This is a genomic window from Phytoamicus setariae (assembly GCF_016722925.1).
Taxonomy (GTDB): Bacteria; Pseudomonadota; Alphaproteobacteria; order Rhizobiales; family Rhizobiaceae; genus Rhizobium_E; species Rhizobium_E setariae.
Genome location: NZ_JAEQNC010000012.1, coordinates 1 through 115,343, shown reverse-complemented (window position 1 = coordinate 115,343; position 115,343 = coordinate 1). Strand labels below are relative to the sequence as shown.

Here is a 115,343-nt window from a genome sequence, read left to right as displayed (position 1 = left end):
TCGGAGCTACACCTTCAAGCTGCGGAAGGGTATCAAGTTCTCGAATGGCAAGGACCTGACGGTCGACGACGTCGTGGCGTCCTTCCAGCGTATCTTCAAGGTGCGTAGCCCGACTTCAGGCAGTTTCTACAGCGGCATCGTGGGCGCTGACAAATGCCTCGCGGCAGCCGAAACCTGCACGCTCGAAGGTGGCGTTGTTGGCGATGCCGCCAACAATACGGTAACGATTAATCTCGTAGCGCCGGATGCGGAGTTCCTCTACAAGCTTGCGGTGCCGCATGCGGCGATCATGCCCGCCGACACAGTGGCAAAGGATGCCGGCAACGCACCGATCCCCGGCACGGGCGCCTACATGTTCGAAAGCTACGATCCCAACGCCTCGCTCATCATGGTTCGCAATCCAAACTTCAAAGAATGGAGCAAGGAAGCCCAGCCCAAGGGCTATCCGGACCGTATCGAATATACCTTCGGCGGTACCGAGGAAGCGGCTGTTAACGCCATCCTCAATGGTCAGGCTGACTGGATGTACGAGCCGGTGCCGACGGACCGTCTTGCGGAACTGAGCGTCAGCAATCCCGACCTGCTGCGCGTTTCGCCGCTGAACGCCTGGTGGTATGCGCCCATGAACACCAATCTCGCGCCGTTCAACGACGTGCGGGTGCGTCAGGCACTGAACTATGCTGTTGATCGCGATGCGCTCGTTTCGCTGTTCGGCGGACCCGCCCTGGCGTCGCCGGTTTGCACCATCCTGCCGCCAGATATGCCAGGCCACGATCCCCATTGCGATTACACCGCAAACCCCGGCACGGATTGGAGCGCTCCGGACATGGACAAGGCGCATGCGCTGGTCGAGGAATCCGGCACCAAGGGCCAGAAGGTGACCGTCGTCAGCGACGACACCGCAACATCGCGCGCTGTCGGCACCTATCTGCAGACGGTACTTTCCGATCTCGGATACGACGCCACCGTTCAATCCATCTCGGGCGATATCCAGTTCACCTATATCCAGAACACCAACAACAAAGTGCAGATTTCGGTGACGCAGTGGTATCAGGATTATCCCGCGCCTTCGAACTTCCTGAATGTGCTGTTCGGTTGTGACAGCTTCACGCCCGGTTCGGATTCTTCGGTCAACATGTCGGGCATTTGCGACAAATCGCTTGATGATCGCATGAAGGCCGCGATGGCGCTGGCCGCAACCGATCCGGAAGCGGCGAACAAGGAATGGGGCAAGATCGACCACGACATGATGGCGCTGGCTCCGGCCGTTCCGCTCTTCACGCCGAAGGATGTCGATCTGAACTCCAAGCGCCTGGGCAACTACCAGTTCTCCAGCCAGTTCCATTGGCTGGTCGGGAACTCCTGGGTTCAGTGAAGGAAATGACGATCCCATCGAACGAGCAGACCGCTCTGTCCCCGGCCGTTTCGGCCGGGGATGAAGGATGGTCACGTCGGGGGCCCTGGAGGCGTGTCCTCGAAGGGCTGCTGGCGAGCCCCACCGCCGTGATATCGGCAAGCCTTCTCCTGCTGATTGTCATTGCCACGCTGATGGCGCCGGTCTACGCCAAATATGTGTCCAAGGCGGATCCTTTCCGCTCCGGTCTTTCGGCGAAAATCGAACTGGACGGCAAGCGCGTTCCGGTCATGCAGCAATCGACGGAAGGACTGGGCCTCGGCGTCACCCCGATCGGTCCCACCTGGGGTGGACAATATTTCCTTGGCGCGGACGCGCAGGGGCGCGACGTCGCCGCGCGGCTGTTCTACGGTGGTCGCAATTCCCTGTTGATCGCCGGCGCCTCGACGGTGCTGTGCCTGTTGGTTGCAGCGGTCGTCGGTATTGCCGCCGGTTATCTGGGCGGCTTGGTGGATGGCGTGCTTTCCAATGTCATCGATATCATCTGGGCCTTTCCTGTCTATCTTCTGGCCATCTCGCTTTCCATTGTGATGATTGGCCGAAGCCTTGCCATCGGCCCGTTCGAGATATCGTCGAGCAGCCTGATCGTGCCGATCCTCATCATTGGTCTTGTCTACGTGCCTTATGTCGCACGACCGATCCGGGGCCGGGTGCTTGCCCTGAACCAGAGCGAATTCATTCTGGCAGCGCGGGGACTGGGCATCCGTCCGTCGCGCATCCTGTGGAAGCACATTCTGCCGAATGTTTCCACGACGCTGATTGTCTTTGCGCCAATGCTGATGGCGCTCAACATCGTTACGGAAAGCTCGCTGTCCTTCCTGTCGGTGGGCGTACAGCCGCCGAACGCAAGCTGGGGCACCATCCTGCAGGATGGTCAATCCCTGCTTTATTCACGCCCGGTGGTTTCCATGGCGCCGGGCATCGCAATCATGGCGACGGTCCTGCTGCTCAACCTTCTGGGTGACGTGCTGCGCGACGTTCTCGATCCCAAATCCGCACGGGGACGCTGAGATATGCTCGCTGCAATTGTTTCACGCTTGTTGCGCATGGTGGTGGTGATGTTCGGGCTTTCCGTCATCACCTTCCTGATCTTTTTCGCCACGCCGGGCTCGGATCCGGCCGCACGCATCGCCGGCCGCAACGCCGCGCAGGAAACCGTCGAGGCCGTCCGCAAGGATTTCGGTTTCGACCGGCCGATCTACGTCCAATACGGGCTGATGATGAAGCGGCTGTTCGTCACGCAGGATCTTACCTCCTTCGCGAACCGCGGCCAGGAGATCATTCCCGCTGTCGTGGCAGCTGCGCCCGCGACGCTCTCGCTGGTTACAGGCGCGGCAATCTTCTGGATGCTCGGAGGCACCTTGACAGGTATCCTCGCGGCAGCCTTCAAGGACCGGTGGCCGGACAAACTCCTGATGGGCATTTCGATGATGGCCGTCGCCATGCCCGTCTTCTGGGTCGGCGAAATGGTGAACCTGGTGACCCAGAGCCGGCTCCACAATACATGGGCCTTTTCCTGGGTTCCGGCGCTTGGCTATACGCCATTGTCAGAAGATCCCGGTTTGTGGCTTAAATCGATGATCTTTCCCTGGCTGACGCTGGCCTTCCTCTATATCGGCCTTTACGGGCGGATGCTGAGGACCGGCATTATCGAAACCTATCATGAGGATTTCATCCGGACCGCTCGCGCCAAGGGGCTGAGCGGCCGCAAAGTACTTTTGAAGCATGCGACCCGTAGCGCCATCATTCCCATCGTCATCATGTTCGGCATGGATTTCGGTGTGCTCGTCGGGGGGGCGGCGGTGCTGACGGAGGTGGTGTTCGGCATCAATGGCGTCGGCCGCCTGACCTATCAGGCGCTCAAGGTGCTCGACCTGCCGATGATCATGACGACGGTGCTTTATGCCTCCTTCTTCGTGGTGGTCGCCAATGCACTGGTCGATCTCGTATGTATCCTGATCGATCCGAGAATGAGGCGGGCATGAACGTGGCCTTGAAAGAAGACGCCGGCGGGCCGGCGCAGAATAAGGGCGCAATGCTGTCTCTCCGCAATCTGAACGTCTCTTTCCTGGGGTCGCGGGGCAAGTGGAACCGTGTCGTCAAGGACCTGTCCTTCGATATCGCCACCGGTGAAACAGTGGCGCTGGTCGGGGAATCCGGTTCGGGCAAGAGCGTGACGTCGCTATCGATCATGCGGCTGCTCGATCCTGCGACCAGCAGACTGGAAGGCGAGATCATTCTGGACGGAAAGGATATCCTCAAACTCGACGAGGCGGGGATGATCCGGGATATTCGTGGCCAGACGGTCGCGATGATCTTCCAGGAACCGATGACCAGTCTGCATCCGATCCATCGGGTGGGTGACCAGATCATCGAGGCGCTGACCTCGCACCGCAGGTTGTCGAAGACCGAGGCGCGCAACGAGGCGATCGCCCTGCTTGAGCGAGTTCGCATTCCGAACGCAGCGCAACGCATGGACGACTATCCGCATGCTTTTTCAGGCGGGATGCGCCAGCGCGTCATGATTGCGATGGCTCTTGCGTCGCGCCCGAAATTGCTGATTGCCGACGAGCCGACCACAGCGCTGGACGTGACCGTACAGGGAGAAATCCTCGATCTGCTGAAGGATCTGCAGGCCGAGTACGGCATGGCCATGCTGTTCATCACCCATGATATGGGAGTGGTGGCGGAAATGGCGGATCGGACAGTGGTGATGTATCGCGGCAATCCGGTCGAGCAGGGGCTGACAGCAGAGGTGTTCGCCAATCCGCGTGAAATCTATACACGTGCACTTCTGGCGAGCGTGTCGACGCTAGGCAGCATGAAAGGCGAGCCGGCCCCTTTGCGGTTTGCGGAAGTCGACATGCAAACGGGCGTGATCAATCCACCGATGCCTCTTGAGCGGCAGCCGGATATGAGCCAGCCGCTTCTGGATGTACGCAACCTGGTGACGCGCTTCGATGTCCGCGGCGGCATGCTCAATCGCCGCATTGCGCGCGTGCATGCGGTAGAAAACGTATCGTTTTCGATTTTTGCGGGCGAAACCCTGTCGCTGGTCGGCGAATCCGGTTGTGGCAAGTCGACCACGGGCAAGTCGATTATCCGGTTGAATAGCAGCTCGACCGGCAGCGTGCGGCTTGGCAATGACGAACTGTTCAAGCTTTCGTCCGAAGCGATGCGCAGCAAGCGCTGCGAGATCCAGATGATTCCACAGGATCCGCTCGCCAGCATGAACCCGCGCATGACGGTCGGCGACGCGCTGGTGGAGCCGTACCGCGAACACGGGCTGGGAAGCGCGGATCAGGCTCGGGCCAAGGCCGCCAGGCTGATGGAGCAGGTCGATCTCTCGCCATCGATGCTGGAGCGCTATCCGCATGAGTTTTCGGGCGGGCAGCGCCAGCGCGTTTGCATTGCCCGGGCGCTGATGCTGGATCCGAAGGTGATCATCGCGGACGAGTCTGTCTCGGCGCTGGATGTCTCTGTCAAAGCCCAAGTGGTGAACCTGCTGCTGGATATTCAGGACAAGATGGGCATCGCATTCCTGTTCATCTCGCACGACATCGCCGTGGTCGAGCGGATAAGCCATCGCATTGCTGTGATGTATCTTGGCGAGATCGTCGAAATAGGACCGCGGGCGGAAATTCTTGAGCGGCCGCAACACACCTACACACAAAGGCTGATTGGAGCGGTCACCGTGCCTGATCCGTCCCGCAGGCACCTGCGGCGAAACCAGCCAATCAACGAACTGCGCACGCCGATCCGTCCCCTCGATTTCGTTGCGCCCGAGCGACGCTACCGGGAAGTCTCGCCGGGGCATTTGGTGCGGATCGACGAATGACAGTGGCTTGATGAGCTGAACGCCCGATCAGGGCCATATCAACGCCCCCTGCTTGTCCTTGGTAGTCACCGAAAACCTCTCCGGCCCGACCTCCTGGAAAAAGCGACGGCAGATTTCTATGAAAAGCCGCACGAAGAGCGGCTTGGCATTGCCGTAGAGATCGAGGATGCTGACCGATGGCGGAGGCAGTTCGTCGAGGATTGGCCGGCGGGCGATCGCCAAGCCGTCGGTCGTTGCCCTGCCGATCGGCCGCATGTTCAGGATCGCCATGCCGAAGCCGGAGGCAACGGCCGATCGCGCCGTCTCGTAGGATCGCGTACGAAAGCGCACCTCCGGCCGCTTGGCCAGGATGTCGAAAAGCGTCAGCAGGTAGGTAGCAGTCTGGGGCATGTCGAGAAGAACGAAAGGGCGGGTGGCGAGGTCCGAGAGCGTTACAGCGTCACGTTCGGCGAGCGGATCATCGGCATGCAGCAGCGCGTGCGCAGGCACCTTGCAGATGCGGGTGATGGAACCGGTTGGGATCGCGCCGATATCGTAGAGGATAGCGAGGTCGATGAGACCTTCGGCAAGCCAGGCCTGAAGCTGGACCTGGTTGCCCTCCAGGAGGTCGATCTCCACGTCGCCGACATGATCGACATAGCGGCGCAGCATTTCCGGCATGAAAAGTGCGCCGAACGGCTCGAAGCAGCCGATGCGCAGGACTTGCGGCACACGGTCGGAAAGGTCGCCGATCGCGCGGTCGAACTCGGTTGTTGCCGACAGCATGATCCGGGCCGCGCTGACGAAGCGCTCGCCAGCCGGGGTGATCTGCACGCCGCGGGACGGGCGCCGCTCGAAAATGCGTGCCCCCATATCGCCTTCCGCCTGCGTGATGGCCGCAAGGATTGAAGATTGCGAGATGTTCATGGCCTTGGAGGCAGCCTGAATGCTGCCCAGACGCGCGACTTCGCAGACGTAACGCAACTGTCGGATGCTAAGCCTCATGATGAATAATATCCATAAAATGTAATAAGTAATATGAAAGAATACATTTTATGAAGGCGCTTGAAAGCGCCAATCTACGCCCATTCAAATGAATCTGCCCACAAGAGCAGATCGGGAACGAACGAAGGAATACCGGATATGCCGTCAAGGAACCCTCTCGCAGGGGCGGGAGAGCTGTGCCTTCTTGATGCCGCGCAACTGGCGGCCGCCTACCGCAGCCGCAGCCTCTCGCCGGTCGAGGTGGCGAAGGCGACGCTTGACCGTGCCGAAGAGATCAACTCTGATTTCAATGCTTTCACATTTGTCGATAGCAAGGGCGCGCTCAACTCCGCCCGGGAATCCGAACGGCGCTGGGCCGCCGGCGAACCGCTGTCGGAAGCGGATGGCGTGCCGACGACGATCAAGGACATCGTCTGGGTCGACGGCTGGAGCGTGCGCTACGGAAGCGCGACCACATCCGATCAGGCGTTTTCCCGGGATGCCCCCTCCGTTGCACTGATGCGCAAGGCGGGTCTGACCTTCATCGCCCAGACGACGACGCCGGAATTCGGCTGGAAGGCAGTCACCGACAGCGCGCTCTTTGGCGTGACACGCAATCCCTGGAACGCGGAAAAGACCTCCGGCGGTTCCTCGGGCGGCGCGGCAGTGGCGGCAGCTGTTGGTGCCGGTGTGTTTCACCTCGGAACCGATGGCGGCGGCTCGATCCGCATCCCTGCCTCCTTCTGCGGCGTTGTCGGGCTGAAGCCGACATTCGGCCGTGTGCCAGCCTATCCGGCCAGCAGTTTTGGTACTGTGGCCCATATCGGGCCGATGACGCGTAGCGCCGCCGACGCTGCGATCATGCTGAAGGCGATGTCCGGGCGGGACCTGAACGACTGGTCCCAGGGTGTGGGCGCACTGGCGCCGCTGGATGCGGTGCAAGCCGACCTTGCCGGCAAGCGCATGGGATATTGGTCGAAGCCGGCGGCAGGGACGCTCGATCCCGAAATCGAGGCGGCCATCGCAAGAGTGGCTGGCAAACTCAGCGCGGCCGGGGCGACCGTCGAAGCCATCGACCTGCCCGGCGACGACCTGCTGTCGCTTTTCCATCATCACTGGTTTTCCGGTGCGGCGATGCGGCTCTCGATGGTACCGGAGACGGAGCGGGCAGGCATCGACCCGGGGTTCCTCGATATCGCGAGACAAGGTGCCCAATACGGCTCGACGGCGGTGGTGGCGGCCCAGGCCCGGCGTGCCGATTTCGGCGTGGCGATGGACAAGCTGCTCGCCGACTATGACTACCTGATTTCCCCTGGCACAGCGGTGCCCGCCTTCGGGGCCGGGCTGGAAGTGCCCACTGGCGGAGAGTTCAAGCGCTGGACTGAATGGGCCGGGTTCTCTTTCCCTATCAATCTCAGCCAACAACCCGCTGCAGTGATACCGGCCGGAGTCACTGTCGCCGGACTGCCTATCGGTCTGCAGATCGTCGGAGCGAGGGGGCAGGACGCCTCTGTTCTTTCCGCCGCCGCCCGCCTGGAGGAGATCGTTTCCAGGTAAGCACAGAACGACACATGACGCATGAAACCAACAAATAAGGGGTACTCGTTATGATCAACAGACGTGCAATGCTACAGGGAGTTCTCGGAGCCGGTGCCACTGGCGGGATGCTCCTTGCCGATTTGAACAGCACCGCCCAGGCCCAGGATGCAACGCCCATTCCCGTGGGTTCGGCTTTGCCGATGTCCGGTATTTCCGCCGCCGACGGCATCGAATTCAAGAACGGCCTCGAGCTGGCGGCTGCGGAGATCAATGCCGCCGGCGGTATTCTCGGCCGGCCGGTCGAGATCCATGTCGAAGACACCAAGGAAATGGGCGCGGACTTCGTTAGCCAGGCGATGCAACGTCTCGTCGACCGATTCAACGTGCCCGTGATCATCAACGGCTACAACTACGGTACCAACATGACGGAGATGGATGTCGCAGCCGACAACGACATCATCTTTATGCACTACAACACGCTGATCTCGCACAACGAGAAATTCAAGACCGACCCGGAGCGCTATTACGGCTCCTTCCAGGGCGATCCGCCGGAATATTGGTACGGCCCTGGCTGCCTCGATTTCCTCAAGACGCTTGCCGACAACGGCAAGTGGACAATGCCGAACAAGAAGATCGCCATCATTCCATCGGCCAATGAATATTCCGTCGTGATCGCCAATGCGATCCGAGATAAGGCTGCCGAATTCGGCTTCGAAGTTTCGTTGTTCGAGACCGTGCCGTTCCCGACCAACCAGTGGGGCCCGACGCTCGCCAAACTCCGCCAGGATCCGCCGGCGGCAATCATCGTCACCCACTTCCTACCGCAGGACCTCGCCCAGTTCATGGTGCAGTTCCTGCCGCAGCCGACCAACAGCCTTGTCTACATGCAGTACGGCCCCTCGCTGCCCGCCTTCCGCGAAATCGGCGGCGAAGCCGTCAACGGCGTTGTCTATTCGACGGTCATCGGTTGCCTGCCCGACGACTATTCGAAATCCTTCCGCGAGAGCTACCGTGCGAAATTCGGACCCAATGCGGCCTATCTCACGGGTTCGCAGACCTATGACGGCTTGTGGATGTGGGCACTTTCCGCCGCCATCGCGGGCGGGCCCAGCGAACCGTTCAACAAGGAAGGCACCAGGAAGGTCGCGGCTTCCATGCGTCGCTTCGTCTATCGCGGTGTCAATGGCATCTACCGCGCCGATCCCGCCGGTCAGTCGGCCTATTGCTATCCCGGCCAGGTCAAGGATCCGTCGCTCGGCATGCCGCATCAGTTCCTGCAGCATCAGGACCACAAGACCGATCCGAAGCTGATCTCGCCCGCGCTCTATGCCGAGGCTGACTTCGTTCTGCCACCTTGGATCAAATAGTCGCGGCGCTTTTCTGCTTGCCAACCACACCGGCCGGATATGCCGGCCGGTGTCCATCGAGAACGGAGCGGTACTATGACGGACGGCGGACAGGCGCTGCTCGACTGCGATAATGTTGTGAAACGGTTTGGATCGCTTGCAGCGGTCGATGGCATGTCGCTCACGGTATGGGAGGGCGAGATCGTCGGCATCGGCGGACCGAACGGTGCGGGAAAAACGACCTTTTTCGATGTCGTGACGGGGATCACGCCGGCCACCGGCGGTCGCGTCCACTTCAGCGGGCAGGAAATTACCGCCATGGGTGCGGACCGGATCTGCCAGCTCGGCATGGCCCGAACATTCCAGCTCAATGCGGCATTCGAAAGCCTGACGGTGCGTGAGAATATCGACATCGCCGCGTATTTCGGCAAGGGCAAACGCCCGGTTCCCAGCTTCAGCCTCGGCAAGGATGTTCGCGCGCAGACGGAGGAAGCCCTGGCCTTCGTGGGTCTGTCCAACAAGGCCGACGAGACGGTTGCGCAACTGCCGGTTCTTGACCGCAAGCTGCTGATGATCGCAGGAGCCATTGCCACCAAGCCGAAGATCCTGTTTCTCGACGAACCGGTGGGCGGCCTCAACGCGACCGAGATCGACCACATCATGGAACTCGTGCTCAAGCTCAAGCAAGAGGGGCTCACGGTCGTTCTTATCGAACATGTCATGCGCTTCCTTCTGGCGCTTTCGAGCCGGGTGCTGATCATGCATCATGGCAAGAAGATCTTCGAGGGCCTGCCGAGCCAGGTGGCCGAGGACCCGGTGGTGGTCGAGACCTATCTTGGCGAAGGCACGCAAAAACGGCTCAAGACATTCTTTGCCGAAGGGGAGGCGCAGACATGACGTCGTCTGGCAAGCCGCCCGTTCTGAGCCTGAGGAACGTGGTATCGGGTTATCGCGAACTCACCGTGCTCAAAGGCATTTCATTCGATATCGCCGCCGGCGAATTTATCACGGTCGTCGGCCCGAATGGCCATGGCAAGTCCACCCTGCTCAAGACAATCTCCGGCATCGTGCCCCTGAAGGGCGGCACGATCAGCATCAATGGTGGCGAAGCAATCGCAAAACCCCACGCGATCGCTGCACTTGGTGTGGCGCATGTGCCGCAGGGCGACATGCTGTTTCCGGAAATGAGCGTTCTTGAGAACCTGCTCATGGGGGCTTATCTTGCACCGTCCAAGGCCGAAGTCGATCGCAGGCTCGACGAGGTCTATACGTTGCTGCCGAAACTCTCCGACCGCCGCAACCAGATCGCTTCGTCGCTTTCGGGAGGAGAGCGGCGTATGGTCGGCATCGGCCGTGGGCTGATGATGGGCGGCGATATCCTTCTGATCGACGAGCCGTCGCTGGGGCTCGCACCGCTAATCATCGAACAGATCTACGGTGTCATTTCAGAACTATCGAAAAGCGGCCACACGATCCTGCTGGTTGAAGAGAATCCTGCGCGCGTCGCCGACCTCGCCGATCAACTGCATCTGCTCGACGATGGTGAAATCGTCTGGTCGGGCCCGCCCGCCGAGTTGCTGGCTCGGGACGAGCTTCTCGCAACATATCTTGGAGGCTGACCGGCATGCTCTATATTCTCTCATCCGTCATCATTGCGGGACTGACGACCGGTGCGCTCTATGCACTTGCAACCGTCGGCCTTTCACTCGTCTGGGGTTCTATGGGTATGCTCAACATGGCGCATGCCGCCTTGCTGACGCTTGGCGGTTATGCCGCCTACACGGCCTCGACGACGCTGGGATTGCCGGCGCCGGTGGGTTTCCTGTTTTCTGTTCTTACGGGCGCGGTGGCGGGCGGACTGCTCTACTTCGTCGTGGTCCGCAACCTGCTCGGCAACGACAAGGCGACCTTCGAATCCAACGTGATGATCGCCACTGTCGGCGTCGGCATCGCGCTCGAAAATTCCATCCTGTTGCTCTATGGTGGCCAGCCGCTGAAACAGCCGATCTCGGCCGCCGGCTCCATCGCGTTCGGGCCTGTCGCCATACCCTATCAGAACATGCTGATCGTGCTGGTCGTGATTGTGATGATGATCCTAGTGGCGCTGTTGATGAGCAGGACGCGGATGGGTCGCGCGATACGCGCCACCGCGCAGAACCGTGAAGCGGCACAATTGATGGGCGTGGCGGTCAATCGGGTCTATTTCCAGGTGCTAGTCCTATCCGGCGCGCTGGCCGGTGTCTGCGGCGTTATGGTCTCCTCGATGACGCAACTGTCGCCGCCACTCGGCAACGACCCGATGCTGAAAGCCTTCATCATGTGTGTGGTGGCGGGTCTCGGCAACCTGCCTGGCGCGGTGGCGGCGGCCTTTGGCCTCGCCATGCTCGAAGCCTTCGTCCAATATGCCGCCGGCGCACGCTGGGGCTTTCCGACGCTGCTCTTTGTCGTCATGGCCGTGCTGATCTGGCGTCCCGCCGGTCTGTTCGGCCGTATCCAGATCCGGCGTATGTGAGGAAATGTCGATGACAAAACCCGCCAAAGGCCTCACCCGCAGCACGCGCCTCGATTTGCTCATCAGTCTCGTGTTGATCATCGCCGCCATCACGCTGCCCTTCATGATCGACAGCCGTTACATTCTCGGCCAGGTGGTGCTGGCGCTTTTCTATGCCATCATCGCCTCGCAGTGGAACCTGCTCTTCGGCTTTGCCGGTATCTTCAGCCTGGCGCAGATGGCGATTTACGCATTCGGCGGCTATGTCACAGCGATGCTGTGCTTCTATTTCGGCTGGAACGTCTGGGCGGCACTGGTGCCCGGGGCTCTCGCCGCGGTGATATTTTCGCTGATCGTCGGGCTTGCCTGCCTGCGATTGACCGGGGTCTATGTGGCGCTGCTGTCGCTCGCCATAGCGCAGACCATGTACCTCCTGATCGTGACCGATACTGAGTGCTACACCATGGTCGGTTCGATCTGCAGGCAGTTCACGGGCGGCGCCGTAGGCTTTGCACGTTTCGGCGATCTTGGCATGCGCGCAATGCTCAAGGGGAAATGGCTGGTCGGCAATTATGCCATCGTCGCCACGCTCTTCGCGCTAACCATGATCTTCACATATGCGGTGGTCAAAAGCCCGATCGGCCTGGCCTTCCGGGCCCTCAAGGACAATCCCGGATATGCGGTGGCGCGGGGCGTCAACCGCTTCCAGTCCCAGCTTCTGGTGTTCGGCATCTCGGCCTTTTTCACCGGCCTCGCCGGCGGCCTCTATGCCGCGCATTTCCAGGCGATCGGGCCCGGCATCCTGTCGATGTCGCAGTTGATGTTCATCATCGCAATCGTCGTGGTCGGTGGCGTCGGCACCTTCTGGGGGCCGCTGGTCGGCACGATCGTGTTGGTCTCTGCCGACGAACTGATGCGCGAGGCGGGCGAGTTCCGCACGCTCGGCCTCGGCATCATCATCGCCGTTTCGATCATCCTGATGCCCAAGGGCCTGGTCGGACGGCTAACCGATCTCGTCCGCTGGCTGCGACGCCGAAACGACGGCGCCATTGCGGCCAGACTGCTGGAAAAACCGGCTCCGGCCACAGAATAAGGGGAAATCCATGTACGATACCATCATCATCGGTGCCGGCTCGTCAGGATGCGTGGTCGCCAGTCGTCTTGGCGCCGATCCGAACCGCAAGATCCTCGTGCTTGAGGCCGGCCGTGCCGCGCCGATCAATTCCGATGTCCCTTCGGACTGGGTGACGATGTTCAACACCTCCGCCGACTGGGGCTATTACACTGAGCCGCAGGCTGGCTGTCGCGGTCGCCGCATCTTCTGGCCGCGCGGCAAGATGGTGGGCGGATCGGGTGCGCTGAACGCCATGATCTACATCCGTGGCCTTCCGTCGGACTATGACGCCTGGGAAGCGCTTGGCTGCGCCGGGTGGGGGTGGAAAGATGTCTTTCCGGTCTTTCTCAAGTCGGAGAACAATGCAAATTTCAGAGACAGCCCCTATCACGGCAATTTCGGGCCGCTGCACATTGAAGACGTGCCCTATGTCGACAAGTACGAGCACATGTGGATAGAGGCTGCCACGGCCGCTGGCTACAAGTACAATCCGGATTACAATGGCGAGGCGCAGGAGGGGGTCGGACTCTTCCAGTTCACCATCAAGAACGGTGAGCGCTGGGGTACCGGCAAGTCCTACCTGCGGCCGGCGCTCGAACGTGGCAACATCACGCTGAAGACAGGTGTGCTGGTCACAGGGCTGATCATCGAGGGCGGCCGTGTGAAGGGCGTCAACTACCTCGTCAATGGCGTTGCCGAAACTGTCCATGCCGACAGCGAGGTGGTGATGACCGGTGGCGCAATCGGTACAGCCCAGATCATGATGTTGTCCGGCATCGGACCTGCCGACGAGCTCGCAGCCGTCGGCATCAAGCCGGTCCACGATCTGCCGGGCGTCGGCAAGGACCTGCAGGACCATCTCAATATCCCGATCACATTCTACACCAAGGAGCCAATGGGCATCGGCGCGTGGACCGACGACACCATCGCCGCAAGCTTTGAGGAATGGCGGGATCATCGAACCGGCGTGCGCACTTCGCCCTGGGTGGCATCCGGCGGCCATGTCTGCAGCCGCGAGGGCATTGAACCCGACCTGCAGCTCTACGGTGCGATCACACCTCATCGCGACTACACGCGATTCCTCGGAGGCCGCTCCGGCATCACCGCCCATTCGACCCTGCAGAGGCCCAAGAGCAGGGGCGAGATCAAGCTCCGTTCGGCCGATCCGATCGAGTATCCATCGATCGATCCGAAGTATTTCATCTCCGATCCCGCTGGCATCGATCTGGCCACCATGGTCCGGGGTGCGCGTATCAACCGCAACATTCTGGCGCAATCACCGATCCGCGAGTTGATCGATCACGAACTGGCGCCGAGTGCGGAATGCCAGACGGATGCCGAGATCGCGGAGTATGTGCGTGGCCATATGACGACACTCTATCATCCTTCCAGCACCTGCCGCATGGGCATCGACAGGATGGCCGTCACCGATCCGGCGACAATGAAAGTACATGGGCTCGAAGGCATCCGCATTGCCGATGCCTCGGCCATCCCGCTGATGGTATCGGGCAATCTCAACGCACCGACGATTATGGTGGCCGAGCGCGCCGCCGAAAAAATCCTTGGAGGTTAAGGAGACGAGCCATAACTCGCGCGCGCGCGGAGATCTTCGGGCCGGTCGCGGCCGGCGACGGCCGCGACAAATGCATGGACGTGATGTTGCCTTACACCCGGAGAAGGGTGTGTGGCTCACCATCTGCAACTGTAGCTACAATCCTTTGAAGGGGAAACGCCGTGAAGACAGGCTGGAATTTCCACGAACTCTATCTCTGGCACGAGACCGGACCGGCCTCGCAGTTCTTTCCGGCAAGCCTGACCGTGGAGCCGGGCGAACATGCTGAAAACGCATCGACCAAGCGGCGCTTCAAGAACCTCATGGAGGTCTCGGGCCTGACCGATCAATTGGTTAGCGTCAAGTCCGCCCCTGTTGACGAGGACGATCTCGCCCGCTTCCACACGCGCGACTATATCAGACGCATCAAGGCCGAGAGCGACGACCGTGGCGGCGACGCCAGCTATCTGACGCCCTTCGGCCGTGGCAGCTACGAAATTGCCTGCCTTGCGGCCGGCGGTACGCATTCGTTGATGGACAAGGTCCTGTCCGGTGAGCTCAAGAACGGCTACGCGCTGGTGCGGCCGCCGGGCCACCATGCCGAAGCCGACAAGGGCATGGGTTTCTGCCTGTTCGGCAACATTCCTGTCGCCATTCTCAAGGCACGCACAAAGCACAGGTTCGAGCGCGTAGCGACCGTCGACTGGGACGTGCATCACGGCAACGGTACCCAGGCGGCCTTCTGGAGCGATCCGGGCGTCCTGACGATTTCACTGCACCAGGAGCGTCTTTATCCGCATGACAGCGGCGACCGCGAGGAGCGCGGGGAGGGGGCGGGTTTCGGCTACAACATCAACGTGCCGCTTCCCGCCGGCAGCGGCCACGACGCCTATATAGCTGCGTTTGAACAGGTCGTGCTTCCGGCATTGAGGGCCTACAAGCCAGATCTGATCGTGGTGCCGTCAGGCTTCGATGCGTCGGGTGCCGATCCGCTCGGCCGCATGATGCTGCATAGCGGCACCTATCGCGAGATGACGAGGATGCTTATGCAGGCCGCCGATGAACTCTGTGGCGGACGGCTGGTCATGTCGCATGAGGGCGGATATTCGGCCGCCTACGTGCCCTATTGCGGCCTCGCCGTGATGGAGCAGCTTTCGGGGATCAAAACCCATATCGACGATCCCTTCCTGCCGGTTTTCCAGAATTATGCCGGACAGCAATTGCGGCCCTGGCAGCAGGATGCGATCACCCAAGCAGCAAAACTCGTCTCGACGTTCTCATTCTAGATCGTTTCACGATGGCGCATGGAACGCGTGTTGTGGGCAGAAAGGGGCATTGCAACGTTAACCGAGTATCGATCAAAATGTGGGATCTATCGGTATGACCCGACTTGCCCGTGATCCACTTTATCGACGCCATCGATTTCCTGCAGTGGTGATTGGCCATTCGGTGTGGCTCTATTTCCGGTTTCCCCTCAGTCTGCGCACCGTCGAGGATATGCTGGCCGCCCGTGGCGTCATCGTCTCTCACCAGACCGTGCGGCTCTGGGCTGAGAAATTCGGCAGTTACTTTGCCAATGATATCCGGAAGACATAACTGCATCCGATCCGTAAAGCGCGAACATCGCCAAAATCAGATCGCCAAACGGGCGCCATCCAGACATGACATCACCCTTAACGCAGTTGACGCCAAAGGCCCGCCAATGTGGTGCTAGGGTATCGCAGTCAAAAGAACAAAGGCAAGAAAGACGACAAGGTGGGTGATCCCGGCGAGAAACGTAGTGCGTCCCGTGCCAAAGCTGACGAGACTGATGACGAGTGCAAGCAGCATCAAGACAGTGTCCCCTGGGTTAAGACCGAGCGTCAGGCCTCGTCCTGAAATCAGGCTGGCAATGGCGACCGCCGGAATAGTCATTCCAATTGTTGCGCAAGCGGAACCTAAAGCGATATTCAAGCCGCGCTGAAGCTGATTGGCCAGCGATGCCTTTATGGCCGATACCGCCTCAGGCATCAGTACGACTAGGGCAATCAAAGCACCGACAATCGAGTCGGTCTGCGCGACGTGCAAGAGTTGAAGCCCGTCTTCGACACCTGCGGCAACCTGTTTGGTCAACAGCACGATGCCTATCAAGCCCAGGATCAGCAAAATAAAGTGAACAGCCAGTCCCGTGGAAGCAGTGCTGTGGCCTTCCTTCGCGGTATCACCAACAAGCTCATCAAGGAAATCCTGCTTTTGACTGACCGTTTGTGCAAAGAGAAAACTCCCATAAAGGAAGACCGAGAGAACACTCACGAAAGCAAGTTGCGTGGCAGAAAACGTTCCGGGACCGGTCGTGAGTGTAAAATTGGGAAGGACCATCGTCAGCACGGTCAGTGCGATAAGGATTGCCAGGAACGCATCCGTGCCTTGTTTTTTGATATCCTGATAGTGGTGCCGCCATCCACCTAACGTCAGACAGATTCCGACGACCCCGCAACAAACAATCATCACCGTCGAAAATACGGATTCACGGGCCAACGTCGGATTGTTCGCGCCGTGGAGCATCATGGAAACAATGATCGACACTTCAATCGTCGTGACCGAAAATGTGAGAACGAGGGTTCCGTAAGGTTCCCCAATATGATGTGCAATAAACTCGGCGTGCTGCAAAACGACGAACACCGTCGACAACACAAGTCCGATTGCGAGAACGGACACGGCTACGAAGACGGACGTCCCGGAGTGCTCGATCCTCGATCCCCCGATTTGAAGCGTCAAAGCCACAACGAGGCAGGCAAGTGGCATCACATGAGACCTGGAAAAGTGGCTTGTAAAAGGTCTTGGGAGCATACAAGAAACCCGACGTTCAGAGCGTTGGTCGAAAAATCTTATTCGTCGCTACCTGAAGGGTCAACAATAGCAGACGCTGACCCGGTCGAGGTGGTTTGCTGATGAAGCGATAGCTCGGATTGCCGTGCTTGGTGATGCACCCTCCCGACGGCATCGTGATGTGCCAAAGTGATGTTCGCCAGAACGTCATTTAGAGGAGTGAGCATCCATGAAAGAAGTTAGCATTGTCGGCCTGGACCTTGCAATGCGGGTCTTTCAAGTTCACGGAGCGCGCGCTAGCTCGCAAATCCGAAGCGATTTCTGATTTGCCGCTCTGCAATCGATTGACAAAGATTTCGACGCGGTTAAACTGGCGCTGAGTTTTTGGGAGGAAGCCATCAACTCCGATTTGAGTCGACGTTCCGTTTCTCACGGGCGACCTTGTCCTATTGTCAAAGATATTGTTGGGTTCGTGGGAGAAGAGCGGTTTTTGCGGTTTACAAATGCAATCGATTGCATAAATTCCAAGGGAGGAGTGAAGCTTGTCTCAAGAGGAGAATATTATCAAGGTCGGGGCGCATCTGCGCAATCCGGTGTCGCGGCGGGTCTTCATGCAGCTTGCTGCAGCAGCGGGCATCAGCGTGCCGGCAGGGCTGAGCATGGGCGGCTTCGGAAACGGAGCCATGGCCGCAACCAAGAAGGCAGCGACGCTGGTGGCCACGCCCGCGAACGACTATTGGGCAGCCTTCATCAAAGGCTTCAAGGCGACGTCGGCTGCTCTGGGTACCGAGCAGATCGAGCTCTACCACGACAACGACGCGGCGCGGGAAATCTCGCAGGTGCGAGGCCTGCCCACCCAGGGCGCCAACATGCTGATCAACACAGTCATCGCGGCCGGCGAAGTGCCGATGATTGCCAAGCTCTGCCAGGAAAACCAGATCTATTACACCGCTGTCTGGGAAATTCCGGCCTGGTTCACGCCATCTGATGTGGGCGACTACTTCGTCAACTACATGACCGCCAACTCCGTCGATGCCGGTTATCAGGTAGCCAAGGAGCTGTTCAAGTCGATCGGCGGTGAGGGGGAAGTCGTCCATATCAAGGGACTGGCCGCACCGACCGACGATGCGCGCACCGCCGGCGTCGTCAAGGCGGCGGCCGAGTTTCCGGGCATTAAGCTGGTCGGCAATCCGCGTGGCGACTGGGTTCGTGAAAAGGCCCGCACGGTCATGCTCAGTATGGTTACGGCTTATCCGAATATGAAGGCCGTGTTCGGACAGAACGATTCCATGGCACTTGGCGCGCTCAGCGTGCTCAAGGAGCGCAATATGACGCATGTGAAGGTCGCCGGTATCGACGGCCTTTCCGAGAGCCTGCAGGAAGTGGCCAAGGGCGAGCAGTACGTCGCCACCAACACATCGCTCGCGCCTTACCAGGCGGGCTTTGCTGCCGTGACCCTGTTCGATGCGCTGGCGGGCTGGAAGCCAACCCTGGCCGAAAGACTGCTCTATACGGGGTCGTTGACCGCGACTGCCGAAACGGCGGCCTCGATCGACCAGAAAGTCTATCAAAGCGCGGAATTGCCGTTCGACTTCAAGAAGATGAGCCGCACGCTCAATCCTGACAACTGGGATCCGCAGAACAATATCTACCCAATCGACCCGACGACACAGTGGGCTGGCCAGGAAGGTGAGGACAAGCTCAACGCGGCCTACCGCGATGCGAGCTGGAAGGCGGAGTTCGACGCCGTGACCAAGCTTTATGCCGACCACTACAAGTCCGGCCCGTTCAAATGACGTCCATGCCCGCGACCCTTGTTCGCGAGCCTGCGGGTGACCGGCGCGCTCTTGCGCCGGCACTCGAACTTCGCGGCATAACAAAATCCTATCCGGGAGTGACGGCTCTTTCGGAGGTAAGTTTCGTGCTCCGGCGCCACCAGATGATCGGCCTCGTCGGCGAAAACGGTGCCGGCAAATCGACGCTGCTGTCGATTGTCAACGGCACCGTGCGTCCGGATACTGGCTCGATTGCGATCAACGGGGCGGAGGTGCGTTTCGGCCATCCGACGCAAGCGGCGCGCAACGGAATTGCGACGGTGTTCCAGGAGCAGGGGCTTATTTCAAATATCCCCGTCTTCGAGAACATTTTCCTCGGAAGAGAAGACAAGTTCGCGCTGGGCGGCTGGCTGCGCCGCAAGGCGATGATCGACGAGGCACGCCAGGTCCTGGACGAGTTGCAGGTCGATATCGATCCGACGGCGATCACAGGAACCCTGTCCTTTGGCGAGCGACAACTCGTCGAGATCGCCAAAGCGTTCGCGCTCAGCCGCATTTATCCCGTCGAGCCGATCATCCTGCTCGATGAACCGACCAGCGCGCTATCGGATGTAGAGGCGGAAAAGCTGTTTGCCGGCATCCGGCGCTGGCGATCCCGCGCGTCTTTCGTGCTGGTGTCGCATCGGCTGGCGGATGTTTTCGCCACCTGCGACGAAGTCGTCGCCCTGAAAGACGGGCGCGTGATCGACCAGCGGCCGACCGGCAGCATCACTGAAACCGAATTGCATGAGCTGATCGTCGGCCGCCAACGCAACGACCAGTATTATCGCGAGGCTAGCCAGCGCGAGCCGGAACCGAAGGTGGCACTGCGCGTCGAGAACATCGAAAGGCCGGGCCATCTCAAGGGCGTCTCGCTCGATCTACATCATGGAGAAATCCTCGGTGTTGCGGGCGTTCTCGGCTCGGGCAAGTCGTCGCTGGCCCGCATCGTGGCGGGCGCCGAGCAGCAGAGTTCGGGCAATGTGCTGGCCTTCGGGACGACGTTGGCGCCCGGTTCCCGGCGCCAAGCCATCCGTCAGGGCATAGGTTACGTTCCATCCGAACGAACGATCGCGGGCATCATCGGCACCGAAACGGTCGAATGGAATCTCACATTGCCCAATCTCAAGCAGTTGGGCGCTGGCTTCCTCGGGGTGATCTCCGCGCGGCGCAGTCGTGCGATGGCGCTCGACTGGATCAATCGGCTGAAAGTTCGCACCCCCGGTCCGGCTGTGCATTGCCGCACGCTCTCGGGCGGCAATCAGCAAAAGATCGTTTTCGCCAAGTGGCTTGCAAACGGGGCGAGGATTCTGGTCCTTGACGATCCGGGCCGAGGGCTGGACGTTGGCGCCAAGGAGGATATCTATTCGCTGATGCGGGAGATCGCCGCGAGCGGTGGTGCCGTTCTTCTGGTGTCGGACAATCTACCCGAGCTGATCGGGCTTTCAAACCGTATTCTCGTGCTTCGCGACGGCAGGGTTTCGGCGGTGATCGACGCGCCCAGGGGTGCCAAGCCCCGCGAAGTCGATGTTGTCGCGGCCATGTTATAGGATTTTCAATGACTGAAGTATCGTCCACCAAGAATTCCCGAAGCAGCTTCGACCTTCGAACGATCGTGCTGCCGATCGCCGCGATCATCGTGCTTATCGCCTATTTCACCTATATGAACCCGCTGTTCTTTTCGCCGGCCAATGCGCTCAATATCGGCCGCCAATCCTCGGTGCTGCTGATCGTGGCGCTTGCCGGGACGCTGGTTATCTTGATTGGCTCGATCGATCTTTCCGTCGGCGCGCTGGTGACGCTGACGGGTATTCTCGCGGCACTGACGGTCGACCGTTTCGGTGTGTTCGGGGCTACGCTCACTGCCGTCGGCGTCGGCGGCGTTGTCGGTCTGCTGAATGGCGGCCTGGTGACAGGGCTGAAGGTGCCGTCCTTCCTGGTGACGCTCGGCATGCTGTCGATCCTGTCGGGCGTGACGAACCAGATCTCCCAGGGACAATCGATCCTGTTCATGGACGGCGCCTTGCCGGATCTGGTCAACGGCGCGGCGCTGCTCGGCGTCCCCAATGTCATTTGGTTCGCGCTGCTGGCGACGGCTGTGCTGACAGTCGTCGTGTTCCGAACCAAGCTCGGCCGCTATCTCTATGCGATCGGCGGCGGGGAGATCGTCGCAGCCAATGCCGGCGTTGCGGTCGTATTCTACAAGGTGGTGACCTTCATGCTGGCCGGCGCGATCTGCGGCTTTGCTGGTGTCATCATGACAGGCCAGGTCGGCGCAGGCACCCCGACAGCCGGCTCGAGCCTGCTGCTCAATTCCATTGCCGCGGTGGTGATGGGGGGAACGGCGCTTTCCGGCGGCATAGGCGGGCCGCATCGCACGTTCCTCGGCGTGCTCGTCATCGCCATCCTGACCAATGGCATGGATGTCACCGAGGTCAATAGCTTCACCCAGGATATCGTCAAGGGATTGGTAATCATTCTCGCCGTGTCTCTGACGATCGACCGCTCGAAATACTCGTTCATCAAGTAGGCGCATCAAGTGAGAAGGAGGCTGCGATGAAGGCATCGCTGAAGAGAAAATTTGGCCGTGGCGGGTTGGAAGTCACCGCGATGGGCTTCGGAACTGCGCCGCTCGGCAACCAGTTCCGGGCAGTGCCCGAGGAGGATGCGCGCGACGTCATCCAGCACGCCTGGGATTCCGGGATTCGCTATTTCGATACGGCGCCGATGTATGGTCATGGCCTGTCCGAACACAGGCTCGGCGAATCCCTGCGCGCCTTTCCGCGCGACGAGTATGTACTCTCCACCAAGGTCGGCCGGCTGTTGAAGCCGGTCCCGCAGGGCGGGCTCACATCCTTCTTCTGGGTCGATATGCCGCCTTTCGAGGTCATCCATGACTACGGCTATGACGCCATCATGCGGTCCTTCGAGGACAGCATGCAGCGCATGGGTATCTCGCGGTTCGATATCCTGTTCATTCACGACATCGATACCTTCACGCATGGCACGGAATTGCAGAAGGTACATTTCCGCACCGCCATGGACAGCGGCTACAAGGCGCTTGAAAAGCTGCGATCCGAAGGGTTGGTGAAGGCAATCGGCGTCGGCTGCAACGAGTGGCAGGTCTGCGAGGCGGCGCTCAGGGAGCGCGATTTCGACTGCTTCCTGCTGGCGGGCCGCTATACGTTGCTCGAGCAGGATGCCCTCGATACATTCCTGCCGCTCTGCGAGGCGCGCGATGTTTCCGTCGTGCTGGGCGGCGGCTTCAACAGCGGCATTCTGGCAACCGGCGCGGTCAAGGGCGCGCATTACAATTACAGTGAGGCAGGCCCGGAGATTCTTGATCGCGTCTCGCGGATCGAAGGTGTTTGCAAGCGCTACGACGTACCGCTGGCAGCCGCGGCTTTGCAATTCGTTCTCGCCCATCCGGCAATCGCAACCAACATTCCCGGCACACGCACAAGTAAGCATCTCGACCAGAACGTGGCGTTGATCGAGCGGCCGATACCGGCTGACTTCTGGGCGGAGCTGAAGAAGGACGGTCTTATTCGACAGCACGCTCCGACACCGGCGTGATCCGCGAACAGGCGGTGCAAGTTTAGGCCCGGCCGCATCGACGAAATTCGACGCGGCTCGGATGTGCTTGTCGATGCCGGTTCCACGTTTGCGGCATTTGCTCGGCTTGACATGCCAGTCTCGCTGCAGGGGGCTTGATCAGCGCGGCCATCAAGTCGGGATTGTCGAGCGTGAAGCACTTCTGCTCGCCTCCCTTCTTCAGGGAGGCGGCGGAAAGGACCGTGCCTCCATGAAGACGAACCCGGGCTGCATGGTCGGCGGATATGCGCGTCGGTCAATCGCTGAAAGCAAATCGTTTTGATTGAGGACAATGCCGGCAAGACCGCCCTTGCCACCGATGTCGTAGGGAGACGGCATGAGAGGACACAATGAGACTTGACCCCCATCTTGAGCGGCGCATGGCAAACCACCGCCCTCTGACGCCGCTCGATTTTCTCGATCGCGCCGTCCATATTTTTCCGGAGCGGCCGGCCGTCGTCTGGCGCGATTGCGAGCTGACCTATGGCCAATTCGGCGCGCTTGTGTCCGCCATGGCCGACTTTCTGAGCCAACAGGGTGTATCATCCGGTGATGTCGTGTCGCTGATGTGCGCCAACAGGCCGGAAATGCTTGCTGCGCACTATGCCGTGCCTTTGGTCGGCGCGGTTCTGAATGCGATCAATACACGCCTTGATCAGGCAACGGTGGGCTATGTATTGGGCCATTCCGAAAGCCGGTTGCTGATCGCCGATCCAGTCTCGTATCCGATTGCTGCGGCCGCAGCGGCGGAACACGGTGTGCCGGTGTTTCGGCTGTCGGAAAGCGGCAGGGCCGATGCAACCGCCGATTTGCACTTGCTGGACATGGGCGGCGCCCTTCCGGATGATCTCCTCACCAACGTGATCGACGAGTGGCAGCCGATTTGTCTGAACTACACGTCAGGCACGACGGGCAAGCCAAAAGGCGTCGTTTATCATCATCGCGGCGCCTATCTGAATGCCATCGGCAATGTCTTTGCCATGCGGTTCGATCATCGGACCAGTTACCTCTGGGTGCTGCCGATGTTCCACTGCAGCGGCTGGTGCCACACCTGGGCGATCACCGCCGCCGGCGGGCTGCATGTCTGTCTGGACAGGGTCGAGCCGGCGCTGATATTCTCGGTCATCGCCGAGCGCGATATAACACACATGGCCTGTGCACCGGTCGTGCTCTATATGTTGCTCAATCATCCCGACAAGCTGAAGCGCGACCCCAGCCGCCGTATCACCGTGGCGACCGGCGGCGCATCGCCAACCAGTGCACTGATCGCCGAAATGTATGCGCTGGGCTTCGACCTGATCCATCTCTATGGCCTGACGGAATCCTTCGGCCCCGTGACCATGCGCATCCTGTCGACGCACGAAGCCGGCCTGCCGGCTACCGACAAGGCGGCGTTGCTGGCGCGGCAGGGCACGCGTCACCTCACGGCTAACCGGCTGGCGGTCGTCGATGAGCACGGATGCGAAGTGGCCCATGATGGCGCCGCGGCGGGAGAGATCCTGCTGCGCGGCAACACCCTGATGATGGGCTACTATCGGGATGCGGAGGCGACCGAGCAGGCCTTTGCGGATGGCAGATTTCACACCGGCGATCTGGCCATCGTGCATGCAGAAGGCGATATCGAGATCAAGGACCGTTCCAAGGATGTGATCATCTCCGGCGGCGAGAATATATCGAGCCTTGAATTGGAGAGTGTCCTGCACCAGCATCCAGGCGTGTTGATGGCTGCTGTGGTCGCCGCGCCCGATCCGAAATGGGGCGAGATTCCGGTGGCCTTCATAGAGCTGCGGATGGGCAGTACGCTGGAAGCCGATGAAATAGGGGCCTTCTGCCGCGCGCGGCTGGCAGGTTTCAAGCTGCCGCGAAGATTCCTGTTCCGCGAACTGCCGAAGACGGCAACCGGCAAGATCCAGAAATTCCTTCTGCGCGAGATCGCCCGCGACTCCGGCGACGGCGACAATGCGAAATGATGTGATTGTGAGAACTTTGTCGTGACGCTTGAGACATCTGGTACGTCAGTCGATTTCGATCCCGAATTGCTGCGCGACTTCCTTTCCGCAAAGTTTGGCAGGGGAAGCTTGCAACTGGAAAGGATTAGCGGCGGCCAGTCCAATCCGACCTACTTCGTCACATACGGCGGCGAGCGAATGGTGCTGCGCAAGAAGCCGGCCGGTCCGATCCTGCCTGGCGCACATGCGATCGAACGTGAGTATCGCGTTCTGAGCGCGCTTCACCCCACTAACGTGCCGGTGCCGAGGCCGATCCTGCTGCATGAGGACACAGATCTGCTCGGCACGCCGTTTTATCTGATGGAGCGGGTAGAGGGCCGGGTGTTTTCCGATTGCGCCCTGCCGGAACTGCCGCGCGAGGCCCGCAACGAAATCTATTCCGGCATGGCGGATGCGCTGGCGAAATTGCATGCCCTGAGGCCCGACCATGTCGGTCTCGGCGACTTTGGCCGTCCAGGCAATTACTTCGAACGCCAGATCAACCGCTGGACGAAGCAATGGCTGGAGTCACCGAGTGCACGGATCGCGGCGCTCGATCGGCTGGCTGATTGGCTGCCGACAAACATGCCGCCGGATGACGGTGCGGTGTCGATCGCCCATGGCGACTTCCGGCTTGGCAACATGCTGTTCCACCCTAGGGAATCAAGGGTCGTTGCCATTCTCGACTGGGAACTCTCGACGCTGGGCCATCCCCTTGCCGATCTCGGTTTCTGCGTCATGCCCTGGCATACCGCGCCGGGTGAATATGGCGGCATCCTCGGCCTCGACATCGAGGCACTGCATCTGCCGAGCGAGTCGGCGTTTCTCAAACGCTATTACGACGAGGCGATCCCCACAGCTCCGCTACAACGGTTTCATGTGGCTTTCGCACTGTTTCGGTTTGCGGTGATCTTCATCGGCATCGCCGACCGGGCAAGGGCGGGCAATGCCGCAGCCGCCAACGCCGCCGATGTTGCGCCGCTCGCCGAACGCTTCGCACGGCGTGCGCTGGAGGTAATCGAGGGCAGGTAAGAGGTTGGCCGTTAGGGCAGACCGCTCCCTGAGCCCGCCTCCTGCAATCCGGCAAGTCGCGCATAGTGTTCGGAAAGGACGAAGAAGTCCTTCTCCGCCGATCCTCCGGCCCACGCCGCCTCAAAGTGTTGCCGGACCAGGGACGCCAGATACATCGGGGCATGCGCGCCTTTCGCAGCATCGAGTATGAGATCGAAATCCTTCATCATCTGCGAGACCGTGAAAGCCGGGTCGAAATCGCCGCTTACCAGCATGTCGCGCTTGTAGGCGATCAGCGGGGAGGCGACCGCACTCTCGCCGATGACATCAAGCATGGTCTCGATCGACAGCCCGCCCTTGCGGCCCAAGGTCAGCGCCTCGCCAAGCAATGCTGACGTAGCGCCGACCAGTGAGTTTATGACCAGCTTCAGGTAGCGAGCCTCTTCCCCCGTGCCGACAAGGCGGAGCCTGGACGTGAAACAGGAGAAGATCGGTTCCAATCTCCGGCAGATGCTCTCGTTGCCGGACACCATGACCGTGAGGGTTCCGCTGGAAGCGGTGGTTGTGCTTCCCGAAACGGGGGCGCGCAGATAATCGATTTCCTTCGCTGCAAGGCACATCGCCACCTCGGAGGAAATCTTCGGCGAGACGGTGCTCATGTCGACCAGCACTTGCCTCGGCTTCATGGCGGTCCCCAAGGCGTCCGGGCCGAGCACTATCTGCCCGAGAACATGATCATTCGGAACGGTGAGGAATATGACGTCGGCAGCTTCGGCGAGTTCCGCCAACGAGTGTGCTACGGCGGCACCCTCGTCAACGACGTCGGCCCGGTTCGCCGCGACGGGATCGAAAACGGTGAGCGGATATCCCGCCGCAAGCACCCTTCGGCTCATCGGAGAGCCCATTTTGCCGATTCCTGCCCAGCCCAGAGCCATCTTGTTGCTCATCTCATTCCTCCTCACGCTTCCATTGAGTGCGCGCATTTGCGATAGAACGGCGCGGACGACGAACCGCCGCCGCTCTTCCAGGCGAGGTTTATCACATCAGGAGACTTGACTGCAATCGATTGCAAGACTAACGTGCCGATCACATTGGACGGAGCGGAGGCGCTTGCCGGTGTTCAGCGTGGAGGAGACTTCGTGAAGAAGGACAGCAGCCGCAGTTCGCGGCCGAACATGAAGGAACTCGCTGAGGCGCTGAACCTCGACCGCTCGACCGTATCGCGGGCGCTTAGCGAGGATAAGTCCCATCTCGTCGGCCTGGAAACGCGGCTTCGTGTGCGTGAAGCAGCAATGAAACTCGGGTACCGGACCGATTTGACGGCTGCGGCGTTGCGCAAGGGGCGCACCGATACTGTCGGCATCATCGTCTCCGACCTCGAGAACGAGATTTTCATCACCGTGCTGCGCCAGATCATGGCGGAACTGCACGGCACCGGCCTGCCCAACATCACACCCCTTATCGGCGAAACGCGTGATGATCTGTCTGCGACGCGAGATCTGCTTCACCGGTTTCTGTCGCGGCGGGTGGATGCCATCATTTCGCTTGCCGCGAGCGACGATCAAGCCGATATCCTGCGTTCGGCCGCTGAACAAGTGCCCATTGTTCTGGCAATCCGTAGCATTCGGGGCATCGATCTGCCTTCGGCACTTTGTGATGATCAAGCCGGCGGCGCCATGGTTGCTGCCCATTTTGCAGCCCGTGGCCACAAGTATGTGTGTCAGGTACAAGGCCCCGTTGCGGCGGCGACGTTTCGCAATCGCGCCCTTGGCTTTTCACATGTCTGCAAGCAGTCGGGGCTCGTCGAGGTTCCGTCGTCGCTGATCGTCAGGAATGCCACGACCCAGGAAGGTCGTGACAGCTTTGCATCGATTCTCAACGCATCACCGCGCCCGACGGCGATCTTTGCCCACAACGATTCCATCGCGATTGGCCTGGTGGAGGACTTGCGATCGGGCGGCTTTCGCTGTCCTGAAGACTTTGCCATCGTCGGCTTCAACAACACGCAGATTTCACGTGTCCTGGCGATTCCGCTCAGCACGGTTGATTATCCCACCGTCGAGGTGGGCAGGCATGCCGCGCGCCTGGTGAGCAACCTCATTGAAAACCGGGATTACGCCTGGAAAACCAGCGTATTTTCACCATCGCTTCTCGTCCGGGCCTCGTCGTAGGTCTGCTTGAAAAGGCAGTGCGCCTGGCTGCTCGGGTCCAGTTGAAAATCAAAAAAACTACACATAATCGCTCGAAGAAAAAATTTCGACACATTTTATGCAATCGATTGACAAGAGAGTGAACCTAACTAGACTAACCGTAATTCTTGGGAGGAAACCATGAAGTTTCATACGCAGACCGCCCTCTATGTGGGTCTTGCAATGTCGTTTGCCGCTCCAGCGCTTGCTCAGGAGCCGGATGGCACGCTGGACGGTGAGGGCAAGGAAATCGTCGTGCTGATGCCGAGCCGCAGCAACGCCTATCTGGCGCAATGGATCCGCGGCGCCGAGCAGAGTGCCAAGGAAGGCAACTACAAGCTGACGGTAATCGAAAACAATTTCGACCAGACCGAGCAGGATGCGCAGGCGCAGCAACGTCTCGGCATGCCCGAACAACCCCTCGCCTACGTCTGGTGGCCGGCCGACAACCAGGCGGGACTGGCGACCCTCAATCGTCTGAGCCGCAGCGGCGTGCCCGTGTTCCAGGTCAATCAGGGCGTCCAGCCCGAGGCCAAGGATCTCGTCGTCGCCTATGCCGGCGTCAACGACTTCTTCAACGGGCAGATTGCTGCAAAAAATGCAATCGAGGCACGCGACGCTTTCGTCAAGGCGGGCAACACGTTGCACGGAGACGGCGGCAACATGGTGATCCTCAAGTTCATTCCAGGCTATTCGGCCGGCGATGACCGCGAGGCCGGCTTCAAGGATGCGACCAAGGACAAGCCCTTCACCATCGTCGGAACGGAGTTCGCGGGCTTCGACAACGCCAGCGGCTACAAGGCTATGAGCCAGCTGATCCCGAGCATCCGCGACGGCGGCATCGATTTCGTCTACGGCATGTCGGACGGTCCGGTGACCGGCGCGGTCAAGGCGCTCGAGGAAGCAGGGCTGACTCCAGGCAAGGATGTCTATCTCGTCAGCGCCACCTGCATTGCCGACATTTCCGCGATCGGCACCGCCAAGGAATTCGCAACGGGCGTCCAGGCGGCCGGTCTCGAGGGCTGGTTCTCGATCAATGTCGTGGCGCGCTATTTCGAATATGGCAAGCAGGTCAAGGATGGCGAATATGTCGCCCCCGATACCACGGATGCCCGGCCGGAGTTCAATTTTGCCCCGAGCAAGGTCAACATCATTCCCAACCCGCAGGTGGTTGTCGGCAATGATCCGGCCAAGGCAGGCGACGTACTGAACAACTTCAAGCTCTGGGGTCAGACCTTCAACGATCATTGCGTCTATTGATGACTGGCGCGTCCGGCAACGCGCCGGGCTCATAAAATGAGAGCGGGCCTCGCGACCGAGGTCAGTGGCCGGCTCCCCCTTTCTTCTTTGATTTAGGATAACGATGATGTTGGCGATGAGCGGAGTTTCGAAGTCCTATGGACCGATTCACGCCCTGTCGAATGTAAGTTTTTCGGCCGGGCGTGGTAGCGTTACCGCTCTTCTTGGCGAAAACGGCGCGGGCAAGTCCACGCTTGTGAAGATTCTGTCCGGCCTCGTCGTGCCGACCAGCGGGACGATCACCGTTGATGGCACTGCTGTGGATCTTTCCACGCCGGATAGGGCGCGTCGCGCCGGCGTCGCGGTCGTGCAGCAGGAAATCAGCGTTCTGCCGAATTTGACCGTCGCGGAGAATTTCATGCTCGCCGCTGGCGGCGGCTGGCTCAGCCGCCGAAAGGCTGCCAAGGATTGCCAGGTCTACCTTGCCCGTCTCGGCCTTGCCGATCTCGATCCCGATACACCAGTTTCCGACTTGTCGATCGGTGAGCGCCAGCTCGTGGAAATCGCCCGGATGCTCTCGCAGAAGGCAAGTGTGCTCGTGCTCGATGAGCCGAGCGCGGCTTTGGCCGATCGCGACATCGACCTGGTGCACCAGGCCGTCCGCAGATTGGCGAAGGAAGGAAATATCGTTCTCTACATCACGCACCGGTTGAACGAACTTGACGAAATTTGCGATCAGGCGGTGGTGCTGCGCAATGGCAAGCTGGCGGACGAGTTTGCGGTCAAGGACGCCGGTATTCCCCGCATCGTCCAGGCCATGATCGGCCGCGAACTGGAGCAGCTTTTTCCGGAAAGGCGGTCAGCCGCAGCCGACGATCGGCCGATGGCTCTGCAACTCGATGCTGTCAAGACGGCGGACCTTGCCGCTCCCGTCAGCATCGGCGTGCGGGTAGGGGAGATCGTGGCAACATGTGGCCAGTTGGGCAGCGGTTTCGTAGAGCCGCTTCGCGCGGTGGCGGGACGCGTTGCGCTGGAAGCCGGCGGCATCCAGATCAATGGTGTGCTTCTGGCCGCCAAAAGCAGCACCGAACGGGCCGGAGCAGGCATCGCCTATTGCTCCGATGATCGCCAGTTCGACGGTTTCTTCCATGACCGGCCGGTCTGGGAGTCGCTTTCTGCCCCGCATCTCGCCTCGCGCGGCCTGTTGAAGCTCACCAACGAAAAGGTGCTGAGCCGCGGCGTCGAAAACATCGCCGATCGCATGACGATCGTTCCCGCTTATCGCCAGCGCAAGGTGAGATCTCTTTCAGGTGGCAATGCGCAGAAGGTATCCATCGGCAAATGGCTGTCGCGCCATCCGCGCCTGATGTTGCTCGAAGAGCCGACGCGTGGCGTCGATGTCGGCGCCCGCGCCGAAATCTACGCCCTGCTGCGCTCGCTTGCCGACGACGGACTGACCATCCTGATTGCCAGCACCGATCTTGACGAGGTTCTCGGCTTTGCAGAACGCGTCTTCGTCTTCCATGACCACAAGCTGGTTCGCACGGCTGCGGCGGGAGAGCTTGATCGCAACAGCCTCGTGACGCTGATAACGCACGGAGCGTCCGATGTCCATTAATTCGAGCAATTCGGGGCAGGAGCCGACGGTCAAAATTCCCGGTGTTGCAGGCTTGCGTTGGGATCGGCTGGGGCCGCTATCGCCCTTCATCCCGGTCATCGTCATCGGCCTCATCGCGGCTGTCTCGGTTCGCGGTTTTGCGACGGCGCCAAACCTGATTGCTGTCGTGCAAGCCTCGGCAATCACCGGCATCGCAGCAATCGGCACGGCGGCTATTACCATTTGTGGTCGCTTCGTGAGCCTGGCTGTGGAGCAGCAAGCGATGACCGCGGCCTTCGTCTTTGCCGCGCTTATCCTCGCCGGCATGCCGCTTGCTGTCGCCCTTTTCGCCGTCTTTGTGCTCGCCGCCATTCTGGGTTTCGTCCAGGGCTATCTGGTGTCGCGGGGGCTGAACCCGATCGTCACCACGCTTGCTTTCGGTTCGGTCCTTTTCGGCGTCGTGGTCTGGCTCGCAGACAACCGCACCCTGACACTCTCCGACAACCCGATGGCATCGATCGGCGGTGGCCTGACCTTAGGCATCCCGAACCAGGCGCTGATCTTTCTGGTGCTGGTGGCTGTCGGCACGTGGTTCCTCAGCCGCACGACGCTCGGCCGGCAGATCGTGCTGACCGGCGCCAACGACAAGGCGGCCGAACTGATCGGCATCCCGACGAAGCGCATCGTTATCATCGCCTTTGTCATCGCCGGCCTTCTGGCGGCAGTGGTCGGTATCCTTGTGGTCGGCCAGGTGTCGCAGGCAAAGAGCGACATGTTCCGCGGGCTGACCATCGATGTCGTGGCGGCGATCCTGGTCGGCGGCATCGCCATCCAGGGCGGGGAAGGTCAATTGTGGCGGGCCGGTCTTGGGGCCATTGTGCTCACCATGCTCAGCAATATCATGCTCCTGCTTGGCATCGATGCCGGCATGCGTGAACTCGCCAAGGGTATATTGGCCGGCGCCGTGCTGCTCACCATCACCCTGATGAAGGAGCGCGGCAAATGAGCGGTCTCAAGATGGACACCGGTTTTCACGGCCGCATCGCGATCTGCATCGTCCTCGCGGTAGGACTTTGCCTCATCATTCCCGGTTTCGCTTCGGTCGCAACGGCGTCCTCGGTGGTCGAAAATGTCGGCCTGATCGCGCTTGTCGGCGCGGGTATAATGCTAACAATGGTTGTCGGTCAGCTCGACCTGTCGATCGCCTCCGTCGCGGCAGTGGCGGCAATCATCGCGCTCAAGATCGCCGGCGTCTCGCTGTTGCTCGGCATCGTCGTTGCACTCGGTGTCGCGGCGATCTATGGCGCCGGTATCGGCTATATCATCGGCCGCACCGGCATCAATTCCATGGTTCTCACAGTCTGCACGCTGATCGGCCTGCGGGGATTGGCTCTCGTCATGGCGCCGCAGCGCCCCGCCATCCTCCCGGGCGACCTCTTCTGGGTCTCCGACGCGCTGGTCGCGCGCATCGGGCCCGTCACCGTCCTCGGGCTGATCGGCATCTTCGTTGTCATTATCGTCGGCGTGCTGATGCGCTACACGACGACAGGCCTGTCGATGTATGCGGTGGGTGGCCATGCCGAGCGTGCCCGCGGCTCCGGTGTTAACACGACACGGATCTACATGGTCGCTTTCGCCGGCTCGGCGTTGCTCGGCGCACTCGCGGGAATTCTCGCAGCTGTGCGTTCGGGCTCGGCGTCGGGCCTTGGCTTCGAGAGTTTCCTGTTGGCCGGCATAACGGCGGCGGTGGTGGGCGGCGTGCCGCTCGAAGGTGGCCGCGGCACCGTCGTCAACGTCCTGATCGGCGCGCTGATCATTCGGCTGGTTTCCACCGCCGTCTCGCTCGGCGGCATCGCCGGTTCGTTCGAGAGCATCGTCATCGGCGGCATCCTGCTCGCCATGCTGCTTCTCGATTACTGGCTCAGAAAACGCGGCGGGTCCCGATCCGGAATCCGCGGCACAATCAAGCAAACAGCATCCTAGGAGGAAATGAAATGGCTTATCCGGAAAAAGGTGGCGCGATCGTAACCGGCGCCGCCCGTGGCATAGGCCGCGCAATCGCGGCAGCATTGGCAGAAGACGGTTTCGGCGTGTTGATCGCCGACATGGATCCGGCGACGGGCGAAGCGACAGTTGCGGAGCTCAACAAGACTCATCCCGGCAAATTCGCCTTCGCCAAGGTCAATGTCACCAAACGCGCCGAGGTCGCCGCTGCTGTCGCCGAATGCCAGAAGCTGTTCGGATCGATCAACGTCATGGTCAACAATGCCGGCTTCAACAAGCCGGAGCCTTTTCTCGAAATCACCGAGGAGACCTGGCGCAACATTATCGAAGTCAATTCGCTGGGCGTGCTGATCGGCATCCAGGAAGCTGCCAAGGCGATGATTGCACATGGTACGAAGGGCAAGATCATCAATACCGCCTCGATTGCCGGCCGTACGGGTTTTCCCGATTTTGCACCCTATTCCGCCAGCAAGGCGGCGGTGATCAGCCTGACCCAGGCCGGCGCCCGGGCGCTTGCCGGCAAGGGCATCACCGTGAACGCCTTTGGTCCTGGCGTGGTCGATACGCCGCTGTGGGAGAAACTGGACGACGATCTCTACAAGATGGGCGCGAGCTCCAAACCGGGCGAGGCAATGTCCTCGATGGCAAGCCAGATCCTGCTGGGTCGCGTGGCGCAGCCGAGCGACGTGGTCGGTACCGTGCGCTTCCTCTGGTCGGCGGGATCGGACTACATGACAGGGCAGATGTTGGTTATCGACGGTGGGATGGTGCTGCAATGAGCGGGAAGACTGCAATCCTGACAGGCGCTGCCGGCGGCATCGGCCGGGCAACGGCCGACAAACTCGCTGCGGACGGCTGGTCGCTGGTACTCGTCGACGCGGTTGACGCCGTCAACGAGGTTGCCGCCTCGCTCCACAAGGGCGAAGGTCAATCCTTCGTCGGCGTCGTTGCCGACCTTACCGACGAGGCGTCGATCAAGGGCATCTCCACCGCGGTAGCCAAGATCGGTCATCCGCTCAAGGGCCTAGCCCTGGTCGCCGGCGTGCTGCAGAAGGTCGGTTCGATCGAGACGCTGGAACTCGGGGAATGGGACCGGGTGATGAACATCAACCTGCGCGTCAACCTGGTGATGATGAAGACATTCATCCCGGCGCTGCGCGAAGCCAAGGGTGCGGCGATCGTCACCGTGTCGAGCTGGTATGGCAAGAGTGGCCACGGCTTCTTCGCCGCTTATTGCGCCTCAAAGGCCGGCCTGATCTCACTGACGCACACGGCGGCCGATGAACTCGCCCGCGACAAGATTCGCGTTAACACCGTGGCACCGGGCAATGTCGCGACCAGCATGCACCTCAATGCGCTGAAGGAAGAAGCGCAGAACCGCAACATCAGCTTCGAGGAAATGAAGAAGATCGAATGGGACAAGATCCCGCTCGAGCGCGCCGCCGAACCTTCGGAAATCGCCGATGCGATCAAGTTCCTTGTCTCGCCGGAAAGCTCCTACATCACTGGCGCCACCATCGACGTCAACGGTGGATGCCTGTTCTCATGAAGAATGCCGTCCCCAGGTCCCGGTCGACCAAACCGGCAGGCGAAGTCGCGCCGGGGCCGGACACGGAGGTGCTGGAGCGCTTCTACAAGGAGCTCTGGCGCATCCGGCTGTTTGAGGAGCGGGCAACCGAACTCTTCAAGAAGGGTATCATCAAAGGCACTGCACATTCCTGTATCGGCCAGGAGGCGGTTGCAGTTGGAGCTTGCGCCGCATTGGCGGCAGACGACTATATCGTCTCCAATCATCGCGGCCATGGTCATTGCATCGCCAAGGGCGCCGATCTCGGGTCGATGATGGCCGAACTGTTTGGCAAGGACACCGGCTATGGCCATGGCATGGGCGGCTCGATGCATATTGCTTCGATGAAGCATGGCATTCTGGGCGCCAACGGCATCGTCGGCGCCGGCCTTGGTATCGGCACGGGTGCGGCGCTGTCGTCCGATATTCGCGGCAGCAAGCAGGTGACCGTCGCCTTCTTCGGAGATGGGGCCGCCAACGAGGGCATCTTTCACGAGGCGCTCAATCTCGCTGCCCTCTGGAAGCTGCCTGTCATTTTCCTGTGTGAGAACAACCGCTACGGCCTCTCGCTTGGTGTTGCCGAAGCGTCCGCCGTGCCGGAAATTTCAAGGCGCGCCGCATCCTATGGCATTCCCGGCGAGACAATCGACGGCAACGACGTGCTGAGCGTGCTCGAAGCCACAAGCCGCGCGGTGACCCGGGCGCGCGCGGGGGCGGGGCCAAGCCTGATCGAGGCGATGACCTATCGCTGGGGCGACCATTCGATGCGCACCAACCTGCCGCGCTATCGGCCGGTGGAGGAGGAAGACCTCTGGCTGAACCAGAAGGATCCAATCAGGCAACTTGGCGAGGTGCTGGCCGAGCGGCAAGTGAATGCGATGCGGCTGGATGAAATTAAGGCCGGCGTGGCTCTGGAGATCGATGCCTGCGTCAGCATTGCGGAAGCCGCGGCCGAGCCGACATCGGCCATTCTCTTTCCCTCGGTCACAGCGCCGCTTTTGCCCGACATGGGCGAGCCCGATCCGGGCAGCCGCATGCTCGGCTATGTCGAGGCCGTACGCGAGGCGATGGATCAGGAACTTGCCCGCGATCCCTCGGTTCTTGTCATGGGCGAGGATGTCGGCCGGATCGGCGGTCTGTTCGCCGCTACCAAAGGCCTGCAGGAAGCCCATGGCGCGAGCCGGGTGCGCGACACGCCGATCTCGGAAAACGTGCTGGCCAATGCCGCAGTCGGTGCGGCAATGACCGGTATGCGGCCGATCGTCGAAGTGCAGTTCTTCGATTTCATCACGCATATGATGGACGCAATCGTCAACCAGGCCGCCAAGCTGCGCTTCATGCTCGGCGGGGAAATTGCCATCCCGCTGGTGATACGAGGCCCGCAGGGCGGCGGCATCCGCCTCGGCGCGCAGCATTCGCAGTCGCTGGAAAGCTGGTTTGCGCATGTGCCCGGACTGGTGGTGATTGGTCCGTCCAATCCCTACGACGCCAAGGGCCTGCTGGCTGCGGCGATCGAGGACAACAATCCGGTCGTCTTTATCGAACACAAGCTGCTTTATCAGATGAGCAATGGCCCGGTGCCGGAGCAGCGCTATCGCCTGCCGATCGGCAAGGCGAAGATCCGCCGCGAGGGCAGTCACGTGACGATCGTTGCCACCATGGCCATGGTCGATGTGGCGCTCGCCGCGGCCAAGGAACTTGCCCGACAGGGCATTGAGGCGGAGGTCATCGATCCGCGGACGCTGCGGCCGTTGGATATGCCGACCATCCTTGACTCCGTCCGCAAGACCAACCGTTGCGTGGTTGTCACCGAGGGCTGGAAGACCCACGGCTTCGGGGCGGAAATCTCGGCCCAGATCATGGAACAGGCGTTCGACGATCTCGACGCCCCGGTTCTTCGTGTCGGCATGGACGATGTGCCTATGCCCTACAACGCCAATCTCGAACGGGATCTGATCCCCAATGCCAGGCGCGTGGCCGATGCCGCGCGCACGGTCTGCTACGTCCAGGGACAGGGCAATTCGAATTTTGCCACCTAATGCAATCGATTGACAAGCGCAAGGAGACAGTATGACAAAGCGTATCGATGTAGAATTTCAATCAGAAGGCTTTACCATCCGCGGCTGGCTGTATGTCGGCGACGAAAGCAGGAAATCCCCCGCCGTCGTGCTGGCCGGGGGCTGGTGCTACGTGCGCGAGATCGTCATGCCGACCTATGCGCAAGCTTTTGCCGAAGCCGGAATCAATGCGCTGGTCTTCGATTATCGCAATCTGGGCGTCAGCGACGGCGACAAGCCGCAGCATCTCGATCCCTGGCAGCAGATCCGCGATTACGAGAATGCCATCAGCTTCCTGGAACGGCATGAACTGTGCGATCCGGACCGGCTCGGTGTCTGGGGCATTTCCTATTCCGGCGGTCATGCGCTGATCCTTGCCGCAACCGATCCGCGTGTAAAATCGATCGTATCGCAGATCCCGGTCATCGATGGGTACGAGAACATGCGCCGCGCCCATGGCACGATGGAATATCGCGCGCTCTGGGATCTCATCCTGGAAGACCGCAAGCTGCGCTATGAGAAGCCGGGCGAACGGCTCTATCTGCCGCATGCGACCGAGGATTCAGCCAGTGAAGTCTCCTCCTGGCCGTTCCCGGAAACCGTGCGCACCTTCATGTCGATCAAGAACAGCACCGCGCCGCTCTACCAGAACAAGAGCACGGTGGAATCCGTCGATCTGCTGCTGAATTACGATGTCGGCCCGTTCGTGAAGCGGATCTACAATACTCCGACGCTGATGATTGTCGCCGAAGGTGATGACCTGACGCTCTGGGATCTCGAAATCGGCGCCTTCAACCAGATTCCCTGCACCAACAAGAAGCTCGAAGTCCTGCCGCATACCTCGCATATGACGCTTTATTCCGACCAGTCCAAGGTCGAGAAAGCGGCTGGCTTCGCACGCGACTGGTTTGTCCAGACGTTGAAGCCTTGAAATAGGCTTCAACCGCTTGCTACCGTCTGACGGCTTCCGCGCTCTTGCAGGGAAGCCGTCATGTCCCTGGCCACGGATTCGCAGCTTGCTTTCCGGAAAGGACCTCACTGATGCTTTTCGCCATCCATTGCCTCGACCATGACGGCGGGGTACAAAAGCGCCTCGCGCATTATGAGGCACACAAGGCATATCTTGCGGCCGCGGCCGTGAAGACGGTGATTTCCGGGCCGCTGGTAGCCGAGGACGGGGAGACGATGATCGGTTCGCTTTTCGTCGTCTCCGCAGATTCGATCGACGACGTGATCGTATTCAACCATAACGATCCCTTCCATCGGGAAAATGTATGGAAAGACATTAAGATCAACCAGTTCATCATGCGGATCGATAATCGCGCGAACGGCGGTTGATCGCTTGCACGGCATGGCACCTGAAGGTGATCGCCGGCCATCTGATATGGGACTTGAGAATTCCGGCGCCGCTCGGTCTGGATATCGGTGATAAAGGCGGCGCTTTTCGATAAAGCCGGCTGCGAATGTGCGGAGGCGGCGCAGCGCATGCAATTGCTCCAGGCGCCATAGGCTGGTTGGAACTCGATGGCGATGCCGTCAGGCAGGTGGCAGACGCGGTGATCCGTTCGCTGGGCGATGTCACGTTGTTTCATCAATGATCAAGCATGGTGTGTGTCTGAGAAATCAAGCACTTGCGCCGGTCACGGCTTTCCACTGGGCCATAGCGCGGATCCGATGGATGTGGGTGGCCAGAGCTGAGCGTTTTTGATGCGGTGCGACGAAGAGATTTCGAACTGCCGATAAAATCGATACGAAGCGTTGCAAGCCGCCGATTGATCGAAATCTCTGCATCATCCGTTCTCGTTTTCGCAATGGTACGTGAGAATTCTCCGCCCGGTTGTTGAGCCCCTTATGAGATCGATGCTCGACACCTGGCGTGACTTCCCGCTTTGCAGCAGCGTATGAGCGCAGCTTGTCGGTGATAATGCGCTTCGGCACCAAACCTAGCTTCTTCAGCAGCCTGACCAGCAATCGCTTGGCAGCTTTGGTATCGCGGCGGGTCTGGACGATCTCGTCGAGAACGAAGCCATCCTGATCGACAGCCCGCCACAGCCAATGTTTCCTGCCACAGATGGAAATGACGACCTCATCGAGGTGCCATTTGTCTCCAAGCCGGCCGGCGGATCGTTTGCGTATTTCGCCGGCAAAGTGCCGACCGAATTTCTCCGCTCAGAGATTGTGGGGGCAAGCTCAGGTTCGGGTTCTATAAGCTCGGCTCTCGAAATCGACACCTTGACCGACCAGATCCTCAGGCCTTTACGCCGCCTTGCGCTTCCGAAACGGCCCGTGCGGGATTTCGGGCGGCGCAAAACTGTCGGCGCCGGCGCGGTCCCAGCGATCGTGCCAATCGGCGAGTTCCGGAATTTCCGCGCCCGACACGAGGAAGCCTTCGGGCAGATAGGGATAGGCCTCGTTGCCGTCGAGGAACTCGTTGTCCTTCTGCCGGAACATGAAATGGTAGGGCATGAAGTTGCTGGGATCGTTCAGGCCGGCGGCACCGGCGATTTCCCCCAGCGCCCGCATGGTGTTGCGATGGAAGCGGGCGACGCGGTCGCTCTTGTCGCCAAGGTCGATTGCGCGCTGGCGTATGGGGTCCTGGGTGGCGATCCCGACCGGGCACTGATTGGTATGGCAGGACTGCGCCTGGATGCAGCCGATGGCGAACATGAAGCCGCGCGCGGCATTGCACCAGTCAGCGCCGAGCGCCAGCGTGCGGGCAATGTCGAAGGCCGACACGATCTTGCCTGCGGCGCCGATCTTGACCTGATTGCGAATGCCTGCGCCCCGCAGCGTGTTGTGAACGAAGGTCAGGCCCTCGAGCATCGGCATCCCGACCCGGTTGGCGAATTCGACCGGGGCGGCACCCGTCCCGCCTTCCGCGCCATCGACCACGATGAAATCCGGAACGATGCCCGTCCGCAGCATGGCCTTGACCATGCTCATGAACTCCCGGCGGTGGCCGATGCACAATTTGAATCCGACGGGCTTGCCGCCCGAAAGTTCACGCAACTGGCCGACGAACTGCATCAGGCCGATCGGCGTCGAAAACGTGCTGTGGGCAGCAGGCGACAGGCAGTCGATGCCCATCGGGATACCGCGCGCCTCGGCGATTTCGGGCGAAATCTTCGAGGCCGGCAGCATGCCGCCGTGGCCGGGCTTCGCCCCCTGGCTCAGCTTGATCTCGATCATCTTGATCTGGGGATCGGCGGAAAGCTCGGCGAACTTTTCCGCAGAGAACCGACCATCGTCGCCGCGGCAGCCGAAATAGCCCGAGGCGATCTGGTAGATCAAGTCACCGCCGCCCTGCCGGTGGTAGCGGCTGATGCTGCCCTCCCCGGTATCGTGGGCGAAACCACCCTTCCTTGCCCCGGTGTTGAGGGCGAGGATGGCATTGGCCGAGAGCGAGCCGAAGCTCATGGCCGAGATGTTGTAAAGGCTGGCGCTATAGGGCTGCTTGCAGGCCGGGCCGCCGACGCTCACCCGGAAGTCGGTATCGACGATGGTGACCGGGATCGCGGAATGGGTGAGCCAGGCATATCCGGAACCGTAGACATTCTCGATCGTGCCGAAGGGCCGTTTGTCTTCCACGCCCTTGGCGCGCTGGTAGACGAGGCCGCGATCCTGCCGGTTGAACGGAACCGCGTCATTGTCGCTTTCGATGATGTACTGGCGGATTTCCGGCCGGATGCTTTCCAGGAGGAAGCGCAGGTGCCCGACCACCGGATAGTTGCGCAGGATCGCGTGCTTGTGCTGGCGCAGATCGTGAAGGCCGAGAAGGAACAGGGCGCCGCAGATCGCGGCGGCGACGAACAGCCAGCCGCTGTACAGCAGGCCGCCGCCAAGAGAGGCGAGCGCGGTTGCGCCGGAGCAGAAGAACACCGCATAGCGCGGGTGGGAAACGAGGGCCTTTACCATGATGTCTTGTCCAAAAATCGCTGGTATCGAGGGAAAGTCGGTGTATCGGGATGCGTGAAAGGGCACGATGGCGAACGACGCGACCACTCCCCATAAACATCCTTGTGGAGCCGAATGTTTAGGAAGCGGTAAAAAGCCGGTCGTTCGCCGCCGTTTCAGGTGCCTGGAGCGTTTTTACGCAAACCCGCCAGGCACTTTTGCAGGAATTGTTCCTAGAAGCTTACGCCTTCCAGTTTCCCGACCAGCACGTTGCGGTCCTCGATGGATTTCAGCCGCACCGTCAGGGCCATGCTCTTGACCGGCACCTGGGGCGGCAGGGACAGGGCGACGCCCGGAATGTTCTCGGCCGCCCATTGCTTGAAGCGGGGTAGCTTGTTCGCGCCGCTGATGGGGAACGTATGGATGTATCGGAAGCTCATTGCTGGCTCTTTCTCAAAAATGGGCAACGGCCGGCGCAAGGATGGGCCAGCGTTGCTCCGCAGGTTTCAATCTCGGATCTGGCAAACCCCTGGCGCCACTCTTGCCGTCGCAGGTAGTGGCGCCAGGCTATCAGCGTCCGACGCTGACCCTGCGAATGGGAGAGACAGAGGCCCGCCGGCAGCGGCGGGCAAAACCCGTTGGAAACATCGGCGCGTCCTCAGTTCCCGGTCGTGTGCAGGGCGTCGAACGGCAGATTGCGCCTGCCAGGCCGACTGAAGGCCTCCGGGCGCTCCGGCGCGGTATCAAGTGCCCTCACGAACGTGGCAAGTTCGGCATCGTCAAGCCGGTCTGCTGCGGCATCCAGGGAAAACCACCGCCGCTGCCTCTGCTCCTTCTCGCGCCAATGGCTGAGCGTGCCGCGCACGTTCATGCCGATCACGGAAACCCGACAGAGAGCTTGCGAGCCGTCGTCCAGCGTCTTGACGTAGCGATATGTCGTCACAGGCGCCGGCGAAATGTCCCCGAATATCCCGGCCTCTTCGAAGGCTTCCCGCGAAGCCGCGACGAGGGGCGAACAGCCTTCCATCGGCCATCCCTTGGGCACGATCCATCGCCCCCGCCTGCGCGAAGTGATGAGCAGGACCCTCAGTTCGCCGTCGCGCCGGATGCGCCAGGGAAGAACACCGACCTGCTGCAAATCGTCCACGCCGCTAGGCCTCAAGGCGTGATCGCCGGTTTTCATTGCATAGCTCATTGTCCGTCACCCCCGCCGAATCGGCCGGAGTGGGCTAGATGGGCACCCCATTGGTGAACGGCGCTGGACGTGCGGCGGGCGGCAATGGCGAGGATTGGCGTCTTGCACCAGGGGCACCGGGTGGCGGCGCCGGGAAGTTGACGGTTACAGGTGATGCAGATCGGACGGGGCCGGAACACGGACATGGATACGCTCCATCGGTGCGCCGTATAAACGGCGCGAAATGAACCGCACTGTTTGATCGTGTGGTTCCCGGAGCGGCGGGTCTGTGGCGGCGTTACAGAATCAAGGCTGCCTGCTCCGGGTAAGGGAGCATGCTTGATCGATGAGCCTCGAAAGCCTGATAATCGTGCCTATTTGCATAAGCCCTATGTGGCGGTGCAATGCGGCAATTTCAAGAGTGCATGTTAGCTGCTGCCGGAATAGGAAAGCGACGGCGTAAAATTCGATCACCCCAGGGAGTGCCTGACACTCGTCGCCGATACATCGCTATCTGGTCTGCGGGTTGCCCGTGAGCTGGATCGGATCATCGACGAGCGCGGCAAACCCAAGATGATCGTCAGTGACAACGGCAGCGAGTTCACCAGCAACGCGATTCTGCAATGGACGGACCGGGCCAAGGTGGATTGGCACTATATTGCACCGGGCAAGCCGATCCAGAACGCCTTCATCGAAAGCTTCAGCGGGCCGCTGCGAGACGAACTCTTGAACGAAACCCTCTTCTCGTCACTGACCCATGCCCGATCGGCGCTTTCGAACTGGCGCAGCGATTACAACGATCACCGACCGCACTCCGGCCTCGGCTGGCTGACACCCGCCGAGTTCGCTCAGACCATCAACCCGCGACCCGATGTGGTGCCGCGCAGCCGAAATGGCTCCGCACCGCAACCCGCCGCTACACCCCAAATACAGCAACCCAAAACCGCTGGAGCAAACTCAAAACTGGATAAAACTTGGGGCAAGGTCACTCCCTCTCCATCCAATGCCAAAAGCCGGATGTTCAGACGAAATCTGACGCGGGGGTAAATTGGATGCGGATTGCCCCGCCAATGCGGCCAATTTCGCAGGCTGGATTACATTGGGCCGGAATGCGCAGCCAAGAGCCACCTCCGTTCTCAACCACAAAACACCCCCGCGAGACGGCTCCTTATCAAAGCGAGTACGCGGATATCGTCCACTTCGGTCATCACGAGGCAATTCGGGGTGTGGCCTTTCAAATCCCATTCGGTTACGTCGGCAACGGTTCGCCCAAAGCATGGGCCATCAGTGGTGTCGACTGTCAGATAAGCATCGACGCCGGAAAAGAGCGTCTGATCGATCAGATAGGCGATGACACAGGCATCGTGGAGTGCCGTATCGCTCAGAGAATAATGCCTTAGCATTTCTGCGGCTTTTCGGGCGGCCGGGGCTTTTAGAGCGGCAAGCTCGTCTATCAGCCCATGAATGATCCGGCATTTGTTCGTGACATCGAGTCCGAACATGGTCGTTGGAATGCCGAAACTCAATACAATCCGAGCGGCATAGGGATCGCACCAAATATTGAACTCGGCCTGGGATGTCATATTTCCGGGACCAAAGGCCGCGCCACCCATAAAGACGATGCGTTGGATTTTGGCAGCAATCTCGGGTTCTTTGACAAGCGCCAGCGCGATGTTTGTCAGGGGACCAATGGCGCAGACCGTCACCTCTCCCGGGGTGGCATTGATCTGGGAAATGAGAGCGTCGACAGCATGTTGCGGCCGGGCCGTAAAATCGGGATCGTCTAATTCCACTTCCCCAAGTCCATCGGATCCATGAGACGATTGATGCTGTGGAGCGGCCTGCATCAGATAGCGCTCGCAACCGCGATGCACGGCGATGTCACCGCGACCGACGAGCGACAGGATGCGGCGTGCATTCAGTTCCGCCTTGTCGACCGAACGATTGCCGACGACCGTATGGATTGCGCGGACCTCGATTTCATGGGGCGACGCCAAAGCCAATAGAATGGCTATGGCGTCATCAATTCCGGGATCGCAGTCGATGATTATTTGCTGTGGCGCCAATTCTGGTCTCGTTTCTTCTGTTGAACTGGGGTGTCTTCGGTGTTTCGCTGGGAACCTCACGCGATTGCAGCAAGTGCGGGTATTGGAGTGTTTCCATATATTTTCAGGTCTCGAAAAAACTCCGTTCGCTTTCATTGTTTCGAAAGTGCAATAGTTCGCTGGCCGGCAAATGGCAGCGGATGACATGATCGTCGCCGATCATCTGATTCTTGGGAGGCTCGACGTCGCACTTGCCCGAAATCCTGTGCAGACAGCGCGAATGAAAAACGCAGCCACTGGGAATAGTGGCGGCTGATGGCATCTCTCCAGTCAGCTTGACCCTTTCATTACGGCGGCCGTAAACATCGGGGACAGCGGACAGCAATGCTGCCGTATAGGGGTGTTGCGGACCGTCGAAGATCTCGCTCGCCGGCCCCACCTGCACAAGCTCGCCCAAGTACATCACCGCTATTCGGTCCGAGAGATATTGCACGACGCCCAGATCGTGCGAGATCAGGATGTAGCCAACCTTATGCGCGGCCTGAAGCGAGACAAGCACATTCAGAATTGCTGCCTGAACGGAGGCATCAAGCGCCGACGTCGGCTCGTCACAGACGACAATCTGCGGATCGCTTGCAAAGGCGCGCGCGATGGCAACACGCTGCTTCAGCCCACCTGAGAGCTGGCGTGGCAGCATCTCCAGAAAACGTGCGTCCAGCCGGACCGACTTTGCAAGGTCTTCCACGCGCTTGTTACGTGCAGCACCGTAAAGTCCGGCCAACACGCTGATTGTCCTGCCTATCGTCCGACGAATGGACTGCGAGCGGTTAAGCGCTGTATCGGGGTTCTGAAAAACAATCTGAAGCTGCTTCGATTGCGCTCGGGTGCGTTTCTTCGTCGTGGCCGACAGCGGCTGTCCCATCAGGGCGATCTTACTGCCTGCATCGGGAGAGATCAGCCCCAGGATACTGCGGGCGAGCGTCGTCTTTCCGCTGCCGGATTCACCGACGATCCCAAGCGTCTCACCGGCCCGAAGCTTCAAATTGATGTTGCGCAGGACGCGGAATTCCAGGTTGGGGCCGCCGAACGTCTTGTTGACGCCTTCGATATCCAGAATGATGTCTTCCGATACGGCGCTCGGTTCGAGCCGTTGCGGCGGCTCAATCGTCATTGCGTCGACGCTTTCCGGATAATGGCATTTGGTCATCCGACCCGCAATCTGCAGTGGCTGCGGATCTTCAGCATGGCAGCGTGGCGCGGCGATGCTGCATCGGGAAGCAAACACGCAACCCGATTTGATGCTGCCGGGCTGGGGGGGAACGCCAGGTATCGTCTCCAGCGGCGTAGATTTCGTCCGTCCTGCCCTTGGCAAGCAGCTTAGAATCCCAGCGGTATAGGGGTGTTTTGGGGCGCGGAACAACTCGTGCGCGGCACCCTCCTCCACCAATCTTCCCGCATAAAACACCCCAACGCGGTCGCAGATCTGCCCGATGATGCCAAGGTTATGACTGATAAAGAGAACAGCGGTCGAAAGTTCCTGTCGAAGTTGCTGAATCAGATCGAGCACATCGGCCTCAACCGTCGCGTCAAGGCCCGTTGTGGGCTCGTCCAGCACCAGAAGGCGGGGATTGCTGGCGATCGCCATGGCGATGCATATTCTCTGTTGCATTCCGCCTGACAACTGATGGGGATATCGATCCATAACCCGCTGCGGGTCGCTGATGCGCACCTTGTTCAGCACGTCGATCGTGCGCGCGACCCATTCCGCCCGAGGCACGCCCGAAAGAGCGAATATCTCCTGGATCTGCCGACCGATGCGGATGGACGGATTCAGCGCCCGGGATGGATCCTGATACACCATCGCTACGGAAGTACGCCGCACTTGCCGCAGGCTGCGCTCGCTCATCGCAGCGATGTCCTTGCCGTCGATCAGTATCCGCCCGCCCGTGACAGAGCCATTGCTCGGAAGGTATCGCAGGGCAGCAAAGGCTGCGGTGGACTTGCCAGATCCGGATTCCCCGACGATGCCGTAGGCCTCGCCGTTCTTGATGTTGAGCGTTATTCCATTGAGAATCTGCTGCTCCACGCCCTTGACGCGGTAGGCAACGCCAACGTCTTCAAAGGACAATGCATATGGGCTGTGCTGCTCAGTCATAGGAAAGACTTTCAAGGCCGTCGGCGATCAGGTTGATTGCAACGACGAGAGAGGTGATAGCCGCGCCGTCGAAAACGACGGTCCACCAGAAGCCGCCGGCCATCAAGACGTAGTTCGACGATATTGACAGCCCCCAATCCGCCGATGGCGGCTGAATGCCAAAGCCAATGAAGCTAAGCGTCGCGACGGTGAAAATCGCATAGCCAAGGCGCACTGTGGTCTCGACAAGCACCGGTCGGATCACATTCGGCAATATTTCGGCAAACAGGATGTAAAAGTGCGAGTCATGCCTCAGTTCGGCGACAGCGATGTAATCGAGCGAACATTCCGTGAGGACTGCACTTCGGACAGTGCGCGCGATGATGGGTGAAAAGGTGAAGGCGATGACAACCACGACGGTAATGATCGACGTTCCGAGCGCGGTCAGTGCAAGCAGCGCGACGATAATGGTAGGCAGCGCAAGAATGGCATCAACCAGACGACTTAATATCTCGTCGACCCAACCACCATAGTAGCCCATGACCAGGCCGAGGGTGGTGCCAAGGACCGTGCTCAGTATTGTCGCGATCGGGGCAACGGTCAGAATGTCGCGTGACCCGACCAGCACGCGCGAAAATATATCGCGCCCCAGCTGATCGGTCCCGAACCAATGCTCCCATGATGGGGGCTTGAGCGACATCAGCAGATTGTCGGCAAACGGATCGTGATGCACAATGAACGGCCCGAAAATTGCGCAGAGCAGCCAGAACATGACGATCGAGAAGCCGACTACAAACGACGGCGTGCGCAAGAGGCGGTACAGATCGCGTTCGAAGTTCGATAAAATGCGCTTGGGCTCCGATGCACCCGATGCTGTTATGGTTTGCACGCTCATGAGCGTCCCTCGAGACGAATGCGGGGATTGAGGGCGGCAAACATCAGATCAGCGATGAGCGTGACGACCGCAAAGATGGCGCCGACGGACATCACGCCTGCCTGCAACATGGGGAAATCCTTTTTCTTGGCTGCGAAATAGATCAGGCTACCAATGCCCTGATACCGGAAGATGAGTTCGATCACGACAAGGCCACCAATCAGGTAGACCGTCTGCGAGGCGATCACGCTTATTGTCGGCGCGAGCGCGTTCCGCAGACAGTGTCGCCAGATGACCAACGGATATGACAGTCCTTTCAGGATTGCCGTGCGCGTGTAATCGGAATCGAGCGCCTCGATCATGCTCGCCCGCGTCATCCGCGCAATGTATCCAAAGAGCACAAGCACCAACGGGATCGAAGGCAGGAACAGATGGTAGAGCTGCGTGCCGACACCAGAGCCTGCTGGCCAGACAGCCGAAATTGGAAACCATTGCAGCCAGATGCCGAAAACCAGGATCATGAGGATGGCTGAAATAAACTCAGGCACGACCGTCGCCGATATTCCAATGATCGAAATCGCCTTGTCGATGGCGCTTCGGCGGTAGACGGCCGCAATCACACCGCCCAGGATACTGAGCGGGACAACCATCAGGAAGCCCATGAATGCCAGTTTGGCGGAGTTGGCCAACGCACCCGTCAAGAACTGCGCGACAGGCATCCTGTATGCGGAGGATTTGCCCAGATCCCCGGTAACGAAACCTGCCATCCAGTCGACATATTGCCGGACAAGCGGCCGGTCGGCTCCCATTTCATGATTGAGTGCATCCACGGCACGCTGATCCGCAAAGGGGCCAAGCATTGCCCGGCCGACATTCCCCGGCAGAATATGCGATCCGGCAAAAACGAGAAGGCTAAGCACCCAAAGCGTCACAAGGGCAAAGCCAAATCTTCTGATTACATAGCTAACTATGTTCGCCTCCATATCACGTCGCTTGCGATTGATCTGCACGCTCCGCGCAAGCGGAGCGTGCAGAAGCAATCAGACCTTGGCTTGAGCCAGGAACAGATGGCCCATTGCAGTCAGGGTCACCCCGCTGACAGTTTTGCTGGTGGCGCTCAGCATGTCCTGAAAATAGCCGAAGAGGATCGGACTCTCGTCCAACAGAAGGGACTGAATCTTCCCGGACGCCTCGCGCTGTGCCTCAAGGTCAAGTGCGCGCACATAGCCCGCGACAAGAGTGTCGTATTCCGCATTCTTGAAACTGGCTGCATTCCAGGTGCCGGTGCTGCTCAGGGAAGCCTGCAGCACGACATTGGGCACACCCCGATGTCCATAGTCGGTTATGCCCATCTCGCAATCGAGCCAGGGAGATTTGCTCGGAACGGAGTCGCCATAATAGGCACCCTGATCCATGATGTTGAGCGAAATGTTGCCGTTGATCTCCTTGACCGCATTCTGGATAAGGACTGCATATTCCGGAATTTCCAGGTATTTCTCGGTGGTCAGAGTCGCCTCGAAACCTGCCGACATGCCAGCCGCTTCCATAAGCTGCTTGGCCTCTGCGATGTTCTTTTGGCGTTGAGGAACGTTTTGACCGGTTGACGGGTAGGTGGGCATGAACGGATTGTCGTTACCGATTTGCCCGCGGCCCTGCAAAAGTCCGTTAACCAGGGTCGGCCGATCGATACAGAGCGCGATAGCACGGCGGACACGTTTGTCCTTGAAAAGCCCTCGGTCGACCTTCATGTGGACTTGGTGGTGAATCGACGATGGGGTGTTGAGGATTGCGGCGTTGGGATCGTTTATCAGGCCCGTTGACAGCAGTACCGGCAACTGCTGGATGACATCTATCTGCCCGGCTTGAAGCGCGAAAATCTGCGGCTGGTAGTCGTCGAAGAAGTTTGCCTCTACCCGGTCCGGCAGCGCAGGCGCGCCCCAATAATCCGGATTGCGTACAAAGCTGGCGCCAACTTTGGGCGTATAGGTCTCAAGCCTGAAGGGGCCGGTGCCGATCATCGTCTCATCGCCGGATGCCGGCATGGCAGCCGGGACGATGATGGCATTGTAGTTGTCGGTTGAAACAGCATAGGGGAAATTGCCGTTCGCCTGTTCCAGATGAAACTCCACCGTGTGTTCGTCGACCTTGCGCGTGCCGCCCTTCGACAGCAATCCAGCGAACACGGAAAGTGCGTTTGATGCGTTGGCCGGATCGCAGAGCCGATCGAAAGTGGCGACAACGTCATCTGCCGTCATTGCCTCGCCATTGTGGAACTTTACGCCCTGACGAAGCTTGAAGGTCCAGACCGTACCATCGTCATTGGGTTTCCAGCTTTCGGCCAACAACGGCTTTATCTTCAGGTCGGCGTCCGAAAGGACCAGTGTTTCACCGTACTGCGACATAACCGTAACGCCAGCGGCATCTGCGACGGTAAGAGGGTTCATTGTTCCGCCTGGAACGATCTGCCCGTAGCGAACTGTCCCGCCGGCAGGCTGGCTAAAAGCGCGTTGCGGCGCTACTGAGAGACCTACCGCAGCCGAAATCCCCCCCATCATCGGCACGGAAAGCCCCAGCAACGAACCGTGACGAAGAAATTCCCGGCGGCTCACTCTCCCAGCAAGGAGCCCATCGACGAGGTGGTTTTCATTCGCGGTAAGTCTGCGACGCAGCAGATCCAGCGCGCTAAATTTTGCCGGCATAACGTTCCTCCCTTGTACTCCCCGCGTTTGGACCTCCAGCCCAATCGGATACGCGGGGATGTAGGGGGACGTTAGCGGATGTTTACAGGGCGACAACCTCTCAAAAAATTTGGCTTGCCTAAGATAAACTAAACACAAACACTTTTTGAGTGTATATTGATCTATTGACGCTCTCGGATTGCAGATCTTGTCCAACGGACATCCGCATTAACTTTCATCAAGGCCAGCAGTGGTAAAGACAGAAGAGAACAGCCTGGGAATATGCCTCGCAAAGGCGAGTTACATCCGCTCGGCCTATTCGCCTAGCGTAAATCGATCGCCTCAATCGATAAGGCCGGGGCGAACAGGATTTCCATCCCAGCCGCGTTCATGCGCCGGATCATCGGCGCATGAACGATCCACTGTACGTTGCGGCCATAGCAGCACAGGCCGGCGATGAAAGCCTGCGTCTTCCAGCGGCCAGATGTATTTATGCGGAAATACGATGCAGCGGTTCGGACAAGAGCGGTCGCACCCGCGCGAAATCCGCATTAAGCGGCCTGTCATCCGCGTATGTGGGGACCCTGGCCCGTACGGCCCGATACAACGAATCTGTGCCTGGCGCGCGATGCAACGCGGCAGGCTGGCAATCATAAGCTTGTGCTGCGGCTAGCAATTCGATGGTGAGGATCAGCTCCAGATTGTCGATAACGGCCAATGCCTTGAAAGCTGCGGGTGTCGCGTGGGTCAATATATCCTCCTGAAGCGCGGAGGTTACGCCCCCATCAAGGCTTGCCGGGGCGGCTAGCCGTCGATTTTCGGACACAAGCGATACCGCAGTATACTGCGCGATCATGAATCCTGACGCTATGCCGGTTCGGGCTGCAAGAAAGGCGGGCAAACCACTGACGAGAGGATTTACCAGCCGATCGATGCGCCGCTCCGAAATCTCGGCCAGTTCTGCCGTAGCAATCGCAAGATTGTCCATGGCAAAACCGAGCGCCGCACCTACAGCATGGGCCTGCGATAGCACACGCGGCGAACCCGCCGTACCGACGATTGCGGGATTGTCGGTCACGCTTTGCAGTTCCCGATCGACGGTGACGCAGATCTGCTCGAACAAATCCCGCGCCGCGCCATGGATCTGGGGAATGGCGCGCAGGCTGAGCGGGTCCTGGGTACGCCGACCCATCGACGCCGCCAGTATGGCGCTGCCGTGGAGGTAGAACCGCAGGCTTGCACCCACGGCAGAGACCCCTGGCGACGAGCGCAAGGCCATAGCCTGCTCGTCGAACACATCGACTTGCCCGCCGAGGTTTTCATAGCTCATTGCGGCTGCCGCATCGCTCCAATCCATCAGGCGCTCATGTCGGGCGAGAGCCAAGGCCGCAAGTCCGGTGGCGCATGGCGTACCATTCACCAGGCTCAAACCCTCCTTAGCACGAAGCTGCATCGGCCGCAGCCCGACGCGCTCAAGAGCCTCGGCGCCCGACACGATCCTGCCCTGACAAAGGGCCTGTCCTTCGCCGATCAACACAAGACCGATCTCGGCGGCGTGGGCCAGATACCCAACGGATCCGCGTGACGGGATGACCGGCTCGATCCCGGCATTGAGCAGCGTCAGCAAGGCTTCGACAGTTTCCAGCCGGATACCGGAATAGCCGTGGGCGAAGTTGGCAATTTGCGCTGCCATGATCGCGCGGGTTTCCTGGGATCCGAGGGGGCTGCCGACACCCACGCAATGGCTGTGCAGGATATTGTGCGACAGCATACCCTGTTGAGAACGATCGACGATAACGTCGGACAACGCGCCGACACCGGTGTTGATCCCATAGCCAAGAATAGAGCGTTCAACAATTTCTTCTACCAAGCGCTGCGATGTGGTGATCCGCCCGCGGGCGGCATCAGACAGAACCAGCCGAGCGCCCCCGGCCACCAAACACAGGTCGCGCCAGTTCAGCGCATCATTCAATACGACGCCTTCAGCCATGGAGTATCCTTCTTTCTCGGCGCCACCGGAAACAGCCAACATGATCGTTGGCAGGTTTTGCGCCTAACTTCTATGGCACCCGGGGCAGCCGTCACTGTTTCAAGACTACGATATCCGGCCTGGAGCCGGACGTTATTTTTAAGTGCGGGCGACGGGCGTCATGGTCCGGGACAAGAATGGCAGCAGAGCGCGATGGGCGTGGGTCCATCAGCATGATGTCGACATACATGCTAGGGGATGGGCACAGATTGCTGCGCATCGACAGCACGCGGATTGCTACAAAGCGCATCCGGCCCTGATGGCCGCCAGCCAGAAAACGCCCTTGTGCAGCCATCTGCTGGAAGCTGGAGGGCCAGCATTCTATGATGGCCCTCGTCGATTCACGACATCTCGACAACTGCAGTGCTCGCTCAGATCTCAGGCAACAGACCGGCCGTAGAAACCAAGCTGCTCCTTCGCCGTCATGACGACGCCCGGATGGTTGAAGAAAGCAAAAATTGCGACCATGCGCTCAGTCGGCCCCTTGACCCGCACAACGCGGTGCAGGGTATTGACGCCACGGAAGACATTCAGCGCGCCTGCCTTCAGCGTCGCCTTTTTGACTTCCGGGTCCTCACCGCGCAACACGGCGGCAACACCATCAAAGTTTGGTGTTTCAGGCGTGCGCAGGTCCTTGCGGTATTCCAGCTCACCCCCTTCATCGGCCGCCTGAAGCAGGATCGTCGTGGTGAACTCCGATCTGTCGAAATGCCAGTTCAAAGCCTCGCCGTCGCGACTCGCCTGGACGTTTACCCGCGCCATCGGATCTTCCATATGATAAAGCACATCCTTGCCCATCGTGGCGGCGAGGAAGTCGGCGAAGGGTTGCCACTCGTAGAGATCGATAACCGGATTTCCCGCCAATTGGTCCGCGCAAAGCGTATGGTTCACTGTCTCGACCTTGGCCATGGCAGGATGGTCGTCGCTCAACCCCTCGACGGTGTCGCGAAAATAGATGTTGTGCTGGCGGGCGTGACGAAAGCTCTCTGTCGCCATGGCGGGCTTTGCCGCATCGGCGGCGGCCCTGGTCGCTTCGGCACGCATGAACCCGGGCAGTTCAAACATGCCGTCGGCAGCAAGACGCTCTTTGCAGCTCTCAACAAGAGCCGCGTATTCGAGGCTTTCGGGACGGTCCAGTGGATAGGTTTCGAGGTCGATAACATGTTTCATACTACATCCTCCGATTTGCAGTGCTTCGGATCTTCGCCGGGGAACTTGAGTTGCGCAATCGGCCAAAAAATTACGCTGCCTAAGAAAAACTTATGCACTGTCGGGCGGTTACTTTCAGCTGCGCGTGTACGACCCAGTCAGTTAAAGATGCGGTGCGCTGCGTAAACGCACCGGCTGACCAAGTATCTCGCGGTGTCTGTGCAATGTCCGCCGCAACCGTCGTTGCATTGCCAGAGCGCGATTTGCTGATATGATTGCCATCTCGCGGTCACCTTGGCTCCTGGCAATCGCTGCGCCTGGCTAGAACCTGACCACTATCCAACCGAATGCCGAGGGCCGACGACAATTCCCCTGACTTTGCCCCCCCTGAATGCCTTGCGGGCGTTCGAAGCGGCCGCCCGGACCGGCAGCTATGTCGCGGCCGCGGAAGAGATGGGTGTCTCCTCCGCGGCAATCAGCCAGCATATTCGCAAGCTGGAGGATTACCTCGGTAAACAGATGTTCCTGCGGCTAAACAACCGCATTGTCCTGACAGATGCCGGACACGCCATTTTCGACGGCGCTGCAGTCGGTTTGCAGCTGATTTCCGAGGTTACCGAACAGCTCGTTCTGGATCGCTCCAGATCCCGACTGGTGGTCAGTGCAATCGAATCGGTGGCGGAGAGATGGGTCATTCCGCGGCTGACCAGCTATTCCCGCTCGTGTCCGGAGTTCCGGTTCGACCTGAGGGTCGAGCCGGATCCCGTTGATTTTGCGCGGCACAATATCGACCTTCGGATCGCTTACAATCCTACTCATTATCCGGAGCACGCCATTGTCCCGCTGGAGCATGACGTGGTTCTTCCGCTTTGCAGCCCCGAATATCTGGAGCGCAATCCTGCAGTGCGCGACCACGGCATGGCGATGGTGCCAGGTGACGACTTGTTGCACACAAGCTGGGGCCCGAGTTTCGCTTCTCATCCGACGTGGCATGACTGGTTTGTGAAAGCGAAGCTAAGTCCGCACTTGGCAACCAAGGGGTTTCAGGCCAGCAATTCGCGTGTTGCGCTGGATCTGGCCGGTCAGGGTATTGGCGTTGCTCTTGGTCAACGTATGATGGCTCTGGACGATATGGCGGCCGGAAGGCTGGTGGCATTGTCCGACATCACGATCGACTTGGGCCACAGCTATTGCCTGGTCTATCCCCGCGCCAAGAAACGCAAGCGACATCTGGCCGAACTGATCGACTGGTTCACGAGAGCAGACACTCCGTCCGATTCTTGAGTGGCCGGAATCGGTTGCTGGCTCGAAAAGCCGGTTGAGTGCCGGGGTTGGATTGCGAGGCAGTCTGTCGCGAACACTTTTAGGCTCAGGCCCTATTGATTGAAGTTCTTTTTCGAATTCGGTGCGTTTTGATTCACTCATGGCAGGAGGATTTGTCATGAGTGACATGTATTTGCTGACGCCCTCACAGTTTGCTCGGATCAGGCTGTATTTTCCGCTTGCTTGCCAAGATCAAGAGTCTCAGCTTTTATGAAGGTTCAGGCGTTCCTGTGCCTTGACGAGGTGGTGGCGTGCGGCAAGCCTTGCTTCTTCGGCGTTACCGGCGGCTATTGCCTCAAAGATCTTGACGTGCTCGTCGAGAACCGTTTCGGCCAGTCCGGCCTGGCGCGCGGAGTTGCCGCGAGCGACCTTGATCGTCTCAGCCAGCACGGATGCGAGAAACTCCTGAAAACGAACGATCGCCGCATTCTTGGAAAGCTGCGCTATAAGGCGGTGAAACGTCACGTCGGCATCGACCCCACGATCGAAATCGTTGGGGGCAGACAGTGCCTTGAGCGATTTTTCCAAATGCGCGAGGTCCGTCTTCGTCCGGCGTATTGCTGCTAATGCTGCCGCTTCGCTTTCCACCCCAACGCGCAGCTCGTAGACTTCGCGGATCGATGTCTTCTGCTCGCTGTCTTCCAGCCCGAGGCGAAACGACCGCGTCACTTCCATGGGGTCGGCCACGTAGATGCCGGATCCCTGCTTGGCAATCACCAGTCCATCGGTCTGAAGCCGCGAAATCGCTTCGCGAATAACGGTGCGGCTGACGTTGAAACTCTCTGTCAGCTCCTTTTCCGTAGGCAGTCGGGAGCCCGGCGCTGTCCGCCCGGACTGGATGTCATTGCGCAGGGATTCGAGCACCTGATCCGACAGTCGCACAGGACGGATGATCGGGCGTGCCCGAATCTTCAGCGCAACCCCACGTCGGTCTAGCGTGCGAGGTTTAGGACTTTTCCTGGGTTCATCATCCATGTGGGATCGATTGCATCCTTGATGGTTCGCATTAGTGCCAATTCGACAGGCGCACGATATTTCTCGAGAGAGTCGACGCGAAGCTGTCCGATTCCATGCTCAGCGCTGAATGTACCTCCCGCTTCCACGGCAGTACGCTCAATATACGACGTTACGCACCTGTCGTGTGAGTAAAATTCCGAAAGCGCGACACCCTGTGGCGGTACAACATTTACGTGAAGATTGCCATCACCAAGATGTCCGAAAATGTTGAGTCTGCAACCCGGCGCTACGCCGTGTAAACCCTCCGAGATTTTGGTAATAACGTCTGGTATGCACGAAATAGGGACTGCGATGTCATGCTTTATTGCTCCACCGATCGCCCTTTCCGCTTCGGAAATCCCCTCTCTCAACTTCCACAAGGCCAGGCGCTGGACTTCGCTCTGTGCAACCACCATGTCCTTGATGGTTTCGTTTTCCAGCAGTTCCGCCAGCATCGGCTCAAGCCGCCCGAGCAGGTCGGCCGAACTGTCGAGTGACGCCACTTCCAGCAGAACATAGGCCGGGTAGCTTTCGCGGAATGGCGCAACGCTATCGGGAAGGTGGTCGAGTACCATTTCCAGACCACCAGAGGTAAAGTACTCGCAGGATGTCAGATCCGCGCCGCAAAGGTTCTGGACCTTTACGAAAGTCTCCAGTGCCTGTCCGGCCGAATCGATGGCGGCCAGCATCGTCAAGGTACATTTGGGGCGCGGCAGCAACCGCACAGTTGCCGCGGTAATGATCCCGAACATACCCTCCGAACCTATGAACAGTTGCTTCAGGTCGAGCCCGGTATTGTCCTTGCGCAGACTGCGCAACCCATCCCAGATCTGACCATCCGGCAACACCACTTCAAGTCCAAGCACCTGATGGCGCATCGAGCCGTAGGACAGAACCTGTATACCACCCGCATTGGTCGCGATGGTGCCGCCAATGTGGCAGGATCCTTCGGAGGCAAGGCTGAGCGGAAACAGCCGATCGATTGCCGCCGCTGCTTCCTGGGCGGACTGGAGAATCACTCCGCCCTCGATCACCATGGTGTTGTTGACCGAATCGATGCCGCGAATCTTGCTCATTCTGCGCATGCTGATGATGACTTGCGCGAAAGCCTTGATCGGCACAGCGCCAGCCACCAATCCGGTACGACCGCCCTGCGGCACGATGGCCATGCCGAACCGTGCGCACAGCTTCACCATTTCGGCCACTTCCACCGTGGAAGATGGCAGCAATACAGCCACTGCGGGCTCGTCGATCAGTCCGCGCCAGTCAGCCTCATAGGATCGGCGATCCTGCTCATCCAGGGTGTATGCCGCTGGGGCAAACGACTGGACAAGGGCATCAACAAACTCTCTTGATCGATCCATCGAAAACGCTTCCATTTGAAATTCATGCATATTCGTTGCGCAAGTTGTATGATGAATTATATATGATGAGCTTGACAAAATGAGAAGACAATAATTAGGATCAACCATCAAATTTTATAGCGGGGGTTCGAAGAGACATGAGCAAGGGGATCAAACTGACGGCGGGCCAGGCAGTCGCCCGTTTTCTGGCAGCGCAGTGGACAGAGCGCGACGGCGTTCAACGTCCGCTGATCGGCGGCGCCTGCGGTATCTTCGGGCATGGAAACCTCTCCGGCCTGGGCCAGGGGTTCGCCGAATGCGGCGGTGACATTCCCTTTTACCAGCCGTTTCACGAGCAGAGCATGCTACACACGGCGATCGCCTATGCCCGCGTACAGCGGCGGCTTTCGACCTATGCCTGCACGGCGTCCATCGGTCCCGGAACAGCGAACATGTATACGGGCGCTGCAAGCGCCACGGTCCAGCGCGTTCCAGTCCTCGTGCTGGCGTCAGACCACTATGCGAACCGTCGACAGGGCATCGTGCTTCAGCAGCTCGAAAGTCCGCAATATGACCTTTCGGTTTCCGACGGTCTGCGCGCTGTCAGCGTGTTCTTCGACAAGATCACCCGTCCGGAGCAACTGATTCCGTCTCTCATGGAGGCGGCTCGCGTGCTGACCTCGCCATCCGAAGCCGGAGCGGTCACGCTGTCGATCTGCCAGGACGTGCAGGGCGAAGCTGCCTACTTCCCGGAAGAGTTCTTTGAAAAGCGTGTCTGGCACGTCGAACGGCGTGCGGCCGAAGCCGCACAGGTCGGCCGCGTTGCCGAGCTTCTCAAGGCCGCCCGCAAGCCGCTGATCATCAGTGGCGGCGGCGTCTACTATTCTGAAGCGGAGCGGGAAATGCTGGCTTTTGCCGAGCGTTTCGGCATTCCGGTCGTTGAGACGGTTGCCGGACGCAGCACCATGCCGGGCGAATCCGAATACGCCCTCGGCGCGGTCGGCATCGCCGGAAATCTGGCTGCCAACGAATTGGCCACCAAGGCAGATCTGGTGCTCGCTGTCGGCACGCGCCTGACCGATGTGGTCACCTGCTCGCAGACCCTGTTCCAGAACCCTGACGTCAAGTTCGCCAGCATCAACATCACTGGCCGCGACACGACCAAGCTGGGTGCCGAGCCCATCGTCGCCGATGCCCGCGCCGGCCTCGAGGCACTTTCCCAGGCTGCCGCCGCAGCTGGCGTGGAGCGGCAGTCCAATTGGCGTTCCGAGATGCGAAACGCCGCAGAAAGCTGGACCTCGCTTGCCGCCCCGACCCTGGTGGCAACGCCCAAGGAAATGATGACGCAGTCCCAGGCACTGGCGATCGTCAATCGCGCCGCACGTCCGGATTCCTATGTGATCGGAGCAGCCGGCAGCCTGCCCGGCGACGTCGCCAAGCTATGGGACACGCGCGAAAACAAGCGCATTCACCTGGAGTTCGGCTTCTCCTGCATGACCTATGAGATCCCGGCCGGTATCGGCCTGGTGCAGGGTGGCGAAAAGAACGTCTATGTCGTCATCGGCGACGGCACCTACCTGATGAACCCGAGCGATCTGCTGGTGGCGGCACGCGAGCGCCTGAAGTTGACCGTCTGCGTCTTCGTCAACCACGGCTACCAGATCATCCGCGACCTGCAGGAGCTGACGACCGGGTCAAGCTTCTCCACCGAATTCCGTGGTCGCGACAATGCCGGGCAGCTGAACGGCGCGTACATGGATATCGATATCGCCAAAAACGCTGCCAGCCTTGGCGCCCGCGTCCACAGCGCGGCAACGCCGGAGGAACTGGAAGCCGCCCTCACAGCTGCCGATGCCGATCCGGGCCTGAACGTCGTGGTCATCGAAGTCGACCCACGCAAGATGTCTGTGGGCACCAAGCACAGCTTCTGGGACATCGCCCCGCCGGAAGTGGCTGCGGACACCGCCGCGCAAGAGCTGAGAAGCAAATACGAGACCCGCCGCGACGCACTGCAACGGCATTATCTCTGATCTTCCGTTCCCGACCAAATCTGAATTTTGAATGAGAACAGTCATGTCCGACGCAATAGACAATCCGATCACCAAATCGCCGACCATTTCCTCCGTCATCAAACCGATGGGCCATTATGACCTGCGCATCGTTCGCGGCGAAGGCGTGCGCTTCTGGGACGAGGAAGGCACCGAGTATCTCGACGCGGTTTCCGGCGAGTGGGTGGTCAATTTGGGCTACCGCCACCCGAAGGTCATCGAAGCGATCAAGTCGCAGCTCGACCAGATCGAATATGTCACCCCCGTATTCGAAAACGAGCAGCGCACGAAACTGGCCGAGAAGGTGCTTTCGCATGCCCCCAAGAACATGCGCAGCGTGCTGTTTGCGCTGAGCGGCGCCGACGCCGTCGAAGGCGCCATGCATCTTGCGATGCGCGCGACGGGCGGCACCGAGTTCGTGTCGCTCTACAGCGCCTTTCACGGCACCACCTTCAGCACTCTGGCGCTGAGCTATTCCTACCCCAAGATGCTGGAAGGCTCGAAGGAAGGGCTGGACCGCTACCTGACGCGCCAGACCCGCGTTCCGAACTACAATTGCTACCGTTGTCCGTTCGACCTGAAGCCCGGCTCCTGTGACATGCTGTGCGCGCGCTTCATGGAAACCGCGATCAAGCATCAGCCGGATGCCAAGGTGGCCGGCGTCATCATCGAACTGTTCCAGTCCAACGGCGGCATGATCCCGATGCCGGACGGCTATATCGAAGCCGTCCGCGACATCTGCACCCGCAATGGCGTGGCGCTGATCGCCGATGAAGTGCAGACCGCATTCTGCCGCTGTGGCGATGTCTTTGCTTCGAACGTCCTCGGAGTCGAGCCGGACCTGATCATCATGGGCAAGGCATTTGGCGCCGGCATGCCGCTGTCGGGTGTAGTGGCCGCTGAAGGCTTCACTTCGCTGCGCGGCTGGGAAGCCGGTTTCACCCTGATGGCCACGCCGGCAGTTTGCGCCGGTAGCCATGCAATGCTCGAAGTCATGGAAGAAGAAGACCTCGGCCGTAACTCCCGCGAGATCGGTGCGCACATCATGGGCCGTCTCAACGAGATGAAGGATCGCTATTCGATCATCGGCGACGTGCGCGGTCTCGGCCTGATGATCGGTGTGGAACTCGTTCTCGACCGCGATTCCAAGGAGCCGGCTGACGAGTTGACCGGCTTTGTCTGGAAGCATGCGCTGGAAGTCGAACGCCTGCTGATCGGCAAGAGCGGTCCGGTGTTCGGCGATTTCGGCAACGTCCTCAAGCTCAAGCCTGCTGTTAACACCACCCGCGCCGAGGCCGACGAAATGCTCGACCGGTTCGAGCGTTCCATCGCCGCCGCCCAGTCCCGCCTGGAGACAAAGCACTGATGAGCACCCAAGGGAACGATTTCAAACGCTGGGGTTTCCTCGCCTGCCTCGATTACGAGAGCTGGCGGGCTGAAAAGGTGGCCGAAACGCTGGCCGCGCAGGGTTATGGCGCGGTCGAATGGACGCTTGCCCATTTCGACCCGCGTCGAATGAACGAGGCCGAACTCGCCGGCGTCATCTCGATGAGCCGGAACAAGGGGCTCGAGGTTTCCGAGATCGCCGTGCAGCAGGATCTGGTGTGCCTCGATGCGGACGAACTCAAAGCCCGCGTCGAACTGACCGTGCGCACCGCTGCGGCGGCTGCCGCATCGGGGGTCAACCTCGTCAACGTCCTGACAGGCCCTAACCGCTGGGAAGCGGGCCATGTCGATGTCGGCTCCGCTCTCACCGAAGGCCGTGCCTGGATTATCATGCTCGATGCCTATGAGCGACTGCTCGACGGCCTTGCGGCGGTTGGATCGCAGGCGGCGCTCGAACCCTGCTGGGGAACGCTGGCTCATGATTTCCACAGCACCGGCGTCTTGCTGCGCCGGTTCGCAAACCATCCGGCCTTCGCGATCAATTTCGATCCCAGCCATTTTGCGCTGGCGCGAGATGACATGGGCTGGATCATCGGCGAACTGGCGCCCTATATCCGCCATGTCCATATCAAGGACGTCGCCGGAATGCCCGGACGTGAGGGACGGGAATTCATCTTCCCCCTCATCGGAGAGGGGCTGGTCAACTGGGGTTCGATGTTTGCGGCGCTCGACAAGGCCGGATACCGCGGCTTCATGTCGGTCGAGTTCGAAGCCTACCAATACTACCGAACAATTTTGAAAGGCGACCCGATCAGGGCGTCGGAACTGAGCATGCAGCAACTGCGTGCCATCGAAGAATTCATGCCGGAAGGTTTGCGTAAATGACGAAAGAATTGAAGGTTGGCGTGATCGGTCTCGGCGAAGTCGGCCGCCACCAGGTCAACGGCGTGCTGGCAGCCAGCGGCGCAAAACTGTTTGCGGTCGCGGATTTCAATCCCGAACTGGTCAGCAAGACCTCCGAAGCCACCGGCGCACGCGGTTATGCCACTGCTGAGGCACTGATTGCCGATGCGGACGTCGAGGCCGTCGTCATCTGCGTGCCGCACAAATTCCATGCCGGGCTTTGCCTGAAGGCGCTGGAAGCCGGCAAGCACGTGTTCGTGGAAAAGCCGGTTACGGTCACGACTGTCGAATGCGATGCGCTCATCGCTCTTGCCGACAAGACCGGCAAGATCTTCGGCGCGAGCCACAACCAGCTGTTCTACCCACCGCACCGCTGGCTGCGCGAGGAAATCGCCGCTGGACGCATTGCCCGTCCGACGCTCCTCAGGCTTCGGCTGGCCATCGGCGGCAAGCTAGGCGGCTGGCGTGCCGACCCTGACCTGACCGGCGGCGGCCTGTTGTTCGATGCCGGCTTCCACCGCTTTTATGTGGCGCGCTCGATCATGGGCGAGGTCAAGGCCGTGACCGCCATGCTGGACACAGCCGATCCGCGCGGTGTCGGCGAAGATGTCGGCATCGTGACACTCGAATTCCGCGACGGCGGCCGGGCGGTCATCGAAGCTGGCTATCATGCACCGAAGGGCGCCTTCGACGACCAGATCGAAGCGGTAACCCGCGATGCGCTCATCCGCATTCCGGGTCTGGAAGCCCATTTCGAGAAATTCACCGACGAGCCGCATCTCCTCAAGTGGTCTGACGGCAGCTGGCAGAGCGTCGAGGTCGCAAAGGCAGAATGGCCTGACACAGTCGGTTTCGCCGTTGCCAACTTCATCGACGCCGTCAACGGCAAGGCACCACTTGCGGTCGATGGTCGCGAGGCGCGCAGGATCGTCGAGATCGTCGAGGCAGTTTACCAATCGGCGACAGAGGGCCGCCGGATCGAGCTTTAACTTCGAAACAACTGAAAAGGGGAACACAATGAAAAAATTGAAGTTTGCTGCCGCCCTGGTGCTTGGCACCCTGGCTGCGTTCACCGCAGAAGCCGCCGATCGCCCGAAGATCGGCATGCCGATGACCACGCTCAACGATGCGTTCTGGGTCGATTACGTCAATTTCGCCAAGAGCGCCGCAGAGGCATATGGCTACGAACTCGTTGTCACCGACGCCCAATCGCGTGAAGACAAGCAGCTTTCCGACATCGAAACGCTGATCAATGCGGGCGTCAAGGGTGTCATCCTGACCCCGCTCAGCGAACCGCTCGGCATCCAGGCGATCGACCTGCTCGACAAGGCTGGCGTGCCCGTCGTGGTCACGGACACCTATCCGGGCGTCGAAGTCGGCTCCAAGCCAAACTATCTCGCGTTCATCAAGCTTGATGACGAGACCGCTGGCTACAATGTCGCCAAACACCTGATCGAGAAGGATGGTGTCAAGAACCTCGTTTCCATCGGCGGCGTCCCCGGCATCTCCACCTCCGAAGCGCGCAACGACGGCATGAAGAAGGCCGTTGCCGAGCACAGCGACGTCAAGCTGCTCGACGTTCAGTACACCGACTGGACGCTGGCAAAAGGCCAGACGGTCATGGAGGACTTTCTCACCCGCTTCGACAATATCGACGGCGTCTGGGGTGCGGGTTCGGATCCGCTGCTCGGTGCAGTGGTCTCAATCGAGAATGCCGGCCGCGCCGGCCAGATGAAGCTCGCCGGCATCGACATTACCGAAGCCGCGATCGGCGCCCTGGACGAAGGCAAGCTTTCGATGCTGGCCGGCGGCCATTGGGTGATGGGCGGATACGGTGTGACGATCATTCACGACCACCTGAATGGTCATCCGACCGACAAGCCGGTCTACGAGATGAGCCTTTACTACCTCACCAAGGACGGCATTCCGGGCTATCGCTCCAAGATCATCGATCCGCTGGCCGCCGGCAAGTCTCTCGTCGACTGGGCTGCCATCAGCAAGACCACGAACGCGTCCGTCAATCATGCGGATGTGTTCAAAGTCATTACTCCCTAATCGATACGGAATTGCCCAGACATGTTAGCTGACACAGCGACGCTGACCAGGGCCGACGACCGTTCAGGCAAACCACGGCAGCCAGTCCTACTGGCTGCCGAAGGATTGCAGAAGAGTTACGGTCCGGTTCAAGCGGTCAAGGAACTCAACCTCTATCTCCATGCCGGTGAGGCACTTGCGCTTTGCGGAGAAAATGGCGCGGGCAAATCGACCATCTTCAAGATCCTGGCTGGCGAGGTTATCCCCGATGCCGGCCGGATGACCGTAGGCGGAACCGAATACCGGCCGGTTACGGCAAGCCAGGCCGTCGCCAGCGGCGTGTCTATGGTACATCAGGAATTCAACATCCTGCCGAACATCTCGGTGGCGGAAAACATGTTTCTCGGGCGGATGGAAGAATTCAGCCGCTTCGGCAAGGTCGACTGGCACAAGCTCTATGCGGCCGCGACTGCACTTCTCAAGCGCCTCGGCATCAATGCCGATCCGCGTGCCGAGATGCGTCGCCTTTCGCCTTCGACCCAGAAAATGATCGAGCTGGCACGCGCACTGTCAACCAACCCAAAAGTGCTGCTGCTTGACGAGATCACCGCTTCGCTCGACCACGACGATGCCGAAACGCTGCATCGACTGATGGACGAACTGCGCGCACAGGGCGTCGGCATCATCTATGTGTCGCACCGGCTGCAGGAAATCTTCCGCAGCTGCACGACGATCGAAATCATGAAGGACGGGGCATGGGTCGCTACCCGGCCAGCCTCCGAACTTGACGAAGACCAGCTCTCGGCGCTGATGGTCGGCCGCGACCTCGCCGACTGGAAGCGCCCTGCGCGCCACGTTTCGTCATCGCAAATGCTTGAGGTCAAGGGGCTTTCCGGTCCCGGCTTCAGCGATGTCTCGCTGTCCGTCCGCAAGGGCCAGATCGTCACGTTGGCGGGTCTTGCGGGCTCGGGTGCCGACGAGATTTTGGAAGCGCTGTTTGGTGCGCGCGCCGTGACATCAGGTGAAATCCTGCTTGAAGGCAAGGCTTTCTCCGGCACATCCATTGCCGAAGCTATTGCCGCCGGTATCGCCATGGTGCCGAAGGAACGCGCTGTCGAAGGCCTTATCGACACGCAGCCCATCCGTTTCAACATCGGCCTTGCGGGCCTGCCGAAGAACGCCCGCGGGCCGCTCGTCGATGGCGGACGTGAGGCTGCTCAGGCCAATCTCGGCATGGACATGTTCCGCATCAAGGCGCGCAGTTCAGCCGATCTCGTCCGTTCGCTGAGCGGCGGCAACAAGCAGAAGGTGCTGCTTGCCAAGTGGTTCCTGACCGACCCGCGGCTGATGCTCCTGAACAACCCGACCCGTGGCGTCGACATTGGCGTCAAGTTCGAGATCTACGACCTGATGCTCAAGCTGAGCGCCGAAAAGAACCTCGCCATTCTGCTGGCATCGGAAGACATGGCCGAAGTCATTCGCTTGAGCGACACCGTCATTACCATTCGCCACGGCCGTGCATCGGGTGTGTTCGAGGGCGATGCCATCACAGAGACCAATCTAATTAATGCAATGCTTTGAGGGGGCGGCATCATGAGCCAAAACACCACAACATCCGGAGCCGCACCCACGGCATTGTCTATCGAGAGCCTGCGAACCTATTTTCCATTGCTTGTGCTTGTTATCGTCTGCATCGGCTTTGCGATCTTCTCCGACCAGTTCTTCTCGGCACGTAATCTGGAGACGGTTCTGCGGCAGACCGCCGTGCTGTCGATCGCGGCGATGGGCGCCACCTTCGTCATCCTCATGGCCTCCATCGATCTGTCGGTCGGCGCCGTTGTCGGGTTGTCGGCAGTGGTTGTTGCCTATTTCATGCAGGGCCTCGGCATTGTCGCCGTGCCAGCCGGCCTCGCGCTCGGTATCGCACTCGGCGCGGCAGTCGGCGCCATTCATGCGAACCTCAAGGTGCCATCCTTCATCGCCACCCTCGGCCTGATGGTCGCCGGCCACGGCCTGATGCTGCATATCACCCAGGGACGGCCGATCATGATCCGCGATGAAGCCATGCGGTGGATCGGCTCCGGCTCGATCGCCGGCGTTCCGGCAATCGTTCTCATCGCGCTTGCGGCCTTCGCCATCGCCTATTTCGTTCAGCACCACACCGTTCTCGGCCGCAGCATCGTCGCGGTTGGCGGCGGCGAGGTGGTTGCCCAGCGCTCGGGTATCAAGGTCAATCGCATCAAGATCGTCACCTTTGCGCTTGCCGGTCTCTATTCCGGACTTGCCGGTATCGTGCTGGCGTCACGCATGGGCGCCGGCAGCCCGACCGCCGGATCGGGTCTGGAACTCGACGTCATCGCGGCCGTCGTCATCGGTGGAACGCCGCTGACCGGCGGCATGGGTGGTGTTGCAGGAACCATCGTCGGCGCGCTGATCATCGCGATCCTGTCGAACGGCCTCAACCTGGCGGGTGTGTCCTCCTACTCGCAGCTGATCATCAAGGGGATGGTTCTCATCGCTGCGGTCATCATCTCGATCGACCGCAAAAAGATCGGCATCATCAAGTGAGTATCGCTCAAAGCGAATTCATCCGCGCCGAGGAAGCGCTCAAGGCCACCGAGGACTATGTCCTCGGTGTTGCCGTGCAGGATCAGGACAAGCTGACGAAGCTGTTTGCTGAAACAGCGCACATCGTCGGGATCGACGAGGGCGTTTCAATCTGTGTCCCGCGTGACCGCTGGATCAATGCCATCTGTACGCCGGAACGGGCGGGAACAGGGTCTCCAAACTATGAGGTCGTATCGCTGAACCTGGCAGGCAACGTCGCCGTCGTCATCGTCAGGACATCCTACGGTCGGTTCGATTACACCGACGTGCTGACCTTGCTGAAACATGAGGACGAGACGCGCATTACCCAGAAATGCTTCCACCAGCGAGAGCGCACAAACTCTGGGTAGAGAGGCGGTTCGGTTTGCCTGAATCTTCGCATCAGACCTGGATTGACCACCCCCGGCGCTGCTCATCCATGAATTTCGCGGTGCCGAATATGCCATTCATCAGACCAGCGATGGTGAAATCCACGTCCAGGCTTTCCCAATGCAAACAGGTTAATGCCATGGCCGAATGGAAGGCCGTGGCTGGTTCACTCGCCTAGGCTCTGCCACAATCGCATTCCTCCGACCAGTGTCACACAACGTGACAAGCCCTTGTCAATGAACAGGATCGAAATGCTGCTTACTCGATAAGGGCGTCGATTTCGCCTTGGTTCTCCAAGTTCATGCCAGTTTTCAGCAGGTTCTGTCTGGCTGCCTCGAGCACCCGCATGCAGATGTCTATGTCGGCCTTTGGAATTCCCTCGAGTGCCACGTCATTCGCCGCCATTGCCGCGCGCAGGGCTGCTTCTTCCAGCTGCCTGCCTTTTTCTGTCAGTGAAATGACGTATTTGCGTTTGTCATTGGGTGGCCGGCGGCGGCTGACCAGGCCCGTCGCCAGCAGGCTGCGGACTGCGAGCACCATCGCTGGGCCGGCAATGCCGGATTTCTGCGCAAGCTCGATCTGCGTCAGTCCGTCTTCGTTCCAGAGCGTGCGCAGGGCGTACCATTGGCCAAGTGCCAGTCCAAGTGGTGCCGTGCGGACGCCGAGATCTCGCTGAATCAAACGGTTCACATGCCGAAGGCTGTTGCCGAAGCTTCGCGACATGGGCAGAATTGAAGGCTTCTCTTGATCTGTCATTGCATCGCTTTTCTGCGCAGTATTTCAAACGGACGTTGTGGTGCGTATCTGCAAATGCTCGTCTAATCAAGCAGTCCCAAGCCCGCCGGAGCCCGTTGCCAGCCCCATCTATGGGAATTGTGAACCTTCATTTTAATGCTTGAACCTATAAAGTAAATCGTTCTATTAATAAATTAACGAATGAATATGGGCCTGCAGCCTGGGAGCTCAGTGCTGTCGTCCGGACAAGAGGGAAGCACCTGCATATGACTGAGCGTGATCTGGGGCCTTCACCGAGGGTTGATGCTGCTACTATCCGCACAATAGCCCGGGGAGTCTGGGTAATTCCGGACCATCGCGTGCCGTTGGTGCCGAATATTGGTATCGTCGAGGGTACGGACGCCGTTCTCGTCATCGATACCGGCATGGGAAATGCCAATGGCCGCACAGTCCTGGAGGCTGCTCGCAAGATTGCTGGAGATCGACCGATCTGGTTGACGATCACCCATTTCCATCCCGAGCACGGTTACGGTGCAGACGCCTTCAAGGGCAATGCGCGCATCCTCTACAATCGTTCGCAGGTCGACGATCTTGCTGCAAAGGGCGAAGCTTACCTTGGCATGTTCCGCGGCATGGGGGCAGCGGTTGCTGCTGCACTCGAGAATACGCAACTTGTTGCAGCCGACGACGTGTATGAAGGTCCACGTCACGAGCTCGACCTTGGCGGCCGCAAGGTTGTACTCAGGACGTGGGGCAGGGCGCACACCAATGGCGACCAGATTGTGTATCTGCCCGATGAGGGCGTGCTGTTCACCGGGGATCTGGCGGAGGAAAAGACATTCCCGATCTTCCCTTGGTTCCCGCCCGAGGATGCCGATATCGATGCAACGAACTGGGTCAAGGTACTCAATGGCTGCCTGGCGCTCGCGCCGAAGATCGTCGTGCCCGGACATGGCGATCTGGGCGGAGCGGAGATCCTCCGCGATGTCCGCGACTATATTCTGGACATCGATAGCCGGGTTGGGCAGGCGCAGCAGCAACAGCTTGCTGTCGACGATATGATTCGAGCCATTGCTCCAGCCGTTCGAGCCGCTCATCCGGACTGGCACTTCCCTGAATGGATCGATTTCGCCATCCGCTATTTTGCCGACCAGCAGCAATAGGCAAGCCATGAAGACGGTTTTCGTTGCGCTCCACTACCAGAATGAAGTCCTGCATGCCGGCGGCAGGATCAAGGTCGGAATGGCCGAAGATGCGCAAAACCGCGATGCGGTAAAGGCGCGCGCCGGAAGGCTTCTCGCCTTTGCGCGCGCCAGCGGCATCCCCGTCGTCTCGGTGCGGATTGCCTTTCGCCCCGATCACGCCGATGTCATCCAGAATTGCACGATCTTTCGCAATGTCGTCGCCGGCAAGGCGATGGTGGATGGCAGTTGGGGGGCCGAGTTCCATGAGGGGCTCGGACCGATCGAGGGAGAGCATGTCGTGAAGCATACGCGCGTGAATGCGTTCTATGGTTCCGAGCTTGAGGACGTGCTTCGCGTGCTCAAGGCAGAGCGCCTTATCATTGCCGGCATTGCCACGAATTCCGTCGTGATCACCACCGTCGCCTGCGCCGCCGACGTGGGTTATGAAGTAATCGTCGCCGCCGACGCCTGTTCGTCGGCGAATTCCGAACTGCATCAAGCATCGCTCGAAATCATGCGGCTCGTCGCCGATGTCGCTGATGTCGAGTCCATCGTCGCCCAGCTGAGCCGGCCTGCGTCCTGAGCGCAGCCTGCATGCCTTCAAAGCCCTCGAGTGGGCACCGCCAGGCTGCCCGAAAGGTGGTCCGATGGATCACGCTAGTGCACTGATTATCCAGACGTTTTAAACCTAAACAAAAATCGCTCGCGGCATATTGCGTTGGATTCGGAGTTGAGCTACGCTCTAAATCGTTCGTGAAGTAATGAATTAAAAAGGGAAAACGAACGACACTCTTTTTGGACCAGAACGACGTCGAACCAACGTTGCTTCGGGATCATCGCGACCTTTAAAACTGGGGAACCAAAGATATGAAATCCATAGCCCGCGTAGCGGCAGCGCTAGCTGCAAGCATTTCTCTCGGTGCCGTTCAGGCCCAGTCAGCTGAGCCGGTCAAGATCGGAATCGTCATGTCCTATAGCGGCTGGTTCCAGCCGATCGACGCCAGCACAATCAATGGCGCCATGCTCGCGATCAAGGAAATCAACGCCAAAGGCGGTGTCCTCGGAAGCCAGATCGAAGTCGCCAAATTCGACAACAAGTCCGAGCCGCCGCTCGGTGCGGACGGGGCACTTGACGTGATCGGCAAGGGCGCCAAGGCGATATTGTTTCCGAGCGATTTCGATTTCGGCGCACCGGGTGCCTTCGTCGCCCAACAGAACAACGTGATTTCGTTCTCCGGCGCATCTGACCCGAAATTCGGTGCCACGGGCATCGGTCCCTATGCGTACTCGATATCGACGGCTTCACAGGCACAGGGCGCGATGCTCGCCGAGTGGGCCTATGAAACCAAGGGCTGGAAGACGGCCTATATCCTGCTCGACAACACCATCGCCTACACCAAATCGCTTTGCGGCAGCTTCGGCAAGCGCTGGAAGGAACTGGGCGGTGACGCATCGCTGGTCGGTGACGACACTTTTCTCAATAGCGATCCGAGCATCGCAGCACAGGTCAGCCGTATCAACGGCCTGGCAACCAAGCCTGATGTCATCATGCTGTGCTCCTATGCTCCCGGCGGCCCGAGCGCGATCCGCCAGTTGCGGGCGGCCGGCCTGGACCAGCCTGTCATGACCGGCGAATCCATGGATGGCGATTACTGGGCAGGCACGGTTCCCGGCCTCAGCAATTTCTACGCGCTCAATTTCGGCTCCTTCTATAGTGACGACACCGACGCGGAGATGGCCGATTTCTTCAAGCGCTACGAGGTGGAATACGGCCAGCGTTCGGATGCATCCTATTCGCTGCGCGGCTATTCGATGATCCAGGCCTGGGCCAAGGCTGCGGAGAAGGCAGGCTCCTTCGATGCTGACAAGGTCGGCCCGGTGCTCGACAGCTTCAAGGACGAGGCGCTTGTGGTCGGTCCGACCACGTTCACGCCGGAACTGCACATTCAGACGACGCGTCCGATGACGATCGTGCAGAGCCAGGATGGCAAGTTCAGCTTCGTGACCAAGATCAGCGCGAAGACGGTTCATCTCGACTGACAACGTTTAGGCGGGTGAGGATATGGAACTCTGTGCATCGGACATTACGGTGAGGTTTGCGGGCGTCAAGGCGATCGAGAGTGTCTCTGTCGCCCTCGGGCGCGGCGAGATCCTCGGACTGATCGGACCCAATGGAGCCGGCAAGACCACGATGGTCAATGTGCTGAGCGGCTTCCAGCGTCCGCATATCGGCAAGGTCGCGATCGATGGTGCCGGCACGCAAGGCCGCAGCGAGCCCTGGTTCGCCCGCAACGGCGTGGTGCGTACCTTCCAAGCGGTCAGGCTGTTTCGCGGCCTGACTGTCAGCGAAAATATCGAGGCGGCGCTATCAAGCTTGAGTATTTCCAGGCTTTCGGCCCGGCGGCGTGCCGCCGAGTTGCTTGACTATATGGGCATCGGCGGCAAGGCCGGCCTGGCCGGCGGTGCGCTCAATTATGGCGACGAACGCCGTGTCGGCATCGCCCGGGCGCTGGCTTTGTCACCGAAATTCCTGCTGCTGGACGAACCGGCGGCCGGCATGAACATCGGCGAGGCTGAAGACCTCAGCCGATTGATTCAGCAGATCCGCCGAGACTTTTCCTGTGGCGTTCTGCTGATCGAGCACAATATGGCACTGGTAATGAACACCTGCGAAAGGCTGCATGTCATGGCCAGCGGCAAAACCATAGCCACCGGCACGCCCGACGAAGTGGTTGCCAACCAGCACTTCAAGTCCGCCTATCTCGGGTCGGAGGCAGCATGACCGCCTTTGCCACAACTCCAATCGAAGAGATCGCATCGGCGGCACGCAGATTGCTCGCCGTCGAAGACCTCAAGGTTCGTTACGGGCAGATCAACGCCCTGAACGGAGCATCGATCGATGTCGGCCAGGGCGAAGTTGTCGCCATTGTCGGCCCAAACGGCGCGGGAAAGTCGTCGCTGCTCGGCGCCATTGCCGGTATCGTCAAGCCCGCAGGCGGCAGGATTGACTTCGATGGAGAGAATACCATTGGCCAGCCCCTGGAACGCACCGTACGTCGTGGTATTGCGCTGGTGCCTGAGGGGCGGCATGTATTTTCCGGCCTCACTGTGCTCGAGAACCTGAAGCTCGGCGCAACGATCCGCAGTTCCGCGGCCGAAATCGATGCGGACATCCAGTCCTACTTCGAAATATTTCCGATCCTGTCGGAGCGCCGTCACGAGGCGGCTGGCAGGCTGTCCGGCGGTGAGCAGCAGATGCTGGTGATTGCGCGGGCACTGCTCTCGAACCCCAAGCTGCTGATGCTCGACGAGCCCTCGCTCGGGCTCGCCCCAAAGATCACCGACCGCATCTACGAGATCATCGAAGAGATCCGAGGACGGGGAGTGACCGTGCTCGTCGTCGAACAGAATGCTGGACGTGCACTGAAGGCCGCCGACCGGACCTATGTGTTGAACGGCGGTGTCGTGCGCCTCAGCGGGCCTTCGTCGGAACTGGAAAACCATAACGATTTCGAGGCCGCCTATTTCGGTCTCTCGAAACGGAAGGACCCGTGATGGTCGATCTCATCCAGATCCTTGTCGATGCACTCAGTGTGGGCGGGCTTTATGCGCTAACCGCGCTTGGCATCGGACTTATCTTCAGCGTCATGCGGCTCGCCAATTTCGCCCATGCCGAATTCGTCACCATCGCGGCCTATCTGCTGTTTGCCTTTTCAGGCCAGCCGCTTGTCGTTGCCCTGACGATTTCGATCGTCGGAGCGGTGCTACTGGCGATCCTGACCGAGCGCATCGCTTTCCGGCCGCTGCGCAATGCCGACGCCGCCACCATGTTGATTGCCTCTTTCGCCGTCAGCATGTTCCTGCAAAAGCTTCTGGTCTTTTCCGTCGGTTCGCGCGTCAAGACGCTCGACCCCCTGCCGATGCTGAGCGGGCCGATCTCGTTCGGTGGCGTCCAGATCAGCGCGCTGAAACTGGCAACGATCGTGGTCTGCGCGGTTCTGTTGATGGGCTTGACCTTCTTTCTCAAGAAGACCCGCTTCGGCCTGCAGATGCGTGCGGCGGCGGATAACTTCACGATGTCGCGGCTGGTCGGGGTGCGTGCCAACACGGTGATCGCCATCGCTTTTGGCCTGAGCGGATTTCTCGCGGCGGTGGTGGCGCTGCTGTTTGCCGCCCAGACCGGCTTCGTGCAGCCCCGCTTTGGCCTGCAACTGGTGATTATTGCCTTCGTGGCAACCGTCATCGGTGGGCTCGGAAATCTTCCTGGCGCTGCGGCGGGCGGCTTTCTCGTGGGCATCATCTCGACTTTGCTGCAGGCTTTCCTGCCGCCCGATCTCAGGCCCTTTCGAGAGGCCTTCCTGTTTACGGCCGTTATCCTCGTTCTGCTTGCGCGGCCGCAGGGCTTGTTCCCTGCCCGGGGATTGAAGGAGCGCGTCTGATGACCATAGTAACCTCCTCGATCGCCGAGGCTGCTCCAACCGGTTCGGGAAGCCACACCATGCTGCGCGACATTATTGGCCGGTCCGCCACCCTGTTCATCCTTGCCGGTGCGGTTTTGCTCATCGTGCTCGCCGCCCATCTCGGCGATATCGTTCTGCAGCGCCGGGTCATCTTCTGCCTGGTCAATCTCGTGGCGGTGGTCGGGCTCTACATCTTCATGGGCAATTCCGGCGTGCTGAATTTCTCCAGCGTCGGCTTCATGGCCATCGGCGCCTACACATCGGCTCTGTTGACGATGATGCCGGGGATGAAAGCGACGTTTCTGCCCGACTTGCCCGCTTGGCTGGCCGCAGCGGAGATCTCGCCTCTTGCCGGCGCATTTGCTGCCGGCGGCATGGCCGCGCTGGTGGCGCTCGTGGTCGGGTGGCCGCTCATGCGCTTGTCCGGAATCGGGGCGGGCATTGCCACGCTATCGTTGCTGATCATCTGCTACATCGTGCTGGGCAATTGGAATTCCGTCACCGGTGGACAGCAATCGCTAATGGGACTGAAGGCCTATGTCGGCCTGTGGACGTCGGGACTTTGGGCCATTGCGGCCATCACAATCGCCTTCATCTACCAGGAAACGCGCTTTGCAATTGCACTTCGTGCGTCTCGCGAGGATGAGGTTGCGGCGCGCGCCAGCGGCATCCACATTGTTCGCGAACGGCTGATCGCATTCGTTCTGGGAGCCTTCGTGGCCGGTGTCGGCGGGGCTTTGTTCGGTCATTTTCTCGGCACGCTTCGCGTCGAGAATTTCTATTTCGACCCGACGTTCCTCTTCATCTCGATGCTTGTCGTCGGAGGCATGCGCAGCCTGACGGGTGCGGTGGCGGGCACTGTTCTAATTTCGCTGCTTACGGAGATCCTGCGCCTGCTGGAAGTCGGTATTCCGCTGCCGGGCACAGGCTTGACGCTGGCTGCGGCATCAGGCCTGGGCGACGTCGCACTTGCAGCAGTGATGCTGCTGATCATTCTCTTCCGACCGCAGGGTATCACCGGTGGCCGCGAAGCAATCGAGTTCTTCCGCAGGAAGAACGGGAACTGAATGTAGTATGGGAGTTCAGCAAATGATCCGTTTTGATGGTCAGGTCGCAATCGTTACCGGCGCGGGACGCGGCATGGGGCGTTCGCACGCTCTCGATCTCGCCCGTCGGGGGGGCGTGGTGGTGGTCAGCGACGTGGGCACGCAGACGGTGGCCGGCGAAGGTCGCGACAGCGCGGTCGCCCAGGTCGTCGTTGATGAGATTGTCGCTTTTGGCGGCAAGGCCATGGCGGACGCCACCGATGTTTCCGACCCGGCCGAGGCCGAAGCGCTGGCGAAGAAGGTGATGGATACCTACGGCCGGATCGATATCCTGGTCAACAATGCCGGCAACCAGCGCTTTCTGCATTTCCATGAAACCTCACGAGCAGATTATGACTCGCTGCTGGACATCCATCTCGGCGGTTCTTTCAACGTCACCCGTGCCTGCTGGCCGCATATGGTCGAAAAGGGTTATGGTCGTGTCGTGTTCACCACCAGCCAGGTGGGCTTCTACGGCCAGGTGGATGCGGTCGCCTATGGTGCGGCCAAGGCGGGCATCATGGGGCTGATGCACGGTATGAAACTTGATGCTGAAAAGAGTGGCATTCGCGTCAACTGTATCTCGCCTTTCGCGTTTACCCGCATGGTGGTCGACCTTTTCCCGAAAGAGCTCGCTGAGGAGCTGTCGCCTGCACACGTCTCGGCGGGCGTGACCTTTCTTGCCAGCCGGGAGTGCAATCTGAATGGAGAAGTGCTGATTGCCGGCGGCGGGCACTTCTGCATTGCCAAGACGATCGAGACATTGGGCATCGACATAGACAATCCGGCCGAAATCACTGCCGATGCGGTCGCCACCAACATTGGTACGATCACCGATACGTCGCGGATCGAGATGTATCCGGATGCGCTTGCCGCGGTGCAGGTGACGTTCGATCGTCTCTCCGAGCGCGCAATCCAACAGCAAGGCTGATACCCTAATAGTGAGGTGGATACCATGAAGGCAATTATCGTCGGAGGTGGCATCGGCGGCATCACGGCCGCACTGATGCTTCACCAGCGCGGCATCGAATGCGAAGTGTTCGAGCAGGCCGAGGAACTCAAGGAACTCGGGGTCGGCATCACCCTGCAGACTCATTCCGTCAAACAGTTGGCCAGCATCGGCTTGCTCGACGCGATGGAAGCTCGTGCGATCAACAGCAAGCATCTCTATTTCTACACACGGCGCGGCCAGCCGGTGTGGGACGAACCGCGCGGGCTTGCCGCAGGCTATGACATTCCCCAGTATTTCGTCCATCGTGGCAGATTGCAGGGCGTTCTCTATACGGCGATGCGCGAACGCTTCCCCGCTTCGGCTATTCATCTCGATCGGCGGCTGGTGGAGTTCACCCAGGACAACAACGGCGTTGAAGCAACGTTTGCCGACAAGGACGGTAAGCGGACCACGGCACGGGGTGATCTCCTGATCGGTGCCGACGGCATCCATTCCGTCGTCCGCAGTCAGTTTTATCCGGAGCAGGGGGCGCCACGCTGGAGCGGGCTAATGCTCTGGCGCGGTGCAGTCGAGTGGCCGGACTTCCATGATGGCGCGTCCGTGATGATCCTCGGCGGCGTAGACACGAAGTTCGTCGTCTATCCGATTGCCCAAGCCAGCGAGGCGGGGCGCAAGCTGATGAACTGGGCGGCCATCGTGCGCCTGGCGCCGGACGGCAGTCCGCTTCCGTCGAAGCAAAACTGGTCGCAGGAGGGGCTACGCGCCCAACTGACGCCATTGCTCGACCGCTTCCAGAGCGACGTCATCGATATCAAGGCCCTGGTTGGCGCCACCGAAACGTTCTGGGAATACCCGATGTGCGATCGTGATCCGGTCCCTGCATGGACTTCGGGGCGGGTTACGCTGCTCGGCGATGCCGCCCATCCGATGTATCCGATGGGTGCCAACGGCGCTTCGCAGGCGATCATCGACGCCCGTTGCCTCGCCGATACTCTGGTCAATTCAGCCGATATCCCGGCGGCCCTTGCTGCCTATGAGGCGGAACGGCTGCCGCTCACGAGCGCGATCGTCATTTCCAACCGCAAGGGTGGTCCGGAATCGGTCATCGACGCAGTGGAAGAGCGTGCGCCGGATGGTTTCGATGACATCGACAAGGTCATGAGCCGCGAGGAACGGATGGCAATCATGAAAAGCTATGCGCAGAATGCCGGTTTCTCCAAGACGCAGGTTGCGAGGCAATAATTTTTGCCTCAATACGTTAATTAATTAACGAAGCAAAAGGAAAGTGCAATGCGCTTCGCGGCAATGTTCTTTGACGATCTCACCCCGTCGTCCCTCGATGCGGACCTGACCCGGGCCCATTTCGATTACCTGCGTGACAACAGCACAAGGATTGTCCTCGCAGGCGGCCTCAGGACAGTCGAGGGCGGCCCCTTCTGTGGTTCGCTCTGGATTGTCGAAGCCGACAACCTTGGTGAGGCACAGCAACTCGTCGACGGCGACCCTTATTGTCTCGCCGGGCTGCGGCCCGACCGGCGGGTCTTTGTCTGGAACCATGCGCCAATCCCGCCTCTCTAGAACCAAGCAACATTTGAAGGAAACTCATCATGAGTGGTAACCCGGACGTCGTCCTCATCAAGCCCGAGGCGACCCAGATCGCCCGCCAGGGCATGCCGCAGTTCTTCGGGATCAGCAAGGCTTCCGCAGGGGCCAAGGCGATCTCGATGAACCTCACCGCATTCGGTCCCGGTGGTCGCGCCAAGGCCCATTATCACCGGGATTTCGAAACCGCGATCTATGGAATTTCCGGTCAGATCGCCTTGTATTACGGCGAAAGGCTTGAGAAATGCGCAATCATCGTGCCCGGGAGTTTCATCTACATCCCCGAATTCATTCCCCACATCGCCTTTAATCTCAGCGACAGCGAACCGGCGACCGCGATTACGGCTCGCAACGACGCCGCCGAACAGGAAAACGTTATTCTGGCGCCGGAACTGGAAGGCATCGTCGACGCAGCCGTTGCCAAGCTCAAGGCAGAAATTCTCGCAGCAAGGAACTGAGGTCGATCATGTCGCTATTTACACTTGAAGGAAAAGTCATTGTCGTCACAGGAGCGGGCAATGGCATCGGCCGGGGTGTCGCACTCGGGCTCGCTGGCATGGGCGCATCTGTCTACGCACTCGATCGAGACGAGAAGGGCCTTGCGGAAACCAAGGCACAGTCCGGCGGAATGATCGAGGCACGCGCCCTTGACGTTGCCGTGGAAGCGGCTGTGGTCAGCACCATCGACGGTATAGCAGCCGTTGCCGGCCGCATCGACGTCCTGTTTGCCAATGCCGGCATTTCGGGTACGCCCAGGGAAATCCAGGATCTGGATTTTGCCGAATGGCGCAAGGTCCATTCCGTCAATCTCGACGGCGCCTTCCTCACCGCGCGCCAGGCTGCCATCCACATGAAAAAACAGCAGGCTGGAAAGATCGTCTTCACAGCCTCGACCTGGGGTGTTCGCGGCACGAGCATCGCGCCGTTCTCGGCCTATGCTTCGTCAAAGGGCGCCATCGTCAACCTGACACGCCAGCTGGCGCTCGAACTGGCACCCTTCGGCATCACCGTCAACGCAATTGCACCGGGCGGCTTCGCCACCAACATGGCCGATGGTGTGCTCGATGAATCCGCAGGTATTGCACTGCTCGCGAAAATGCCGATGCGGCGTTTTGTTGGTCCCGACGCGATGGTCGGCCCGGCAGCCTTTCTGGCAAGCCCGGCTTCGGACTGGGTATCCGGCGTGCTGCTGCCGGTCGATGGCGGCTATCTCGCCGAATAACCGAAACAGCTTGCCGTTCTTTGTTGTTTGAGCACCGGTGCTGGGTCCGGAAGTTCGGCCCGACTATGCTCGCCATCTGCGCAGGAAGCAGCCAAGCTCAAGCGACATTTGGGGCCCTGGACGATGTTGTCATCACCATCGCCGGCAGGAAACACTGGCTCTGGCCTGCCGTCGATCAGGAGGGCTACGTGCTCGATGAAATCGTTCAGAACCGCCGCAACATTAAGGCTGCCAAACGCTTGCTTGTTCGTCTGCTGAAAAAGCAGGGCTTTGCGCAGCCTGCTGCACCACGCTATGGGGCCCGATCCAGGACGATCCTGAAAAGCGGCAGGACGTCGTCCGCAAAGTACATTTTTCCGAGCTTGGCCGCATGCAGGCAGAGGCCTTCGAACGTGTAAGCCAGAAGATTGGCCTTGTCGGCTGACGTGAACCGCATCAGATCGCGGATCGTCTCGTGTGACCATTCCGCACTGACTATCCGCGATTTCGGATGGTAGAACGCTGCAAGAAACAGCTCGTAGTCGACGACCAACTCGTCACGCGTCCGGACCGTGAGTTCTTCTATCAGTTCGGCGAGACTGGCAGCCAGATCACCATTGTGCTCGGCGGCCTGCCAGGCGACCTGGCAGCGCATCAAAAACCTGGTTTTTGAAAATTCGGTCGCTGCGAGCATCAGTTCGTTCTTGTCGGCGAAGTGATAGGAGAGGGAGCCGAGCGCGACACCGGCGACTTGTGCGACGGAACGGAAGGTAACGGCTGGCACGCCCTTTTCGCCTATCACCTGATGCGTGGCCTCGATGATTTTCTGCCGCATCGCATGGCTGCGGGCGGCTTGGAGGTTTTCGCTTCGGCTCTCTTGCATGTCTGCTCCCTTCGACTTCGTCTCGGTTGCTCTGAAATAGATACTTACCGGACATGCGTACGCAGCTCGATGACGCTTGCGCGGCAAACGGATCGGCTCTCCACTCTTGGTATATCCGCCGCTCCAATCCGCGCGAACCAGCTGCATTACACGAGCAATACACGAGAGGTCGATGCCGCACTATCACCTACGAAGGGTATATCGGCGACATAAACTTGTTGTACGTTTGTACGGTAAGTTTTGAGCCGCGATCGAGGAGGACGACGACGATGCTGCAGACCCACCAGACTATTCCTATGCCGCCGAATGGCGATGCCTTTCTTGAGAGCCTTCGGGACGGGCGAGAGGTGTGGATCTATGGCGAGCGCGTCAAGGATGTCACCACCCATCCGGCTTTCCGCAATTCCGGACGTTCGTTGGCCCGTCTCTATGACGCCATGCATGATCCTGTGCTCGGCCGCCGCATTCTGGTCCCCACCGATACCGGCAATGGCGGCATGACGCATGCCTTCTTCAAGAACCCGCACACCAAGGACGATTTGCGTGCGGGTCGTGAGGCGATACTGGCCTGGCAGGAACTGGTCTTCGGCTGGATGGGCCGTACGCCCGACTATAAGGCTTCGCTTCTGACCAAGCTCGGCGCCCACCCGGAATTTTTCGGCGAATATGCCGACAACGCCCGTGCTTGGTACAGAAAGGCGCAGGAGGGCGTGCTGCACATGGCGCATGCCATCGTCAATCCGCCGGTCGATCGCCACCGGCCGTTCGATGAAGTCAACGACGTCTACGTCCATGTCGAAAAAGAGACCGACAAGGGGCTCATCGTCAGCGGCGCCAAGGTCGTGGCAACCGGCGCACCGCATACGCAGTATCTTTTCGTATCGCATCTCGGTGCGCCGACCACCAAGAAGGAATTCTCGCTTGCCTTCATCGTGCCGACCAACACACCCGGCACGAAACTGCTGTGCCGCGGCTCTTATGAATACAACGCGGCCGTCGCCACCAGCCCCTTCGACTATCCGCTTTCCAGCCGCCTTGACGAAAACGACGCGATCCTGATCTTCGACAAGGCGCTGATCCCATGGGAAAACGTCATTGTCTACGATGTCGACACAATAAATAAGTTCGAGTCGTCGACCGGATGGGAGGCGCGCGCTATCCTCCAAGCCAGCACGCGAATGAGCGTGAAAATGGATTTCCTCGCCGGTGCGCTGAGCAAGGCGCTCGACATCACCGGTGCTGGCAAGTTCCGAGGTGTCGAAGCAGCACTTGGGGAAGTCATCAACTGGCGCAACCTGGTTACCGGCATTCGTGACGGGATGATCGAGAATGCCAAGCCCGGCTTTGGCGGATCGATGCTTCCATGCAAGGAATACGGCTTGGCCTACGCTGCGATGGCGCCGAAGCTCTACAGCCGCATTCGCGAACTTGTCGAAACGGTTGTCGCATCGGGTCTGATCTACCTGAACTCCAATGCAGTGGATCTCAAGACACCGGAGATCCGTCCATACCTAGAGCGCTACCTGCGCGGCTCCAATGGCCTGACGGTGGATGACCGGTCGAAGACGATGAAGCTTCTATGGGATGCGATCGGCAGCGAATTCGGTGCACGCCACGAGCTTTACGAACTCAATTACTTCGGTGCGCCCGAGTTACTCCATCTTGGCGTCTTGCAAGGGGCACGATCCGGTGGCGAACTCGACAGGATGCGTTCGCTGGTCGAGACCTGCATGAACCAATACGACGTCAATGGCTGGACGGCGCAGGACTTCATCTCGCCGACCGACGTGACCACCATTCGTAGTCGATAAATCACGAAGCAGCAGTGGCCCGGTACGTTCACCTTGCAGGGGTATGTACCGGGCGCGACGGGAGGGCAATTCTAGCATCACGATCAGAATGCCGGATTTACCCGCTCGAAGGAGGGCAAAGTGAGCTTGCGACCAATACGTGCGATTGTCTATGGACTGGGATCAGTAGGGCGGGTCACTGTCCGCTATCTCCAAGAGAAGAATGTAGAGGTCGTGGCAGCATATGTCAGGACGATCGAGGGCAAGGATTTTTCCGCTCCGGAACTCTCAGGCGTCGAGATTTGCCAGCCGCATGTTCCCTTCGAGAAGTTTGGCGCCGACATCGTCCTGATGACGCATTGCTCGCACCTGGCCGATCTCTATGAGCCGGCAGTCAGGGCGGCGAAGGCCGGGCTCGACGTCGTCACCATTGCCGAAGACGCCTTTGAGCCGTTCTATATCGACCACGAAACACCAGTTGCGCGTGAGCTCGACGCGATCTTCCGGGCGAATGGCAAGACGCTGGTCAGCGTCGGGGTGCAGGATACGTTCTGGTATGCACAGCCGCTGTCCTTTCTCGCTTCGGTGCAGCGTGTCGATCGGTTGATCGGCAAGAACATCTGCGACCTCGGAGCCTTCGGCTCCGTCGGCGGGCACGGCGACCAGATCGGACTGACGAAGGACGAATTCTATGCCGGCGGTCATGACAAGCCCTCCGGCCACCGCGGGATCTTCGAAGTGGCGCTGCGTCCGCTGGTGCGGGCAATGGGTCTCGGCATCAAATCGACCAAGGTCGACAACGAGCCCATTCTGGCCGAACGGGACATGCCGCATGCCAGGACCGAACGGCCGATTAAGGCCGGCACGACCTGCGGCTTCATGGAGCGCGTGGTTTTCGAACTCGAAGACGGCGTAACCGCGGAAGGCCAGTTCATCATGCAGCATCTGCCAGAAGGGGCGACTGCTTTCAACGAATGGATCGTGGAAGGCGTGCCCAACATGAACATGCGCACCGACAACTTCCTTGGCGATGTCATTACTCCAGCTTCGCTGGTCAACAGGGTGCGCGACACGATGGATGCGGAGCCCGGGTTCCTCAGCGTAGACCAGCTAAAGCCGGCGCGCTACTTCCCGACACTTGCCCGCTGCAACGGATAAGAACGATTTCCAGGTTTCCCGCCTGAACCAGAATTGAAGGATGAACAACGTGAGTGCATCACTAAGCCAAGTCAAGATCGCAGAAGTAAACGGAGACAGCTACAAGTCTCCCGCCGAGATTCTGGAAAATCTCAAGGCGCTCGGACCTCTGATCGAGGAGGAAGCCACCGAAATCGACCGCATACGCCATCTCACGCCACGCATGGTCGCTGCGCTGAAGGATGCGGGAGCCTTCCGCATCGCTTGGCCGGCCGCCTGGGGTGGTCCGGAGATGCGCTTCGATGACCAGATCCGGGCAGTGGAATTCTTATCCTATCACGACGCCTCGGTTGCCTGGAACGTGCAGATCCTGTCCGATACCGGCTTCTACGGCGCACAGTTTCCGGAAGAGATCGCCCGCGAACTCTATTCGTCGATGGATCACGCAACAGCCGGGGGCTACTATCCACCGCAGCGCGCGGATCGGGTAGAGGGCGGTTGGCGGATTGCCAAGGGCCGCTGGCCATTCGGTAGCGGCATTCATTCGGCCGATTGCATCGTTTGCGGTGTTCATCTCTACGAGAACGGCGAACTGCTGCGCGACGAGCAGGGGCAGCCAGAGTTCCGTGTCGCCTATCTGCCGAAAGATCAGGTCAAGCTTCTCGACACCTGGTACACGCTCGGCCTGCGCGGTTCGGGCAGCACCGACTATGAGATCGAGGACGTCACCATTCCCGAAAAGTTCGTCTTCAAGTACTTTTCCGGGGCCGCCGACCACTTGCCGCCGTTGGCGCGCCATGCGGATTTCATCGCGATTTCGCTGCAGGGCGTTGTGCTCGGCCTTGGTCGGCGGATTCTCGACGATGTGCGCACGGAGCTCAAGAAGCGTTCGCCAAACGACCGTTTCGTCCGTATTCAGTATGCCGAAGCGGAGATGAACTATAACGCCGCACGCGCATTCTCGCTCGATACGGCAAGAATGGTCAGCGACAAGCTGTTCGCCGGCGAAGTTCTGACCGCAGACGAAGAGGCCATGACGACGCTTTGCTCTGTCAATGCCGGCCACCAGGTCCGAAAAGCCTGCGGGATGGCCCTCGAGCTGCTCGGCGCCTCGATCATCTACCAGAAGAGCCCCTTCGAACGCCGCCGCCGCGATCTCGATACCCTGATGGTGCATCTCGGTCACCAGCGGCGTGCGCTGGAAAGCGCCGGAGGCAGCATCCTCGGTGAAAACAATCTGCCGCATCTCGCATGAAAAAGGGCTGATCCTATGGGTGAAATGCAATCCGCCGCCGGTTTCCAAACTGCAATGAACGATGGTGCAGCGATGGTCGACAAATTCAAATACCGGGAAGCAATGTCCAAACTCGGGGCGGCGGTGAGCGTCGTGACATCCAATGGCGAAGCAGGTCTCTGCGGCGCTACGGTGTCGGCGGTGTGCAGCGTTACAGACACGCCGGCCACCCTGCTGGTGTGCGTCAACCAGTCCAGCCGGTCGAACAGTGTGATCAAGGCCAACCGGGTACTTTGTGTGAACGTGCTCGCCGGTCTCAATCGGACGGTGGCGGACCTGTTTGCCGGCTCGACCGGCGTGCCGTCCGATGAACGGTTCTCGCATGTCAGCCATTCCATCCTGAAGACCGGGGCACCGGTCCTAGATGAAGCCATTGTGTCCTTCGACTGCGAGCTGGATCAGGTCATCGAGTTCGGCACGCATTCGATTTTCCTCGCTCGCGTGGTCGACATCCGCGGTAACAATGCCGAGGAATGCCTCGTCTATTTCGGCCGGCAATACATTTCTGTCGGCGCCTTGCCCGAGTAGCGTGGGGCGCTGCCCTCCAAACTCATCCGGTCATTCGGCCGAGCTTTAATCTGGACATCAAGATGACATCGAACCGCGAGCAAACGCGCGTGCCGGGCGAGCGGGGGCTGATCTTTCTGCTTGGCACGCTGGTTGCGATCGGCGCGATGTCGATTGATCTCTATCTGCCTGCTCTGCCCGAACTTGGCGCGGTCTTTGGCGTTTCGGCCGGGACAATGCAGTTGACGATCTCGGGCTTCCTGGTCGGACTGGCATGCGGGCAGGCGATATTCGGCCCGCTTGCCGACCGGTATGGGCGGAAGTTACCGCTTGTCGCTGGTCTGGCCGTCTTCGTCGTCGGCTCGCTGCTCGCCGCACTCGCACCAAATGCGGAGCTTTTCATTGCCGCGCGCGTGCTGCAGGGAATAGGCGCTGCGGCGGCCGAGGTTATTCCCATGGCCATCGTCGCCGACCTGTGGCAGCAGAGGCGGGCAGCGCATGTCATGTCCCTTTTGCAGCAGATCCTGGCGCTTTCGCCGATTGCCGCGCCGCTGATCGGCGCATTTATGTTGCAACATCTCGGCTGGCGGTCGGTTTTCATCGTGCTGGCCGGTCTCGGAATCCTGATCGCTCTGGCAGTGCGGTGCGTATTTGCGGAGACGCTGCCGCTGGACCGGCGACGGGAAGCCAGGCTTGACAGAACGTTGATGGACTATGTCGGTCTCTTCCGGCACCGACGTTTTGTGGCCCTTGCTTTGTCCGGGGCGTTCATCTTCGCGAGCGCCTTTTCCTTCATTGGCAGCTCGTCGTTCATCATCATCGATCAGTACGGGTTTTCACCGCAAGGTTTCAGCTACATCTTTGCGTTCGGATCGCTCGGAATGATCGCGTGCGGTCAGCTGAACATCGTGTTGTTGCGCCGGTTTCACCCGCATCAGATTCTTCCATGGGCACTCGGGCTGCTGGCATCCGCGTGCGCGGTGCTTTTGGCGCTGGTCTTTGCCGGGCTTGCGCGCGCCGAATTCGCGCTGCCATTGTTCTTCGTCACTTTCTGCTGCTTCGGCCTGATTTTCGGCAATCTCGCAGCGATCATCATCACATCGACGCCCGCGCCGAGCGGATTGGTGTCGGGTGCCTACGGCATTCTCGGAAATCTCTCCGGGGCATTGGCTGGTTCCGTGATCGGCGCCTTTCATAACGATACGGTCGCTCCACCACTGGTCGTTCTTGGTGCCAGCGGTTGCGCAGCAGCGTTCATCTGGTTTGCCGCAGTCAGACCTCCCGGCGACGCCGGTGCACCACAGGCTGCGGATATCGTCACAACGGACATAACAAGATAATTGGACCCGGAGGATCCCATGGCTGCTTCACAAGCCCTCTTCATCACCGACAATGCCAGTAAGTATCTCCAGCAGTTGTGCAAGCACTGGAGCCATCGTTTCACTGTCGATTTCACAGCCGAGAGCGGCTGGGTCGATTTTGGGGGAGGCGAAAGGATGGAGGCAGTTGCCGACAGGGATGGCTTGCGGCTTGTCGCGTATGTGCAGTCTGCCGAAAGCAGCCTAGCGGAACTGGAAACGGTGATCGGCGATCACCTGGCGCGATTTGCTTTCCGCGAGGAGGTGCGGTTGACATGGCAGCCACTGGAGAGTGGAAAATGAAAAAGCCGCCGGCAGGACCGGCGGCGTGTTCAACTGTCTGACGGCTTTCTTATTCGACCATTTCGTAGATCGCGTCGGTTGAGCGATGGCCGAACGCTGTTTCGAATTTCTCGATGTACGGGCCCGCTTCAGCCTTGAACGCCGCATAGGCTTCGGCACTCGGCCATTCGTCGAAATCAACAAATTCGGTCGCGCTCGTGGCCGCGCGGTGGCTAATGCGCTTATGCTTGTCGAACAGCTTTACGATCGGGTCGAGCAGTTCGGAGTTCTTCGAGGCCCATTCGACGACCGCGCTGTGTGCAACGGGAAAACGGATGACGACCATAACTGACATTCTAAATCTCCATGTGTCGGGTTTTAGGCGATCGCGGAGCCATTGAACTCTCCATGATTTCCTTAGTCATTCTAGGTGACGCGGGCTTGCAGCCATATACCTCGAAAAGGTGACGCATGGCTGCAAGAGACTGAAATACATGGCTATTCTGCCGTCTTTGCAGGCGCGTCAACTTCGACAAACACTTCGCGAGCAAGCCGGAACGCTTCCACCCCGGCAGGTATGCCCGCATAGATCGCAAGCTGCATCAATGTGTCCTTGATCTCTTCCCGGCTGCAGCCATTGGTCAATGCGCCTTTCAGATGCAGCTTGAATTCGTGGCTTCTGTTAAGCGCGCCGAGCATGACGAGGTTGAGCAGGCTCTTGTCTCGGCGTGAGAGCGCGGTGCGACCCCATCCGGCCCCCCAGCAATATTCGGTGACGAGATTCTGGAAATCACGATTGAAGTCATCAGCCGCATTCAGCGACTTCTCGACATAGTCGGCGCCCAGCACGGCCTTGCGTATTTCCAGCCCCAGTTCGAAAGTTTCCTTGGACATCAGTTCCTGGCCTCGTTGACAACAGGGTTGGTGAGCACGCCGATCCCAGGTATTTCGACGCTGATCGTGTCGCCGTCTTTCAGGAAGATTGGCGGCTTGCGCTTGAAGCCGACACCGGCGGGCGTGCCGGTCGGGATCACGTCGCCAGGCTCAAGGTCGATGAACTCGGCGATATTTTCGAGGATCGTCGGAATGTCGTAGATCATCGTCTCGGTGTTGGCGAATTGCATGACTTGGCCGTTCAGCGTGGTCTTGATATCGAGCTTGTGGGGATCCGCAATCTCGTCGGCGGTGACGATGACCGGGCCGAAGGGACCGGACGCGCGGAAATTCTTGCCAGCCGTGTATTGAGTTATGCGGAACTGGTAGTCGCGCACAGTGACGTCGTTGAAGATGGAGTAACCGTACACGTAGTCCATGGCTTCCGCCTTGCCGATGCGTTTGCCGTTGGTAGATTTGCCAATGATAACAGCAAGCTCGCCCTCCCAATCGAGGTTGTCCGAGACGGTCGGGACAAGCACGGGATCGCCATCGGCGACGAATGTATTGGCAAAGCGGGCGAACATGATCGGGATCGGCGAGATCTCCAGTCCGGCTTCCTTGGCGTGTTCGGCATAATTGCGCGCAACGCATATGATCTTGGGCGGCCGGGCTATCGGCGGCAGCAATTTCACGTCGGCGAGTAGCTTGCTAACTGACTTTTCCGGGGCAGCTTCGAAGATCTCGAAGATCTCGACGATCTTACGGGCCGAGGGGGTAAGCAGTTCGGCCTGCTCCAGGAATTCTTCGATACGAACGGGAATTTCGAGGATCGACGCGTCCTGTTTTGCATAGAAAGCGCTTGCGCGTGCCATGTCGACGACGTGCAGACCGACGATCGCGCCGAAGCGGGGTTTGTGATTTTCATCGTAGCTGACTAGCTTCATCTAAATATCCCGTATATCGAACATATTTGTTCGAAAATAGATCAATGGATGGCTTCCGGTCAACCGCAATCCGCGATAGACAAGAAGGGCACACGCGTCGGTTCATTGCTGACGCGTCGTGAAACCGGCCAACTGCAAGTCAGCCGGAAACAGGCAGCAGAAGGCGGCTGCAGGAGAGTTTGATGGTAGAAATATCGCTCACAGGCGACCAGATGCTGACGGTACTCGAAACAGTGGCGCATGAGGGGCCGCTGAGTGCCGCAGAAGTTGCGCGTATCTGCGACATTAATCGTACGGTGGCGCACCGGCTGCTTACGACGCTGGCGGAGCGCTCTTACGTTCGCAAAGGCGAGGCCGGCTACACTGTTGGCCCAGCAGCGTTGAGGCTCGCTCAATCGGCAGATGCGGATATCCGAAAAATCGCCAAGCCGCTGATGGTGCGGCTGGCCGAGCGGATCGGCGAGACCGTCGTGATGCATGCGGTCGATGACCTCGAGGCGGTGGTCGTGGATCAGGCGCTGGGTCAGCGCCACCTTGTTCGTGTCGAGCACAGCCCAGGGTCTCGGCATCCGCTGACGCAAGGGGCGAGCGGGTGGTCTCTGGTCGCTTTCCAGAACGAACGCCTGATTGCCAGGGTGCTGAAAAAAGCTGCCGACCCGGAGGCCGTCCGCAAGCGCATCGAGCAAGTGCGCACGGACGGTTACGCGATCTCTCATGACGAGTTGCAGCTCGGCGTTCATGGCGTCGCGGTTCCCATTGTCGAAGCCGATGGTCTTTGCCAGATCAGCCTTGCCATTCTCGTTCCCAGCATACGAAGTGCTTCCGTTTCATCCCTGCTCGATCCGCTCCGCGTGACTGCCAAGCAGATCACCGATAGCTTCGGTAGATGAATGGCTTTCCTCAGAAGGAAAGCCCGCGGTTGCGGCCAAGGATTTCTTTGGCGATGCCGGCGGCGCGGAATTCGAACTGGTCGTGTCCGCGGCTGATCGTCATCAGAATGTCTCGCATATAGCGGGCCAGGCGCCCGTCTGCCTTGAGGGCGGTCGAACTTGCAGTCCGCACGAGGATCTCGATGGCTTCATAGGCCAGCCGTTCCGCCGTGTGGTAGGTTCCGTCCATGCGCATGGCCTTTTCGGTTGTAAACGGTTCCACGCCGGTGGCGCAGAGCTTGGCATTTTCGAGGTATTGCGCCCCGCCCGAAAGCGTAATGGCACGGGCGCTGTCGGCCAGCGCGGTGGCCATCCCAAGCTGGCGCTGATAATCCGGATTGAGCGCGCGCAAGGTCGAAGCGCCCGGAGTGTTGCGTGTCGCAATGAGCTCTTCGTATTCGTCCACTGCAGCATAGGCGAGCCCTGTCGACATGGCGGACAGGCCACCCTCGGCAAAAGCTGCGAACAGGCCGGAATAGAGGTAGTTCCCATGCACTCCAAAGCCGATGGTGGGGCTGCTCAGGCCTTCATCGGCATTGAAAGAGAAGGTCATCCGTTCCGGCACGAACACGTCTTTCACGGTTACGCCATGCGAGCCGCTGCCTTTCATGCCGAGGAGGTCGCCCCAGTTGTCCAGACGCGTGAAGCTGCCATCCGGCACGACGATGGTCAGCATCGGCGAGCCGACTGTATCGGCTTTTTTAGGCAGCGGGATATTGCCCATGAAATGGCTGGCATAGGGCACGCCGGAGCAATAGTACCAGGTGCCGCTGACGCGGTAGCCTCCGTCAACCTTTTCCGCTGACGTGTTGCTTGCGGCGAAGGACCAGGGCGCCTGGAAATTCTTCCGCAATCCGAAGATCTCAGCCTGGGCCTCCGCGCTGAAATAGGAGGCGATCTGCGCGGAATGTCCGGTACCCAGCGCGAACCACCAGCCGGTCTCCGGGCAGCCGCGAGCAATTTCGATGACGACGCGATAAAAGTCATCGAGATTGAGTTCGTAGCCGCCGTAGCGCTTTGGAGTCAGGATGTTGAAGAGTTCGGCCTCGACAATGGCATCGTAGACCTTCTGCGTTGGATAGCCGTTTGCCTCGGTGGCGGCCTGCTGGTCGCGAAGGAGGGGTCTCAACGCAGCGGCCCGCGCGACGAGCTCCCTGACGGCTTCATGGTGTTCGTGTGGCATGGCATTCATGATGTCGATGCTCCCTGGCGCTTCTACGGTAAATGTGATGTCGCCGGAGCCGAGTGACTCCGGCGAGCTGTCCGTTACTGGCGAACGCCGCTGGTCAGACCGGCGCGCGCCTTGCGGCTGTCTTCCTCACGGGTGTTGACATAGGCGTCGAAATCGAAAGCGAGCAGGTCGATTTCCTCGATAGGATCGTAGACCCGCGGAGCGCCGTCCCAACCGACCTTGTCGATGCCCCAGTAGAATTCGAGCAGGTTGCCATCTGGATCGCGGGCATAGAAGCGCGGCTGATTGCCCGGCCCGCCCTTGCGGCAATTGACGATCTCGACGCCGTCGTCGCGCATTTGCGTGTAGAGCGACTTGAGATCTTCCGGCGAACCGAGTTCGAAGGCGATGTGGTGCAGCCCGAAACCGAAGCGCGGTGCATTCGGCGCGTCGTCGGGAAGGATGTCCTTGCGCATGCGGAATATGGACAATTCGTGATGCGTGACATCGCAACGGACGAAGGCGCCGGCGGCGACCGCAACGCCATGTCCAATTTTCTCTTCGGGATACTCAAATTTTTCGGTCAGTCGCATACCGAGATAACGTTCGTAGAATGCCACCGACCGGTCAATGTCGCGCACGGTCAGCCCGATATGGCCGAGCTTTGTCACCTTTACTTGCATGTTACCTCCTTAGTTCGATTATAGAACTTAAAATACCTATAAACGAACATAAGGCCAATTGAGCAAGGTGACAAGCTTGTGCGGGCTCCGTTGCGTACCTTCCGAAGGTGACAGGCTTGCTGAAAAGCAGAGGTCTTTAACGAAAAAACCCGCCTTGCGGCGGGCTCAGAAAATCCTGGCATGGCAGGATTAGTTGGGTCGTGCTGCACCGAGATTGTTCTCAACCACGGAAAAATACCGAGCAAACAGCTCGTTTTGGCTGCAAACCCTGAGCTTGGCGTAAGCGCGCTTTCGGTGAGTTGCGACCGTATTGATCGAAATACCAAGGTTCATGCTGATCCCGAGCACGGTATAGCCGAGCACGATGCTGGCGCATATCTCCGCCTCCCGCGCCGTCAACTGGCCGTTGTCGGCAAGGATTGCTGATCGCACCCTCTCGAGAAGGGCCTTCTGGGTGATGGGTTTGGACTCGCCCAACGCGGTACCGGTCAGAATGGAGATCTCCGCATGCTTGTGTAGCACCTGCATGATCGCCCGGCCGCACTGCTTGAGTATCTCCACAGACTTGCCGGAAAAATCCGGCCGGCCGTTTTCCCGGTAGAAGCCGGCATAGATCCTGTCGCCATTGATGATGGTCGTCAGGGCGATCTCGTGCTTGATATTCGGCTTGTCGTAGAATTCGCGCCTGTAACGTTCGTCGACAAGTTCGGTCGGAGAGAGCAGAAAGGCGGCACAGTCGGAGCGGGGTGCATTGTCGAACGTTCCCCACACCGGGTCGCTTCGATAGGCCTCGCGAATGTAGATATCGGCCAGCGATCTCACGCGCTCGGAGGTCTTTTGGCAGTTTGCTTCCGCAACCAGGGTTCGGGGAGTGTCGTTCGCGCACATGAACACGGTGCAGTGGTCGATGCCAATCAGGTCGTTCGCAATGCGGTAGAAACCGGCGCCAAAATTTCGCGAGCCAATGAGGGAAACCATGTCCCCCAATGGTTCAATTGCATGGTGCAATTCCATTGTCATTCTCCTCAGTCATTCTGTTCCCGTGATTTCTTTGCGAAATTCTTGATTGGGCTGAAATTTTCAAATGCAGGCTAACCCGATATCGCCGTCTCTCCTTTGAAACGGCGATCCTTGGCTGGATCGCCGTTGATTCCAATTTTCAGTATTGCATGCGGCCATCCGAGGGGCCGTATGCAACCCAGGTCAGCGCGTGTTCAGCGCGCTGGTGGCGGCTGCAAGACCTGTATCGAGTGCCGACAAAATACGGTTAACATGTTCAGTGCCGATCGCCAAGCAGGGCGAGATGATCACATTACTGCCAGAGGTGCGCACCATTACCCCTGCCTCGTAGGCGGCGTCGTAAAGGGCCTGGACGACAGCCTTGTCGGCGGGGGTTTTCTTCTCACGGTCACTGACGAGTTCCAGAGCCGCCATCAGGCCTTTGCCACGCGCGTCGCCGACAATTTCGTATTTTGCCTTGAGCGCCTGAAGACCGGAAAGCAGTTCAACGCCAAGCGTGGCGGCATTGCCGGCAATATCCAGGCGCTTGACTTCGGCGATCGTCGCCAGAGCAGCAGCTGCTCCGATTGGATGACCGGAATAAGTGTAGCCGTGACTGATCGTGCCGAGTGCGCCCTTGGTGCTCTCGAAGGCGTCAACCAGCTTTTCGCTGATCATTGCGGCGCCGAGCGGGAAGTAACCGTTGCTGATGCCTTTGGCGGTCGACATCATGTCCGGCTTGATCCCCCAAAGCCGCGACCCGCTCTCAGAGCCCGTGCGACCGAAGCCCGTTATGACCTCGTCTGCGATCAATAGAATGCCGTGTCGATCACAGATTTCGCGCATCAGCGGAAAGAAGGTCTCGTGTGGCACGATCACACCACCCGATCCGAGCACTGGCTCCATGATCAGGGCCGCAATCGTATCAGCGCCTTGAAAGGCAATCTCTTCCTCGAAAATGGCGGCGATCTTCTTGGCAATCACCGCGCCGTCCTCGGTTTCGAACTGGTTGCGGTAGGTGAATGGTGCCGGCAGGTGGTGCACGCCACCCAGCATCGGCTCGTAGTTGCGGCGGAAATTGGCATTGCCGTTGACGGAGGCACCACCGAAATGGGTGCCGTGGTAGCCCTTTTTCAACGAAAAGAACTTCGTCCGCTCGGGCTGGCCGTTTGCGCGATGGTACTGGCGGGCAAGGCGCAGGCAGGTCTCGACGGAGTCCGACCCGCCGGACGTCAGAAACGTGCGTGCCATGCCCTCCGGCTTGAAGAACTGGCAAAGCTCGTAGGACAGTTCGATGAGCGGCGAATTGGTGGTGCCGCGGAAAGCATTGTAGTAGGGCAGCTTCTGCAGTTGCGCGATGATGGCAGCTTTTACCGGTTCGCAGGAATAGCCGAGATTGACATTCCAAAGGCCGCCGACGCCGTCGAGCAGGCGATGCCCGTGGATGTCGATGATCTCGACGCCTTCGCCATATTCGATGATGTGCGGCGGATTCTCGCGCATTTCACCTGGATTGGCCATGGGATGCCAGACGTGCTTGGCATTGTTTTCGATCAGGAAATTTGTGTCACGCATGCTTTAGCCTCATTCACTGTCTTGTATTGAAAACTTCTCTTCGTCATTAGCCGCCCTCAAGCCGATAGCTTGCTGGCAAGGTTATGTGACGCCCGCCGCAGATAATCGGCGGGAACTCTGCCTCCCAAGGCCTGACTCGCCTCGATGGCGACCGCGATGAGAGCATGGGCCGTATCGGCAAGTGTCGCGTCGTTCATGCGGGTAGATGGCGTCGCGATTGCGATCGCACCCATCGCAAACCCGTCCGGCCCGAATATCGGCGCGCCGATACCGACGACTTCGGGATCGAAGCTCCGATTGGCGATGCTGTAGCCTTGCGCTCGAAAGGTCTCCAGCAATGCGTTCAACGCTTCGATGGATGTCACCGTCTGCGGGGTACAGGCCGTCATCGGTGCTCTCAGTCCCGCCTCGGCAAACGTCGAGGGTCCGAAGGCAAGGCAGGCGAGACCGGTCGCTGTGGCGTGCAGTTCCATGCGTGCGCCGTATTCTACATGCACGCGATTGCTTCTCGTACCGTCACGCACCGCGACTGTGGCAATCTGCTGGCCGGCGATCAGCGAGGCGTGGCAGGTCTCGGTGGTTCTGACGGCGAGCGCGTCAACGAATGCCTGCAGCGTCGCCGAGGTCGGGGAAATGTATTCCCGCGTCCGCGCCAACCGGAGCACGGTCGCACCCAGGGTGTATTTCTTCGATGCCACCGGCCGGGCCACGTAACCATGTTCCTCAAGCACCTTCAGCATCCGGTGGCAGGTCGCGCGATCAAGGCCCGTGATCCCTGCTATTTCCACCAGTCCGAGTACCGGCGTTTCCTCGGTGAACAGATCCAGAATCTTGAGAGCCTTGCTTACGGTACGCATCGTTTCCCCGGTTTCATGACGCTGGGCCATTTGCATTTAACGATAGCGCGAGTCTCAAAAACGTCAATAAAATAAATTGCGTTGATAATAGTGAAATTATCGGTGTGGATTTCGGTCACCCTTTACGGGTCTATGAAGTCCTCCGGCAGCGCGCCATGGTCTCCTAAATTGCGCAAAACCCTGATGAATTCTCATTCGTTGGCGTGGCGCGCCACCGAAGTTGGAGACCGTGTTCGTGATCGAGCAGACGAAAATAGATAGGCTGCGGGCGCTGGCGATACCGCCGCAAAAATTATTCATCGGCGGTGACTGGAAGGCTGCTGACCGGGAAGAAACGATTGCGGTCGTTTCACCGATAGACGGCCGGGTTTTGACCACGATTTCGCGGGCCTCGGCGGCGGACGTGGATCGTGCCGTTCGCGCTGCGCGGGCAACATACAATGCCGGATCGTGGTCGAAAATGTCGCCGGGCGGACGCAAGAAGATCCTGTTGCGGATTGCCGAGATCATTGAGGCGCGGTCGCTCGAGCTCGCCGTGCTCGGCGTACGCGACAACGGCACTGAAATCGGCATGGCGCTGCGTGCAGAGCCTGGCAGTGCGGCGGCGACGTTCCGCTATTACGCGGAGGCAATCGACAAGATTTACGGTGAGATAGCACCGACAGCCGACAACGTTCTCGGTCTGGTGCATCGCGAGGCGGTGGGTGTCGTCGGGGCGATCGTTCCGTGGAACATGCCGCTGATGATCGGGGCGTGGAAGTTGGCGCCGGCCCTGGCGATGGGTAATTCCGTGGTACTGAAGCCCGCGGAAGCGGCCTCGCTCAGCCTCCTCAAGCTTGCGGAAATTTGCGCGGAAGCCGGTTTGCCGGATGGTGCCCTGAACGTCGTTACCGGCTCAGGTTCCGTGGTCGGCGAAGCGATTGCCACGCATATGGATGTGGACGTGCTGGTATTTACCGGTTCGAACGGGGTTGGGCGAAAATTGCTGGAATACTCCGCCCGTTCCAACCTGAAGCGGGTCTATCTGGAGCTGGGCGGCAAGTCTCCGAACATTATCTTCTCCGATGCGCCCGATCTTGAAAAAGCAGCCGCGGTCTCGGCCAACGGAATTTTCCGGAACTCAGGGCAGGTATGTGTCGCGGGCTCCCGGCTTCTGGTCCAGCGGGATGTCCACGATGACGTGGTCGAGCGCATTGCGCGCATTGCCTCAGCCATGAAGGTCGGCGATCCCCTGCGCCTCGATACGGATATCGGCGCAATTGCGAGCGCAGGCCAGCTTCAAAGCAACCTGAACTTTCTCGGCCTAGCGGAACGGGAAGGTGCACGGCGGATCATCGGCGGCGAGCGGATTCTTGAGGAAACCGGTGGTTACTACATGCGGCCGGCAATCTTTGCCAATGTCGTCCAAGAAATGACGATTGCACGGGAAGAGGTCTTCGGGCCCTTGCTCGCCGTCATTCCCTTTGAAGACGAGGCCGAGGCCATACGTATCGCCAATGCCACCGAATACGGCCTGGCATCGGCGGTCTGGACGTCGGATCTTTCGACTGCGCATCGCATGGTGCGCGCTATCAACGCCGGCATCGTCCACGTCAATACCTATGGAGGCTCGGATTTGACCGTGCCGTTGGGTGGGCACAAGCAATCCGGCAACGGACACGACAAATCCCTTCACGCATTGGAAAAATATACCGCGCTGAAGACGGCGTGGATTCAGCTTTAGCCGCGCCACAGGGCATAGGCGAAGAGAAAGACTTCGGTGAACAATGAGAACTCCCAAAACCATTCTAGTCGTCGGCACATTCGATACCAAGCGTGACGAATTGGAATTTATCCAGGATCTAATCGTTCGTGAGGGCGGGCAGGTTCTGTCCATGGATGTCAGCGTTCTCGGCGACACGGATATGCCCGTCGCTATTTCAAAACACGAGGTCGCGATTGCCGCGGGTGTTACGATCGCCGATGTCATTGCAGCTGGTGACGAAAACGATGCGATGGCACTGATGAGCCAGGGTGCTCAGGCACTGGCGGTAAAGCTCTGCGCCGAAGGCCGTATCGACGGCATGATCTCGCTCGGTGGAACGATGGGCACGGACCTTGCGCTCGATGTCGCGCTGGCGCTGCCACTCGGCCTGCCCAAGTACATCATTTCGACAGTGGCTTTCTCCCCACTGATCCCGGCGGAACGGCTCGCAGCAGATGTTCAGATGATCTTGTGGGCAGGTGGGCTCTACGGCCTCAATGCTATTTGCCGGTCCGCGCTCAGCCAGGCCGCCGGTGCGGTTCTCGGGGCAGCCCGCACAGCCACCGGATTTGCCAGCGACAGGCCGCTGATTGGTGTGTCGTCCCTCGGCAACGCCTGCCTGAAATACATGAAACGCTTGAAGCCGGCGCTTGAGGCGCGCGGCTACGAGGTTGCGTTCTTCCATGCTCAAGGGATGGGCGGGCGGGCGCTGGAAAGTCTCGCGAGCCAGGGCCACCTCGTCGCCGTGTTCGATCTTTGCCTGCAGGAGTTCAACAACGGCATTCACGGTTCAATCGTCAACAGCGGGCCCGAACGGCTCGAGCGTGTCGGGCTTGCCGGGGTGCCGCAGATCGTGGCTCCCGGTGCGGCCGATCTCGTCGATTTGCCGACTTGGCAGCCGATCCCCGCGCATTTTCAAGGCAGGCCCTATCATGTGCACAACAAGCTTATTACGTCCCTGACACTGACGCCTGATGAGCGGCGCTTCACAGCTCGCGAGATGGCGGCTCGGCTCAACAAGTCAATTGGGCCAACCCATGTGATCCTTCCGCTCGCGGGTATTGAGGAGTGGGACCGTGAAGGGGAGATCGGCCACGACCCTGAAAGCCTTGCGATCTTCTTTGCCGAATTGCGCGCGTATCTGAAATCGCCAGTCGAATGGACCGAAACTGCCGCGCACATCAATGACGCGGAATTCGTGGATGCCGTGCTCAAGGTTTTCGACGGTTGGGTCGAAACCGGCCTCGTTCAGCCTGGGCGTTGCGATGGCGAAGTGCGTCGGGCGCAGCACGGCGTGATGGCCAGTGCCGGCTGACATATCCAAGTAGGCAGCACAAAAAGCGCGGGAGTTTCGGTTCCCGCGCTTTTTGTTTGTGTAACATCCCCGGGATATAAAATGCCCGGCCATTGGCCGGGCACAGCAGATGCATTTCTTTTACGGAATTTTAGGCCCGGAGGCATTCTATCTCGCCCGGACCTTCGACGCGCGTATCGAGATCGCCAACCAGTGCATTGGCCAGTAGCTGTTTGGTGTAGGGATGACTGGGGCTGTCGATCACAGCGGCAACGCCATTCATTTCCACCACTTTGCCCTGGTTGAGCACAAGCACACGGTCGGCGAGATTGCGCACGAGGGCCAGGTTGTGGGTTACGAACACCATCGTCAACCCCCGGTTCTGCTGCAGGTCCTTGAGAAGATTGACGATTGCCGCCTGCACCGACACATCGAGAGCCGATGTGATCTCGTCGCAGATCAGCACTTCGGGATTTGCCATCAGTGCACGGGCGATTGCAACGCGCTGCCTTTCGCCGCCCGACAATTGATCCGGAAAAGCAAACATCGCGTCAGGCGACAGCCCGACCTGATCGAGCATCTCGGCGATCTTTTCGCGCCGTACCGATCGGCTGGTCCTGTTGAAGATATCGTAAACGAGCCCGACAATATTCTCGACGGTTTGGCGTGGATTGAGCGAATTGTGCGGGCTCTGGAAGATGTACTGCATGGTCTGCAACTGCTGCCGGTCGCGATCGCGAGCGCGAGGCGCCAACTCTTGACCGTTCAGCAACACGGTGCCCTTCTGCTGTGGCACGAGCCCGATCAGCGCCCGCGACAGCGTACTTTTACCCGAGCCGGATTCACCGACTACAGCAAGGCATTCGCCACGCTTTACCTTGAATTCCACCCCATCGAGAATCTTGTAGGTTCCGAATGCCACACGCATATCGCTGACTTCGATAACTGCTTGCGCCGCGGCCAGGTCATCAACCGTGTGCTCGGGATCCGGAAGCCTCTCCGGTTCGGCGGTAGCCGTGATTCCACACTTGATGCAGCGAACGCGGTGCTCGGGTGTCTGCTGCACGATTTCTATCGGATCGGCGGCGCATTCGCTCGTTGCAACGGGACAGCGGGGGTGAAAAAAGCATCCCTTGGGGCGTTGTGAGGGGCGGGACGCTCGCCCCGGTATCGTGCGGAGGCGCGTGCGATAGTGCAACTCGGGAACCGCACCCAGCAAGGCCTGCGTATAGGGGTGAAGCGGTTCCTTGAGGACAGTCTCGACCCGGCCGAGTTCGACGACCCGGCCGGAATACATCACCATGACATGGTCAGCGATATGCGCGATCACGGAGAGGTCGTGGGTCACATGCAGTGCGCCGATGCCATGTTCACGGCAGAGCCGTTTGACGATGTCGAGAATCTTGTTCTGGGTGGTGACGTCGAGGCCGGTCGTCGGCTCATCGAGCACGATCAGCTTCGGCGCCAGTATTACCGCCATGGCGATTCCGATGCGCTGCTGCTGGCCGCCGGAAAGCTGATGAGGGTAGCGCCCGAGAAAGCTCGGATCCGAAGGTAGGCCGACATCGATGAGGACACTGGCAATGCGGCGATCGATCTCCTGCGCGGACGTGTCCGGTTCATGTGCCTCGATGACTTCGCGGAGTTGCAGTCCAATCGTCAGCGACGGGTTGAGCGCCGAAGCCGGATCCTGGGGTATATGGGCGACCGTCTTGCCGCGCAGCTGCCTTTTTTGCGCAGGCGTCAGGGCAAGCATGTTCGCGGAGGTATCGCCTGCCACATGGACCGTGCCGCCGACGATTGTCGCGCCGCCTCGGGCGAACCCGAGCAATGCCATTCCGACGGTTGTCTTGCCGGATCCGGATTCGCCGACGAGGCCAAGCACCTCGCCCGCCCGGATGGTGAAGCTGACATCGTCCACGATGTCGCCGCCGCCAGGCATGTCGATACGGAGGTTGCGCACTTCGACCGCGGGCGGAGCACCGACCTTGATCATGGTTGAACTGTCCATTTTCACGCCTCGCCTCCCGACTTGCGGTTGCTTCCCGACATGGTGCCCGCGATGCCCTCGGCGATCATGTTAATGCCGAAAGCGAACAGCGCGATGCACAGCGCCGGCGACAGCACGGCCAATGGCCGGCTTGCGATGCGGCCGCGATTCTCGTTGATCATCAGGCCCCAATCGGCATCGGGTGGCTGGATGCCGTAGCCCATCACGCTCAGCGCGGCGATGCCCGAAATAGACCAGACGATACGAATGCCGAACTCCACCAGCAGCGGCGTGGTGATGTTGGGAAGGATTTCGCGAAACAGGATACGCCAGCGCGGCACGCTCAGCGCCTCGGCAAACTCGACGAATTCGCGCCCGACGATATCGGATGCGACGCCGCGGGTAATTCGCGCTACCTGCGGCATATGGGCAACGCCGACCAGCAGCACGATCAGCCATTGCTGGGTTCCGATCAGGGAAACGAAGAGAAGCACGAAAATGATCAGCGGGATCGACAGGAAGACATCCATGATCCGCATCAGCATCTGATCGATCCAGCCCTTGCTGTAGGCCGCGATGAGGCCGAAGGTTGCGCCGAGTATCATGCCGATGGCTGCCGATGCAAACGACATCCAGACCACGGGAAGCCCGCCATAGAGCAGGCGCGACAGGACATCGCGGCCACGGAAATCTGTGCCCAACAGGAAATCAGCGGACGGCTTCATGAACGGCCGACCGACGAAGGCGCTTGGCTCATAAGGAGTGACGAACGGACCGATGATGGCAAACAGGATTACCAGTGCCGTCACGGCAATGCCGATCCGGGTACGATTGTAGCGGATTGCCTGGTGAAAGGTCGACAGCCACGCAGGCATGGTCAGTGTAGGTGCATTCTGCATTCTTCTGGCTTCCGGTTCAGCTTCTCAGCCGGGGCGTCATGAGGATTGTGAGCACATCGGCGATCATGTTGAAGACGATGTATCCCGATGCGAAGATCAGCACGATCGCCTGGATGACGTAGAGATCGCGCTGGGACACTGCTGACTGGAGCGCACTGCCAAGGCCGGGATATTGGAAGATGAATTCCACGACCACTGCGCCGCCAAGAATGTAGGCAAGGCTGAGTGCGGCGCCTTGTATCGACGGCACGAGGCTGTTGCGCAGGGCATGACGGAGCAGCACGACCCTCGGTGATAATCCCTTGAGGCGGGCGGTCACCACATATTCCGACGCCAGCGCATCGATGAGCGAGGCCCGGATCATCCGGGACAGATAGGGCATGATGGCGATGGTCAGTGTCATCACCGGCAGAACCAGTACGCTGGGATTCTGAAGCACGCTTTCGCCGGGCTTTACGATGGCGGTCGGCGGCAGAATGTGCAGAACCTGGGTTGAAAAGAGCAGCACGAGTACAATGGCGACAACAAATTCCGGGATGCCGGCGGTGCCGATCAGCAGGCTGTTGGCGGTATTGTCGAACCATTTCCCCTGTTTGATGGCCATGACGATACCCACCAGGAACGATAGCGGCAGGGCAATGACGCTGGTGGTGACCAATAGCACGAGCGAACTTGCCAGACGCGGGCGGACGAGATCCCAGACCGGCCCTTTCGTCACGACCGAATTGCCGAGATTCCACTGCAGAATATCGGCCACCCAGCTTGCGTACTGGGTGACCAGAGGTCGATCGAGGCCAAGCTCGGCCCGCAAGGCGGCAACAGCTTCCGGCGTTGCGCTACGCCCGAGGATTGCACGGGCTGCGTCCCCTGGCAGGACGTTGGTCGCAAGGAAGATCAAAATCGAAATCAGCACCAGAGTTACGATGCCAAATATGGAACGCTCGATAAGCTGCCGCCACATTCCCCTCACCCCGCAAAGCCGATCGTAGAAAGGGCCCGGAGGATGCCGGCGCCAGACTGATCGAACTGCGGCAGTCCTACGATCTCCTTCTTGTAGATGGCGAGTTCGTTACCGAAAATAGGAATGATCCACGCACCGCGTTCGAAGAGGATTTCCTGCAGTTTCAGCATCACCTGCTTGAGCTTGTCGGGATCGACAGTCCGCGCTGCCTCGAGCCAGAGGTCCAGGTACTCCTTGTCCCGCCACTTAACCTGATCAAGGCCGGCATTAGGCGCGTCGGCGAGGGCCGAAACCAGGAAATAAGGCAGCGACGGATAGTAGTCGCCCCCGAAGAACGGCCGCTGAAAGTATTCCTCGTTGTAGAAGGCCGCTGCGTCCAGCTGCTTTACGGTAATGTTGAGGCCGATTTCCTTGGCGTTTTCGGACAGGACGAGCGCGGTTGCCACATCCTTGTACATGACCAGCTCAAGCTCGGTTCCGGAAAGTCCGGCCTCCTCGATCAGTGCCTTGGCTTTCTCGACATCACGGTCGCGGATCAGTTGGGCGTTGTAATTGGGGTCATATCGGCCATAGAGATCGCTGGCGACGGCTGCATAGCCATTTGCTACGGAGTTGAGGACCGCTTCACGATCGAGAACGAGGCGCAGCGCCTGCCGCAAGCGGGCGTCGCTGAACGGTGCTACGTCGGTCCGCATCTGGATCGGGAAAAACCGGCCTGTCGGCGAGTCGTACAGCTTGAAGTCTTCGTTGCCTTCGATCTCACCCACAAGTGATGCATCGACGTCGTTGACAATGTCGATCTGCCCCGACTGAAGCGCGTTGAGCAATGCAGAGGGATCTTCGAATGGCCGCAAGACGACCTCGTCGAGTATAGCCGGAGTTCCATGGTATTTGTCGAACCGGATGATTGTCACGCTTTCCTTTTGCACGATCTCACCCATCTTGAACGGGCCGGTGCCGATCGGTTTCTGCGGATCGAAGTCAGCGGGCAGCATCGAGGAGAACGGATCGGAAAGCCCTGTCGGCAGCCAGCTGCGTGGCGCTTCAAGGATCAGTCGGACGGTGTGGTCGTCGCCCTTTTCATAGGATTTGACCGGGCCGATATGGCCGCCTGTGGTCGTGCCAGGCTCGCGAATACGCTTGATGCTAGCGATGACATCATCGGCCGTGAATTCACGCCCGTCGTGGAACAATACGCCCTTCTTGATCCGGATCGTCCAGGCAGTTCCGGTATCGTCATCCGGGGTGATGGATTCGGCGAGCAGCATTTCGAGTGAGCCGTCATTGGCCTGGCGCGTCAACGTCTCGAACACCGTGAAATGGTTTGCAAGATCCACTGCGAAATCGCCCGCCATACGGTGTGGATCGATCGGGCCAAAACCAGCGGGTGCATTGACGCCTAAAGTCAGCTTTCCGCCCTTCGCCGGTGCAGCGGCTTGCGCGCCACCGTCGAGCGGCAGTGCTCCGCTTGCGGCAAGAGCAGCCAAGGCGACTGATCCCTTCAAGAGGGTGCGCCGCTGCATGAAGGCATTCAGGAATTCGGGAGTTAGATCGAAACTGCTGGTCATTGATACTTCCCCTTTTTTCTTTTAAACCAAGTTGTTAGGTCGACAAACGCGCATGAATTCATGAATTGCGTCGGCATGCATATCGGTCGACAGTCAACGGAACGGCGAAACGTTGCGTGCCCGGCTCCCTTTTCTTCACGCCGTTACCCTGTGACCGATATCCGAATTCGGCAGGTTTTCATCGGAACAGGATGTTTCAAATGTTGAAAATATCCATACCCTCTGAAGGTGAAGCACCATGCATCCACAGGCAGATCAGGGGCTGGCTGCCTGCGCTTGGCGTCACCTTTCTGGAGGTCGAGAACCGATCATGTCTTGAGCTATGGAGGGGATCATTCAGTAGCCAATGTGAGGATACACATGACACAGGATCGCGCACTCATTCTGGATTTTGGCGGCGTCGTCACGCGCACTCTCTTCGAGACGCATGACGTCACCGAACGCGCTCTCGGACTTCCAGCCGGCACCCTGACCTGGCGCGGACCGTTTGATGCCTCGACAGACCCGCTCTGGGTCAGGATGCAAAACCGCGAGATCACCGAACGGGAATACTGGATGCAGCGCACGCACGAAGTTGGCCGGCTGCTGGGAGAGCAATGGACTGAAATGAAGACGTTCGTGCAGCGTGCGCGTGGCGCCGAGCCCGAAACGGTATTGCGCCCGGAAGCACGGGACGCGATCCTGGCAGCCAAGCGTGCGGGATGCAGACTTGCCATTCTCTCCAATGAGCTCGATCTATTTTATGGAGTTGAATTTCGTCAACGTTTCCCGCTCATCGACCAGTTCGATATCATTGTCGATGCAACATATACCAAGATCCTGAAACCTGATCCGCGTGCCTATGAAGAGGTGCTTAGCTTGCTCGGCATCGACAAGGAGAATTGCGTTTTCGTTGACGACCAAGTGAAAAACATCGAGGGCGCAGACGCTGTTGGGCTCCCAAATGTGCACTTCGATGTGACGCGACCGGCAGAGTGTTATAGTCGCGCGCTGCGCATGCTTGGAATTGTTAGTTGATATCTCGCGTAAATGGTGGAGGGGTTCAGGTGGACTTGCTTCGGGAAGTGGAGAGGCTTTCCTGCGTTGAAAGGAAACTGGAATGCCGAAGCAAGCCCACGCTGCCTTCGTTGAAGCGCTCGCCAATTTTTGTCATTTGCGCTATTTTAGTGTCATGAGCACAATGAACATCTCCCTTCCCGATAGCCTGAAAAGCTTTGTTGATCAGCAAGTTTTTGGTGTCGCCCTGGCGCGTCGTCGGGGGCGCATTGGCAGCAACGGCCGTGCGGTGATGCCAACGGTGAGCCTGCTCTGTTTCGATGTTTTTGGCACGGTCGTGGACTGGCGGTCGAGTGTGGTTCGGCAAGCGGCGCCGTTTTTGCACGAGTTCCGGGTCGCTGTGGCCCCATTCGAATTCGCGGATGCATGGAGATCGCTTTACGATCCTTCGATGGAAGCGGTCAGGTCGGGACGCAGCCAAAAGGCAAATCATGCCCGGTGTCGAGCACCGTTCGCATAAGGGTCTAAATAACCGAGCGGAAAATTCGCATCTGGCTGTTCGACGACGAGAACGAGGCATGATCCGGTTCAAGTCGGCAGGGCAATGCCAGCGCTTCATCCATGGCCCGATCGCCAACCTCTTCCATCTTCACCGCAAGAAGACGACCCCTGCCGAACATCGCAAACTGCGAAACGCCGCCATGAACACCTGGAGCGAAATCACCCTGTCGATGGCGGCATAAACTGGCACCATGATGGCCATCCTGTGCCCCACCAAAGTTAAGGCGAAGCTACCACACAGGAATAGACAGAAAATATAGATATCTAATTTGATTTATAATTATTGACACGATTATGTTCACCTCATAGATTTCCGTTTGAAAGCGGGGGGAGGCGGCTACTGTTGTTGCAATCTCACCGACGCGCGCATTCTGGCCAGCCGGGTCCTTCCAAAAAATACCCGCGCCGCGTTAAACCGCATGGACAAGCGCGAAGGCATAAAAACGGAGGAACGAATGAAACATACCTTGCGCATAAGCTTTCTTGCCTGTCTCACCCTTGTCGGTGCATATATGCCTCTCCACGCCGCCGAGAGCGGAGGGGCGTTCAACTTTGTAGCGCCTTACGATGGTAGCATCCTGACTTTGGACCCACACAAGACTGCCAAGCAGCAGGACCTGTTGGTCACAACTAACCTCTTCAGAACCCTTTATATGTGGAACACTGAAGAACAGAAGCCTGTGCTTGAGCTGGCAGAGAAAGTTGCTTCTTCAGAGGATGGATTGACATACACCTTTACGCTGAAAGATGGCATGACCTTTCACAATGGGCGCAAGCTGGTCGCCAGCGATATCGCCTATTCCTACGAGCGAATGCTGACGATGGACCCGGTGAGCCCGACTTCGGGTTACCTGCAGGTCATCGTCGGCGCAAAGGCGCTGCAAGATGGCCAGGCCAAGACATTGGCCGGCGTGAAGGTGATTGACGACAAGACGCTGTCGATCACGTTCACCGAAAAGGTTGACCCGGCCTATCAGTTCTATCAGCCCGGCACGGCGATCGTGCCCAAGGAAGAAGTGGAACGGCTCGGCGACAAGTTCGGGCTTACGCCGGTCGGCAGCGGTCCGTTCATGTTCAAGGATTGGGTCCAAGGCAGCGAAGTCACGCTCGTCAAGTATCCGGGCTACCATGAGAAGGGAAAGCCCTACCTCGATTCGGTCGCATTCAAGATCATGCAGGAGGGCGCATCCAGAGACATCGCCTTCCGGGCCAAGGAACTGGATTCGATCATCGTCGAAGCGCCGCAATATAACAGCTACAAGAACGATCCCGAGTATTCCGGCGATTTGATCGAAGTGGCCGAGATGTTTACCCGCCTGATTGTGTGGAATCAGAAATACGAACCTCTCGCCAACAGGAAGGTACGCCAGGCAATCAGCTATGCGATCGATGAGGACGCCATCAACCGGAAGTTCTTGAAGGGCAAGGCGTATAATCCGGTTGGCTGGCTGCCGGAATCGTCGGAAGCATTCGACACCGGGGCGACTGGCCTGGGCTACGATCTGGAAAAAGCGAAGGCGCTCATGAAAGAGGCCGGCTACGAAAACGGCTTCGAGCTGAAGATCCTCGGAAGCGCCAACATGTCCTATGGCGTTGCTGTCGCAGAGATCGTCGGCCAGTATCTCAGCAAGATCAACATCAAGGTCACGACCCAGCAGCTGGAAGAGGGCATCCTCTACGACAAGATGGTTGCGGATGACTACCAGGGCATCATCTGGTCATTCGGTTCAGGCCCCGAGCCGTTGGTGGCGCTGAAACGTTGGCATTCGAAAACTGTCAATACCTCCGGCAACTACGCGCATTACAACAATCCGGAGTATGACGCTCTGCTCGACAAGGCGCAGGCGGAAAATGATCCCGCCACGCGGATTGCCCTGATCAAACAGGCAGACGCCGTTTTCCGCGATGACGCCGCAGTGTGGCTCCTCAACTACAACAAGGCCGTTCTCGCAGTCCAACCTTGGGTACACGGTCTCAAGCCCGTCGCCATCGAGATCATGTATCAGGATCTGGCAGATGTCTGGGTTGAGAAGACCTCTCCTCGTGCAAAACAATAGGTAAAAGCCTTCGACAGGTCGGCATCACGATAGCCATGCCGACCTGTCACTTCCCGGCTTCGGGTGCCTGATCGAAGGTGCGCCCGGATCGGCTCCAATCTATCCGTTGCTTCCCTACGCCAGTAATGTTGTCACCGCGGTTTTCCGATGGTGGCCGAAAGAAATCGACATGCGTTCATTCGTCATTCGCCGTATTCTTCAATTTATCCCGACAGTTCTGGGAATTACGCTGATCATGTTCCTCTTGTTGAACATTATCCCCGGCAATGCCGCGTTGAGTTCGGCAGGCAGGCTCGAGCTGGGCGCCGACGTTATCGAGAAGCTGAAAGTCGATCTGCAATTGGATAAGCCGGCCTATGTCCGGTATTTCAACTATGTGGGCCGCCTGGCCCAAGGCGATATGGGACAGTCCTATCTCCGTCGCTATGATGTGGCCGAGGTTGTATTCGACCGGCTGTGGGCAACGCTGAGACTTGCCTTCTCGGCAATGGGGATCGCGATCGCGATCGGTGTTCCGCTCGGGTTTGTCGCAGCCATGAAACAGGGGGCCTGGCCCGATATGCTGACCACCGTGGTTGCGGTGGTGGGCGTCTCGATCCCGCAATTCTGGCTTGGCATCCTGCTGATGTATGTCTTCAGCTACATGGTTCACCTGCTACCGACCTCCGGCTACGGAGACGGCGCGCTTGCCAACCTGGTGATGCCGGCGGTGACGCTCGGGGTAGGATACAGCGCGCTTCTGGCACGCATCACCCGTGCCGCGGTGGTTGAAGTGCTGTCTGCGGATTATATCCGGACCGCCCGGGCCAAGGGGCTGTCGGAATACAGGATCAGTTACAAGCACGTCTTCAGGAACGCCTTCGTGCTGATCCTGACGACCGGCGGCCTGTTGTTCGGGTCGTTGATCGGCCAGACGGTCGTCGTCGAGCGTGTCTTCTCTTGGCCCGGAATTGGATCCTTGCTGGTCGAGTCGATCTTCCAGCGGGACATTCCGATCGCGCAGGGCTGTCTTCTGGTGATCGTCATGGTGTTTCTGATCGTCAACCTGCTCGTCGACATTCTCTATAATGTGATTAACTCACAGATTGATTTCAAATGACCCTGTCCCGCGTCTACAAGCAGAAAAATCTGTTCTATGGCGGCCTTATCGTCGTCCTGGTCATACTCGTGGCGGTCTTAGCACCCCTGATCGCGCCGTTTGATCCGATCAACGATGCGGATTTGATGAGCGCCGAGCTACCCCCGGATGCGGTGCATTGGTTCGGCACCGATTCACACGGGCGCGATGCATTTTCGCGTGTTCTCTACGGGGCGCAGGTGTCGCTGAGCGTCGGCCTTATCACGCAGGTCATCAACACCATTATCGGCGTCTCGCTGGGTCTGGTCGCGGGGTATTTCGGGCGGTTCTGGGATGAGCTGATCATGGGCGCCACCAACATCATGTTGTCGATCCCGGTCATCGTGTTCGCGCTGGCGATCATGTCGGCGCTGGGACCCGGGTTGTTCAACATCTATCTCGCGCTTGGGCTGACAAACTGGTCCTATACCTGCCGTCTGACCCGCGCGCAGGTCCTGTCAGTCAAGAAGAGCGAATATGTGAATGCCGCCGTGGTGCTGGGATACAGCAAAACCAGCATCATCTTCGGCCAGATCATGCCTAACGTCCTGGGGCCGGTGCTGGTGATCGCCACCCTCGGCTGTGCCGAGGCGATCCTGATGGAGGCCTCGCTGTCGTTCCTCGGGCTTGGCGCGCAGCCGCCGATGCCAAGTTGGGGCGGAATGCTGTCGTCGGCGCGCGATCTGTTCTTCACCGCGCCTTGGCTCTCGATATTCCCCGGTCTGGCGATCTTCGTCACGGTTCTTGGCCTTAACCTCTTTGGCGACGGCCTGCGCGATATTCTGGATCCCAGGAACGTGCTGAAAAGCAGCGGCTAATCTGTCGGCGCGAGACACGCGGTTTCCAGCACGGCACGAGGAGAAACAATGCCTAAAGTGGCCAAACTTCTACAGGTAAGCGGGTTGCGGACGGAATTCGTCACGCCTGCCGGTATCGCTCCGGCGGTGAGGGACGTTTCATTCGATCTCGATGCGGGCGAAACGTTGGGCATCGTCGGCGAGTCCGGTTCCGGCAAGAGCGTTACCGCCATGTCGATTCTGCGGCTGATCAAATCGCCGCCCGGCCGGATAGCCGCCGGCAGCGTCAAATACAAAGGCGTCGATTTGCTGGCACAGGACGATGCCTATATGCGCTCGATCCGTGGCAACCGCATCTCGATGATCTTTCAGGAGCCGATGACGTCGCTCAATCCGCTGCTCACGGTCGGCGACCAGATCGCCGAAGTCATGCAATGGCATCAAAACGTGAGTCGCCGCGAGAGCATGAATCGCGCCATCGAGTTGCTGCGAAAGGTGCAGATTCCGTCGCCAGAAAAGCGGGTCAAAGACTATCCGCACCATATGTCGGGCGGTATGCGCCAACGTGTGATGATCGCCATGGCACTGGCCTGCGACCCGGAAATACTGATCGCCGATGAGCCGACAACCGCGCTCGACGTGACGATCCAGAGCCAGATCATGGAATTGATCCTGGGGCTGAAGGAGGAGTTCGGCAGCGCCGTGCTGATGATCACCCACGATCTCGGCGTTATCGCCGAAATGGCGCAGCGGGTGGTCGTGATGTATGCCGGGCAGGTCGTCGAGGTCGGTACGGTCTACGAAATATTCGACAACGCGCAGCATCCTTACACTCAGGCATTGCTCCGATCGGTGCCCAAACTGGGCAGCCGAACGGCCAAGGGTCGGCGCCGCCTGCAAGAAATCCCCGGTATCGTGCCGAGCCTGATCAACTTTCCGGCCGGATGCGCGTTCCGTGAACGCTGCGTGGCCGCCGGTCCCGAATGTGCCGGCAGCGCGATTGAATTACAAACGATCGGCGAAAACCGAATGGTCCGCTGCGTCAAAATTGGAACTCCGGCGGGAGCAATGGCATGACTGCATCGGGCGCTTTGTTGACGGTCAACGATCTCAAGGTTCATTTCAACTTGAAGGCTTTGCCAATCAGAGCGGTCGATGGCGTGTCGTTCGACCTGGCGAGGGGCGAGACGCTGGGCATCGTCGGCGAAAGCGGCTGCGGCAAGACGACGACGGGCATGTCGATTGTCAATCTGGTTCAGGCCACCGGCGGCGATATCATCTTTGACGGGGTGGATCTGACCGCCCTCCAATCCTTGCCGAGGAGCAAGCAGCTGGAACTGCGGCGGCGGATCCAGGTGGTGTTTCAGGATCCCTATTCATCGCTCAATCCACGCAAGACATTGACGCAAACGCTGGACAAGCCGCTGCAGATTCACGGGTTTACCGCGCCAGAACGCAAGGACCGGATCGCCTATCTCCTGGAAAAGGTGGGATTGAGCCCGCGACACGCGGACCGCTACCCGCATGAATTCTCCGGTGGTCAGAGACAGCGGATCGGTATCGCACGTGCGCTTTCGGTCGGCCCGGAGCTGATCATCTGCGATGAAGCGGTGTCGGCGCTGGATGTCTCGATCCAAGCCCAGATCATCAACCTGCTGCTGGATCTGCAGGAGGAGTTCAACCTCTCTTACCTGTTCATTTCGCACGATCTTGCTGTTGTCGAGCATGTCGCGGATCGGATCGCGGTCATGTATCTGGGCAAGATCGTTGAGATCGCCACCTACCAGGCTTTGTTCTCCGATCCGAAGCACCCCTATACGCAAGCGCTGCTCTCCGCGATCCCTGTGCCGGATCCGCGGAGCCGTGGCTCGCGTATCGTGCTTCAAGGCGATGTTTCAAGCCCTTTGAACGCGCCGAGCGGTTGCCCTTTTCATACGCGGTGCGTGCGCAAGTCGGCCGTTTGCCAGTCTGTCGCACCGAGCTTGACGGCGATTGCCGAGGGTCATTCGGTTTCCTGTCACAACCTGTGACGTTTCAACTGCCCCAGCCATTTTTGTATCGACTATCGGCGCGTTCAGGCTGGAACGGATTGACTATATGAAATTATATTTGTAATTATAAAATCGATTACAAATGATGGGGCCGTAATGACGCAAACAGTTTGCATAATTGGCGTGGGACATTTTGCGACATATCTCGTTGCAGGTTTCGAGAGCGCCGGCGGAACAATGGCTCTCCGGCTCTTTTCGCGCACGCCGCAACGCGCAGAGCGGGTTGCGGCCCGCCATCCACACGCCGAGGTGTTTGAAACACCACAGGCGGCCATTGATGGCGCGTCGGTCGTTATCGTGGCAACCCGTCCGGCCGATGTAGAGACGGCGCTTGCCGGGCTGGAATTTGCCGATGATCAGGTCGTGGTATCGGTGGCCGCCGGGGTGACGCTGGAGCGTTTGAAGCGACTTATAGATGGCGCCACGGCAGTCCGCGCGTTGCCCGTTGCCTGTGCTGCAATCAACAAGAGCCCGATATTGATGATGCCGGAAAATGCCACAGCACGGGCCGTTCTGGAGCAGTTGGGCCGCGTCTATGTCCTGGCCACTGAAGACCAGTTCACGGCCGGAACCGCGCTGGTCGGTGCATTCTACGCAATGATGTTTCCGTTGATGGATCACCTTGCGGTCTGGACCGCGGCGCAGGGGCTGGACGATGACTTGGCGCGAGCGCTGGTTGTCGAGACAATCAGCGGGGCGAGCGCCATGGCCGAACACGACAGGCACCTGCCTTTCAAGGATATCTGGACATCGCTTGCCGTTCCCGGCGGCATCTCCGAGCGGGGCATGAGTGAGGTCGAAAAGGCAGGTGGCCTTGCCGCATGGAGCGGCGCTCTCGACGCCGTCGTTGGCAAATTGAAGGGCGGCCATTGACGATGCGACACCCGCACATCCGGATCGGAGGCTCGGCATGACTCAGACTAGGTTCGAACAAGTGACACGGCAGTCCCTGGCCGATCGGCTGCCCGATTGCGGAACGATTGTGAGCGAAGCCCGCGAAATTGCCAGGACCATCAGGATCGGGCGCACGGCTGCCTTCGACAGATGGGGAGTGGAATCCGAGGCTGAATTCAAACAAGCCTGCATCCGGGATGGGGTGGTCAGCTATCATGCGCATATCGGCATGGGTAACTGGGACCTCACCGAACGTGCGCTCGCCAATGTGTTTCATGAGGCCAATCTCAACAATATCGAGGTGCATCGCGCTGGACTTTGCCTTGATCGCCGCATGGGCCTGCCCGAGGCGTTGCGCAGCAAAGCTGCAGCTGAGACCGGCCCTCTGCTGGAAACGCCAGCGCACTGGGGTCAGATCGGACAGGTGACGCCGATCCAGCCGCATATGGGCGACTTCATGATCGGATTTCCCGCGGCCACCGGCAACACCGTGCTGGCTCTACGCGCGGGGGTGACGACGATCGGCAACCTCTCGCAGTATTTCGCGCATGAGGCGCCGGGCTGGCACGACCACGTTGCAACCGCCGTGGAAACCACCAAGTCGATCGCGATCCTCGGCGCGTTGCGGGATCGCGGCGTTATGCTGCATTCCTATCTTGAAGATGGATTCGGTGCGTTGTTCCTTGATTGCACCTCCGTTGCGGGCTGGGCATATCTTGAGAAATACATCGTTGAAGACCTGCTGGGCGCCAAGCTGTCGCATTGCATTGGCGGGCTCACATCCGATCCGGTCAAGCGCGCCGGATGGGTGTTCGCGCTGAACGAGATCCATGACCGGAATTGCGTCGGCTCGATGTTTTACGGGGATACAATTTCCTTTTCGCAGAGCTTCGATGAGAACCGCGGATTGGTAGCCGAGTATATGCTGTGGGACATCATGGCCCAACTGGAATGCCCCACCGGCCATGCCGTTCTGCCGCTGCCGGTGACCGAGGCGTTCCGGGCCCCGTCCTGGGAAGAAATCGTTGAGGCGCAGATTCTGGGCCACCGGGTCGAGGCCACGGCGCGTCGGCTGCATTCTCGTGTCGATTTCTCCGACAGCCGCACCTTTTCCACTCAGATGCAGGAGCACGGCAAACAGGTTTTCCGGAATGCCCTCTGCGGGCTTGAGGCCGCTGGCGTTGATATCGCGAACCCTCTGCAAATGCTGTACACGCTCAAGAAACTGGGCCCGGTTCTGTTCGAGGAACTATTTGGCGCGGGGCAGCCGGATGCAACGGAATTGCGTGGACGCAAGGTGATTGTCCCCACCGATATCTTTGCCCAGTCCCTCCAGTGCTACAAGGACAACCTGCCTCGGTTCGAACTGCCGGAACTGGCTGACAGGATCGCGGGAAAGCGGATACTCCTTGCTTCGACCGATGTGCATGAACATGCGATCATGGTTCTGCATTGGTTGCTGTCGAACACCGGCGCCGACGTGGTCTATCTCGGTGCCGAAGTTGATCCCGCCCAGGTCGCCGAAAAGGCCGGCGAAGGTGCACTGGATGCAATCCTGATCAGTACCCACAACGGAATGGCGCTGGAATACGGCAATGCGCTGGTGGACGCACTTGCGGAAAAACAGGTCCGCGCGCCGGTTTTATTTGGGGGCGTCCTGAACCAGAAGCGCGGCGACCTCGATCTGCCGGTCGACGTTACGGCAGAGTTGGCCCAGATCGGAATCTACACGGATTCCGGCCTTGGAAACCGGCTTGGCACACTTCTTACACTTGAGAAACAAACACGTGAGGAAAATACATGATACACTTTGCCTATGGTTCCAATTTGCAGGTCAAGTTCCTGCACACGATCCTGCCAAGCGCAAAATTTCTGATGAAGGGCTATATCCCGAATTATGAAGTTCGCTTCAATTTCTGGTCCAAAAAGCAGCAGGCAGGCATTAGCAACATCATCGATGCGCCCGGAAAGATGGTGCATGGTGCGCTGTTCGAGGTTCCCGAGGCTGAGATGCGCGAGCTGGATGTGAAAGAAGGCTACTATATCGGCGACTATGAACGCAAAACCTTCATCACGATGGGTGAAGATGGCAAATGGTACGATGCGGAGCTTTATCAGGTCATCGATCCGCAGGGGCCGTTCAAACCCTCTAGATCCTATGTTGAAGGTATGCTCGAAGGCGCCAGGGAGCTGCAACTTGAGCCCGCCTATGTGAAGACTATTGAAAAGTTCTACCAGGACTCCCTCTAGGAGCGGTTGGTCTCCCATATGGGCATTTCACCATTTACCGTCAGAGGTTGATTGGTGAAGTGCCCTTTCACAATCGAAAGCGGGGTTCCGATCGTCTGTCAGCAGACTTAGAACTTGATCGCCGCTTTTTCATTCATCATCTGCTGGAGGTTCAGATAGGCATGTTTCTCGCTGTTCTCGATGTGACTGGACAACAATGATTTTGCGAGCGCTTCATCACGAGCGATGATGGCATCGAGGATCAGTCCATGATCGGACTGGTTCGATTGCTCCCGCGTAATATAGCCAAGGCTTGCCTTATATTTCAGGTGCAGGACGTCGAAAACATTCTTCAAGGCATTGAGCCGGATGGGCTGCCTTGCGAGCCGCGCGATCGTCAGATGGAAATTCATGTCCGTTATGAGTTTCTGATGGGTCAGATTTCCAGAGAGGGACTCCAGATAGGCTTCATGCGCGACCTGCAATTCGACAATGCTGGCCTGATCCAAAGTCGCCATGGTCTCTTCAAGCAGGACCAGTTCGAGCATCTTGCGAAACTTGTAAAGTTCCTCGACCTCTTCAAGTTTGAGATCTTCAATGAAGTACCCCTTGTTGGGCTCGCGTCGGACCAGCCCCTGGAATTCGAGGTATTTCAACGCCTGGATCACGGGCGTCACGCTCATGCCCATCTGTTCGGCGAGATCTTTGAAAGGTATTTTTTGACCTGCAACAATTTCATTGTGAAACATCATCTGCCGAATGCCCAAGTAGGCCTTATGGGTCAAATCGGGGGATGTTTGCGCCGGTTCTCTGGGTTGTTTTATCATCTGACCTGTATTGCAGTTTTAACGCGAATATTCAATGTTCTAAGGCGACGGCGGCACAGTATTTTCAGTTTCGAAAGCCAGAATCGCGTCGACGGAAACCTGCGACATGCAGCGCGCGGAGGACGAACAGCAAGCGGGCAAGGGAGCAGCTGTTAGCATGATGCGGAACTTGGTTTTCCGCTCCGAACGATCGTCGAAACCCATCAAACCGAGGAGACCTCTATGCCAGTACTGCCGCACATTGCGGAGCGTTCCGATGAGCTTACAGCGATACGCCGCGATCTACACGCTCACCCTGAGCTGGGCTTCCAAGAGCACCGTACCTCTGCGATCGTGCAGGACTTGCTGACCCAATATGGCGTCGATGAGCTCCATGTCGGGATGGGTACGACTGGTGTGGTGGGCATCATCCGCGGCAAGGGCGAAGGCAGCCGGCGTATCGGACTGCGGGCTGACATGGACGCATTGCCGATTCATGAGACAACCAATCTTCCATACGCGTCCCGGACCGAAGGCGTCATGCACGCCTGCGGCCATGACGCTCACACCACCATACTCTTGGGTGCCGCCCAATATCTGGCCGCGACGCGTAATTTCGGCGGCACAGCGGTGCTGATCTTCCAGCCGGCCGAGGAAGGTTTGGGTGGCGCACGCGCGATGATAGCAGATGGGTTATTCGACAAATTTCCGTGTGACGAGGTCTACGGAATGCACAACAACCCCAACGGTACACCGGGGCTTGTCAAGATCAAGCCTGGCGTGGCAATGGCCGGTGCCTGCTTTTTTGATATCGCGGTGAGGGGCGTGGGCAGTCACGCCGCGATGCCCGAAGACGGCAGCGATTCCATCATGATCGCATCGGCGCTGGTTGGAACATTGCATTCCATTGTAAGCCGAAACGTGCCCCCGACAAAGCCAGCAGTGTTGTCGGTCACCAAGATCAATTCAGGCAACGCGTATAATGTACTGCCCGATTCCGCGACGATCGCAGGCACTGTGAGGTACTTTCACGAAGAAATCCGCGACCTGATCGTTGGCAGAATGAGAGACATCTGCGCCGGGCTCGCCAAGATGCACGGCATCGAGATTGATGTGGAAATCCGAAATGTTTTTGATGTGCTGGTGAATGACACGGCTCTATCAGAGGCCTATCTGGCAGCGGCGGCCGAAATCGTCGGTGCCGAACATATCCGCGTTTCCGAAGATCTTGTCACCGGAAGTGAAGATTTTGCGGACATGCTTAAAGTCGTTCCAGGCGCCTATTGCACGCTCGGCCATGATGGAACCGTTCCTGTGCACAATCCGGGCTATGTGCTTGATGACTCGATTTTACCGATAGGCGCCAGCATCATGGCGCGGATCGTGGAAAGGCGGTTGTGTATCTAAAGAACAGCGGAATAGCTCCAATGCCGAGGGGCATATCGACAACGACGATGGGGATTACGCCTATCGGCTCTCCAAGGCGGCGCTCAACATGGCGACCACCAAGCTCGCCCATGACATGAAACCCGACGGCATTACCGTGATGGCGTTCCATCCGGGCTGGATCAGGACCGATATGGGCGGTGAGCATGCCGAACTCGAAACCCGGGAAAGCGCTGCAGGTCTGAAGCGCCTGCTGGAAAACGCGACGCTCGCGGTTACCGCGACTTTCCGCACCCACGATGGATTGAATGTTGGCTGGTAAGCCGGCCGCGAAAGGATGATGAGAATGGACGATGTGAAGCAGGCCTTGGTGGTAGTCGAAAGGATTCTGAGGGAGCTCTATGGCATCGAGGGCAAGGTTTCGCCCTTGCCGGGAGAGCAAGACCTGAATTTCCGGGTCGAAGCCGAGGATCGGCAACGCTTCCTGCTGAAGCTGCATGCACCCGGCGACGACCAAAGCCTCGACATGCAGGTGGCCGTGCTCGATCACCTGAACCGCGTTGCACCCGAACTCCGGATTTCCCGCCAGTTGCCCTCCAGGGCAGGCGCCATCCTCACGCCGGTCGATCACGGTGGGGACCGGAAGGCGCGGCTTCTCACGTGGATTGACGGCGACGTCTGGGCGAAGGCGAAGAACCGCGGGCCGGCAAGCGCAACCAGCCTCGGAACGCTGCTCGGTCATCTCGATCTGGCCCTCAAGGGCTTCTCGCATCCCGGCGCCCGACGCATCTATGGCTGGGATCTGGCTCAGGCGGAGATGCACCTCGCCAACGTGCCGCTGATCGAGGACACGGAAAAGCGCGGCCTCGTCGCGGCGATCCTGAACCGCTTCTCGACGGTCATCCGTCCGGCGCTCGAGGCCTGCCCGCGCCAGGTCATCCACAACGACGCGAATGACTACAACACGATCCTTGATGCGGAAGGACGGGTCAGCGGGCTTCTGGATTTCGGTGACATGGTCGAGACCCATCGGGTGGTCGAGATCGCCGTGGCGGGTGCCTATGCTCTGATCGGCGAAACGGACCCTGTCGGTTCGGTCGTACGGCTCGCCGAGGCCTATCACGCCGTCAATCCGCTCACCGAAGAGGAGGCGAATATCCTCTTCGATCTCGTCAAGCTTCGCTATGCCGTGAGCATCTCGATGGCGGCGAAACAGATCCGCGAGCAGCCCGATAACCAATACCTCCTGGTCAGCCAGGAGGATGTTTGGCGGGAACTCAAGCGACTTGAAGGGGAAAATGCCTCGATGGCGCGGATGCGGATCCGCGATGCCTGCGGCTTCGCGGCCGTTTCCGCCGCAGCCCAGGTCGCGGCCTGGCTGGAGCGTGAGGCGCACAGCTTCGCACCCGTCATCAGGCCGAACCTCTCAAGGCCGCAAGTCACGGTCTTCGATTTTTCCGCCACCAGCCCGGATGCGACGCTGCTCGACAGCCTCGACGGCCCCGGCTTCGATCGCTACTGCGAGGAGAGAATAGCAACCGAAGGAGCCGATTTCGGCGTAGGCGCCTATGGCGAGGACCGGACTATCTACAAGGGCGACGCCTTTGGAACCACCGCGCCACATGTCCGCCGCACGGTGCATATCGGCATCGATATCTTTGCGCCGGCAGGCGAGCCCGTCCATGCGCCGATGGCCGGAACCGTCGCCTTCATCCATGACGATGCAGTCGCCTACGGCTTCGGCCCGACTGTGCTGCTGCAACACGAGACGGACCACGGCGATGTGTTCTGGACACTCTATGGCCACCTTTCCCGCGCCTCCGTTGCCCGCCTGCGCGTCGGGCAACCCATCGCGAAGGGAACGGCCTTCACCGAATTCGGTCCCCGGCCGGAAAATGGCGAATGGCCGCCGCACCTGCATTTCCAGATCGTCACCGACCATCTCGGCCTCGGCGCGCGGATGCATGGCGTGGGGACACTCGCCGAATGGCAGATCTGGCAGGAGGTCAGCCCGGACCCGAGCGTCGTTCTTGGCCTGCCGGTTTCCGCCACCCGCCTGCCGCCGCGCGACAAGGCCTTCCTGGTGCGCGAGCGGCACCGCAGCATCGGCCGCTCGCTCAGCATCGCCTATGCGCCGGAACCGCTGAAGATCGTTGCAGCGGAGGGCTGCCACCTCATCGACGAAACAGGGGCCCGCTGGCTCGATATGGTCAACAATGTCTGCCATGTCGGCCACTGCCATCCGCGCGTCGTCGAGGCGGCCGAGCAGCAGCTTGCGGCACTCAACACCAACAGCCGCTATCTGCATGACGGGCTCGTGGAATATGCCCGGCGCCTTTCCGCCCTGTTCCCCGATCCGCTGTCCGTCTGCTTCTTTG

General features: G+C 59.5%; 101 protein-coding genes and 6 pseudogenes (1 of these 107 running past the window's edge). 75 read left to right on the top strand and 32 right to left on the bottom strand.

The genetic code is table 11. From position 1 onward, the window contains the following. The 4 genes in view from JJB09_RS20020 to JJB09_RS20005 are tightly spaced (at most 5 nt apart) and all read left to right on the top strand, a layout consistent with a single transcriptional unit that may run on beyond the window. Nucleotides 1-1,375, top strand: partial view of an ABC transporter substrate-binding protein gene (locus JJB09_RS20020; protein WP_246748809.1) — the 3' portion only. It extends 320 nt beyond the left edge of the window; the window shows 1,375 of its 1,695 coding nt (coding positions 321-1,695); its start codon lies beyond the left edge, outside the window; it ends in the stop codon at nt 1,373-1,375. Between the two features lie 5 nt (nt 1,376-1,380). Beyond that, complete coding sequence (locus JJB09_RS20015) at nt 1,381-2,424, top strand: ABC transporter permease (RefSeq protein ID WP_201662450.1); 1,044 nt, start codon at nt 1,381-1,383, stop codon at nt 2,422-2,424. 3 nt (nt 2,425-2,427) lie between these two features. Next, nucleotides 2,428-3,399 carry an ABC transporter permease gene (locus JJB09_RS20010; protein ID WP_201662448.1) on the top strand — a complete coding sequence of 324 codons (972 nt, stop codon included), beginning with the start codon at nt 2,428-2,430 and terminating at the stop codon, nt 3,397-3,399. Beyond that, complete coding sequence (locus JJB09_RS20005) at nt 3,396-5,252, top strand: ABC transporter ATP-binding protein (protein ID WP_246748808.1); 1,857 nt, start codon at nt 3,396-3,398, stop codon at nt 5,250-5,252. The genes JJB09_RS20010 and JJB09_RS20005 overlap by 4 nt, the downstream gene beginning before the upstream one ends. A 27-nt stretch (nt 5,253-5,279) precedes the next feature. Here JJB09_RS20005 and JJB09_RS20000 read toward each other — a convergent pair whose 3' ends face one another. Further along, entirely contained in the window at nt 5,280-6,236 is a 957-nt protein-coding gene (locus JJB09_RS20000) for a LysR substrate-binding domain-containing protein (RefSeq protein ID WP_201662446.1), read from the bottom strand. A 138-nt stretch (nt 6,237-6,374) separates the two neighbouring features. Here JJB09_RS20000 and JJB09_RS19995 point away from each other — a divergent pair, with 138 nt between their 5' ends. From JJB09_RS19995 to JJB09_RS19955, 9 genes and pseudogenes are all read left to right on the top strand, one after another. Then, the gene (locus JJB09_RS19995; RefSeq protein ID WP_201662444.1) at nt 6,375-7,772 is read left to right on the top strand and encodes an amidase; all 1,398 of its coding nucleotides are present in this window, start codon (nt 6,375-6,377) and stop codon (nt 7,770-7,772) included. Between the two features lie 50 nt (nt 7,773-7,822). Then, nucleotides 7,823-9,121 carry an ABC transporter substrate-binding protein gene (locus JJB09_RS19990; protein WP_201662442.1) on the top strand — a complete coding sequence of 433 codons (1,299 nt, stop codon included), beginning with the start codon at nt 7,823-7,825 and terminating at the stop codon, nt 9,119-9,121. Between the two features lie 75 nt (nt 9,122-9,196). After that, nucleotides 9,197-9,997 carry an ABC transporter ATP-binding protein gene (locus JJB09_RS19985; RefSeq protein ID WP_201662440.1) on the top strand — a complete coding sequence of 267 codons (801 nt, stop codon included), beginning with the start codon at nt 9,197-9,199 and terminating at the stop codon, nt 9,995-9,997. Further along, the gene (locus tag JJB09_RS19980; protein ID WP_201662437.1) at nt 9,994-10,719 is read left to right on the top strand and encodes an ABC transporter ATP-binding protein; all 726 of its coding nucleotides are present in this window, start codon (nt 9,994-9,996) and stop codon (nt 10,717-10,719) included. Before JJB09_RS19985 ends, JJB09_RS19980 begins: the two co-directional genes overlap by 4 nt. Before the next feature lie 5 nt (nt 10,720-10,724). Further along, entirely contained in the window at nt 10,725-11,612 is an 888-nt protein-coding gene (locus JJB09_RS19975; protein WP_201662434.1) for a branched-chain amino acid ABC transporter permease, read from the top strand. A gap of 10 nt (nt 11,613-11,622) precedes the next feature. After that, complete coding sequence (locus tag JJB09_RS19970; protein ID WP_246748807.1) at nt 11,623-12,684, top strand: branched-chain amino acid ABC transporter permease; 1,062 nt, start codon at nt 11,623-11,625, stop codon at nt 12,682-12,684. Between the two features lie 10 nt (nt 12,685-12,694). After that, nucleotides 12,695-14,278, top strand: coding sequence for a GMC family oxidoreductase (locus JJB09_RS19965; RefSeq protein ID WP_201662428.1), 1,584 nt, complete (start codon nt 12,695-12,697; stop codon nt 14,276-14,278). A 161-nt stretch (nt 14,279-14,439) separates the two neighbouring features. Further along, complete coding sequence (locus tag JJB09_RS19960; RefSeq protein ID WP_201662425.1) at nt 14,440-15,543, top strand: arginase family protein; 1,104 nt, start codon at nt 14,440-14,442, stop codon at nt 15,541-15,543. 94 nt (nt 15,544-15,637) lie between these two features. Continuing rightward, nucleotides 15,638-15,847 (top strand): annotated as a pseudogene (locus tag JJB09_RS19955) (IS6 family transposase); the annotation flags it as partial. Between the two features lie 120 nt (nt 15,848-15,967). Here the strand turns inward: JJB09_RS19955 and JJB09_RS19950 are convergent. Next, entirely contained in the window at nt 15,968-16,930 is a 963-nt protein-coding gene (locus JJB09_RS19950; RefSeq protein WP_425523746.1) for a calcium:cation antiporter, read from the bottom strand. Nucleotides 16,931-17,607: 677 nt separating this feature from the next. Here JJB09_RS19950 and JJB09_RS19945 point away from each other — a divergent pair. The 6 genes from JJB09_RS19945 to JJB09_RS19920 all read left to right on the top strand — a co-directional run bounded on the left by JJB09_RS19945 (nt 17,608) and on the right by JJB09_RS19920 (nt 25,493). Next, entirely contained in the window at nt 17,608-18,861 is a 1,254-nt protein-coding gene (locus JJB09_RS19945; RefSeq protein ID WP_201662419.1) for a sugar ABC transporter substrate-binding protein, read from the top strand. Then, the gene (locus tag JJB09_RS19940) at nt 18,858-20,429 is read left to right on the top strand and encodes a sugar ABC transporter ATP-binding protein (protein WP_201662416.1); all 1,572 of its coding nucleotides are present in this window, start codon (nt 18,858-18,860) and stop codon (nt 20,427-20,429) included. Before JJB09_RS19945 ends, JJB09_RS19940 begins: the two co-directional genes overlap by 4 nt. An 8-nt stretch (nt 20,430-20,437) precedes the next feature. Next, the gene (locus JJB09_RS19935) at nt 20,438-21,409 is read left to right on the top strand and encodes an ABC transporter permease (protein ID WP_201662413.1); all 972 of its coding nucleotides are present in this window, start codon (nt 20,438-20,440) and stop codon (nt 21,407-21,409) included. Between the two features lie 26 nt (nt 21,410-21,435). Beyond that, a complete protein-coding gene (locus JJB09_RS19930) occupies nt 21,436-22,455 on the top strand; it encodes an aldo/keto reductase (protein ID WP_201662410.1) in 1,020 nt (339 codons plus the stop codon). A 368-nt stretch (nt 22,456-22,823) separates the two neighbouring features. Beyond that, complete coding sequence (locus JJB09_RS19925; protein ID WP_201662407.1) at nt 22,824-24,443, top strand: AMP-binding protein; 1,620 nt, start codon at nt 22,824-22,826, stop codon at nt 24,441-24,443. Between the two features lie 21 nt (nt 24,444-24,464). Then, on the top strand, nt 24,465-25,493 hold the full coding sequence (locus JJB09_RS19920; RefSeq protein ID WP_201662404.1) for a phosphotransferase: 1,029 nt from the start codon (nt 24,465-24,467) through the stop codon (nt 25,491-25,493). Between the two features lie 11 nt (nt 25,494-25,504). Here JJB09_RS19920 and JJB09_RS19915 read toward each other — a convergent pair whose 3' ends face one another. Next, nucleotides 25,505-26,419, bottom strand: a complete 915-nt coding sequence (locus JJB09_RS19915) for an NAD(P)-dependent oxidoreductase (RefSeq protein WP_201662401.1) — start codon at nt 26,417-26,419, stop codon at nt 25,505-25,507. A 105-nt stretch (nt 26,420-26,524) separates the two neighbouring features. Between JJB09_RS19915 and JJB09_RS19910 the strand changes: the two genes are divergently transcribed. The 10 genes from JJB09_RS19910 to JJB09_RS19865 all read left to right on the top strand — a co-directional run bounded on the left by JJB09_RS19910 (nt 26,525) and on the right by JJB09_RS19865 (nt 37,463). Further along, nucleotides 26,525-27,643 carry a LacI family DNA-binding transcriptional regulator gene (locus JJB09_RS19910; RefSeq protein ID WP_201662398.1) on the top strand — a complete coding sequence of 373 codons (1,119 nt, stop codon included), beginning with the start codon at nt 26,525-26,527 and terminating at the stop codon, nt 27,641-27,643. A 159-nt stretch (nt 27,644-27,802) separates the two neighbouring features. After that, entirely contained in the window at nt 27,803-28,921 is a 1,119-nt protein-coding gene (locus JJB09_RS19905) for a sugar ABC transporter substrate-binding protein (RefSeq protein WP_201662395.1), read from the top strand. 115 nt (nt 28,922-29,036) lie between these two features. Next, nucleotides 29,037-30,518, top strand: a complete 1,482-nt coding sequence (locus tag JJB09_RS19900; RefSeq protein WP_201662392.1) for a sugar ABC transporter ATP-binding protein — start codon at nt 29,037-29,039, stop codon at nt 30,516-30,518. After that, on the top strand, nt 30,508-31,503 hold the full coding sequence (locus JJB09_RS19895; protein WP_201662389.1) for an ABC transporter permease: 996 nt from the start codon (nt 30,508-30,510) through the stop codon (nt 31,501-31,503). The genes JJB09_RS19900 and JJB09_RS19895 overlap by 11 nt, the downstream gene beginning before the upstream one ends. Further along, the gene (locus JJB09_RS19890) at nt 31,500-32,480 is read left to right on the top strand and encodes an ABC transporter permease (protein WP_201662386.1); all 981 of its coding nucleotides are present in this window, start codon (nt 31,500-31,502) and stop codon (nt 32,478-32,480) included. The genes JJB09_RS19895 and JJB09_RS19890 overlap by 4 nt, the downstream gene beginning before the upstream one ends. A gap of 11 nt (nt 32,481-32,491) precedes the next feature. Next, on the top strand, nt 32,492-33,280 hold the full coding sequence (locus JJB09_RS19885) for an SDR family oxidoreductase (RefSeq protein WP_201662383.1): 789 nt from the start codon (nt 32,492-32,494) through the stop codon (nt 33,278-33,280). Beyond that, nucleotides 33,277-34,050: an SDR family NAD(P)-dependent oxidoreductase gene (locus JJB09_RS19880; protein WP_201662380.1), complete on the top strand. Its 774-nt coding sequence runs from the start codon at nt 33,277-33,279 to the stop codon at nt 34,048-34,050. The genes JJB09_RS19885 and JJB09_RS19880 overlap by 4 nt, the downstream gene beginning before the upstream one ends. Next, entirely contained in the window at nt 34,047-36,107 is a 2,061-nt protein-coding gene (locus tag JJB09_RS19875; protein WP_201662377.1) for an alpha-ketoacid dehydrogenase subunit alpha/beta, read from the top strand. Before JJB09_RS19880 ends, JJB09_RS19875 begins: the two co-directional genes overlap by 4 nt. A 31-nt stretch (nt 36,108-36,138) precedes the next feature. Further along, nucleotides 36,139-37,056, top strand: coding sequence for an alpha/beta hydrolase (locus tag JJB09_RS19870; RefSeq protein ID WP_201662374.1), 918 nt, complete (start codon nt 36,139-36,141; stop codon nt 37,054-37,056). Between the two features lie 110 nt (nt 37,057-37,166). Then, nucleotides 37,167-37,463 carry a YciI family protein gene (locus tag JJB09_RS19865; RefSeq protein WP_201662372.1) on the top strand — a complete coding sequence of 99 codons (297 nt, stop codon included), beginning with the start codon at nt 37,167-37,169 and terminating at the stop codon, nt 37,461-37,463. Nucleotides 37,464-37,748: 285 nt separating this feature from the next. On the opposite strand, the pseudogene JJB09_RS19860 reads toward JJB09_RS19865, so the two are convergent. The 4 genes and pseudogenes from JJB09_RS19860 to JJB09_RS19845 form a co-directional block, all read right to left on the bottom strand. Continuing rightward, nucleotides 37,749-38,291 (bottom strand): annotated as a pseudogene (locus JJB09_RS19860) (IS6 family transposase); the annotation flags it as partial. 90 nt (nt 38,292-38,381) lie between these two features. Next, nucleotides 38,382-40,040 carry an FMN-binding glutamate synthase family protein gene (locus tag JJB09_RS19855; RefSeq protein ID WP_201662369.1) on the bottom strand — a complete coding sequence of 553 codons (1,659 nt, stop codon included), beginning with the start codon at nt 40,038-40,040 and terminating at the stop codon, nt 38,382-38,384. A gap of 212 nt (nt 40,041-40,252) precedes the next feature. After that, nucleotides 40,253-40,459: a hypothetical protein gene (locus JJB09_RS19850; RefSeq protein ID WP_201662366.1), complete on the bottom strand. Its 207-nt coding sequence runs from the start codon at nt 40,457-40,459 to the stop codon at nt 40,253-40,255. Between the two features lie 218 nt (nt 40,460-40,677). Next, nucleotides 40,678-41,214 carry an NUDIX hydrolase gene (locus tag JJB09_RS19845; RefSeq protein ID WP_201662363.1) on the bottom strand — a complete coding sequence of 179 codons (537 nt, stop codon included), beginning with the start codon at nt 41,212-41,214 and terminating at the stop codon, nt 40,678-40,680. 447 nt (nt 41,215-41,661) lie between these two features. Between JJB09_RS19845 and JJB09_RS19840 the strand changes: the two are divergent. Further along, nucleotides 41,662-42,164, top strand: a pseudogene (locus JJB09_RS19840) (integrase core domain-containing protein); the annotation flags it as partial. Between the two features lie 165 nt (nt 42,165-42,329). Here JJB09_RS19840 and JJB09_RS19835 read toward each other — a convergent pair. From JJB09_RS19835 to JJB09_RS19805, 7 genes are all read right to left on the bottom strand, one after another. Then, entirely contained in the window at nt 42,330-43,259 is a 930-nt protein-coding gene (locus JJB09_RS19835; RefSeq protein ID WP_201662360.1) for a nucleoside hydrolase, read from the bottom strand. A 103-nt stretch (nt 43,260-43,362) separates the two neighbouring features. Next, on the bottom strand, nt 43,363-45,393 hold the full coding sequence (locus JJB09_RS19830; protein ID WP_201662357.1) for a dipeptide ABC transporter ATP-binding protein: 2,031 nt from the start codon (nt 45,391-45,393) through the stop codon (nt 43,363-43,365). After that, entirely contained in the window at nt 45,386-46,267 is an 882-nt protein-coding gene (locus JJB09_RS19825) for an ABC transporter permease (RefSeq protein ID WP_201662354.1), read from the bottom strand. The genes JJB09_RS19830 and JJB09_RS19825 overlap by 8 nt, the downstream gene beginning before the upstream one ends. Next, nucleotides 46,264-47,229 (bottom strand): ABC transporter permease, encoded by a 966-nt coding sequence (locus tag JJB09_RS19820; RefSeq protein ID WP_201662351.1) that lies wholly within the window; start codon nt 47,227-47,229, stop codon nt 46,264-46,266. The genes JJB09_RS19825 and JJB09_RS19820 overlap by 4 nt, the downstream gene beginning before the upstream one ends. A 57-nt stretch (nt 47,230-47,286) precedes the next feature. Continuing rightward, a complete protein-coding gene (locus tag JJB09_RS19815) occupies nt 47,287-48,945 on the bottom strand; it encodes an ABC transporter substrate-binding protein (protein ID WP_201662600.1) in 1,659 nt (552 codons plus the stop codon). Between the two features lie 469 nt (nt 48,946-49,414). Next, nucleotides 49,415-50,914, bottom strand: a complete 1,500-nt coding sequence (locus tag JJB09_RS19810) for an HAL/PAL/TAL family ammonia-lyase (protein WP_201662348.1) — start codon at nt 50,912-50,914, stop codon at nt 49,415-49,417. 417 nt (nt 50,915-51,331) lie between these two features. Further along, complete coding sequence (locus JJB09_RS19805; protein ID WP_201662345.1) at nt 51,332-52,123, bottom strand: HalD/BesD family halogenase; 792 nt, start codon at nt 52,121-52,123, stop codon at nt 51,332-51,334. Nucleotides 52,124-52,498: 375 nt separating this feature from the next. Here JJB09_RS19805 and JJB09_RS19800 point away from each other — a divergent pair, with 375 nt between their 5' ends. Further along, nucleotides 52,499-53,386, top strand: a complete 888-nt coding sequence (locus tag JJB09_RS19800; RefSeq protein ID WP_201662342.1) for a LysR substrate-binding domain-containing protein — start codon at nt 52,499-52,501, stop codon at nt 53,384-53,386. A 240-nt stretch (nt 53,387-53,626) separates the two neighbouring features. Here JJB09_RS19800 and JJB09_RS19795 read toward each other — a convergent pair whose 3' ends face one another. Together JJB09_RS19795 and JJB09_RS19790 are read right to left on the bottom strand one after the other, a co-directional pair. Then, nucleotides 53,627-54,289: an FCD domain-containing protein gene (locus tag JJB09_RS19795; RefSeq protein WP_201662339.1), complete on the bottom strand. Its 663-nt coding sequence runs from the start codon at nt 54,287-54,289 to the stop codon at nt 53,627-53,629. Between the two features lie 68 nt (nt 54,290-54,357). Beyond that, a complete protein-coding gene (locus JJB09_RS19790) occupies nt 54,358-55,785 on the bottom strand; it encodes an FAD-binding oxidoreductase (protein WP_201662336.1) in 1,428 nt (475 codons plus the stop codon). 137 nt (nt 55,786-55,922) lie between these two features. Here JJB09_RS19790 and JJB09_RS19785 point away from each other — a divergent pair, with 137 nt between their 5' ends. Genes JJB09_RS19785 through JJB09_RS19750 form a run of 8 tightly spaced genes read left to right on the top strand, consistent with a single transcriptional unit; the run spans nt 55,923 to nt 65,092 of the window. Further along, nucleotides 55,923-57,794, top strand: coding sequence for a thiamine pyrophosphate-dependent enzyme (locus tag JJB09_RS19785; protein WP_201662333.1), 1,872 nt, complete (start codon nt 55,923-55,925; stop codon nt 57,792-57,794). A 43-nt stretch (nt 57,795-57,837) separates the two neighbouring features. Further along, on the top strand, nt 57,838-59,178 hold the full coding sequence (locus JJB09_RS19780) for an aspartate aminotransferase family protein (RefSeq protein WP_201662330.1): 1,341 nt from the start codon (nt 57,838-57,840) through the stop codon (nt 59,176-59,178). Continuing rightward, nucleotides 59,178-60,083, top strand: coding sequence for a sugar phosphate isomerase/epimerase family protein (locus tag JJB09_RS19775; RefSeq protein WP_201662327.1), 906 nt, complete (start codon nt 59,178-59,180; stop codon nt 60,081-60,083). The genes JJB09_RS19780 and JJB09_RS19775 overlap by 1 nt, the downstream gene beginning before the upstream one ends. Further along, the gene (locus JJB09_RS19770; RefSeq protein WP_201662324.1) at nt 60,080-61,090 is read left to right on the top strand and encodes a Gfo/Idh/MocA family protein; all 1,011 of its coding nucleotides are present in this window, start codon (nt 60,080-60,082) and stop codon (nt 61,088-61,090) included. The genes JJB09_RS19775 and JJB09_RS19770 overlap by 4 nt, the downstream gene beginning before the upstream one ends. Nucleotides 61,091-61,118: 28 nt before the next feature. Continuing rightward, nucleotides 61,119-62,156 carry a sugar ABC transporter substrate-binding protein gene (locus JJB09_RS19765; protein WP_201662321.1) on the top strand — a complete coding sequence of 346 codons (1,038 nt, stop codon included), beginning with the start codon at nt 61,119-61,121 and terminating at the stop codon, nt 62,154-62,156. A gap of 21 nt (nt 62,157-62,177) precedes the next feature. Then, a complete protein-coding gene (locus JJB09_RS19760; RefSeq protein ID WP_201662318.1) occupies nt 62,178-63,716 on the top strand; it encodes a sugar ABC transporter ATP-binding protein in 1,539 nt (512 codons plus the stop codon). Nucleotides 63,717-63,728: 12 nt separating this feature from the next. Continuing rightward, the gene (locus JJB09_RS19755; protein ID WP_201662315.1) at nt 63,729-64,703 is read left to right on the top strand and encodes an ABC transporter permease; all 975 of its coding nucleotides are present in this window, start codon (nt 63,729-63,731) and stop codon (nt 64,701-64,703) included. Further along, entirely contained in the window at nt 64,700-65,092 is a 393-nt protein-coding gene (locus JJB09_RS19750) for a nuclear transport factor 2 family protein (RefSeq protein ID WP_201662312.1), read from the top strand. The genes JJB09_RS19755 and JJB09_RS19750 overlap by 4 nt, the downstream gene beginning before the upstream one ends. A gap of 9 nt (nt 65,093-65,101) precedes the next feature. Here JJB09_RS19750 and JJB09_RS26725 read toward each other — a convergent pair. Both JJB09_RS26725 and JJB09_RS19745 read right to left on the bottom strand, forming a co-directional pair. After that, nucleotides 65,102-65,243, bottom strand: a pseudogene (locus tag JJB09_RS26725) (DUF2442 domain-containing protein); the annotation flags it as partial. A gap of 126 nt (nt 65,244-65,369) precedes the next feature. Continuing rightward, nucleotides 65,370-65,867: a MarR family winged helix-turn-helix transcriptional regulator gene (locus JJB09_RS19745; protein WP_201662309.1), complete on the bottom strand. Its 498-nt coding sequence runs from the start codon at nt 65,865-65,867 to the stop codon at nt 65,370-65,372. Between the two features lie 245 nt (nt 65,868-66,112). On the opposite strand from JJB09_RS19745, the gene JJB09_RS19740 reads away from it, so the two are divergent. The 13 genes and pseudogenes from JJB09_RS19740 to JJB09_RS19680 all read left to right on the top strand — a co-directional run. Continuing rightward, a complete protein-coding gene (locus JJB09_RS19740; RefSeq protein ID WP_201662306.1) occupies nt 66,113-67,009 on the top strand; it encodes an MBL fold metallo-hydrolase in 897 nt (298 codons plus the stop codon). Between the two features lie 7 nt (nt 67,010-67,016). Then, on the top strand, nt 67,017-67,613 hold the full coding sequence (locus tag JJB09_RS19735) for a cysteine hydrolase family protein (RefSeq protein WP_201662303.1): 597 nt from the start codon (nt 67,017-67,019) through the stop codon (nt 67,611-67,613). Nucleotides 67,614-67,897: 284 nt separating this feature from the next. Then, on the top strand, nt 67,898-69,070 hold the full coding sequence (locus tag JJB09_RS19730; protein WP_201662300.1) for an ABC transporter substrate-binding protein: 1,173 nt from the start codon (nt 67,898-67,900) through the stop codon (nt 69,068-69,070). A 22-nt stretch (nt 69,071-69,092) separates the two neighbouring features. Further along, on the top strand, nt 69,093-69,812 hold the full coding sequence (locus JJB09_RS19725; RefSeq protein WP_201662297.1) for an ABC transporter ATP-binding protein: 720 nt from the start codon (nt 69,093-69,095) through the stop codon (nt 69,810-69,812). Next, nucleotides 69,809-70,585, top strand: coding sequence for an ABC transporter ATP-binding protein (locus JJB09_RS19720; RefSeq protein ID WP_246748804.1), 777 nt, complete (start codon nt 69,809-69,811; stop codon nt 70,583-70,585). Before JJB09_RS19725 ends, JJB09_RS19720 begins: the two co-directional genes overlap by 4 nt. Beyond that, on the top strand, nt 70,585-71,469 hold the full coding sequence (locus JJB09_RS19715; RefSeq protein WP_201662294.1) for a branched-chain amino acid ABC transporter permease: 885 nt from the start codon (nt 70,585-70,587) through the stop codon (nt 71,467-71,469). The genes JJB09_RS19720 and JJB09_RS19715 overlap by 1 nt, the downstream gene beginning before the upstream one ends. Beyond that, complete coding sequence (locus JJB09_RS19710) at nt 71,469-72,557, top strand: branched-chain amino acid ABC transporter permease (protein WP_201662291.1); 1,089 nt, start codon at nt 71,469-71,471, stop codon at nt 72,555-72,557. Before JJB09_RS19715 ends, JJB09_RS19710 begins: the two co-directional genes overlap by 1 nt. Before the next feature lie 22 nt (nt 72,558-72,579). Then, nucleotides 72,580-73,506 (top strand): SDR family NAD(P)-dependent oxidoreductase, encoded by a 927-nt coding sequence (locus JJB09_RS19705; RefSeq protein WP_201662288.1) that lies wholly within the window; start codon nt 72,580-72,582, stop codon nt 73,504-73,506. A gap of 24 nt (nt 73,507-73,530) precedes the next feature. Further along, nucleotides 73,531-74,769, top strand: a complete 1,239-nt coding sequence (locus tag JJB09_RS19700) for a flavin-dependent oxidoreductase (RefSeq protein WP_201662285.1) — start codon at nt 73,531-73,533, stop codon at nt 74,767-74,769. Nucleotides 74,770-74,817: 48 nt separating this feature from the next. Further along, entirely contained in the window at nt 74,818-75,105 is a 288-nt protein-coding gene (locus tag JJB09_RS19695; RefSeq protein WP_201662282.1) for a YciI family protein, read from the top strand. Nucleotides 75,106-75,134: 29 nt separating this feature from the next. Continuing rightward, nucleotides 75,135-75,587, top strand: coding sequence for a cupin domain-containing protein (locus tag JJB09_RS19690; RefSeq protein ID WP_201662279.1), 453 nt, complete (start codon nt 75,135-75,137; stop codon nt 75,585-75,587). 8 nt (nt 75,588-75,595) lie between these two features. Then, on the top strand, nt 75,596-76,351 hold the full coding sequence (locus JJB09_RS19685; protein WP_201662276.1) for an SDR family NAD(P)-dependent oxidoreductase: 756 nt from the start codon (nt 75,596-75,598) through the stop codon (nt 76,349-76,351). A gap of 61 nt (nt 76,352-76,412) precedes the next feature. After that, nucleotides 76,413-76,620 (top strand): annotated as a pseudogene (locus JJB09_RS19680) (DDE-type integrase/transposase/recombinase); the annotation flags it as partial. Between the two features lie 23 nt (nt 76,621-76,643). Here JJB09_RS19680 and JJB09_RS19675 read toward each other — a convergent pair. After that, entirely contained in the window at nt 76,644-77,213 is a 570-nt protein-coding gene (locus JJB09_RS19675; protein ID WP_201662273.1) for a TetR/AcrR family transcriptional regulator, read from the bottom strand. Nucleotides 77,214-77,482: 269 nt separating this feature from the next. On the opposite strand from JJB09_RS19675, the gene JJB09_RS19670 reads away from it, so the two are divergent. From JJB09_RS19670 to JJB09_RS19645, 6 genes are all read left to right on the top strand, one after another. Beyond that, nucleotides 77,483-79,024, top strand: coding sequence for a 4-hydroxyphenylacetate 3-hydroxylase N-terminal domain-containing protein (locus tag JJB09_RS19670; protein WP_201662272.1), 1,542 nt, complete (start codon nt 77,483-77,485; stop codon nt 79,022-79,024). A gap of 120 nt (nt 79,025-79,144) precedes the next feature. Then, a complete protein-coding gene (locus JJB09_RS19665; RefSeq protein WP_201662270.1) occupies nt 79,145-80,161 on the top strand; it encodes a hypothetical protein in 1,017 nt (338 codons plus the stop codon). A gap of 49 nt (nt 80,162-80,210) precedes the next feature. Beyond that, nucleotides 80,211-81,395 (top strand): acyl-CoA dehydrogenase family protein, encoded by a 1,185-nt coding sequence (locus JJB09_RS19660; protein WP_201662268.1) that lies wholly within the window; start codon nt 80,211-80,213, stop codon nt 81,393-81,395. A gap of 15 nt (nt 81,396-81,410) precedes the next feature. Further along, nucleotides 81,411-81,962, top strand: a complete 552-nt coding sequence (locus JJB09_RS19655; protein WP_201662266.1) for a flavin reductase — start codon at nt 81,411-81,413, stop codon at nt 81,960-81,962. Nucleotides 81,963-82,024: 62 nt separating this feature from the next. Next, nucleotides 82,025-83,281 carry a multidrug effflux MFS transporter gene (locus JJB09_RS19650; protein WP_201662264.1) on the top strand — a complete coding sequence of 419 codons (1,257 nt, stop codon included), beginning with the start codon at nt 82,025-82,027 and terminating at the stop codon, nt 83,279-83,281. Nucleotides 83,282-83,299: 18 nt separating this feature from the next. Continuing rightward, the gene (locus JJB09_RS19645; RefSeq protein ID WP_201662262.1) at nt 83,300-83,602 is read left to right on the top strand and encodes a DUF2218 domain-containing protein; all 303 of its coding nucleotides are present in this window, start codon (nt 83,300-83,302) and stop codon (nt 83,600-83,602) included. 49 nt (nt 83,603-83,651) lie between these two features. Here the strand turns inward: JJB09_RS19645 and JJB09_RS19640 are convergent, their stop codons facing one another. The 3 genes from JJB09_RS19640 to JJB09_RS19630 form a co-directional block, all read right to left on the bottom strand. Further along, entirely contained in the window at nt 83,652-83,936 is a 285-nt protein-coding gene (locus tag JJB09_RS19640; protein WP_201662260.1) for a hypothetical protein, read from the bottom strand. Between the two features lie 143 nt (nt 83,937-84,079). Continuing rightward, nucleotides 84,080-84,475 (bottom strand): carboxymuconolactone decarboxylase family protein, encoded by a 396-nt coding sequence (locus tag JJB09_RS19635; RefSeq protein ID WP_201662258.1) that lies wholly within the window; start codon nt 84,473-84,475, stop codon nt 84,080-84,082. After that, nucleotides 84,475-85,401, bottom strand: a complete 927-nt coding sequence (locus tag JJB09_RS19630) for a fumarylacetoacetate hydrolase family protein (RefSeq protein ID WP_201662254.1) — start codon at nt 85,399-85,401, stop codon at nt 84,475-84,477. Before JJB09_RS19630 ends, JJB09_RS19635 begins: the two co-directional genes overlap by 1 nt. A gap of 182 nt (nt 85,402-85,583) precedes the next feature. Between JJB09_RS19630 and JJB09_RS19625 the strand changes: the two genes are divergently transcribed. After that, nucleotides 85,584-86,291 (top strand): IclR family transcriptional regulator, encoded by a 708-nt coding sequence (locus tag JJB09_RS19625; RefSeq protein WP_201662251.1) that lies wholly within the window; start codon nt 85,584-85,586, stop codon nt 86,289-86,291. A 10-nt stretch (nt 86,292-86,301) separates the two neighbouring features. Here the strand turns inward: JJB09_RS19625 and JJB09_RS19620 are convergent, their stop codons facing one another. The 5 genes from JJB09_RS19620 to JJB09_RS19600 all read right to left on the bottom strand — a co-directional run bounded on the left by JJB09_RS19620 (nt 86,302) and on the right by JJB09_RS19600 (nt 91,615). After that, entirely contained in the window at nt 86,302-87,522 is a 1,221-nt protein-coding gene (locus JJB09_RS19620; RefSeq protein WP_201662248.1) for an acyl-CoA dehydrogenase family protein, read from the bottom strand. 74 nt (nt 87,523-87,596) lie between these two features. Next, nucleotides 87,597-88,184, bottom strand: a complete 588-nt coding sequence (locus tag JJB09_RS19615) for a VOC family protein (RefSeq protein WP_201662245.1) — start codon at nt 88,182-88,184, stop codon at nt 87,597-87,599. A gap of 189 nt (nt 88,185-88,373) precedes the next feature. After that, complete coding sequence (locus JJB09_RS19610; protein ID WP_201662242.1) at nt 88,374-89,198, bottom strand: helix-turn-helix transcriptional regulator; 825 nt, start codon at nt 89,196-89,198, stop codon at nt 88,374-88,376. 189 nt (nt 89,199-89,387) lie between these two features. Then, on the bottom strand, nt 89,388-90,758 hold the full coding sequence (locus JJB09_RS19605; RefSeq protein WP_201662239.1) for an aminotransferase class III-fold pyridoxal phosphate-dependent enzyme: 1,371 nt from the start codon (nt 90,756-90,758) through the stop codon (nt 89,388-89,390). A 56-nt stretch (nt 90,759-90,814) separates the two neighbouring features. After that, a complete protein-coding gene (locus JJB09_RS19600) occupies nt 90,815-91,615 on the bottom strand; it encodes an IclR family transcriptional regulator (RefSeq protein ID WP_201662236.1) in 801 nt (266 codons plus the stop codon). Between the two features lie 235 nt (nt 91,616-91,850). Here JJB09_RS19600 and JJB09_RS19595 point away from each other — a divergent pair, with 235 nt between their 5' ends. Beyond that, nucleotides 91,851-93,338 carry an aldehyde dehydrogenase gene (locus tag JJB09_RS19595; protein WP_425523743.1) on the top strand — a complete coding sequence of 496 codons (1,488 nt, stop codon included), beginning with the start codon at nt 91,851-91,853 and terminating at the stop codon, nt 93,336-93,338. Nucleotides 93,339-93,381: 43 nt separating this feature from the next. Beyond that, nucleotides 93,382-94,674, top strand: a complete 1,293-nt coding sequence (locus tag JJB09_RS19590; RefSeq protein ID WP_201662233.1) for a Tm-1-like ATP-binding domain-containing protein — start codon at nt 93,382-93,384, stop codon at nt 94,672-94,674. A gap of 130 nt (nt 94,675-94,804) precedes the next feature. Here JJB09_RS19590 and JJB09_RS19585 read toward each other — a convergent pair whose 3' ends face one another. Genes JJB09_RS19585 through JJB09_RS19570 form a run of 4 tightly spaced genes read right to left on the bottom strand, consistent with a single transcriptional unit; the run spans nt 94,805 to nt 100,071 of the window. Continuing rightward, complete coding sequence (locus tag JJB09_RS19585; protein WP_201662230.1) at nt 94,805-96,664, bottom strand: dipeptide ABC transporter ATP-binding protein; 1,860 nt, start codon at nt 96,662-96,664, stop codon at nt 94,805-94,807. A gap of 2 nt (nt 96,665-96,666) precedes the next feature. Next, nucleotides 96,667-97,542, bottom strand: coding sequence for an ABC transporter permease (locus JJB09_RS19580; RefSeq protein ID WP_201662227.1), 876 nt, complete (start codon nt 97,540-97,542; stop codon nt 96,667-96,669). A gap of 16 nt (nt 97,543-97,558) precedes the next feature. Further along, nucleotides 97,559-98,503 carry an ABC transporter permease gene (locus JJB09_RS19575; protein WP_201662225.1) on the bottom strand — a complete coding sequence of 315 codons (945 nt, stop codon included), beginning with the start codon at nt 98,501-98,503 and terminating at the stop codon, nt 97,559-97,561. Nucleotides 98,504-98,508: 5 nt separating this feature from the next. Then, nucleotides 98,509-100,071, bottom strand: a complete 1,563-nt coding sequence (locus JJB09_RS19570; protein WP_201662222.1) for an ABC transporter substrate-binding protein — start codon at nt 100,069-100,071, stop codon at nt 98,509-98,511. Nucleotides 100,072-100,431: 360 nt separating this feature from the next. Here JJB09_RS19570 and JJB09_RS19565 point away from each other — a divergent pair, with 360 nt between their 5' ends. The 11 genes and pseudogenes from JJB09_RS19565 to JJB09_RS19515 all read left to right on the top strand — a co-directional run bounded on the left by JJB09_RS19565 (nt 100,432) and on the right by JJB09_RS19515 (nt 110,794). Continuing rightward, nucleotides 100,432-101,088, top strand: a complete 657-nt coding sequence (locus JJB09_RS19565) for an HAD-IA family hydrolase (protein ID WP_201662219.1) — start codon at nt 100,432-100,434, stop codon at nt 101,086-101,088. A gap of 82 nt (nt 101,089-101,170) precedes the next feature. Beyond that, entirely contained in the window at nt 101,171-101,587 is a 417-nt protein-coding gene (locus JJB09_RS19560) for a hypothetical protein (protein ID WP_201662618.1), read from the top strand. Then, nucleotides 101,541-101,810: pseudogene (locus JJB09_RS19555) on the top strand (DDE-type integrase/transposase/recombinase); the annotation flags it as partial. The gene JJB09_RS19560 and the pseudogene JJB09_RS19555, both read left to right, overlap by 47 nt. 237 nt (nt 101,811-102,047) lie before the next feature. Next, nucleotides 102,048-103,685, top strand: coding sequence for an ABC transporter substrate-binding protein (locus JJB09_RS19550; RefSeq protein ID WP_343229059.1), 1,638 nt, complete (start codon nt 102,048-102,050; stop codon nt 103,683-103,685). Nucleotides 103,686-103,854: 169 nt separating this feature from the next. Then, nucleotides 103,855-104,784, top strand: coding sequence for an ABC transporter permease (locus JJB09_RS19545; protein ID WP_201662213.1), 930 nt, complete (start codon nt 103,855-103,857; stop codon nt 104,782-104,784). Continuing rightward, on the top strand, nt 104,781-105,620 hold the full coding sequence (locus tag JJB09_RS19540; RefSeq protein ID WP_201662210.1) for an ABC transporter permease: 840 nt from the start codon (nt 104,781-104,783) through the stop codon (nt 105,618-105,620). The genes JJB09_RS19545 and JJB09_RS19540 overlap by 4 nt, the downstream gene beginning before the upstream one ends. A 48-nt stretch (nt 105,621-105,668) precedes the next feature. Beyond that, nucleotides 105,669-106,676: an ABC transporter ATP-binding protein gene (locus JJB09_RS19535; RefSeq protein ID WP_201662207.1), complete on the top strand. Its 1,008-nt coding sequence runs from the start codon at nt 105,669-105,671 to the stop codon at nt 106,674-106,676. Beyond that, on the top strand, nt 106,673-107,629 hold the full coding sequence (locus JJB09_RS19530) for an ABC transporter ATP-binding protein (RefSeq protein ID WP_201662204.1): 957 nt from the start codon (nt 106,673-106,675) through the stop codon (nt 107,627-107,629). Before JJB09_RS19535 ends, JJB09_RS19530 begins: the two co-directional genes overlap by 4 nt. A gap of 117 nt (nt 107,630-107,746) precedes the next feature. Beyond that, nucleotides 107,747-108,523 carry a pyrroline-5-carboxylate reductase family protein gene (locus JJB09_RS19525; RefSeq protein ID WP_201662187.1) on the top strand — a complete coding sequence of 259 codons (777 nt, stop codon included), beginning with the start codon at nt 107,747-107,749 and terminating at the stop codon, nt 108,521-108,523. Between the two features lie 37 nt (nt 108,524-108,560). Next, on the top strand, nt 108,561-110,348 hold the full coding sequence (locus JJB09_RS19520; RefSeq protein ID WP_201662184.1) for a cobalamin-dependent protein: 1,788 nt from the start codon (nt 108,561-108,563) through the stop codon (nt 110,346-110,348). Next, nucleotides 110,345-110,794 (top strand): gamma-glutamylcyclotransferase family protein, encoded by a 450-nt coding sequence (locus tag JJB09_RS19515; RefSeq protein ID WP_201662181.1) that lies wholly within the window; start codon nt 110,345-110,347, stop codon nt 110,792-110,794. Before JJB09_RS19520 ends, JJB09_RS19515 begins: the two co-directional genes overlap by 4 nt. 107 nt (nt 110,795-110,901) lie before the next feature. Here the strand turns inward: JJB09_RS19515 and JJB09_RS19510 are convergent, their stop codons facing one another. Then, entirely contained in the window at nt 110,902-111,600 is a 699-nt protein-coding gene (locus JJB09_RS19510; RefSeq protein ID WP_281431847.1) for a GntR family transcriptional regulator, read from the bottom strand. A 222-nt stretch (nt 111,601-111,822) separates the two neighbouring features. Between JJB09_RS19510 and JJB09_RS19505 the strand changes: the two genes are divergently transcribed. The 3 genes from JJB09_RS19505 to JJB09_RS19495 all read left to right on the top strand — a co-directional run. After that, nucleotides 111,823-112,986 (top strand): M20 aminoacylase family protein, encoded by a 1,164-nt coding sequence (locus JJB09_RS19505; RefSeq protein WP_201662177.1) that lies wholly within the window; start codon nt 111,823-111,825, stop codon nt 112,984-112,986. Between the two features lie 88 nt (nt 112,987-113,074). Beyond that, complete coding sequence (locus JJB09_RS19500; RefSeq protein WP_201662175.1) at nt 113,075-113,287, top strand: Rossmann-fold NAD(P)-binding domain-containing protein; 213 nt, start codon at nt 113,075-113,077, stop codon at nt 113,285-113,287. 24 nt (nt 113,288-113,311) lie between these two features. Then, a partial coding sequence (locus JJB09_RS19495; RefSeq protein WP_246748801.1) for an aminotransferase class III-fold pyridoxal phosphate-dependent enzyme occupies nt 113,312-115,343 on the top strand: 2,032 nt, incomplete at its 3' end.

Excerpts from the sequence above, each read along its gene's own strand:
- JJB09_RS20010 (WP_201662448.1), top strand. The coding sequence starts at position 2,428 with ATGCTCGCTGCAATTGTTTCACGCTTGTTGCGCATGGTGGTGGTGATG.
- JJB09_RS19825 (WP_201662354.1), bottom strand. The coding sequence starts at position 46,267 with ATGAGCGTGCAAACCATAACAGCATCGGGTGCATCGGAGCCCAAGCGC.
- JJB09_RS19590 (WP_201662233.1), top strand. The coding sequence starts at position 93,382 with ATGAGAACTCCCAAAACCATTCTAGTCGTCGGCACATTCGATACCAAG.
- JJB09_RS19705 (WP_201662288.1), top strand. The coding sequence starts at position 72,580 with ATGATCCGTTTTGATGGTCAGGTCGCAATCGTTACCGGCGCGGGACGC.
- JJB09_RS19820 (WP_201662351.1), bottom strand. The coding sequence starts at position 47,229 with ATGGAGGCGAACATAGTTAGCTATGTAATCAGAAGATTTGGCTTTGCC.
- JJB09_RS19530 (WP_201662204.1), top strand. The coding sequence starts at position 106,673 with ATGACTGCATCGGGCGCTTTGTTGACGGTCAACGATCTCAAGGTTCAT.
- JJB09_RS19545 (WP_201662213.1), top strand. The coding sequence starts at position 103,855 with ATGCGTTCATTCGTCATTCGCCGTATTCTTCAATTTATCCCGACAGTT.
- JJB09_RS19995 (WP_201662444.1), top strand. The coding sequence starts at position 6,375 with ATGCCGTCAAGGAACCCTCTCGCAGGGGCGGGAGAGCTGTGCCTTCTT.
- JJB09_RS19710 (WP_201662291.1), top strand. The coding sequence starts at position 71,469 with ATGACCATAGTAACCTCCTCGATCGCCGAGGCTGCTCCAACCGGTTCG.
- JJB09_RS19855 (WP_201662369.1), bottom strand. The coding sequence starts at position 40,040 with ATGGTAAAGGCCCTCGTTTCCCACCCGCGCTATGCGGTGTTCTTCTGC.
- JJB09_RS19625 (WP_201662251.1), top strand. The coding sequence starts at position 85,584 with ATGGTAGAAATATCGCTCACAGGCGACCAGATGCTGACGGTACTCGAA.
- JJB09_RS19575 (WP_201662225.1), bottom strand. The coding sequence starts at position 98,503 with ATGTGGCGGCAGCTTATCGAGCGTTCCATATTTGGCATCGTAACTCTG.
- JJB09_RS19585 (WP_201662230.1), bottom strand. The coding sequence starts at position 96,664 with ATGGACAGTTCAACCATGATCAAGGTCGGTGCTCCGCCCGCGGTCGAA.
- JJB09_RS19500 (WP_201662175.1), top strand. The coding sequence starts at position 113,075 with ATGGCGACCACCAAGCTCGCCCATGACATGAAACCCGACGGCATTACC.
- JJB09_RS19760 (WP_201662318.1), top strand. The coding sequence starts at position 62,178 with ATGTTAGCTGACACAGCGACGCTGACCAGGGCCGACGACCGTTCAGGC.
- JJB09_RS19815 (WP_201662600.1), bottom strand. The coding sequence starts at position 48,945 with ATGCCGGCAAAATTTAGCGCGCTGGATCTGCTGCGTCGCAGACTTACC.
- JJB09_RS20000 (WP_201662446.1), bottom strand. The coding sequence starts at position 6,236 with ATGAGGCTTAGCATCCGACAGTTGCGTTACGTCTGCGAAGTCGCGCGT.
- JJB09_RS19740 (WP_201662306.1), top strand. The coding sequence starts at position 66,113 with ATGACTGAGCGTGATCTGGGGCCTTCACCGAGGGTTGATGCTGCTACT.
- JJB09_RS19695 (WP_201662282.1), top strand. The coding sequence starts at position 74,818 with ATGCGCTTCGCGGCAATGTTCTTTGACGATCTCACCCCGTCGTCCCTC.
- JJB09_RS19940 (WP_201662416.1), top strand. The coding sequence starts at position 18,858 with ATGACGTCCATGCCCGCGACCCTTGTTCGCGAGCCTGCGGGTGACCGG.
- JJB09_RS19915 (WP_201662401.1), bottom strand. The coding sequence starts at position 26,419 with ATGAGCAACAAGATGGCTCTGGGCTGGGCAGGAATCGGCAAAATGGGC.
- JJB09_RS19655 (WP_201662266.1), top strand. The coding sequence starts at position 81,411 with ATGGGTGAAATGCAATCCGCCGCCGGTTTCCAAACTGCAATGAACGAT.
- JJB09_RS19615 (WP_201662245.1), bottom strand. The coding sequence starts at position 88,184 with ATGCAAGTAAAGGTGACAAAGCTCGGCCATATCGGGCTGACCGTGCGC.
- JJB09_RS19540 (WP_201662210.1), top strand. The coding sequence starts at position 104,781 with ATGACCCTGTCCCGCGTCTACAAGCAGAAAAATCTGTTCTATGGCGGC.
- JJB09_RS19535 (WP_201662207.1), top strand. The coding sequence starts at position 105,669 with ATGCCTAAAGTGGCCAAACTTCTACAGGTAAGCGGGTTGCGGACGGAA.
- JJB09_RS19880 (WP_201662380.1), top strand. The coding sequence starts at position 33,277 with ATGAGCGGGAAGACTGCAATCCTGACAGGCGCTGCCGGCGGCATCGGC.
- JJB09_RS19805 (WP_201662345.1), bottom strand. The coding sequence starts at position 52,123 with ATGAAACATGTTATCGACCTCGAAACCTATCCACTGGACCGTCCCGAA.
- JJB09_RS19520 (WP_201662184.1), top strand. The coding sequence starts at position 108,561 with ATGACTCAGACTAGGTTCGAACAAGTGACACGGCAGTCCCTGGCCGAT.
- JJB09_RS19515 (WP_201662181.1), top strand. The coding sequence starts at position 110,345 with ATGATACACTTTGCCTATGGTTCCAATTTGCAGGTCAAGTTCCTGCAC.
- JJB09_RS19885 (WP_201662383.1), top strand. The coding sequence starts at position 32,492 with ATGGCTTATCCGGAAAAAGGTGGCGCGATCGTAACCGGCGCCGCCCGT.
- JJB09_RS19925 (WP_201662407.1), top strand. The coding sequence starts at position 22,824 with ATGAGACTTGACCCCCATCTTGAGCGGCGCATGGCAAACCACCGCCCT.
- JJB09_RS19650 (WP_201662264.1), top strand. The coding sequence starts at position 82,025 with ATGACATCGAACCGCGAGCAAACGCGCGTGCCGGGCGAGCGGGGGCTG.
- JJB09_RS19755 (WP_201662315.1), top strand. The coding sequence starts at position 63,729 with ATGAGCCAAAACACCACAACATCCGGAGCCGCACCCACGGCATTGTCT.
- JJB09_RS19845 (WP_201662363.1), bottom strand. The coding sequence starts at position 41,214 with ATGAGCTATGCAATGAAAACCGGCGATCACGCCTTGAGGCCTAGCGGC.
- JJB09_RS19930 (WP_201662410.1), top strand. The coding sequence starts at position 21,436 with ATGAAGGCATCGCTGAAGAGAAAATTTGGCCGTGGCGGGTTGGAAGTC.
- JJB09_RS20015 (WP_201662450.1), top strand. The coding sequence starts at position 1,381 with ATGACGATCCCATCGAACGAGCAGACCGCTCTGTCCCCGGCCGTTTCG.
- JJB09_RS19990 (WP_201662442.1), top strand. The coding sequence starts at position 7,823 with ATGATCAACAGACGTGCAATGCTACAGGGAGTTCTCGGAGCCGGTGCC.
- JJB09_RS19865 (WP_201662372.1), top strand. The coding sequence starts at position 37,167 with ATGCTTTTCGCCATCCATTGCCTCGACCATGACGGCGGGGTACAAAAG.
- JJB09_RS19715 (WP_201662294.1), top strand. The coding sequence starts at position 70,585 with ATGGTCGATCTCATCCAGATCCTTGTCGATGCACTCAGTGTGGGCGGG.
- JJB09_RS19850 (WP_201662366.1), bottom strand. The coding sequence starts at position 40,459 with ATGAGCTTCCGATACATCCATACGTTCCCCATCAGCGGCGCGAACAAG.
- JJB09_RS19785 (WP_201662333.1), top strand. The coding sequence starts at position 55,923 with ATGAGCAAGGGGATCAAACTGACGGCGGGCCAGGCAGTCGCCCGTTTT.
- JJB09_RS19935 (WP_201662413.1), top strand. The coding sequence starts at position 20,438 with ATGACTGAAGTATCGTCCACCAAGAATTCCCGAAGCAGCTTCGACCTT.
- JJB09_RS19780 (WP_201662330.1), top strand. The coding sequence starts at position 57,838 with ATGTCCGACGCAATAGACAATCCGATCACCAAATCGCCGACCATTTCC.
- JJB09_RS19900 (WP_201662392.1), top strand. The coding sequence starts at position 29,037 with ATGAGCGGAGTTTCGAAGTCCTATGGACCGATTCACGCCCTGTCGAAT.
- JJB09_RS19510 (WP_281431847.1), bottom strand. The coding sequence starts at position 111,600 with ATGATAAAACAACCCAGAGAACCGGCGCAAACATCCCCCGATTTGACC.
- JJB09_RS19675 (WP_201662273.1), bottom strand. The coding sequence starts at position 77,213 with ATGCAAGAGAGCCGAAGCGAAAACCTCCAAGCCGCCCGCAGCCATGCG.
- JJB09_RS19730 (WP_201662300.1), top strand. The coding sequence starts at position 67,898 with ATGAAATCCATAGCCCGCGTAGCGGCAGCGCTAGCTGCAAGCATTTCT.
- JJB09_RS19875 (WP_201662377.1), top strand. The coding sequence starts at position 34,047 with ATGAAGAATGCCGTCCCCAGGTCCCGGTCGACCAAACCGGCAGGCGAA.
- JJB09_RS19830 (WP_201662357.1), bottom strand. The coding sequence starts at position 45,393 with ATGACTGAGCAGCACAGCCCATATGCATTGTCCTTTGAAGACGTTGGC.
- JJB09_RS19790 (WP_201662336.1), bottom strand. The coding sequence starts at position 55,785 with ATGGATCGATCAAGAGAGTTTGTTGATGCCCTTGTCCAGTCGTTTGCC.
- JJB09_RS19580 (WP_201662227.1), bottom strand. The coding sequence starts at position 97,542 with ATGCAGAATGCACCTACACTGACCATGCCTGCGTGGCTGTCGACCTTT.
- JJB09_RS19775 (WP_201662327.1), top strand. The coding sequence starts at position 59,178 with ATGAGCACCCAAGGGAACGATTTCAAACGCTGGGGTTTCCTCGCCTGC.
- JJB09_RS19765 (WP_201662321.1), top strand. The coding sequence starts at position 61,119 with ATGAAAAAATTGAAGTTTGCTGCCGCCCTGGTGCTTGGCACCCTGGCT.
- JJB09_RS19745 (WP_201662309.1), bottom strand. The coding sequence starts at position 65,867 with ATGACAGATCAAGAGAAGCCTTCAATTCTGCCCATGTCGCGAAGCTTC.
- JJB09_RS19505 (WP_201662177.1), top strand. The coding sequence starts at position 111,823 with ATGCCAGTACTGCCGCACATTGCGGAGCGTTCCGATGAGCTTACAGCG.
- JJB09_RS19905 (WP_201662395.1), top strand. The coding sequence starts at position 27,803 with ATGAAGTTTCATACGCAGACCGCCCTCTATGTGGGTCTTGCAATGTCG.
- JJB09_RS19720 (WP_246748804.1), top strand. The coding sequence starts at position 69,809 with ATGACCGCCTTTGCCACAACTCCAATCGAAGAGATCGCATCGGCGGCA.
- JJB09_RS19635 (WP_201662258.1), bottom strand. The coding sequence starts at position 84,475 with ATGTCCAAGGAAACTTTCGAACTGGGGCTGGAAATACGCAAGGCCGTG.
- JJB09_RS19895 (WP_201662389.1), top strand. The coding sequence starts at position 30,508 with ATGTCCATTAATTCGAGCAATTCGGGGCAGGAGCCGACGGTCAAAATT.
- JJB09_RS19810 (WP_201662348.1), bottom strand. The coding sequence starts at position 50,914 with ATGGCTGAAGGCGTCGTATTGAATGATGCGCTGAACTGGCGCGACCTG.
- JJB09_RS19605 (WP_201662239.1), bottom strand. The coding sequence starts at position 90,758 with ATGCGTGACACAAATTTCCTGATCGAAAACAATGCCAAGCACGTCTGG.
- JJB09_RS19890 (WP_201662386.1), top strand. The coding sequence starts at position 31,500 with ATGAGCGGTCTCAAGATGGACACCGGTTTTCACGGCCGCATCGCGATC.
- JJB09_RS19965 (WP_201662428.1), top strand. The coding sequence starts at position 12,695 with ATGTACGATACCATCATCATCGGTGCCGGCTCGTCAGGATGCGTGGTC.
- JJB09_RS19550 (WP_343229059.1), top strand. The coding sequence starts at position 102,048 with ATGGACAAGCGCGAAGGCATAAAAACGGAGGAACGAATGAAACATACC.
- JJB09_RS19525 (WP_201662187.1), top strand. The coding sequence starts at position 107,747 with ATGACGCAAACAGTTTGCATAATTGGCGTGGGACATTTTGCGACATAT.
- JJB09_RS19770 (WP_201662324.1), top strand. The coding sequence starts at position 60,080 with ATGACGAAAGAATTGAAGGTTGGCGTGATCGGTCTCGGCGAAGTCGGC.
- JJB09_RS19645 (WP_201662262.1), top strand. The coding sequence starts at position 83,300 with ATGGCTGCTTCACAAGCCCTCTTCATCACCGACAATGCCAGTAAGTAT.
- JJB09_RS19620 (WP_201662248.1), bottom strand. The coding sequence starts at position 87,522 with ATGAATGCCATGCCACACGAACACCATGAAGCCGTCAGGGAGCTCGTC.
- JJB09_RS19970 (WP_246748807.1), top strand. The coding sequence starts at position 11,623 with ATGACAAAACCCGCCAAAGGCCTCACCCGCAGCACGCGCCTCGATTTG.
- JJB09_RS19610 (WP_201662242.1), bottom strand. The coding sequence starts at position 89,198 with ATGGAATTGCACCATGCAATTGAACCATTGGGGGACATGGTTTCCCTC.
- JJB09_RS19560 (WP_201662618.1), top strand. The coding sequence starts at position 101,171 with ATGCCGAAGCAAGCCCACGCTGCCTTCGTTGAAGCGCTCGCCAATTTT.
- JJB09_RS19985 (WP_201662440.1), top strand. The coding sequence starts at position 9,197 with ATGACGGACGGCGGACAGGCGCTGCTCGACTGCGATAATGTTGTGAAA.
- JJB09_RS19670 (WP_201662272.1), top strand. The coding sequence starts at position 77,483 with ATGCTGCAGACCCACCAGACTATTCCTATGCCGCCGAATGGCGATGCC.
- JJB09_RS19980 (WP_201662437.1), top strand. The coding sequence starts at position 9,994 with ATGACGTCGTCTGGCAAGCCGCCCGTTCTGAGCCTGAGGAACGTGGTA.
- JJB09_RS19570 (WP_201662222.1), bottom strand. The coding sequence starts at position 100,071 with ATGACCAGCAGTTTCGATCTAACTCCCGAATTCCTGAATGCCTTCATG.
- JJB09_RS19685 (WP_201662276.1), top strand. The coding sequence starts at position 75,596 with ATGTCGCTATTTACACTTGAAGGAAAAGTCATTGTCGTCACAGGAGCG.
- JJB09_RS20005 (WP_246748808.1), top strand. The coding sequence starts at position 3,396 with ATGAACGTGGCCTTGAAAGAAGACGCCGGCGGGCCGGCGCAGAATAAG.
- JJB09_RS19735 (WP_201662303.1), top strand. The coding sequence starts at position 67,017 with ATGAAGACGGTTTTCGTTGCGCTCCACTACCAGAATGAAGTCCTGCAT.
- JJB09_RS19700 (WP_201662285.1), top strand. The coding sequence starts at position 73,531 with ATGAAGGCAATTATCGTCGGAGGTGGCATCGGCGGCATCACGGCCGCA.
- JJB09_RS19870 (WP_201662374.1), top strand. The coding sequence starts at position 36,139 with ATGACAAAGCGTATCGATGTAGAATTTCAATCAGAAGGCTTTACCATC.
- JJB09_RS19725 (WP_201662297.1), top strand. The coding sequence starts at position 69,093 with ATGGAACTCTGTGCATCGGACATTACGGTGAGGTTTGCGGGCGTCAAG.
- JJB09_RS19565 (WP_201662219.1), top strand. The coding sequence starts at position 100,432 with ATGACACAGGATCGCGCACTCATTCTGGATTTTGGCGGCGTCGTCACG.
- JJB09_RS19690 (WP_201662279.1), top strand. The coding sequence starts at position 75,135 with ATGAGTGGTAACCCGGACGTCGTCCTCATCAAGCCCGAGGCGACCCAG.
- JJB09_RS19975 (WP_201662434.1), top strand. The coding sequence starts at position 10,725 with ATGCTCTATATTCTCTCATCCGTCATCATTGCGGGACTGACGACCGGT.
- JJB09_RS19630 (WP_201662254.1), bottom strand. The coding sequence starts at position 85,401 with ATGAAGCTAGTCAGCTACGATGAAAATCACAAACCCCGCTTCGGCGCG.
- JJB09_RS19640 (WP_201662260.1), bottom strand. The coding sequence starts at position 83,936 with ATGTCAGTTATGGTCGTCATCCGTTTTCCCGTTGCACACAGCGCGGTC.
- JJB09_RS19600 (WP_201662236.1), bottom strand. The coding sequence starts at position 91,615 with ATGCGTACCGTAAGCAAGGCTCTCAAGATTCTGGATCTGTTCACCGAG.